Below are 110972 nucleotides of genomic sequence, written 5' to 3'. Positions count from 1 at the left end.
ACTTCCACGGAGTATTCGGTGTCCACGAAGACCGTTCCGCTGTGATGGCGGGCCAGGTGGCGGGGCCCGGAGCCCCTCGGCAGGATCACCTGATGATCTGGCTGCAGGCCTTCACCCGGCGAGTACTGCCACACCCGGACCAGGTCATGCCCCAGGTCCGTAGTCATGACACGGCCGTCCGGCAGCACCAGGCTTGAGTGCGCGCGGCTGGGCCGTTCCTCGTCCGGAGACGTTGCAGTGTGGGGATCGACGGCGGCCGCCGCGCTGGTGCGCGAGGTGATGGCGCCGTCGTCGTCCAGTTCGTACAGGATGACCTGGCCGTCGCCCCAACAGGTAGCCACTATAAAGCGTCCTTGCGGATCGGCCGCTACGTGGCAGGTGGCTTCACCGGCTGGCCAGGGATCGCCGAAAGCCTCCAGCTCAGCGTCACCTGTCCGGCGATAAGCCCGCACGGTCTTGCCTTCCTCGGCTACAGCGTAGACCACCGGGAGCGTTGGGTGCAGTGCAAGGAACGATGGCGAGTTGGCAGCGATCGCCAAACCGAGGGACGTCAGCTGGCCGTCATCATCGGCCGAAAGTGCGACGATGCCCTCGCCGTTGCCGTTCCTGTCGGCAGTGTACGAACCAACCCAGATCAGTGTCTTTTGGATACCCATGGTCAGTGCCCCTGTACGTCTGAGTCCACACCGGCGTCCGGCCCGGCGTCGAGGGTTTGCAGTCGGATGAGGTCGTCGTGGTCCAGTTCAAAGTCGAAAACGTCCAGGTTCTCCTTCATTCGTTGCGGATTCGCGGTTTTGGGTATGGCCACCAAGCCTTGCTGAACGTGCCAGCGCAACACCACCTGGCCCGGAGACTTCCCGTACTTCTTGCCGATGCCTGCCAACACTGGCGCGTTCAAGAGGTCGCTGCTGGCACCCAGGGGGCTGTAAGACTCGGTGATGATGCCGTTCGCTTCGTTGAAAGCCCGGGCAGCAGGCCGCGGGACGGACGGGCTGACCTGAATCTGGTTGACGGCTGGAACAACGTCGGTCTGCCTGAACAGTTGGTCGAGGTGCGAAGGCTTGAAGTTTGAGACGCCGATGGATCGCACTTTGCCAGAGGCCTGCAGTTCCTCGAAGGTCTTCCACGTGGACACGAATTCGCCGCGGCGGGGGAGCGGCCAGTGGATCAGCAGCAGGTCAACGTAGTCCAGCCCCAAGCGCTCCAAGGAGCCTTCCAGCCCTGCAACGGCTTTGCCGGAACCTTGGAACTCGCCATCCAATTTGGTGGTGATGAAGAGCTCCTCGCGATTCACCCCGCACGCACGGATGCCGTTGCCCACGCCTTTCTCATTGCCATACTTCACAGCCGTATCGACGTGCCGGTAGCCATGGGACACAGCCTCCACCACAGCGTCGGCAACCTGGGCGTCATTCAGCGGCCACGTGCCGAGTCCCAGTTGGGGGATCTTGTGGCCGTCATTGAGTTCGATGAGCGGGGCAAGTGTCATGGGCATGATCTCCTTTTGAGTCTGTTGCTGTTCTACGCTGGCCGCTTGCTGCTTGGCAACAGCTATCGCCGCGACCATTGATAGAGGCTGTCGCTCAACTCCATGAAATCCTCGCCCACCTTCTGCAGTTCGGGGTGGGTGTCATGCCACTCGACGATCTCCCGGGCGCCGTCAGCGAACGGAATCGTGGCCCGGTTGTCGAACACCACGGAGTGCGAGCGGTCGCCCAACAGATTGGCGCCGCCCCGGGAGGCCGGCTGCGGCGAGACGGTGTCCGCAGCCGGTCCGAGGTTGTCAGGGAGGAGGCTAGTCACCACGCGTAATCTTCAGGGGCGGTGCGATGACCCGGGAAGATGTCGTCGAGCCGCTTGAGGGCGTCCTCATTCAAAGTGACGTCCAGGGCACGGATAGCGGCATCGAGCTGTTCCTGGGTTCGAGGTCCAACGATCGGAGCCGTCACGGCAGGCTGGTGAAGCAGCCAGGCCAGCGCTACATCTCCGGGTGCGTGGCCCAGTTCATCCGCGAAATCCTCGTACTGGCGGATCTGCTCCTCGTGCTTTTTGAGCGTCTCGAGTGCCCGGCCCTCTGTACGGCGAACGCCCTGCTCTTCCTTCTTCAGCACACCACCCAGCAGCCCACCCTGCAGCGGCGACCATGGGATCAAGCCAAGGCCGTACTGCTGTGCCGCCGGAATGACTTCAAGCTCAACTTCGCGCCGGAACAGGTTGTAGATGGACTGCTCGCTGACGAGACCCGTGTAGTTCCGCCTACGGGCGGCTTCCTGGGCCTGGGCGATGTGCCAGCCGGCAAAGTTGCTGCTGCCCGAATACAGGATCTTGCCCTGCTGGACGCCAACCTCGATTGCCTGCCAGATCTCGTCCCACGGCGTATCGCGATCGATGTGGTGGAACTGGTAGATGTCGATGTAGTCCGTCTGCAGCCGCTTCAGGCTCGCATCCAGTGCACGGCGGATATTAAGCGCTGACAGCTTGGACTCGTTGGGACGGTCCGTCATGGTGCCGTACAGCTTGGTGGCCAGCACGGTGCGCTCGCGGCGCTCGCTGCCCTTCGCGAACCAGCGGCCGATGATTTCCTCGGTCCAGCCGCGGTGCCCGGTTCCTCCGTACACGTTGGCGGTGTCGAAGAAGTTGATGCCGGATTCCAGTGCCGTGTCCATGATCGAGTGGGCTGTTGCTTCATCCGTCTGCGGCCCGAAGTTCATGGTGCCCAGGCAGAGACGTGAAACTTTCAGGCCGGAACGGCCAAGGTGGGTGTACTGCATGTTTTTGGAGTCCTTCTTTCGGGGCTTAGAGCTGGGTGAAAGCAGCGACGGCGGGATCGGAGCCGATGCGGGCGCCCGCCTCAAGTGCCGTGATAGCTGCCAGTTCGGATTCGGTGAGGGTGAGGTCCCCGGCACCGAAGTTCTCGCGCATTCTCGTCGAGTCCGCGGATTTGGGGATCACGATGGTCCCCTGCGCGAGGTGCCAGGCGAGGATCAACTGTGCAGGAGTAGTGCCGTGCGCCGCGGCCACGAGGGCCACCTGCTCTGCGTTCAGGTCCTTGCCCTGGCCCAGCGGGCTATAGGCCTCAACGGCGATGCCCAAGTCGCGGCACTTGTTGGCCAACTCGCCCTGTTGGTACGTGGGGTGGACTTCGATCTGGTTAACGGCCGGAACTACCTCTGCCTCTTTCAGCAGCGTGTCCACGTGGTCGGAAAGGAAGTTGGAGATGCCGATGGCCCGGACCTGCTTGTCCTGGTACAGCTTCTCCATTTCCTTCCAGGCCTGCGTGTAGAGGCCCTGCGACGGAACGGGCCAGTGGATCAGGTACAGGTCGATAACCTCAAGGCCCAAGGCGTCGCGGCTTCGTTGGAAGGCATCATAGGCTTCGCCCTGCTCGCCGTTGCGGAGCTTGGTGGTGATGAACAGTTCTTCCCGGGGAATGCCCGAGGCCGCGACGGCAGCGCCCACTCCCGCCTCGTTGCGGTATGCAGCCGCGGTGTCGATGTGGCGGTAGCCGGCTTCCAAGGCATCTTCCACTACCTTCTGCGTTTCGTCGGCAGGCACTTGGAAGACCCCGAATCCGAGCTGGGGGATGGTGACGCCGTTGTTCAATGTCAGCTCTGGCATGACGGTCTCCTTCGACGGGATGGTTATGGCGGTGACACTCCAGAAAGCGTTTTCGGAGGCTCAGTATTGAGCCTATGCACTTTTAGCGGCAGAGTCAGCAATCCAGCCTGATCCTGTTTTTCCTAGGTCTGGCAGTCCTACCCAAAATGGTGGTCTTTCACGCGCCGCGGACGGCAGAATGGACGGATGGGTCAAAGCGCCGAGTTCGGCAAATTCCTCAAAGTCATGCGTGCCCGTCTCTCACCCGAAGACGCCGGGGCACAGGAGTCCAGTGGTGCCCGGAGAGTGCCAGGACTCCGCCGCGAGGAGGTTGCCCGGCTCTCGGGAGTGAGCACCGATTACTACACGCGGCTGGAACAGGGCCGCAACATCCACCCATCCAGGGCTGTTCTTGATTCCGTGGCACGGGCACTTCGCCTGGACGCGGGGGAACAGGCGCACATGATGGACCTGCTGGAGCACTGCGCCAGTTCCGCCGGCAATCCTGGCCCGGTACAACAAAAGGTGAGGCCCGCGCTGCGGCAGCTGCTCGACGCCTTCGGAGATGTTCCTGCCATGGTGTTGGGCAGACGCGCGGACGTCCTTGCTGGAAACCGGATGGCTCACCTGCTCTTCACCGATTTCGCTTCACTCCCGGCCGCGGAGCGGAACCTGACCCGCTGGATCATCCTGGATCCCATGGCGTTGCATTTGTTCAGGGACTGGAAAACCGTGGCCGCTGAAGCTGTTGGTGCTCTGCGCATGGACGTGGGGCGGCACCCCAACGATCCCCAGACCAATCACCTGGTGGGCGAGCTCGCCGTGCACAGTGAGCATTTCCGCCAGTGGTGGGCCGGTCACAGGGTGGCGTCGCGATCCGCAGGCACTGTGCGGCTGCACCACCCGATTGTCGGTGACCTCGAACTGAACTTTGAAACGCTGAGTCTCCCGGACGACCCCGACCAGATGCTGAGGGTCTATTCCGCGAAGGCGGGCTCGCCGTCGTCGGACGCTCTGACGCTGCTGAGCTTTGGTGACGTGGGCACCCAAGCTGAGGTCCCGGAACCCGCCCGCCGAGACGACAGTTAATGCCCATGTTTTTGGAAAACATGGGCGTCAACTGCCATCTCGCGTAGCGGGTAAGGGGCTGCTCAGCGCTCCAGGCGGAAACCAAGCTTGATGGTGACCTGCCAGTCGGCCACTGCGCCGTCCTCGAGGTGGCCGCGGATTTCCTTGACCTCAAACCAGTCCAGGTTCCGAAGGGTCTGGGAGGCTGTCGCGATGCCATTCTTTATCGCGTCGTCAACGCCCTCGGTGGAAGTTCCTACAATTTCGGAAACGCTATATGTGTGGCCAGCCATGGTGCTCCTCATCAACGTCTTACGAATCTTTGGAAAAATCTGGCCCGCCAGGCAGGCCGTTCATGCAGACTAGCCCACGGATCTCCGTGCGGCCAGAGCTTGCGGGCCTAGCTTTCGCGCCAATCATTACTGGTGATGTGCGAACCTGCTTGCGGTCCCATTTGCAGCATCCCGCCGTCCACCGGCCATGATGCGCCGTTGACATAGCTGGAATCCGGTGATGCCAGGAAGGCGATAACGGCGGCGATTTCCCGGGCATCCCCGGGGCGTCCCAGTGGAACTCCCGGGCGCTCTTTCTGCTTGGGGTCCTCGTCTTCCTGACCTGTCATGGGAGTCGCGATCTCGCCCGGTGCTACGTTGTTGGCAGTAATGCCATGCTCGGCGAGTTCCAGAGCCATGGTTTTGATGAGGCCGCCTAAGCCGTGCTTGGAAGCGTCATAAGCCGCGGCCCCAACCCTGGGCTGGAACTCATGGACACTGGTGACCGCGATAATGCGCCCACCGCGGCCGGCGTTCACCATGCGCTTGGCCGCTGTCTGCATCGCCACGAAAGCGCCGTTGAGGTTGGTGTCCAAGGTGGACATCCACGTGTCGTAGTCCAGCTCAAGGAACTTAGTGCCGTCGCCGGTTCCGGAGTTGTTGACGAAGACGTCCACGCCGCCAAGCTCCTCAGCGAGCTTGTCGATGGCATCAGCCGTTCCTCGCACATCGGTGGTGTCGAGTTGGTGGACCACTGCTTTCCGGCCCAAACCGCGGACTTCCTCTGCGGTTTCCTCAGCACCCTGCTGATCCGAGTGCCAGGTGATGCCTACGTCCATACCTGCTTTGGCCAAAGCCACTGCGGTGGCCCGCCCGATGCCTGAATCCGATCCTGTGACGATGGCGGTCTGCGGGGAAAATGGTGCGTCGCTCATTGCCTTGCCTTTCGGTCGTGTGATCGTTCCGATGATTTATCCCTACCCAGTGATACCGGCCGTAAACACTCCCGGCGCGAAAGGGTCGTCCCTGCGGATGGTGATGGAGTGTAGATTTCTTGCAGCAGCACCTAGTGAATCCCCACAACCAGGAGTACTCATGTCAGAAGTTATTGTCGTCGGCGTTGACAGCAGCGAGACGGCCAAGCGCGCAGCAGTGGCAGCAGCGAAGCTCGCCACCGCACTTGGCGCCGAACTGCACGTGATCAGCGGCTTCTCAGATGACCGCATTGAAGAATTCGGCAGTGGCAGCGACCGGATCACCGTCTCCTCGGCCGACTCCGCGGAATACGTGGCCCGCAAGGTCTCCGAAGAGCTGGACGTGCCCGCCGGCAGCATCAAGTACTTCGCAGCCCGCGGCACGCCGGCCAACGCGCTCATCAACTACGCAGAGACCAACAATGCCTCCCTGATTGTTGTGGGAAACAAGCGCATGAAGGGCCTGGGCCGCGTCCTGGGCAGCATCGCCAACAGCGTTGCGCACGGTGCACCCTGCGACGTGTACATCGTGAACACGGACGTCGAGTAGTCACGCCCAAGTAAGGGACAGCACCTGTCGCAATGAGCACTCATAGCGACAGGTGCTGTCCCCGGACGGGCTACCTGGCGCGGACCTTCCTTGCCAGCGCCCGGACAGTCAGCACCATCCCGGTGCCCGCCACCAGCCATGGTCCTGCAACGATGATCGGGTCCATCCACTGATGGTTAGTGTCCGCCCGCTTCTTGCCCCACCGTGAGCTCAGGCCGCCGTACTTGAATTCGCTCAACACGCCGGTTTCGGTGATCGGGTTGTCCGGCCGAAGCGTTCCAAAGGACATCAAGTGGCTCTCCCAGGCGTTGACTCTGTCCGCCGCGAGCAGGATCAGCCAATGAGCCGCCCGGCCTTCACTGTATTTATAGGCGTATTTCCGCATTACCCCGGACACCCCCGTTGGAGGGGTGGAGGTTCCAAAAACGGGGGTCAGGAACTTGTGCTCAATGGACCGCTCCCGCGGCCACTTCTCCTCCTGACGCTCCGGGAAGTCCCAATGGGCGCCCGTCGGAATCCCGCGCTGCTCACGGGGAAACGCCGGCCGGTCCTTGGGATCCAGGTCCACGCCCCATCCCGGAATTATTGCCCGCAACTCTTCAGCCGTTGGCCGCGGTTGGGGCCTTTCTGCTGTGTAAGGCATATGGTTTCTCCTTTTCGCGTGCGCGGCTCAGTTGGCCGAGGGTGTGATGATCGGCTTGATGCATCCATCCAACTTCGCGGAGAAGATGTGATACCCCTCAGCGATATGCTCCAGCGGGATCCTGTGGGTGACGATATCGCTGGGCTTCAGATAGCCGTTTTGGATGTGCTCAAACAGCCGCGGCCATTGCCTCTTCACAGGGCACTGGTTCATTCGCAGAGTCAATCCCTTGTTCATGGCATCGCCGAACTTCACGGCGCTGAACATCGGGCCATACGCGCCCATGACCGAAACCGTTCCGCCCTTGCGTACGGAGTCGATGGCCCAGTTCAAGGCAATCGGGGATCCACCCTGCAGCTTGAACTTGGCAGACGTCAGGTGCTGGGTGAGGTTACCGTCAGCTTCGGCCCCGACGGCGTCAATCACCACATCCGCTCCCAGATGCCCGGTGGCCTTCTTCATCTCCACCACGATGTCGTCGTATTCAGCGAAGTTGTATGTCTCCGCGTGTGCGAACTCGCGGGCTTTCGCGAGCCGGTACTCAAGATGGTCGATGACGATCACCCTGCCGGCGCCCATCAGCCAGGACGACTTGGCCGCGAACAGGCCGACGGGGCCGGCTCCAAACACCACCACCGTGTCGCCCTCTTCAATGTCACCGAGTTGTGCCCCGAAGTAGCCGGTCGGGAGGGCATCGGTGAGCATTACAGCGTCCTCTTCGTCCATCCACTCCGGGATCTTGACGGGTCCGACGTCGGCGAACGGCACGCGCACGAACTCCGCCTGCCCGCCGTCGTAGCCCCCGCAGGTGTGGGAGTAGCCGTAAATGCCGCCCACCGCGGTCGCATTCGGGTTGACATTGTGGCAGTTCGAATAGAGGCCGCGGGCGCAGAAGTAGCAGGAGCCGCAGAAGATGTTGAACGGCACCATCACGCGGTCGCCCACCTGCAGGTTCTCCACAGATGGCCCTACCTCGTGGACCACTCCCACGAACTCATGCCCAAAGGTCATCCCCACGCGGGTGTCGGGCATCATGCCGTGGTACAGGTGGAGATCGGAACCGCAGATCGCCGCGCTCGTGACCCGCACTATGGCGTCGTTGGGATGTTCGATGGGTGGGATATCTTTCTCTTCGACCCTGATCTTGTATGGGCCCCGATACACCATTGCTCGCATTATGCCGCCTCTTGTAGCTAGCTGCCGATACGGTCAAAATGCTAAGCCTGCTTACTATTGGTGTCCAGTTCTTTTTCAAGTTGGGCACGACCGGCAGTTAGTGGCCTTGAAGGCCTCGCCAGCCACCACGAACCGCCGTCGGAGCGATCTTCGCGTCGATGACCAGTGGCCGTTCCTGTGTCCCGGCCCGGTAAGCGGCGGTCGATGGGTGCACGACTTCCAAGTCCGCCAGGGTCCGCACGGTCACGCGCTGAGCCCCGAATCCGCATTACCTATCAGCTACGCCTCCAGCACGTACGTCTTCAGGTCGTCCAGGGTCTGCTGCATGTGGGCATCCATGGCAAGGCGTGAATCGTTGGGATTGCGGGACTCCAGTGCCGCTGCGATCTTCCGGTGGTGACCGATTGCGTGTTCCTGTATCTCCGGGACAGCTGAGGTTTGCGCGCGGCGGACCTCGAGGACCCGATGCAGCGGCTCGAAAAGCACGGCAACAAAGACGTTGCCTGAGGCGTGAAGAATCACGTCATGAAAGGCGAGGTCTGCTTCCACAAAAGCGGGGAGGTCGTTGACTTCGTGGGCGGCCTGCATCTTTTCCACGTGCTCTTTGAGTGCTGTGAGCTCAGTATCGGAGATGCGTTCGGCGGCCAGTTCGCATGCGCCGGTTTCAAGCATCCGGCGGAGTTCGATCAACTGGATCGCAGCAGCCGCATCCTTGGTTCCTTCCGACGCTGCCCGCAAAACGGCCTCGAGTGACGCCCACTGATTGAGGGGATTAACGAACGTTCCGCGGCCGCGTTCCACGCTGAGGATCCGCTGTGCCTCAAGTGTTTTCATGGCCTCGCGCACGGTCATGCGGCTCACCTCGTGCTTGGCGCTGAGCTCCAGCTCGCCCGGGACCACAGTTCCGGGCGGAAACTCGCCCGCGATGATCCGGTCCAGCAGCTCATCAGCCACGACGCCGACCAGCGACTTGCGTGCCATGTATCCCCATTTCCTGTACTCCAGACCACCCGGCGCCCCGCGGACCTTCCCCCGGGACGGGGTGGTTGTCAGACATCTTACGCTGGCGGTGGCCAGCTTGTTTCCCAGAACTCATTTAGCGCCGAGGCGCACTTTTCGGGCTGTTCCCAGTGGACGTTATGGCCAGCATCGGGGATGGCTCGCAGCTGCCGACGTGGGCTCTCGGCCGCGAACGCGCGCATTTGCTCTATGGGTCGCACTCGGTCCCCGGTTCCGGCGATCACCAGCAGGGGCGCGTGGACACGCCCAGGCACTGAAGGTTCGACGCCGGTCATGGCCGCCAAGGCGCTGGCGGACAGAACCGAAAACGGTGCATTAAACCCCGTGCTGAGCCGCTGCAGGTCTTCCGCGGACAGTTCCCCGTACCAGGCGTTCATGAGCTTCGCTACGGTCCCGGAATCGAAGAATCCTTGATCCAGCTGCGATATCAGCAGCTTCTTGAATCCCTGATTCTGCGGCACTGGCGCCATGCCCACCAAGGTCAGCGAGGCCACCAGCTCCGGATGGGCCGCCGCGAGCGTGAGTGAAATACTCCCGCCCATCGAGTGCCCCACCAGATGCACCCGACCGCTGCGCCGCACCTCAAGAGCTTTCGCCACCGAGGCTGCCACCGAGTCCAAGGTCCAGTCAAAATTTGGCTGCAACGCCTCACCGGGGTGATAGCCCGGGAGGTCGAGAATCCAGACCGTCCGGCCGGCGTCGAGCAGTTCTTTGGCGAGCGGTTCCCAGTACACCGAACCGGACGCCCAGCCGTGGATCAGCACTGTGGGGACCGGCTCACCTGCGGAAACTGCGGGCGTCCGAACGTCCACGAAGGGGAGCGGAACCTCGCTGTCAGCCATGTACCCAGCCTAGTGATGCGCAGCACCTTGCGTGGTAAGGAGCCGTGTGTCACACTAATTCAAATGTTAGATGTCTGACATCTTACATTCGCCAAACCGCCACAGAGATTTCCCACGATGGAGTGCACAGTGACCCTTGAAGCCGACGTTCTGGCCGCTTTCCCGGCGGAAGTCCAGATTCCTGCTCAGTTGGTTGCCGACGCCGTTGCGGCGTCCTCGGTAACGTCTCCCCGCGTATTGGTAGTCCTCGACGACGACCCCACGGGAACGCAGTCCGTTGCGGATCTCGCCGTGCTCACCCGGTGGGACGTCGCAGACTTCACGTGGGCCTTCACCCACATCCGTGAGAACCAGACCAAACCTGCTGTCTATGTCCTCACCAACACCCGCAGCCTGGACCCGGCCGAAGCCGCAGCCCGCAACGAGGAAATCGTCCGCAATGCCTTGGCAGCGGCAGCAGGGAATGTGAGGCTCGGCTTCGTCAGCCGCAGCGACTCCACCCTCCGCGGCCACTACCCGCTGGAACCGGACGTCATCGCCGCCACCGTGGCAGCCGAAACCGGTGAAGCCACCGACGGTGTGGTCATCGTTCCTGCCTTCCCCGACGCCGGTCGCGTCACCATCGGCGGCGTGCACTACATGCGCGGCACCGGAGAAGACGCCGGCACACTCACCCCGGTGGCAGAGACGGAATTCGCGAAGGACGCGAGCTTCGGCTTCGCGAACTCCGAGATGGCCAAGTATGTGGAGGAGAAGTCGCAGGGGCGGTTCCCGGCCGGCGACGTGATCGTCCTGGACCTCCATATCATTCGCGCCGGTGCCTCAGCGCAGGATCCCACCATCTCCGCGAAAGCAATCGCCGACGCCCTCGAGTCCGCCACCAACTCCACGCCGATCGTGGCCGACATCGTCACCGAGAACGATTTCCGTGCCCTGGCCCTGGGCCTTGAAGAAGCCGAGCGCCGTGGCAAGAAGCTCCTGTACCGTGTGGGCCCGCCCTTCGTGAGGGGCCGTATCGGCCAGGAGATCCGCACCGCGTTGACCTCCCAGGAGGCTTATGCGGGCAACACTCCCTCCACGGCCGGCGGCCTGATCGTGGTCGGCTCGCACGTCGGCGTCACCACGCGTCAGCTCAACGCCCTGACGGCACAGCACAGCTCGGCACGGATCGTCGAGATCGACGTCGAGAAGCTCCTGACAGCGGAAGCCGACGCCTACATCGCAACTGTAGTGTCCGACGTCGTCGACGCTCTTCGCGGCGGTGACGTCATCGTCCACACCAGCCGCCTGCTCATCAAGACCGACGACGCCGCAGCAAGCCTGAAGATCGCACGCACCGTCTCGGCCGCCGTCGTCGCAGTTGTGAACCGGACGCTGAAGACCTTTCCGCCGCGGTTTGTCATCGCGAAGGGCGGCATCACATCCTCGGACGTCGCCGCGCACGGCCTGGAAATCCGCCATGCAATTGTCCGCGGCCCCATGCTGCCGGGCATCGTCTCGCTCTGGGAGCCGGTGGACGGTCCCGCCAAGGGCATCCCGTACATCGTGTTCGCCGGCAACGTGGGCGACGACCAATCCCTGACTGAGGTCACCCGCAAGCTCAGCGCCACCTTCTAGAACCCCCGGCCCCAAGAAATTCAATGGAGAACACCATGACCAGCAGCAACTACACCGTTACCGTCCTGGGCCTGGGCGCCATGGGCCTGCCCATGGCTACCCGCCTCGCGTCCGAGCTGACTGTCCACGGCTTCGATATCGCCGAGCCCCGCTTGGAACTCGCAGCAGCCGCAGGCATCAAGACCTTTGCTTCTGCACGCGAGGCATCGGATGGCGCCGACGCGCTGCTCTTGGCCGTCCGCAACGGCGAGCAGCTCAACGACGTCCTTTTCGGCGAGAACGGCGTGGCTTCGGTACTGAAGCCGGGCGCCGTCGTGATCCTCGGCAGCACCGTTGGTACCGAAGCCATCCCCGCCACGGTGGAAAAGCTTGCGGAATACGGTGTGGCCCTGGTGGATGCTCCACTCTCCGGTGGTCCGAAGCGTGCCGGCGAAGGCGACCTGCTGATCGTCGTTGGCTCTGAGCCTGAAGCACTCGAAAAGGCGCGTCCTGCCTTGGAACTGCTGGCCTCCACCCTGAGCATCGTGGGCGACAAGCCCGGCGACGGCCAGGCCCTCAAGACCGTCAACCAGCTCCTCTGCGGCGTACACATCGCCGCAGCTGCCGAGGCCATGGCACTCGCCGATGCCCTCGGCCTCGATCAAGCTAAGACACTTGCCGCCCTCGAAGCCGGAGCCGCTGGTTCCTTCATGCTCTCCAACCGCGGCCCGCGCATCCTTGAGGCCTACTCCGAAGACGGCGCCGAGGTCCTCAGCCGCCTGGACATCTTCGTCAAGGACATGGGCATCGTGGGCAAGGCAACCCGGGCCGCCGGCCTCGCCGCACCCGTTGCCGCAGCAGCAGAACAGCTTTACCTCCTCGGCCAGGCCCAGGGCCTCGCCGCCGCCGACGACTCCGCCGTCATCAAGGTTGTCGCGCCCACAAAGCGCACCGCCTAAGCACCCCAACAAGAACCGCGACGACGGCGGTCCCCCCTTCGCCGTCGTCGCCACCTTCCGCCGGTCTTCTTTAGACTGGTATGTCAAAGGAGACACCCCCCAATGAACCCCCTCGTCAACTCGCTGATGGTTCGGGCGGCTGATGCCCCCGCCATCAAGCCCGCAGTGGAGCTGGGAACACCCCTTCTGCTGACCATCGCTGCAGCCGGTATCGCCCTGTTGCTGGTGCTGATCATCCGTTTCAAGATCCAGGCCTTCGTTGCCCTGCTGGCCGTCAGCATTTTGGTGGGCGTCGCGGCGCAGATTCCGCTCAAGGACATCTTCACCGTGGTGACTACAGGCGTTGGCAGCACCATGGGCAAGGTCGCGTTGCTGATTGCCCTCGGCGCCATCCTTGGCCGCATGATCGAAGTCTCCGGTGGTGTGCAGTCGCTGGCCACCCACTTCACTGAGAAGCTCGGCGCCAAGCGCGTTGCCATCGCACTGACCGCCGTGGGCTTCCTCGTGGCGATCCCCGTGTTCTTCGAGGTTGGCGTGATCGTCCTCGTTCCGATCGTCTACGCCTTCGCCAAGATCGCGAACGTGCACCCGATCAAGTTCGGCCTACCGATGGCCGGCATCATGCTGTCCATCCACGTTGCCGTCCCGCCGCACCCGGGCATCGTCGCAGGGGCTGGCGTTTTCGGCGCCGACATCGGACTCATCACCCTGATCTCCCTCATCATCTGCATCCCGCTCGGCTTCCTGTCCTACTGGGTTGCCAGCATCATGAACCGCAAGGACTACGAACTCCTCCCGGGTGTGAAGCAGCAGGTGGATGAATTCGGTTCCGAATCGCTGGTCCACGTTGGCCATGACGGTCCCGGCGCCCGTGCGATCGCCCCTCCGCGTCCCGGCCTGATCATTTTCCTGATCGCGGCTCCCATCGTCCAGATTCTCCTCGGCACGGTTGGAACACTGACCCTCCCCAAGGACAACTACTGGTACGGCGTGGCCGCGTTCGTCGGCAACCCGTTCTTCGCACTCCTGGTGGCAGTCGCCCTCGCCTTCTTCCTGCTCGCGGTCCGCCGCAACTGGTCGCTCAAGGAAACCGGCGAGATCTTCGAAGGTGCACTGCCTCCCATCGCCTCCATCCTCATGGTGGTGGCGGCCGGCGGTGTGTTCGGTGAAGTACTGCGCGCATCCGGCATCGGTGCAGCGCTGTCCCACACTTTGGATAGCCTCGGCCTGCCGGTAATCGTGCTCGGCTTCATCATCTCCTTGGCACTGCGCGCCGCCCAGGGCTCCGCGACCGTCGCCATCGTGACGACGACGGGCCTGCTTACCTCCGCAGTCATGGAAGGTGGCTACACGCCTGCCCAGATCGCCGTGATCGTCATCGCGATCGGCTTCGGCTCGTTGGGTTTGTCCCACGTGACTGACGCCGGTTTCTGGACCGTGGTCCGCTACTACGGCCTCACCGTTTCAGACGGCCTCAAGACCTGGACCGTCCTCACCACCATCCTGGGCCTGGCTGGCTTCGCGCTGACCTACGTCGCGTGGATCCTGGTGGGAGGCCTGGCTCACTAATGCGCGCCAAACTCGATCACTTGGTCAACTCCGCCCTGGCCTCCGGAGCTGGTGTTCCGGCCTTCACCTGCTACGACTTCACTACCGCCCTGGCTGTTGTTGGTGCAGCGGAAGAAGCCCGGCTCGGCGTCATCCTGCTCGTCGCTCCGAAGACTGCGTCCACGGCCAACGGATTGCGCCTCATCGCAGCCCTGCGCTGCCTGGCCGACGATGCCAGCGTCCCGGTTTCGGTGCAGCTGGACCACGCCTCGGACCTCAAGGTCATCCTCGATTCCGTAGCCGCCGGCGCGGACGCGGTCCTCGCCGATGGTTCGTCCTTGCCCTACGAGGACAACATCGCCCTGGTCCGCGAAGTCCGGGCCGCACTGGACGCCCAAGGTGCTTCCGACGTCGTGATTGAGGCAGAGTTGGGCGTCTTTGCGGGCGACGAGGACAAGGCGTTCGGCACCAAAGCTTCAGCGCACGACGCCGGGACTTCAGTCGCCGCCCTCACAAACCCGTCGCAGGTGGCCGACTTCGTTGAGCGGACAGGTGCGCAGCTACTGGCCGTTGCTGTGGGCAACGTGCATGGCAAGTACAAGGGCGAGCCAAACATCCGATGGGACGTATTGAGTGAAGTCGCTGCTCAGACCGAGGTGCCGCTGGTGCTTCACGGAGCCTCCGGCATCCCCGCAGACCAACTCGCCAAGGCGCCGTCCATGCAAGTGGGCAAGGTGAACTTCAACACCGAACTGCGCACGGGAATCCTGTCCACGCTGGAGGCTGAAACCGCAGCACACCGGGCCGACGGAGAAAACCTCCAAGGCCTGCTGGCCCGATGGAACGGCTCCGCTGCGACGTTCGCGGGCACCACGCTGGAACTGCTCAGCGCCTGACGGCCCAGCTCAAGAACGCAGGGAGGCTAGGATCAAACCATGATCCTGGCCTCCCTGATTTTCGCGACGATTGCCGCCCTGCTCCACGTCTACATCTTCACCATGGAGTCCATCACCTGGACCAAGCCAGCCACCTGGAAACGCTTCAGCCTCACCTCGCAGGCGGACGCCGAAACCACCAAACCGCTCGCTTACAACCAGGGCTTTTACAACCTGTTCCTTGCCGTTGGCGCACTGATTGGCATCATCGCAGTTGCTTTGGGTTCACCACAGGTTGGCTGGACCCTCGTCTTCAGCAGCTGCGGATCCATGCTCCTTGCTGCCTTGGTGCTCGCAGCAAGCGGCAAAAAGTACCTCCGAGCCGCGGTTCTCCAAGGCACCACGCCGCTCCTTGCCGTCGTGCTTGGCGTGCTGGCAGTGACGCTGGGCTAGATTCGGCTCATCCGGCCCCAACCGGGACCACAACAATCTGCACTTCGTCCTGATAGATAACCCTTCCGGGCTCCGTGGACCTGAGCTGCACCCACTCCACTCCGTAACGGTCCAGGAGCTCCAAGTAGCCGGGCACCCTATCCAAGAGATGCACAGCGGTCTCCTTGAACCAACAAGTTGCCACCGGATTCACTGTCTTATCGAACAGCGTGGCATCTTCCTTGGCTGGGTCCGGATAGGCGGCGTCGTACCAGGCGTTCGCTGTGTGCCACCAAGCCCGGTCAGCTTTGGTTAGAGAATGGGTTCGGGCCAGTCCATTGGCCAGCCCAAAGACTCCTGTCCGGGTGCCGTGTTGGTTGTCATGGGCTGACTCGAATCGTATGTACTCCACAGGTCTCGGAACTACGACTCCGGAGGACCAGCCTGGGCTGCGGCGTCGTCCATCCAGAGGACTTCCCAGTGGTGGCCGTCCAGGTCACGGAACGCGCGGCTGTACATGAAGCCAAGATCCTGGGCGTCGTAGGTTTCGGATCCACCAGCTTCGAGCGCCTTGGCAGCCAACGCATCCACGTCTTCACGGCTGTCGGCAGAAAGGGCGACGATTGCCGCCGTCGAGTTTTGGGTGTCCGCGATGGGCTGCTTGGTGAACTGACTGAACTTTTCGTGGGTCAGGAGCATTGCATAGATGGTGTCGCTGAAGACCACGCAGGCGGCAGTCTCGTCGGTGAAGTTCGGGTTAATGGAGTAGCCAAGGGCCGTGTAGAAGGCCTTGGATGCCTCGAGGTCGCTTACGGGCAGGTTCACGAAAATCGACGTAGTCATGCGTCTGATCCTGCCGGTGTTTCGTCCCCTCGTCCAGAGCTAATTTTGCAGATGGGGATATCCCGGAGGAGTCCGGCACCAGCCTGCTGGCCCTGCCCCTCGCCCGGGCGGAGAATGGAGTCAGCACGCAGGTGCGTGCCACTGTAGGGAGAGCCATGGAGATGGACGCGCATCTTCCCGCCAGCCGGGCAACGGCTGTGCACAGGGACCCGGCGATCGACCTTGTCCGCTTCACCTGCCTGCTCCTGGTTGTCGCGGCGCACTGCATGATGGTCAGCCCTGCTCTGCACAGGGACGGGACTGTCACTACCGGGAACGTGCTCATGGAGCAAGGCTGGTTCACCCCCGTGGCTTGGGGGCTCATGATCGTCCCGCTGTTCTTCGTCCTGGGCGGTGTGACCGGGCTGCAATCGTGGCGGCGCCTGAAGGCACACGGCGGCAGCGGGTTCGACTTCGCCCAACTACGGCTCCTCCGCCTGGTCCGCCCGGCCATGGCGGTACTGGCTGTCATGTGGGGAGGGCTTTGGGTCGCGCTGCTGCTTGGTGTCCACCCGCAAGTCGTCCAGTTGATGACCGCCGGCGCCGCGATGCCCTTGTGGTTCCTGGCGGCCTACCTCACGGCCCAACTCAGCATCCCCCTGATGGCCCGGTTTCACGAACGCGCGCCGCTCCTGACGTTCGGTGCGCTGGTGGCGCTGATCATCACGGTCGACTCCCTTCGCGGCGCCATTCCCGTCCTGGCTTTCGCGAACATGATCTTCGTATGGTGCGCCGTCCAGCAGTTGGGATTCCTCATGGCCGACGGCTTCTTCGAGCACCGGAGCCGCGCGTGGCTGGTTGGTGCCATTGTCTCTAGCAACCTTCTGTTGGGACTGCTGACCGGTGTGGCCGTGTACCCGGGGAACATGGTGGTGAACCTGAACCCGCCCAATTTTTGCTTGCTTCTATTGGGCATTTCCCAGGCGGCGACCCTCCAGATGCTTCAAAAGGGCATACGGTGGATGGCTGGGATCCGCTGGATACAGTCAGTGATTGCCATTGCGGGACGCCGATCCATGACCGTCTACTTGTGGCACCTTCCGCTTCTCGTGGGCATGTCCGGATTGCTGTTGCTTACCGATGTGCCCAGGCCGTTGGCCGGCACGGCAGAGTGGTGGTGGGCGCGGATACCTGTGTTCTTCGCGGTGATAACCCTGCTGGTCCCGGTCGTGTGGCTTTTCGGTCGTCTTGAGGACCGTCCGACGGCGGCCAGCCACGCGCGGGGTCCCTCACGGACCGCTGTGGTGACCGCTGCCGTCGTGGTTTTGGTCCCGCTGGCGGATGCTGCGTTCAACGGCTTGACGCTTGCCCTGTTGGGTGGGGGAGCGGCGTGCTATGCGCTTGCAGTCCTGCTGCTCGGCAGGGTTCCGACGCCGGTGCTGCCGCCGCCGGTGCTGGACGGCGCGGAATTGCGCGAGGGGCGGTGGCACACGTTGCCAGAGCCAGATTTACGTGCCAATCTCGAAACATGACCGAGTACAAGGATTCACTGGCAGAGTCGTTCCGAGCTGGCGTCACCACGCTGCGCAACGACAAATTTCACCGCTATGAGCTGCACGTGGACGGAGAGCTGGCCGTGATTTCCCAGTTCCTGGACAAGCCCGGTCATATTGATTTCATTCACACTGAAACGAAGCCCCGGTTCAACGGCCAAGGCCTGGCAAAAGTACTGGCGCACTTTGCGCTGGATGACGTGGTGGCGTCCGGGAAGCGCATCATCCCGCATTGCCCGTACATTGCCGCCTACCTGAAGAAGCACGAGGGCTATGAACAGGACGTGGACTGGCCCGCGGAAAAGCCGGTGGGCGAACCGGACAATGAATAGGCGCCTACGCGTGAACTGACAGGCCAGCGGGCCTGTGGGTTGCGCCGTGATGCGGAAATCCGAGTTATCTACAGGAGTGGATGCCTCGATTCAAGTGACAGCCAATGTGATGTCACACTATTGTTTATGGATCAACTAATCGCGGCAGCGGCCAATGGAGCGTCTTCAGCCTCGGCAATGGCTACAGGCAGCGATCCCCAGATCATTTTGTTGGTGCGCGAAGGCGCCACCGAGGCTTTCGATGTGCTGTATCAAAGGCATTTCAAAGTCGCCCAGTACGTTGCCCGCGCGCAGAGCGATAATCCCAGTGACGCCGACGACGTCGTGGCCGAGTCCTTCGCGGCCATCTTCCAGCTGTTGAAGGAAGGCAAGGGTCCCAAGGAGTTCTTCCGCTCTTATCTCCTGACTGTGGTACGCCGCACGGCCCACGACAGGAATCGCCTGGCCCGCCGCATGCCAACTGCAGCCGACGACGCCGTCCTGGATGCCGTTGTCTTGGACAGCGACCCCGTCCTCAACGACCTTGAGTCGAGCATCATGGCCAAGGCGTTCAAATCGTTGCCCGAACGCTGGCAGGCCGTGCTCTGGCACTTGGACATCGAAGGCCTGAAGCCGGCGGCGGCGGCTCCCCTCGTGGGCCTCACGCCCAACGCAGTCTCATCGTTGGCCCTCCGGGCAAGGGAGGGACTGCGTCAGGCCTACCTTCAGCAGCACATCAGCCAGACGATGGGCACTGCATGCGACGAGTACTCCAGCCAGTTGGGAAAGTTCGCACGAAACGCACTGAAGCGTACGTCTCATGAGAGAGTTAGCGCTCACCTGGATGGTTGCGCCAAGTGCACGGCTCTGCTGATTGAACTCAATGACGTCCAAGGCGGCATGAGGGCCATCCTGTTCCCGTTGCTTACGGGCATCGCTTTTACCCCGGGCGGGGTTGCCGCACTCGGATCGGCCGCCACGGCCGTAGGGGCATCTTCAGGTGCCGGAAGCACAGCAGTATCCGGCCAAGCAGGTACCACCGGGGTGCGCAGCGCAGGCCATGTATGGAAGTTGACGGCGGCCGTCGTGGCGGGAGTCCTGGCACTGGCGGGAGTACTGGTGTGGTTCCTTCAGCCCAACGCAGGTTCCGAATCTGTTGCCTCCGAAACCACAGCACCTGCAGCCCAGGAAACATCGTCACCGAGTGCAACGCCAAGCTCCGCGCCCGCTGCTACGCCGACGTCGAATCCCACCGTGGCGTCCCCGGCTGTTGGGCCCGTGGCAGCGGCGCCGCAACCCACCGCCGCCGTGATTCCGCCGGCGCAGCAGCCGCCGAGGAGCGCGGTAGTGGTCGATTCCGGTTCTGTATTCTCGACGACGGCGCCCACGGCTTCGGCGTCAACGGCGCCGCTGACCCAGATTGTTGACGCAACGTTTACTGCGGTGGCGGGTTCAGGCCCGACGGAGCGGGAGCTCCACGTGAAGTTCTCGCTTCAAGGCGAGGGCGTGCCAACTACGGGGGAGGCCGTCTTTACCCTCCCGGACCAGGCAACCTTTGTGGCGGGACGGACTGTTGCCCCTGCGGGGTGGGCCTGTGGCAACGTTGCTTCAAATGTGCGGCAGATCCGCTGCACTACCGAATCTTTGGACCGCAGCAACCTTTCCTTCACGGTGGGCGTTGCCCTCCCGCCCGCCGCGGAAAGTGGAACGCTCAACTACCGGTTTGGCGGGAATGGCATCGTCACCAAGACGTTTGCCAACGCCTTCCGGTAGTCACTTGCGCTGTCCCTGAATCCGCACTGCAGGGCTTCGAAAAAACTTTTCAATATTTTTCGGTTCTCGCGTCACGATTTGCGAACTTCTCTCACTATGCCTTCGGGTCTCCGTTTGTCGGCGCCCTCGTTGAAGCTAGTTGAGTTTTCGACGACAGGATATGTCGGTTACGCGAGAGAGCCCATGAAACGCGCACGTCCACAGAAATTGCTGGCGGCAGTAGTCGCCACAGTGATGATGTTCCTGGGGGCGGGCGGCGCCGTAGCGCCACCTGCCTCAGCCACTACGCCAGGCACGCCTGGCGTAGCCCAGCCGGGTACCCCTGTCTACACTGAGGACTTTTCCAACGAGAATGCCTCCGATGGTGCCATCAGCCTCCTCGACTACACGGGTGGCCCAGCCGCAGCCAACGAGACGTATGCGGCTGATACGCCCTATACGCCTGCCGGCGGGCAATGCGACGGCTGGATACTGAACTCGTCCTCACCCCTGCCCACCTCTGATACCGGTTGTCTCAGAAACCAACCTGCAGGCTGGAACCAGGTCCGCAGCATGGCCGTGGCTCTAGGCCTGGAGCAGGGTCAGACGGCAGCCCGGGCCGCAGCCAACCAGATCCTGTCCGAATACACCAACAGCTCCAATGGGCAGATCACGCCTGGTGTCCAGTTCCGGACCATCTCCAACACCATCCCGGCAATCGCCGGCCACTACTACGCCGTGTCCGCGTATTTCGCCCAAGTGAACTGCCACGTGGTACATGCCAGTGAGACCTTCAGCCTGCTCATCAACGGGACGCGACAAGTGCTCAGTACAGGGCTCGATCCTTGCGGCGGCAGCACCCAGACAAACGTCCAGGTCACCAAGCTCCAATCTGCTGCCTACCGGATGCCTGCGAGCACAACCCCTACACTCGGCCTGGAGCTGAGGAATGAAGCGACCAGCGGCATCGGAAATGACGTCGCCTTCGACTTGCCGCAGATTGTGGATGTCACCCCGCAGGTGGATAAAGCCTTCACGCCTTCCCTTATTGGCCCCGGGAGCGGCTCCACGGTCACATTGACCGTGACTAACACTGACGACCTGATGGCCAAGAATGACTGGTTTATCAGTGACTCCCTGCCGGCCGGGGTAGTGGTTGCAGGTATGCCCAACGTTCGGGGCACCTGTGTGCAGGCCGCGGGGACCAATCCTCTGGTGAGGACGGCCGTTGCCGGTAGCGACACCATCTCTGTCACGGGCGGCGATCTGGCCCAGGGCATGTCATCGTGCACCATTACTGTGGACGTCACTGCGGCCGCGGAGGGAACGTACGTTAACGGACCCGCCAACATCGTCACCAACCTGAACCCGCCTGCCGACGCAACCCTGATTGTTCGCGCCCCCAGGATTGCCCTGAATGCGGTTCTCGACGCTCCACGTCTGTTGGATTCCCACCAGTTCACCACTCAAATCCGTACGGGTTCGGCCACAGGACCGGTTGTCAGCAATACCGCCAACGCCACCACCACAGGTTCGGGCTCCGCCGTCACCGCAGGTACCGGCGTCACGGGCACGTACGTGGCAGCCGCTGGCAGCACGTTTTACCTGACGGAATCGGGCACAAACCTCGCCGGCTACAACAAGGCCATCACATGTACTGACGCCAATGGTTTACAGGCTGGCTTGCCCCACGCTGCGGCTTTCGATGGCTCATTGGCCCTGGTACCCGTTGCCGGTGCTGACATCACTTGTGTTCTGACCAACACGGCTGTCGAGGTGCCGGACATGGAGTTCTCCACGTCTGCTGACAGTTCCGACGTTCAATCGCCAGGTGTTGTGGGTGACCAGATCGTTTACACGTTCACGTCGAAGAACACCGGAAATGTCACGCTGTCGAACGTGTCTATCGACAGTCCTCTGCCTGGGCTCTCGGCCTTGACGTACACCTGGCCTGGTGCTGCAGGGACCCTGCTGCCCGGCGAAACCGTGACCGCTACGGCAACGTATGCGATCACCCAGGCGGACATCGACGCCGGTCATGTCGGCAACACAGCGACCACCACGGGTAATCCTCCGACAGGTCCACCCGTCACCCCGGCGCCCGCAGGTACGGATACTTCACTGACTCCTGGCCCTGCGATGGAGTTCAGCGTGGCAGCTGACGCTTCGGCTGTGCAGAATCCTTCGGTTGTGGGTAACCAGATCATTTATACGTTCACGTCGAAGAACACTGGAAATGTCACGCTGTCGAACGTGTCTATCGACAGTCCTCTGCCTGGGCTTTCGACGTTGACGTACACCTGGCCCGGTGCTGCAGGAACGCTGATGCCCGGTGGGAAAGTGACGGCTACAGCCACGTATGTGATCAGCCAAGCAGACATCGACGCCGGTCATGTCGCCAACAGCGCCAGGACCATGGGTACGCCTCCGAAGGGCAGGCCCGTCGAGCCTCCACCGGGCCATACGGATACCCCATTGACTTCAGAAGCGGGCTTGCAGTTCTCCAAGACCACTGACGCCTCTGGAGTGGGAGATCCAGCCCAAGTGGGTGACGTGATCACCTACACCTTCAAGGTGAAGAACACCGGGAGTGTCCCGCTTTCGGACGTTGCGATCAATGACCTGATGCCGGGCTTGTCGGCCCTCGTCCATACCTGGCCCGCTGCCGCAGGAACCCTGCTGCCCGGCGAAAGCACCACCGCTGCCGCAACATATACAATCACCCAGCCGGACATCAGAGCCGGCAAGGTTACCAATACGGCGACTGCAACGGGTAGGCCGCCGACGGCTGCGTCGGTCACCACCCCAGTCGCCAAAGTTGTTGTGACCTTCCCGCCCACACTTCCGGGCCAATCGGGCGCGTCGCTGGCCGAGCAAGCCGGGGGGCCGCTGGCCGGTGAATCCGGAGGGCCGCTGGCGGGTGAATCCGGGGGGCCGCTGGCGGAAACGGGGGTTGTCCTCACTGTGGTGCCGGCCAGCATTCTCGTTGTTGGCGCAGGCCTGTTCCTGTTGCTCGGCGGACGCCGCAAGCGCATCCTCGTCGCAACGGAGCTCTAAGCGGCGCGCGGCAACAAGCCGAAGAATCGGTCGTTCAGGTAGCTACTTGGTCGACCGATTTTTTTGCCATTGCACGGCGTGCCAGAAGAGTAGGGCGGCCGTGAGAAGGAGTGCACCCAGAAGGACGTACGGTGTGTACGACATCAGCATGAAGTTCAACTGTGCCGAGGTGTTGAACTCCGTGGGCGCCGCTATCGCAGCTGCTGCTTCGCTCAAGGCCCAGAACCCGAAGCCCATTAGTCCCGCGTCCAGTGTCCAGAGCACCACGATGAACGGGTTGAAAGACAGGCGTTTTCGCGCGGGGTCTTCAGGCTCGGGCACATGGGGACTAACCGCAGGTACGGTGTTGCCGTGCTCGTCGATTTCGCGGAAACCGATGCGCTCGTGAACGTGGTCTTTCATGGTCCCCCAACCGCTGACAGCTGATAGTCCTTGCACTCTACTCCCTGTTACCAAGCAAGCCGTGGGTGGAAGCCGATGGCCTCTAAGGACAGGTCCGTGGCCTAAAAGAGTGCCACATTCTGCACCCAAAGCAGTCCCAAGAAAAGTCAATGACGCTAACCGGTCGATAGAACCGCGAGAAACCGCCTTCTGAGCGAAATAGGTCACAAAAGTTTGACGGAAAGGCTTACCTAAGTAAGGCTTACCTTGCTAACAAGCGCCCCACGCAAACGGAAGGAAGCTGACGTGACGTCACCTAGTGTCGAAGAGCGGATCGCTCAGGAGCAGGATTTTGGCTCCAAAGTGGAACTGGCCCTCGCTGCCACAAACCAGCTGTTCAACGCACGAAATTCGCCCAGTTACGTCGCGCAGGTCCTTCAAGGAGTCAATGCTGTCTCCACCAAAGTCCAGCGGACTGCCCAGCCGTTCACCGGCGTCGGGCATGCTGAACTGAAGGCCAAGGTTGGTGCCGTGGACCTCGAGCGACCGCTTCCGGATACCGCCGCTGCCTTGGAGGAGCTCGACGAGCTCTACCTCAAGGACGCCATCTACTTCCACGACGCCCGTTATGCTGCACACCTGAACTGCCCGGTGGTCATCCCGGCGCTGGTGGGCGAAGCTGTGCTCTCGGCCGTGAACTCATCCATGGACACGTGGGACCAGAGCGCCGGGGCCACCATGATCGAGCGCCGCCTCATCGATTGGACCGCCGAGCGCATCGGTTTCGACGCCAACGCTGACGGTGTGTTCACGTCAGGTGGCAGCCAATCCAACTTCCAGGCGCTGCTGATTGCCCGCAATCATGCCGTCGCCAAGCTGCGGGCCGCGAACGGGGACGCGCGCCTTCCGCACCTGCTTGACCGGCTCCGGATTTTCACGTCGGTGGACAGCCACTTCAGCATCCAGAAATCTGCATCCATGCTGGGCCTTGGGTTCGACGCCGTCATCGCCATTCCCACTGCCGAGGACCACCGGATGGACCCTGCCGCACTCGCGGCTGCTTTGGCAGAAGCGCACGACGCCGGCCTGGTGCCGATGGCGGTCGTGGCCACCGCCGGGACCACGGACTTTGGTTCGGTTGACCCGCTCTCCGAGCTGGCCGCATTGGTCCGCGCCTACGATTCCTGGTTGCACGTGGACGGTGCCTACGGTGGAGGACTCATCGTTTCCGGCAGGCACCGGCACCTCCTGAACGGGATACACCTTGCGGACTCCGTCACCGTCGACTTCCACAAGACCTTCTTCCAGCCCGTCAGTTCCAGCGCAGTCCTGGTTCGAAACGGCTCCATGATGGGCCACGTCACGTACTATGCGGACTACCTCAACCCGGAGAGCGCCGCCAAGGCCGAAATTCCCAACCAAGTGGACAAGAGCATCCAGACCACCCGCCGTTTCGATGCCCTGAAGCTGTGGCTGACCCTTCGCATCATGGGCGCAGACGCCATTGGTGCGCTCTTCGACGAAGCGATCGACCTTGCGGGCCGGGTGGGCACCTTGCTGGCCGATGACGCCGAGTTCGAGCTCGTCGCTGCGCCGCAGCTGAGCACTTTGGTGTTCCGCTACCGCCCGATTGTCGACGGCGTGGCCATCGACGAGGACTCGGCAGACGCCCTCAACCCCGCCATCCGCGCAGCGATTTTCGCCTCCGGTGAAGCCGTTGTTGCGGGCACCAAGGTGGCTGGCCGCCACTACCTCAAATTCACCCTCCTCAATGCTGAAGCCAGCTTGAGGGACATTCAGGAAATCATCGAACTTATCCGCAGGACCGGCGCCAGCCTCCTCGCAAACACAACGGAGGCCGCCGCGTGAGCACCCCAGGGAACAGCAAGATTTACGACGTCGCAGGCATCGGCGTCGGGCCCTTCAACCTTGGCTTGGCCGCGCTGAGCGAACCGGTGGAAAACCTGGACTGCGTTTTCTTGGACCGCCGCGAGTCCTTCGACTGGCACCCTGGCATGATGCTTGAGCCGGCACATCTGCAGGTTCCGTTCATGGCGGATCTCGTGACGCTCGCCGACCCGACGTCGCCGTTCTCCTTTTTGAATTTCCTGAAGCAGACGGGCCGCCTGTACCGCTTCTATATCCGCGAGAACTTCTACCCATTGCGCGCCGAGTACAACCAGTACTGCCAGTGGGTGGCTGGCCAGCTTGAGTCGGTTCGTTTTAGCACGGATGTGCTGGATGTGAGCTACGACGACGGCGTGTACCGCCTTTCAGTGCAGGGTCCGGAAGGCGCTGAGGTGCTTCGCGCCCGCAAGCTGGTCCTGGGCACCGGCACTTCCCCCTATGTTCCGGACTCCTGTGCAGGAATAGTGGACGGTGGCGGACTTGTCCTCCACAACGCCGACTACCTGTCGAGGAAGAGTGAGCTGCAATCCAAACGCAACATCACCATCGTGGGCAGCGGCCAGAGTGCCGCGGAGCTTTACTACGAACTCCTTCAGGAAATCGACGTCTACGGCTACCAGCTCAACTGGGTCACCCGCTCCGGCCGCTTCTTCCCGCTGGAGTACACCAAGCTCACCCTTGAAATGACCTCGCCGGAGTATGTCGACTACTTCCACTCGCTTCCGGGCGAGCAGCGCGATTCACTGATCAAGAGCCAGAAGAACCTGTACAAGGGCATCAACTCGGACCTGATAGACGACATCTACGATCTCCTTTACACCAAGAGCCTCTCCGGCATGGTGGACACGCAGTTGCACACGCACTCGTCATTGACGGCTGCTGAGTGGGATCCCGCATCGGGTACCCACACGCTCCAGCTGCACCACGAGGAACACGGCCGCGATTACAGCCTGGAGTCCGAAGCCGTGGTTCTCGCGACCGGCTACACCTACAAGGAGCCCGATTTCCTGGCAGGTATCAAGGACCGGATCCGCCGCGACGCCAAGGGCCGCTTCGACGTCGAGCGCAACTATGGCACCGGCGTGGAACCCGGCGAAATTTTCGTCCAGAATGCGGAGCTGCACACCCATGGCTTCGTCACTCCGGACCTCGGCATGGCTGCCTACCGCAACTCCTGCATCCTGCGCGAAATCACCGGCCGCGAGGTCTACCCGGTGGAGCGCAGCATTGCATTCCAGCAGTTCGGGGCGCCGGCTCCCGTCGCCGCCACCGTTCCCGAAACCGCTGGAGCCACCGTATGAGCTTCACGTTCCGCCCGGTTGACCCCGTCGCTGACGCACCTGTCCTCCACAGTTGGGTCAGCCAGGAATATGCCCGGTTCTGGGGAATGGTCTCCTCCACTGAGCAGGACGTTGTGGAGGAGTACTCGAGAATCGCCGCAACAGGCCATCACCAAGCGTTCATGGGGCTCGACGACGGCGTCCCCGCCTTCCTGATGGAGCGGTACCGCCCGGAGTCCTCGCCTTTGGCGGACGTCTACGAGGTTCGGCCAGGTGACGTTGGCATGCACCTCCTGGTGTCACCGCCCGCAGGTGAACCGCAGCCAGGCTTCACTACCGCCGTCATGCAGTCCGTCATGACGGAACTGTTCGATGACCCCGCAACGCAACGGGTCGTCGTCGAGCCTGACGCCCGCAACCACAAGATCCATGTCCTGAACGAGAAAGTGGGCTTCCGTCCGCACGGCGTGGTGACCCTTCCCGCCGTCGACCCTGCCGAAGACCACAAGCAGGGGCTGCTGAGCTTCTGCACCCGCGAGGATTTCCTCGCCACCTTGACCCCGATTCTGGCCGCGCCTGCCGCGGCGACCAGAGGAGAATCCCTGTGACCACCACGACCGGCACCGCCGAAGAGACCGTCAACCAGGTCGCCGAGCCAGTGTCCCACCTGACCCCCGAACGCTGGGCCATCGCCAACCGGCACCTGGTCCGCAAGGCGATCGCCGAGTTCTCGCATGAGCGCATCCTGGTTCCTGAGCTGATCCGCGATGAGGGCGCCGGCGTGGGGTTCTACAAGGTGGTGAGCGACGATGACGCCACAGAGTACCGCTTCCGCGCCCGGCTGCTGCAGCTGGAGCACTGGGCCGTGTCCGCGGAATCCATTATTCGGTTGCGCGATGGCCAAGAGCTCCCTGTGGATGCCTTGGACTTCATTGCCGAATTCCACGAGGCACTGGCCATCCGCCAGGAAATGCTGCCCGTGTACCTTGAGGAAATCAGCAGCACGCTGGCCAGCCACGCCTACAAGCAGGGCAAGCCCTTCAGCTCGGCGCAATTGGCTGCGGGCATCACCGGCGGCACTGACCGGGCCGCGGATTTCCAAGCCATTGAACACAGCATGACCGAGGGGCACCCGTGCTTCGTGGCCAACAACGGCAGGCTAGGTTTCGGTATTGCCGACTACCACGCGTTCGCTCCGGAAACCGGCGCAGCCGTGAAGCTGCAGTGGATCGCTGTGCACCGCAGCAAAGCAGTTTTTACCTCCAGCGCAGGACTGGATTACCGGACGCACTTCGAGGCTGAACTCGGGCCTGCGACTCTTGCGTGGTTCAACGCGGAACTGTCCGCATCCGGCCTGGATCCGGAGGACTACCTCCTCATGCCGGTCCATCCGTGGCAGTGGGACAACAAGCTCACGGTGACGTTCGCGGCAGAAATCGCCCAGCGCCACATCGTGAATCTGGGCACCGGGGAAGATTCGTACCAAGCGCAGCAGTCCATCCGTACGTTCTTCAACACCGACTCTCCGGAGAAGGCGTACGTGAAGACGGCCATGTCCGTGCTGAACATGGGCTTCATGCGTGGTCTGTCTCCGCAGTACATGAAGGCAACTCCCGCCATCAATGACTGGCTGCAAGACCTCATCGGCAATGACCAGGAGCTCCAGAACCGGGGCCTGGCCATGATCCGTGAAACCGCGGCCATCGGGTACCACAACCACTACTACGAGGCTGCTTCGGCCAAGGGCTCGCCCTACCGCAAGATGCTCTCGGCCCTGTGGAGGGAAAGTCCGCTGCCGTTGCTCAAGGACGGACAGCAGCTGGCGACCATGGCCTCTCTCCTGCACGTGGATTCGGCCGGAAACTCCGTGGTGTCTGCCCTTATTAAACGCTCTGGCCTGGCGCCCACCGAGTGGCTTGGCCGCTACTTCGAGGCTTACCTCGTGCCGCTGGTTCACTGCCTCTACGAGTATGAGCTCGCCTTCATGCCGCACGGCGAGAACGTCATTCTGATCCTCGAAAACGGCGTGCCGGTCCGGGCGATCATGAAGGACATCGCCGAGGAAATCGTGGTCATGGGGGACCGGCTTGAACTGCCTGAGGAAGTCTCCCGCGTCAAGGCCGAGATCCCCGCGGAGGAAATGGTCCTAGCCATCTTCACCGATGTATTCGACTGCATCTTCCGCTTCCTGGGCGCCATCCTTGTGGAGGACGGGACGCTACGCGAGGACGAGTTCTGGGGGACTGCAGCCGCCGTGCTGCGGGAATACCAGCAACGCCACCCGGAGCTGGCGGACCAGTTCGCCATGCATGACCTGTTCGCGCCGGACTTTGAGTTGTCCTGCCTCAACCGCCTGCAGCTCCGGAACAACCAGCAGATGCTCGACATTTCGGATCCCTCCGGTGGGCTCCAGATGGCAGGACGCCTGGCCAACCCCTTGGCCAAGTTCGCCTAGTCAAGCTCGCCGAGGTGGCAGTTAACACCAATCCTGCTCGCAGGCATGGGTATTAACTGTCACCTCGGCGGAGCGGGTGCGTCCTAACCCTTGACACTGCAATGTGACGCGGGATACATTGGTGCACGTTATACGAATAACTAATACGAATAACCATTACGCTGATACGGCCCAAGGAGGTGCCCATGGCGAAGTCAAAGCCGAATTCCAAGCCGACCATGCACGATGTTGCTGCTGCTGCCGGTGTTTCGCAGGCCACTGTCTCCCTGGTGCTGAATTCAGCGGGCGGGTCGCGGTTCTCCGACGAGACCCGACGCAGGGTCAAGGATGCCGTAGCGCTACTCGGCTACCGCACGAACGCCCACGCTAAGTTCCTCCGTGATGGATTGGCCGGCATGGTGGGGTTCATAGGCGACACTGTCGCGACTTCCCCCTTTGCCGGGGCGATCATTGAAGGGGCGCAGGAGCGCGCCTGGGAGGATGGGCTCCTCCTGCTAACCATGAACACCGGCGGAGACAAGGACCTTGAGGCCGCTTCTCTTGACGCCATGCTTTCCTACAATGTGGCAGGCGTTGTCTACGGCTCCATGTATCACCGGCTGCTGGAGGTGCCCAAGGCCCTCGCGGGTGTTCCCTCGGTGGTGCTGAACTCCCAGGATCGGGCCGGGCAGCTCCCCAGCGTGGCACCCGACGAGGTGAACGGCGGCTATTCAGCAACCCGCCACTTGCTCAGTGCCGGGCACACTCGCGTGGGGATGATCAACATCGAGTTGCTCGAAAGTGGCCTTCCTGCCGCGGTCGGCCGCTACGAAGGCTATACGGCAGCCCTTGCAGAGGCTGGACTGGACGTGGACCCTGCCCTGGTGCGCTTCGGCAGGGGCGGCGAGGACGACGGCTACAAATATGCAATGGAATTGATGACTGCCCCGGAGCAACCTACGGCAATCTTCTGCGCCAATGACCGCACGGCGTGGGGAGCTTATCAAGCGGTAGCCGATCTTCGGCTTTCGATCCCCGCTGACGTTTCGATTGTGGGTTTTGATAACCAAGCCATCGTTGCGCCTCATCTTCGTCCTGGGCTGACAACTTTTGAGCTGCCCTTTGTTGCCATGGGCAGGCGCGCGGTTGATCTTATCCTCCAAGGTGCCGAGCCCGACGGTCGGGTGGAGCTCATGGAATGCCCCCTTGTTGAACGAAAGTCAGTTACACACCCTAAGGAGATGCCATGAGCCGCACTATGCCGGCGAAACGCGGGCGTCCGTCTGCGGCACCGGTGCCGCAAGTTCCGCAACGAAAAATTTCTGCTTCGCTCCGCCTCCGCCGCATTTTTCGGGCCTGGCAGTTATACGTATTACTAGCGCCTGCTCTTGTCTACATCCTGGTTTTCAAATACTGGCCGATGTATGGCGTGCAGATTGCTTTCAAGAATTACAACCCGGTGGACGGCTTCACGGACAGCCCCTGGGTGGGGCTGGACCACTTCGTCCGGTTCGTGAACTCTTACCAGTTCGGCCAGGTGGTGGGAAACACTCTCTGGATTGCGGTTCTGGGCCTTCTGGTGGCTTTCCCGATCCCCATCATCCTGGCTCTGCTGGTCAACCAGCTCCAGAGCGAGAGGTTCAAAAAGTTCACCCAGACGGTGCTCTACTCACCGGCCTTCATTTCCACGGTTGTGGTGGTGGGAATCATGTTCGTGATCCTCTCGCCGAGGTCCGGGCTGGTAAACAACGCCATCCAACTCACCGGAGGCGAGCCGATCTTCTTCATGGGCTCGGCTGAGTGGTTCCGGCCGGTGTACGTCATCTCGGATGTCTGGCAGAACGCGGGGTTCTCCATGATCGTTTACCTCGCAGCTTTGGCCGCTATCGACCCCGCACTTCACGACGCCGCGAAGGTGGATGGTGCGTCAAAGCTCCAGCGCATCCGCCACATAGACCTGCCGGGCATCATGCCGGTAGTGACCATCCTTTTCATCCTGGCTATCGGCAACCTGCTGAACGTGGGCTTCGAAAAGGCGCTGCTGATGCAAACACCATTGAACCTGTCCACCTCGGAGATCATCCAGACGTACGTCTACCACGCTGGTTTGCAGCAGGCGCAGTTCAGTTATTCGGCCGCCATTGGCCTGTTCAACTCCCTCCTCAACCTTGCGCTTTTGCTCGTTTTCAATACGATCGCGCGCCGGGCCAACCAAGCGACCTTGTGGTGATGCCGAAATGTCCCTGACAACCGAACCCTCAACCATCCACCAGGCCAACCGTGCTCCCAACCCGGGGCGCCGCAAGCAGTCGTTGCGCGACAAATACGGCGATCGCGTCTTCAACGTCGCCGCGACGTCGGTGCTGCTGTTGTCCATTCTGGCCGTGGTCTACCCGCTCTACTTCATTGTGATCGCTTCCATCAGTGACCCCAATGCCGTCTATGAGGGGAAGGTCTGGCTGTTCCCTTCCGGTGTTACAACCGAGGGCTACGAACGGATCTTCGCTGACAGCAGGATCTGGAACGGCCTCGGGAACACGCTTATGTACACGGTCCTGGGAACCGCCATCAGCGTCACCACCATCCTGTGCGGGGCCTACGCGCTTTCCAGGAAGGACATGCCGGGTCGAAAGATCCTGATGCTCCTGTTCGTTATCACCATGTTCTTCGACGGCGGACTCATCACCAAGTACCTGGTGGTCAGGGACTTGGGCATGCTGGACAGCATTTGGGCTGTCGTCCTGCCCGGTGCCGTGGGCGTCTGGAACCTGATCATCGCAAGGTCATTCTTCGAGCACACCATCCCGAACGAATTGCGCGAGGCCGCCCAGATGGACGGGGCAACCGATTTCAAGTTCTTCTTCAACATGGTCCTGCCGCTTTCCAAGCCGCTGATCATGCTGATGATCATGGTCCACGTCGTGGCCCACTGGAACTCGTTCTTCGACGCCTTGATCTTCCTCAACGATGACACCAAATACCCGCTGCAGCTCGTGCTGCGCAACATCCTGATCCAGTCTGATGTCTCCTCCACCGGAACAACCGGCGGGGACATCGAATCCTATGCGGCAGCGCAAAGGATCGCAGAGCTCACCAAGTACGCCATGATCGTCGTCTCGAGCCTGCCACTCATGATTGCCCTGCCATTCATGCAGAAGCATTTCACCAAGGGCGCCATGATCGGCGCCGTCAAATAGTCGCAAACCCCAAAGAAGACGGTCTAAGGCATTCGGCTCTGGACCGCATCCAACAACACCCTCAGAACAGGAATGACCATGGCAATCAGCCGCAAACTCGCCGTCCTTGGCGCCGTGCTGGCCGGAACGTTGACGTTCACCGCCTGCTCCGGCTCCAACTCGGGCACCACGGAGATCAAAGATGCCTCCGCAGACTTCGGCTTTCAGGAAAAAGGCTTCCCCATTGTCAGCAAGCAGCTGACCTTGAAGTTCTCCGGGACGAAGGCGGCCCTGGCTCCGGACTACAACACGATGACCGTAGTCAAGGAATGGGAAAAGGCCACCAACGTCCACGTCGAGTGGGAAAACCTTCCCGAGACGGTCTTCCAGGAAAAGAAGAACCTGATCCTGGCCAGCGGCGACCTGCCGGACGCATTCTTCAACACTGGATTGACGGACGCCGAGATCGCCACGTACTCCGCCAGCGGCACATTGATCCCTCTGGAAGGGCTGATCGAGAAGAACGCACCGAACCTGTCCAAGCTCCTCTCCGAGCGTCCCGACATCAAGGCGGCGATCACCTCTTCGGACGGACACATCTACTCCCTGCCCTCCGTGGAAGAGCTCGGCCTGGTGCAGTTCCCCAATGAACTGGCCATCAACACCTCTTGGCTCAAGAAGCTCAACATCCCCATGCCCAAGACCATCGATGAATTCCACGACGCCCTGGTGGCTTTCAAAGCCCAGGACGCCTCAGGCACAGGCAAAACCATTCCCTTGAGCTTCATGCCCGGCTCATGGTGCGGCGACATCGTGGACCTGATCGCTGCCCTCGGCGGAACACCGGACAACATGGACCACCGCATCGTCCAGGACGACAAGGTCATTTTCACGGCCACCCAGGATGGCTACAAGAAGGCGATCCAGACACTGCACGAGTGGTACAAGGAAGGCCTGATTGACCCGGAGTCCTTCTCCCAGGACGACAAAGCCTATTTGGCCAAGGGCAAGGCCGCCACGGAAAACCTCGGCTCATTCGTCTGGTGGGAAATTCCTGAAATGGTTGGAGCGGACCGCGCCGGCGACTACGCCTTGGTGCCCGTCCTTGAGGGCGTCGACGGCAAACGAATCGCCAGCCAGTCCAACAACCAGGAAATCGCCCGCGGCGCATTCGCCATCACCCGGGCCAACAAATACCCGGCAGCCACCATGCGCTGGGCCGACAACCTCTATGACCCCATCCAGTCGGCCCAGGCCAACTGGGGACCCATCGGTGAGACCCTCCAGAAGGACGCCAGCGGCATCCTGACCCAAATCCCGGCACCGGCCGGAACCAGCGAAGGCGAACGACGCCAAAAGGTCGCCCCGGGCGGACCGAAGGCAAACACCGCAGAGAACTTCACCTCCGTCGTCGCCCCCGAACCACGCGCCGCAGCCCGCCAAAAGACGGTCACCGAAAACTACAAGCCCTTCGCAGGCAACGACGGCTACCCGCCCGTGGCACTGTCCAACGAAGAACTCCAGCAGATCAGCACCATCCAGACCGACGTCACCTCGCTGGTCAAGCAAAACACCGCCAAGTGGATCGTCTCCGGCGGCATCGAGCAGGAATGGGACGGCTACGTCACCCAACTCAAGAACGTCGGCATCGACAAAATGATCGAGGTCTACCAGGCGGCCTACGACCGCTTCAAGAAGAACTCATAACTACCAACACCCCAGGTGGAACCGGCGCCCAGCGCGCTGGTTCCACCTTCACCGCCCTTCCCCCTGCGGCACTTCCACGAGAACTGCAGGGACCACCTGCCAAGAAAGAGGCTCACTTTCATGACTGCCGAGACCGCCACGACCACCGATACTTTCCGTCCGGCCCTGCACTTTGCAACAAGGAACACGTGGATCAACGACCCCAACGGCCTCATCTTCCATGACGGCGTTTACCACCTCTACTACCAGAACAACCCGTTCGGCAGCGAGCACGCCAACCTGTCCTGGGGCCACGCAACATCCACCGACCTCGTGAGCTGGACTGACCATCCCGTCGCCATCGCCTGTGACGAGAATGAAGACATCTTCTCCGGCAGCATCGTCTTCGATCGGCAGAACACCAGCGGCTTCGGCAAGGACGGAACAGCACCCCTGGTAGCCATCTACACCAGCGCCTACAAACCCGCCTCCGCGCTCGAAGGCGTCCAAGCACAGTCACTCGCCTACAGCCTCGACGGTGGGTACACCTGGACCAAATACGCGGAGAATCCCGTTCTGGATCGTCGTTCAGCAGATTTCCGCGACCCTAAAGTGTTCCGCTACGAGGGTGACGCCGGCAGCTACTGGGTCATGGTGGCCGTTGAAGCACACGACTTCCAAGTCCTCCTATACAAGTCCAGGGATCTCAAGAACTGGGAGTACCTGAGCACCTTCGGTCCCGCGAATGCCACAGGAGGTATCTGGGAATGCCCGGACCTGTTCCCCATGCCTGTCGACGGCAACCCCAAAGACGTCAAATGGGTGCTCACCGTCAACCTGAACCCAGGCGGTCCAAATGGCGGCTCGGCCGGGCAGTACTTCGTAGGTGACTTCGACGGCGCCACCTTCACCTCAGCCACCACAGTGACCGAAGGCCTTCAAGACCCTGATCGGCTGGGTGAATACCGGTGGCTGGACTGGGGCCGGGACTACTATGCCGCCGTCTCCTTCAGCGATGCACCAGAGGGCCGACGACTGATGATCGCGTGGATGAACAACTGGCAATACGTTCACGAACTCCCCACAGCATCATGGCGAAGCCCCATGTCACTTGCCCGGGAACTGACACTCCAAACCATCGACGGAGAGACCCACCTCGTGCAGCAGCCGATGGGGGACTGGGCTGCCGTGGGTGCCCCGGTCTCAAACTTCAGCCTCCCAGAAACCACCATCCCGGAGGGAACCACGATTCTTGACGGCGCGGCAGGCACCGTCCAACGCATCGACCTCACCCTCACGCCGGGAACCGCCGAAGAATTCGGGCTCGTAGTCCGCGGCGAAGGTGCGCTAGGAACCCGCATCGGCGTCCGGCCTGCCGAGGGAACCCTCGTAGCCGACCGACGCACTTCCGGGCAAACGGATTTCCACGATGCCTTCGCATCCATCGACACGGCACCCATCCGGTCGGCTGCGGGTCAGTACCAACTCACCCTCTTCGTGGACCGGTGCTCCGTGGAAGTATTCGCCCAGGCCGGTCAAGTCACCATGACCGAACTCATCTTCCCCTCACCCAACAGCGACGATGTCTCCCTCTACGCCGTCGGCGGATCAGCCACGATCAAGAGCCTGCACATCACCCAGTACGCGTAGACCACCCACACCACTCGAAAGGCCGCCGACACACTCCATATCTACGGATCCGCTCGTCCTGAAACCAGCATCCTTTTCGTCGAGGTGACATTTGATGACAATCCCAGCCGCAGACATTGGTGTTAAATGCCACCTCGGCGCGGGAAAAGAGGAGGGGCTAGTCTAAGCGCATGACGACTCGAGCCAACGAACTCACTGCCTTGGTTACCGGGGCCACCGCGGGGCTGGGTGCCGAATTCGCGCGCCAGCTCGCCGAAGCCGGACACCACCTAGTTCTGGTGGCCCGCGATGAAGAGCGCCTGAAGGAAAAAGCCGAAGAGCTTGAACGCGACTTCAGTATCTCGGCGGAGGTCCTTTCCGCGGACTTGACCACCGACGTCGGCGTTTCAGCCGTGGCTGACCGCTTGCGGGACGCTGCACGGCCTGTGGATGTCCTGGTTAATAATGCAGGCATCGGGCTGTTGAAGTCGTTCGAGCGGAATGACCTGGACGAGGAACGTCGCCACCTGCGGCTCCACGTCCAGACACCCATGGAGCTGAGCCACGCGGCGCTGGAAGTCATGCTGGCCCGCAGGAAGGGCCGGATCATCAATGTTGCCAGCGTGGCTGCGTTCGCCAACAGGGGGACCTACTCTGCGGCCAAAGCCTGGCAGGTGACATTCAGCCGGTGGGCCAACATCACCTATGCGAAGTCCGGGGTGCAGGTCACCGCGGTTTGCCCGGGTTTCACTCACACCGAATTCCACGATCGCATGGGCATGGATAAATCCGTTGCTCCCCGGTTCTTGTGGCTCACTGCCGAGCGCGTGGTACGCGAGGGGCTGGAGGACAATGCCAAGGGCAAGGGCGTCTCCATCCCGACGCGACGGTACAAGGTGGTCAGCTTCTTCGCACGCATCCTGCCGGCCAAGCTCACGTCCGGCCCACCTCGTCGGCCGCTCGAACCGTAAAACTGAGACTCGGGTTATTATGGCACTTCATTCGAGCCTGAGGGGGCAGTGCTGTGAAGAACAAGTCGTTGGCATTCCTAGGGGCCATGGTTGTCAGCGGAGTGCTGCTGAGCGGCTGCTCCGGTACCAGCTACACGGGCTTTAAGGCGCTGGAACGCGAGGCAACGGAGGCTGACACTCCACCGAAGGACCTAAATCTCGAGCAATTCGAATTGGAAAAGGTGCTGTTGGTCGCTGAAAAGAACGGGAAGAAGTACTACTTGGGAGAAGGCAAACAAGGCCACCCATCCTGTTTGATCGTGGAAGCCGCGGAACCATACTTCTCGCACAGCGGCTGCACGGATTCCATCCAAGGCGAGATGCTGAGGATCGGTGGTCCCGACCAGAAATCTGCCGTCTTGGTTTCCGACGGCTATGACACCAAGCAGCTTGAGTCGAGCGGCTTGACGAAAATCCACCCGAACATCCTCGTAGTCACCAACTGACCTTGCCCCGTGGGGCCCGCACCAATACCGCAACTGCAATGCCAACCACCGCTCCCACGAACGTCTCAATGGCGCGCTCCATGACCAGCACGCCTGGATCCATGGGGGCGGCCAGCTGCGCGATCAGCAGGATCACAGGCGTGAAAAACACCATGGCCCACCCGTAGTGCCGCGCCATGAACAGCTCGGTGGGGAACTGGCACAGGACCACCAGCACAGCGAGCACCACCGTGGTTTGGCCGGGGAAGTACTGAAGCGGCGATAGCGGACTGGGGAAAAGCACGACGGCGACCACCGCCAATCCAAGGAACGTCCCCACAATGCGGTGGATGCCTCGGTGGACGCGGCTTGGGAGGTCGGCGCCGGCGAGGGGGACGGCCGCGGCGGCCATAGCCCAGTGGGGATGGCCGCTGCCGCTCAGGACTCCGATAGCACCGGCTGCACCCACCGCCAGGGAATAGCGTGCCGCATGGACCAGTGCAGCCTGACGCAACGGGCCGCGAAGGACGGGAACGTCGCGGGCAGCCCCGGCTACCCACGTGCGCCGCCGGAACCAGCCGGCAAAACCGACCACCAGTGAAAAGGCGGCGGACGCGGCACCGATGAGCACCGCCGTCGTGAATGGCACATTGGTGGGGACGGAGGCGCAGGCGCCCAGCGCGAGGATGCCGAAGAACGGCCCTATGGGCTTGAGGCGCACAGCGTCCGCGTACAGGGACCCGGCGCCGGCAAACAGTGTTGCCACCAGTACCAACCACCACGAGTGAATGTGGCTGACGGAAAGGAACACACCGATGGTCAGCCCGCCCACCAGGAACAGGGCAGCCTGGGCTTGGTGTTTGAGCCTGAGCTGGTGCGTTTCGTTGCGGCCGTACATGCCGGTCAGCGCACCGAAAACGGCGTACATCATAAGGTCCGGACGGCCGATGAGAATGAGGAACAGCCCAGGTACTGCGACGCTCAGGGCCACTCGTACTGCCGAGAGGCGATCGTTGTTGGCGGGGCCCAGCCGGTGGAGCTCGCGGGCGTGGACCATCAATGCGGGCACGGGGAAACACCACCAATCCTTATGGGTCGCTTTCGAAATTATCAGGGCCGCCAGCCGTCCCGCCATAAGCCCGGTCACAACCCGCAGCATGGTGGGCGCGGAAGATCGCATCTTGGAAATGTTTCTGGCTCCGACGAGGGCTTGACCCGAGGATAGGCCACAAGTCGCTCTGATCATCCACGACGACACCGTGGCAGGCATTGGCCAGTTTCCGTGCGAAGCGGATCCCGTGCGGGATCTCCGTTTATTGGGTTCCTTCGACCAGGACCTGGAACATCGTGGCCGCTTCAGGCAAGGCCGCGGTGATCTCGTCGGGGACGTCCTTGGCTTCGACCCGGAATGGTCCGTCCACGGTGAAGCTGTACCCGCGCTTCATCCCGCGCACCACCACCACACCGGTGTCGTTGGAAGTGGCTGGTCCGCATTCAGCCCACGAGTATTGCCCATAAGCAGCAACACATCGTCAATGCTAGGGGACCTCGGACAATAAACCGTCAGATCATAGGACGCAGCGGGCCGTTTTTTGGACGTCCGCAGCAAATGCCAGCTCTCCGGCCAGGGCGACCGTTTTCAGGGTTTCCTCGGAGGGTTGTAGATACCGGGGGGAAGACAAAGGGGTTCGCGGTTGCGGAGGACTTTAGGGATCACGGACGCAGGGGCGAGCGGCGCTATTTGATCGTCCGAGTAGGTTGCGGAGTATTCGGCCGGGATCCACGGCAGATTCTGAGCGCCGAGTACTTCTGTCAGCTCGCGGCGGTCGAGGGGTTCATCGCTGAAGGCCCGGAACAGGCCACCGGAGTATTCGCTGGCCTCAGGAGCAAGGAATTGCCCGATATCGGGCACGAGCCGAGGCCCGACCCATACCCACCAGAGGGGGTAGGGCGGGAAGCCTACCCATTGATCTGGCGGAAGCCGAAAGAATGGACGGCGCGGCATGTATTGGCCGCGTTCCACCTCGGCGGAGGCATAGACCGCACCGAGCTCGGTAGCTACGGCGAGGAAAAAGCGTCGGAGTGCGCTCCTGAGTGCGTCATCGGCGAGGTTCGGCCCGTCGACGACCAACGTGATTCGGGTGAACGGAATACCCCAAGCGCGCTCCGGACCCTCAATTTTCCCGAAAGTGATAGGTGAGGGGTTCTTATAGTGGACTTCCCATTTGTTGGCTTTGCTGCTGTAGTACTCGGTGATGAACCCTTTGGGACCTGTCGAGTCGAAGTGCTGGTACGGTTCGTAGTTCCCGAACCGCACCGGGACGGCTTCGGGGAGGAGTTCCTGTGCTAGTTGTAGGTAGCGTTCGAGAAAGTCCGTCGGCAGGTCATCTTCCAAAAGCATCCAGCTAAGCCAGACACTGAGGGGCTCCTGTTTTTGCTCTGGCTGCGATGCGGCCTTAGTAGTTCGGGGCTGGGGCCATACCTCGTCTGTTTGTTCGTCCAAGACCATCCCGTGGCAGGCTTTGGCCAGTTTCCGGGCGAAGCGGACACCGTGGGGAATCTCCGCCTCCTGGGTTCCTTCCACTAGGACCTGGAACATCGTTGTCACCTCAGGCAGGACCGCGGTGATCTCGACGGGGATGTCTTCGACCTCTACCGGGAATGGCCCGTCCACGGTGAAGCTGTAGCTGCGTTTCACCCCGCGTAGCACCACCACACCGGTGTCGTTGGTGTTGGCTGGGTCGACACGCAGGCCACGGATGTTTCCCACGAGCAGCAGCACCTGCTCAATAGTGGGGGTTTCCGGACAGTAGACCGTCAGGTCATAGGACATAAAGAACTCCCTTTCCCTTCCGAGACTTTTAGTGAATCGTGTCAGGGAAAGGTAAGAACTTGATCTTTCCTGCGGCGATAAGGTCCCGCACCTCCTTGGAAGTGTCGGCGATATCACCGGTTCCCTTGGTGCTTGCACGTGTGTAGACGATCAGTGTGCCCTTGGCTGGTTTGGTGGCGTCACCGTAATCGGCGTACTTAAGGAAGTCCCGGATTTGGTTTGTCATCCTGAATTGCTTTACATTCTTGACCTCGATGACATTACCAGTTAGTTTCCCACCGATTTGTTCCATGTGGTCGGGGAATCGCATTCTGCTCATCCCGTCGATCTTGACGCCTGTCTTGCCCGAGAGGCTGACGCCAAGTAGCTGTTCGACCGCGTGTTCGCCCCATCGTCCGATGAGTGAAGCTCCCTTGGGCGGTGTTGCGAAGGCGGGGTTGAGGTTATCGAAGCCGCAACTGTGGGCGGATGCCCTTTGCATGAGGGGCTGGCTGGAGCCTGTGGGGGCCTTTTGGTACACACCAGCGGTGACGATGAGGGTAGACGAACTGGAGAGGGCACTGACCCGGCCGGCCCCACCGATCGAGCAGACTGCTGGGTTGTTCGCGTTCTTTTCAATGGCTTTGATGGCGTCTTGGTGCCGTGTGAAGAAAGCCGCAGCTTTGGGGAGGATCCGTCCGACGAGGGCGATGGCTTCGGCGGCTTTGAAGAGTTTGCCGATGGGTAGGACGCCGATGAGTGCCATGCCGCAGGCGCCGATGTCGCCTTTGGTGAAGCAGTTGATGATGTCGGTGACGCCGAAGAAGTCCAGGAGGAGCTGGCCGCCTTCTTTGATGATGAAGTCAGTGATATCACCTTCGGCGAGGGTTTCATGGGCCTTGCGGAGTTCCTCTGCCGCTTCAGGGCCGCCGGCGGCTTCGGCGGCGGCGAGTTCGTCAGCGGTGACGTCGCCGGTGGTGTTCGCGGCAGCTTTTGCCATGTTGGCGGCGGCATCTTCCTCGCGTTGGAGGTTGGTGGCGATCGTGACGGCTTCGGTGGCTGCAGCTGCTGCGGCTTCGGCGTCCTTGCCCGCGTTGATGGCTGATTGCTGCGCGCTGGCGGCGGCTTGGCTTGCTGTGGCGGCTGCGGCGGCTGCGTTGCTCGCTGAGGTGGCCGCGTCTGCGGCGTGGGCTTGTGCGGTTTTGGCGTCGGCACGGGCCTGTTCTGCTGCCTGTCGGGCGGTTGCGAGTGATTGCTCGGCTTGCGCTGCTGAGTCTTTTGCCAGGTTGGCTTGGGTCACTGCTGTGGCAGCTGAGTTCGCGGCGTTGTTTTTGTACGTGGCTGCTTGGGCCGCGTAGTTGTTGGCATCGGCGCTGGCTTGCCGGGCGACGGCTGCGACCCGGGCGGCTTCGTACGCGTCCGCTTGGGCTTTCGCGGCGAAACCAGCTGCCTTTGAGATGCTGGCGTCGATAGCGGCGACGTGAGATTTGGTTTCCAAGTCGCGGGCGGTGGCTTCTTTCAAGCGGGACTTGATGAAATACCGCATGGCCGAGACGGGCCCTTCGAGGGCTACTTCGGCTGCGACGCGAGCTTCGGGGCCACCTGTGTCCAGTATGTAGGTGGCGGCGATGCGGTCATCGAGGTCTTTCTGGGCTTGGTATTGCTCTTCAAGGAAGATCCTGACCGCGTTAGGGTCCGGGCTATCGAGGGCTTTGGCGGCTGCTGCACGGACGTGTTGGCCTCCGGTGTCCAACAGGTAGGTGGCTCGGACGCGCATTTCGCCGGCTTCGAGCTGGTACCGGGTGGTCGTGACGAATTCAGCAACGGCTTCCTCGCCACTGTCCAAGGCCTCCTGGGCGGCGATGGTGATCGCCAAGGGGGCTTTGTAGGCGTAGGTCATGGCTTCGTCGAACTGGTCTTGTTCGAGTGCGACCTGGTGGCCGGTTTTGATGTAGGCGACGATTTCGGCGTTGTCGCCGGTCAGGGCTGCTTCGGCTCCTGCTTTGACCCAGGGGCCGCCGATCTTTGCCAGACCGAGAAGTGCTTTTCGGGCTGCCGGCATGAGGGAAGCGGTATTCGCGCCGGGGGCGGTGAGCTGGGTCAGGAGCTGTTGGGTGGTTGCTGCGTCGGTTTTGGCTTGGTCTTTGGATGTTTTCTCTGCGGTGAGGCGGAGTTCTTCGACCTGTTTCGCTGCGGCGGCTTGGGCGATACCGTATTCGCGCTCAGTGGCCAGCCGTTCGGAATCAACGGCACGGGCCTGCGCTGCTGTGGTTTTGGCAAGTGTTACGGCTGCTGTGGCCGCGTTTGCCGCGCTGATGGCATTATTCGCTGCGGTGGTGGCCCGCTGAGCATTGACGTCGGCTTGCCCGGCTGCTGCTGCTGCCTGATCGGCCGCTGCCGCTGCATTGTTGGCATTGATGATGGCGGCGGCTGCTGCTGCGCTTGCATCGTTGGCTGCAGCGGTGGCTTGCGCGGCGAGGGAAGCGACCTTCCGTACGGCAGCATCGGCGCGGTTAGCCGCATTCTTGGCCCTGTCAGCGGCCGCCCGGGCTTTGGCCGCTTCCTCGGCGGACACGCCGGCTTCGCCAGCTGCTGCTGCGGCAAGGTTAGCGGCGTCGATCGCGTTTTGCTGCGCGCCGCCGGCAGCGTTCGCCGCGTTCAGGGATTCTTGGATCGCGACCCGGGATGCGTCGGCGGCGTCCTTGGCGAACTGCGCGTTCTTTGCCGCGTCGCGTGCTACTTCTGCGGCTGTGCGGGCAGCTGAGGCCATGCCGGCGTTGCTGGCCGCGGAGGACGCAGCGACAAGGGCGTTGGATGCGGCGATGTTCGCACGCGAGGTTGCCGCCGCGGCGTTGGAAGCTGCGTTGGCGGCGGCGAGCATCGCTTGGCGTGCTTCCTGGGCCGCGTTGACGGCGATATCTGCCGCGTTGGCGGCCTGTTCAGCGAGGCTGGCTGCGCGTTTGGCTGCCGACGTTGCTTTCTCTGCGTTGCGTTGTCCTTGGGCAGCTTCGGCTTTGGCCTTCTCCAGCGCTTGTTTTGCTGCCAACGAGGCCGCGACGGCCTGCTTGGAGGACTCCTGGGCCTTGAGCTTTTCGGAGCGGGCGATGTCACTGGCTGCTTTGGCCTGATCTACCAGTTGTTGGATGGAAGCTGTTTCGATATCCCTGGCGGCAGCGACGAATTGGCCGTATCGGAGGAAGTCCTCGATGACCTGGGGGGAACCGGTATCGAGGGCAGCTTGGGCGGCGAGTTTGACGCTTTTCGAGCCTGAATCAATCAGTCGGTACGTCGCGATCCGGTTATCAAGTTCCTGGGCCTTAACCTTGCCGGTGAGCAGAAAGTCCTGGATGTTCTGCTCGGTGCCGTGGTCGAGCATCTTGGAGGCGGAAGACCGGACATGCGGGGTCCCGGAGTCGAGCAGGAACGTGACCTGGGTGCGGTTGTCGCCGACCCAGGCTGCGCGCCAGCCTTGGGTGACGAAAGTGTTCATGGCGGCGTCGCCCTCGTTGAGAGCCTTGGCTGCACCGGCTCGGACGTGCTCCCCGCCGATCATGGAGAGCTTAACCACCGTCAGGCGAAGGTCCTGACGCAGGGCGACGTCTTGGGGTGCGTAGGTTTCGCCGCTGGCCACCTCGCGGAATTTCTTCATGGCCTCCGGACCGCCAAGCAACGCGGCTTCAGCGGCTTCACGTACTGTCGGGCCACCCGTTTTCCACAAGCGCAGCACTCCGGCATCATCGGTGGCCCTGGCAACAGCTGCAGGCACCGCCAGGGGCGGATCATCGGCGCGTGCAATCACCGCGGTGGAGAGTAGACCCGCAACCAGCGCCACGGTCAAGGCGGCGGCAACGAAAGCGAACATGTACGCGCGGCGCAGGCCACGCACGACGACAGAAGTCATGAAATCCCCCAAGAAGCGCGAGCGTTTCAGGCCAGAAGGCCAAAAAAGAACAACCCGGAGCCTCCCCGGAGTAGAGGAAGGTTCAACAATTGGGCTGTCGGCACGAACGCTACCCAGAGGACGCCGCGTTCGTCCATAGCTTTGATTAACTTTATGAATGTGACGCGGGCGCGGCATTGTGACAATTGAAAGTTCTCTCTCATCTGTTACGATCCGTTCGAAATGTGATGTCAAGCACTACGTACCTAACCCGCGAAACCTTTTCTTGAGGCCCTATCCCGTGGTGGGTTCACGCCTGGCGAAGCATTTCATCTCACCGCATCCGGTTGGAGCTGAAGAGCTCCAACGCAAATAAGGGGACAAATGGGTCGGAAACGTGCCGCGACAATGATCGCGGCTTTCGTGGGGGTTGCTGGTCTTACTGCAGCGTTTGCCCCTCCAGTCATGGCGGCGTGGCCGCAGAATGTACCAACAGTCACGACGCCCACGGAGGCATCTTTCACCGTGGAGAACTTCATCCACCCCGGCGCAGACGTTATCGGCCCGGACCGGAAGATCACCCTGAAGGACGGCAACGGAAACCTTCAATGGGTTCCCTGCGTAGCTGGTGACGAAACGCAGATCGAAATTGACCATTGGGTGGACTCTCCCATCGGAGAGGTGACGCAGGTCGACTGCTTCAAAATCAACGGCACACCGGCCTGGCTCAAAATGGAAATTGTGGGATCATTCGGCATTGACGCCGGAACCGGCGACACCATCGTGACCACAGAACTCGACAATAAAAAAGAAGCCCGAAGCATCGAAGCAACCTGCCGATCCACGGTGCGCGGGCAGACAGATAAATCCACCGTCGTGGAACTGAAAGTCAACTACACCGGCACCACGCAGGAAACCAACTGCGAGGCCCCTGTAAAGGTCGTCACCCCATGAAAAACGCTCACATCGTAAAAAGGGCATCATCCGTTGCCACAGCAGCCGCCCTCGCGCTGTCACTCGGACTCATGGTCCAAGCACCGGCCCAGGCCATCAGCAACAGCCCGGCCACCCCCGCGAACACGAACAACTTCGTCGTCAAGATCGACACGGGCGTGAATACCTGCACCGGCTCCCTTGTAGCGGCTCAATGGGTCGCTACCGCAGCCAGTTGCTTCCAAGCCGACCCGGCCACCTATGCCTCTCTGCCTTCGGGTGTGCCCGTGAACAAGATCAAGGTTGTCCTCGGCGCTGACACACCCCTGCGCGATGCCAATGGGCTTGGCGTGATCCATGTCGAACGCCACCCCGACCGGGACTTCGCTATGGTCAAGCTCGCCAAACCCGTCGCCGGCGTCAGCCCGGTCAAGCTTGCCAGCACCGCGCTGACGGCCAACCAGCAGCTGAGCTTCACCGGTTACGGACGTACGCATGACACCTGGATCGCGAGTAAGAAGTTCACTGGGACGTTCACCGCCGGGACGCTGACGAACACGACGACCCAGATCAGCGGCGCCCCGGGGGTTTCCTTGTGCGCAGGAGACAGCGGTGCGCCCGGTCTCCGCACCGTCGGCGGAGTCACCGAACTGGTAGCGATCAACAGCCGCAGTTGGCAGAACGGCTGCCTGTACGCACAAACGTCCAACACCGGCCCCGGTATTGGCAGCCGCGTTGACAACATCACCGGCTGGATCAACTCCCTGATCTCCCTGAACGTGGCCAACGGCTCTATCGCCCAGATCCGGGCAACCGGCGCGAACGGCAACTGTCTGTCCGTCAACAACGGGAAGACACAGACCGTAAAGTGCACTACCAGCACCACCCGGAAGTGGGAGTTCAAAGACGCCGGTGCCGCTAATACATTCACGATCAAGAACGTCTCGGCCGGCACCTGCCTGACCGGCGACACCGACGCAAGTGCCTCGCCGCAAATCGCCGTGAGCACCTGCACCAACCCTGTCAGCGCCCACCAGAAATGGGAGCTTGCGGCGCAAACCGCCGACGGCACCGTCATCATCAAGAACGTCGGCAACCAAGCGGTCGCACAGTTCGAAGGAACAGCGGACACGGCAAACGCCAAGCAAGTACCCGGCGCCACGGAACGGGTCAAGTGGAGCCTCGGAAGCGGTGACTACTTCGACCTCAGCGCCTCCGACGTCGTCGCTGTCAACCCCGACGGCGTCGCCTACAACCTCTACCAGTACGAAGCGACCAGCACCCCCGGTCTGCTTAACGGTGTTCAGATGGGCACTGGCTGGTCCGGTCTGCAGTCAGGTTTCGTCACGGACTGGAACGCTGACGGATTCCAGGACCTCGTCGTCCACTGGAGCGACGGGAAGCTGCGCCTCTACAAGGGCACCACCAGCCCCTTCGGCGCATACGAAGTCATCGGCGAAGGATGGAATGGCTGGCAATTGAGCATCGGGCGCTGGAAGACCGGTGATAGCTACCCGAGTATCATCGCCACCAGCACCGACGGGATCATGCGTCACTACCAGAACCCCAGCGGAGCCAAGATCGGTGTTTACACCCAGATCGGTCAGGGCTGGTCAGGCCTGGAAATCGTCCAAATGGACTTCGACAATGACAAGTCAACCGACATCGTCGCGAAGAACAGTGCCGGCGAGCTCAAGCTCTACCGCGGCAACGGCACGGGGGGCTTCATCAACGCAACACCCCCGGTCATCGGCGTTGGTTGGAACGTCATCACCGCCATATCCCCGACCTCCGGCTTCGCTGGCCCCGAAACCACCGGCATGCTCGCCCGCACCAGCGGCGGCGAACTAAAGTACTACCCCATCGAAGCCGGCTCCTGGGGAAACCCGAAGGTTGTTGGCTCAGGCTGGTCCCCACTGAAAATCTTCCGCTCCACCATGCCCTAGTCTGCTAACCACCCAGAGTGTTTGAAGGGCCGTCCCTGCCCGGGCGGCCCTTCAACCTTTATCAAATGAAACGAGACCAACCATGGGCCTTTTCTCCCGGAAAACCAGCACCGATCCGCACCTGCCGGAACTGACAACCAAACAAGCCAACAAACTCCGCGAACTCTGCGTCTCGGCCCTCCATAAGCAGGGAACCACCGTCACCGACGCCGGAGACCACCTCGACGCCGGAAACGGACAACGCTTCGGGCTGTTCGCCGTCGTCCGCAAAGCCGAAGCACTGCCGGAAAAGGACTGGCCCGCAATGGTCGAACAACATTTCGCAGCTGGCCTGGACACCGCTCACGCGTCCCAGGTCAGTGTCGCAGAACTACATGAACGTGTGTACCCGAAGTTCATCGCCCCGGAAACCATGGACTGGATGGAAAGCCAACACGGACCAACCATCTACTCCTACGTCCGCCCCACCGCCAGACTTCCACTGCTCATCGCGCTCGATTCCCCGGAATCCGTCTCCTACGTCACAGCAGAGCAGGCCGAGTCCGCGGGCGGAGCTGACCTCCTCTGGGAAAAGGCCTTCAGCAACCTCATCGCCGGCGGCCCAGGCCAACCAGAAGAATTTACCGACGAAGGCGGCTCCTTCCTCGTCTTCGAAACCGAATCCGTATACCAAGCGTCCTGGATCGCGTGCATGGACAAATTCGTGGAACTGCTCGGCTACAAACCAGGCCCCCTCGGCGCACTGGTTACTATCCCCGCGACCAACATCCTCTGCCTGCACCTGATCAGCGAAGCCACCAGCATCGACGACTTCAAAGCGATGCTCATGTTCGCAGGCGCCGTTCAATCCCAGCACCCATCCCCGCTGGCCCCGCTCCTCTACTGGTGGAACGGTGAGACCGTAGAACCAATCTCCGGAAGAGACGGCGACGACGTAAACCTCTACCTACCCGACGAACTCCTCAACGTACTGCAAGACTAAGAACAACCACGGGTGGAGAACTAAGCCGCCCGCCCTGACGTGCAGGCTCGGAATTTGCGCAAGGTCTGGGAAGATCGAGATATGCCCGTCGCTTTTGTATGCCGCACACGCTCCAGCATGTCACCGCAGGAGCTGTTCGATCTGTCCCGGAACATCGACGCCCACGTGGGGTCGATGTCGCACAGCCGCGAGAAGGCAATCGCCGGCGTGACCCGCGGGCTGATTTCGGAAGGAGAGACTGTCACCTGGCAGGCGTGGCACCTCGGACTCCGGTTCCGCATGACCAGCCGCATCACGCGGATGGAGGCGCCGACGTCGTTCTCTGATGAACAGGTGAAGGGCCCCTTCAAGTACCTCCGCCACACGCACGAGTTCCGGCCGGACGGCAGCGGCACCCTCATGGTGGACACCGTGGAATTCGCCGCGCCGTTCGGTCCCGTGGGCCAGCTGGTGGAGAAGCTGATCCTGGCCAGGTACCTGCAGAACCTGATCGAGAAGCGCAACGAGTTCCTGGTCGGCCAAACCCCGCCAGCGTTGGACACCCGGCAATGATCAGGCTCGCGCATGCGGACGACCTGTTGATCATGCAGGACATCGAGCGTGCCGCGGGTGAAGCTTTCAGGTCGTTGGGGATGGAATCAGTCGCAGACGACGAGCCACTCTCCATCGACGAGCTGAACGGCTATGCCGCGGCGGGCCGGGCCTGGGTTTCCGTCGACGGGCTCGACTACCCGGTGGCGTACCTGTTGGCGGACATCGTTGACGGCAACGGCCACGTAGAGCAGGTCAGCGTGCACCCCGACCAAGCGCATCAAGGCCTGGGCCGCGAACTGTTGCATGCCGCGCGCGTTTGGACACGAGGCCACGGGATGCAGCGCCAGACGTTGAGCACGTTCCGGGACGTGCCGTGGAACGCTCCGTACTATCGCCGCCTTGGCTTCGAGGTGCTCGACGCCGGCAGCTGGGGTCCGGAGCTGACCCGTCTCATGGAACACGAGGCCGAGTTGGGCCTGACCCGCTGGCCGCGCGTAGCCATGTGGCGCCCCGCGGTCCCGCCCAAGTAGTTAGCCCGCCACCAACTCAACCTCATAGCTGTCCGTGTTAATCAGGTACGCGGCGTAGTGGTCCGGGCCGCCGGCGTGCGGGTACTTCGACTCGAACATCTCGTACCAGCCTGCGTCCGCGCCGAGCGCCCGGATCCGGTCCACGTTTTCGCGGGTCCCGGCGTGGAACGCTACGTGGTTGAGCCCCGGATCAGTACGACGATGCGCAGTTCCGGTGATGGCATCGGTACCCTCCACCACGATGTACGTGCCATTAAGCCTCCAACTACACCCGGTGGGCCACTCCTGGAATGGCTCATAACCGAGCTCACCCAGCAGCCAGCCCCACTCCTCCCGGGCACGGTCAAGATGCGGCACCCAAATCTCAAGATGGTGGATCGACCCCACCGGAACCTCACGCATGCGCCGAGTCTACGAGGTCCTGGCCCGTTCCACATCGCCTGCGCTCGCCGAGTCGCCAACGGCACGGAGCCCGGCGATCACACCGTCAACATCCGCTGGAGTGCGATTCTGGCTGAGTTTGGTTTTCGCTTCCACACGGTGGATAAGAAGTTCGACGCCGACAATCGCCCTCAGCTGCCCGGCAACGAACCGCTCGGGTGCGTCGTCCACGGTCCAAGGTTTGGGCATGCTGGCCTCATGTTGGTTGGATAGGCGGCGAACGTGCCGGCCCAGCCATTCGGCGTCGTCGTGGATGACGAGCTCACCGTACACGTGGGCGGTGGAGTAGTTCCAGGTGGGGACCACCCGGCCGTGTTCCGCTTTGGAAGCGTACCAGGAGGGTGAAATGTAGGCATCCGCCCCTTGGACGATCATCAGGGCCTCCCCTGTAACCGGGGTGGACCACTGGGTATTGTTGCGGGCCATATGTGCATGCAAGGCGCCGTGCTCACCGACTGAGGGCTCGTAGACGAACGGCAACAGCGTGGCGAGCAAGCCGCTCTCCGTCATGGTGACCAGGTTGGCGGCCCCGGCGTGACGAAGCAGCGAGTCAAGTGCTTCATCGGAGGCGGCAAAGTGTGCTGGCGTGTACATGGGTTCCTACTTCCTGAGCCTGACGCGGACAGCGGCACCGGCGCAGAGGATCACCGCGAGGCCTCCCACTATGGTGGCCCACGTCATCGATTCGCCCAACAAGAGTCCGGCCCAAGCGATACTCATGACCGGTTGGACGAGTTGGATCTGGCTGACCTGTGCCATGGGACCGATGGCCAGACCTCGATACCAAGCGAAGAAGCCGAGGAACATGCTCACCACTCCCAGGTAGGCGAAGGATAACCACTGGATTGGCGTAGCAGAAGGAGTGCCCGGGCCAAGCGAGACCACGGTCAGCAGGATCATTACCGGAGAGGCGACCACCAGGGCCCAGGAGATGGTCTGCCATGCACCGAGTTCCCGGGCCAATAACCCGCCTTCTGCATAGCCAATAGCAGCAGCCACCACAGCACCGAGCAACAGCAGGTCGGCCCAATGCAGCGAGCCGAATCCGCCGGATTGAACAAGCGCAAATACCAGAGCTGCCACTACCCCCACAGCCGTGAGGATCCAAAAGAGCAGGCGCGGACGTTCGCGTCCCCTGATCACCGCTACGGTCGCCGTGGCCGCGGGCAGTAGCGCGATCACCACGGCTCCATGGCTGGCGGAGGTGCTGGTGAGGGCGAAAGTGGTAAGCAGCGGGAAGCCAGCCACGATCCCTCCCGCCACCACGGCAAGACGGATCCATTGACGGCCGCGGGGAAAACATTGCCGGGTCAGCGCCAAGGCAAGCGCCGCAAGGATGGCGGCAACTACCGCCCGGCCCGCGCCGATGAAGAGCGGTGAAAGCCCCTCAACGGCCACTCGGGTCAAGGGAACCGTGAAGGAGAAAGCGACGACGCCAAGGAGGCCCCACCAAACACCTGTTGATGTCCGTGTGGATACCACTGGCCGCGAAAGTGTAGTAGCGCTACTATTGGTACTCATGAACAACGATAGCAGTTCCCGAATCGTCTCGCGAGTAAAGGAATGGATTGCTGGAGCCGCTCCGGGAGCCAAGCTGCCATCAACGCGCCAGCTCGTGGCCGAGTACCAGGCCAGCCCAGTCACCGTCCAGAAGGCCCTGCGGACACTCACGGCACAGGGACTCATCGAGAGCCGTCCCGGCGTCGGCACCTTCGTGCGGGCCTACCGCACGGCCAGGCCATCGGATTACGGCTGGCAAACAGCGGCGTTGCGGGCAGCCCAAACTGCACGGCCCCTGAACACCGCTGCCATGCGGAGCGCTTCAAATGACGTCATCGCGTTCCACTCCGGCTACCCGGACCGCGAACTCCTCCCGGAAAGACTCGTCCGCGCCGCACTCACCCGTGCAGCAAGGGGAGACGCCGCCCTGTCGCGACCCCCGGCGCAAGGCCTTCCGGAACTGCAAAGCTGGTTCGCGCAGGAACTCAGTACCTCAACGCCGGTTGGCGTCACGCCGCCCCAGCCGAGCGACGTCGTCGTTCTTCCCGGCAGCCAGAGCGGACTCAGCTCAATTTTCCGCGGTCTGGTGGGGCACGGGCAGCCGCTGTTGGTGGAGTCACCCAGTTACTGGGGTGCGTTGCTGGCGGCAGGCCAGGCGGGCGTCAATGTCATCCCTGTCCCCAGCGGCCCGGAGGGGCCTGACCCGGAAGAACTGGACAGGGCCTTCGAGGAATCCGGCGCGCGACTGTTCTACGCGCAGCCCAACTTTGCCAATCCCACGGGAGCGCAATGGTCGGCTGTACGCGGGGAGGAGGTGCTGCGGATCGTCCAGCGGCACGGAGCTTTCCTTGTGGAGGACGACTGGGCGCACGATTTCGGCATCACGGCCCCGTCAGTCCCGCTCGCCGCCAAGGATGATTCCGGGCACGTGGTTTACATTCGCTCGCTGACCAAAAGTGTCTCGCCGTCCATCCGTATCGCGGCCATCATCGCGCGGGGTCCGGCGCGCGAACGGATCATGGGCGCACAGGCCGCAGAATCGATGTACGTCAGCGGCCTGCTTCAGGCAGCAGCGCTCGACGTCGTCACTCAACCCGGGTGGCAAACGCACCTTCGCGGCCTCAGCCACCAGTTGCAGTCGCGGCGCGACCTCTTGGTCACCAGCCTGCGCGAACACGTTCCGCAGGCGCACCTCAGCCACCTGCCCAAAGGCGGCTTGAACTTGTGGTTGCGGATGCCCGACGGGTTCGACGTCGAACAGCTCACCAAAGATTGCGAGGCGGCCGGGGTGCTCATTGCTGCAGGCACCGAGTGGTTCCCCGCTGAACCGGAGGGGCCTTACATCCGGCTCAACTACGCCGGCCCCAACCCGGGCCGCTTCCCGGAAGGTGCGCGGATCATCGGGGAGGCAGTAAAAGCGCAATTGGGCCATTAACAGCCGTAGCCACCAACATCAAGGAGAGCGCCTTGAGGTTGGTGGCTACGGTGGGCGGCAAGCTGCCGCGAACTATCCGTGTCGCATGCAGTGAATGTCACTGCGCAGAAGTTGCAGGCAAAGAGTTCCTAAGCGGGGGTCAAGTCCTTGTTGCCTTTGCCGAACACGGAGTCATCAATCGGCTGGCCGTCGAACGGCATCTCGTCCAGGTTGATGAGCGGGTTGGTGTCCTGCGTTGCTACGAGCTCGCGTGCCTCGGCCTGGGTGTCCACGCTGGGCATGGAGCCGGGCAGGGGGCGCTGGGCAGATTCACGCAGGAAGTAGATGGCGATCGCACCAATGATGGACGTGGCCATCAGATAGTACGCCGGCATCATGTCATCGCCTGTGCCCTCGATCAGGCCCTGCACGATGAACGGCGTGGTTCCACCGAAGATCGCAACCGAGAAGTTGTAAGCGATGCCCATTCCGCCGTAGCGGCTGGACGTCGGGAACAGGGCGGGCAGGGCCGAAGCCAGGTTGGCGATGTAGAACGTCACCGGGAATGCGATCAGTGCGAGGCCGGCCAGTGTGGACCAGATGTCGCCAATGCCGATCAGCAGGAAGGCCGGAATAGCGAAGACGATGGTGCTGCCAGCGCCGATCCACAGCACGGGACGGCGGCCGATACGGTCGGAAAGCTTACCGGTCAGTGGAATACAAACAGCCATGATCACCAGGACCGGGATAGTCAGCAAGGTGCCGTGGACGGGGTCGTAACCCTTGGAATCCGTGAGGTACGTGGGCATGTACGACGTCAGGGCGTAACCAACAGTGTTGGCGGCGGCTGCGAGGATCATGGCCAGCACGATCTGGCGCCAGTAGGCCTTGATGATGCCAATGGGTCCCTTGGCTACGGCAGCATCCTGCGACGCCGCATCCTTGGCTGAGGCTTCCTGGGCGTCCAGGGTTGCCTGGAACTGGGGGGATTCCTCGATCTTGCTACGGAAGTACACTGCGATCAGGCCCAGCGGACCAGCGATCAGGAACGGGATCCTCCAACCCCATTCCTCCATGGCTGCCTGTCCGAGCGTGAGCTGCAGGACCGAAACCAGGGCGGCACCGAGGGCGAAGCCAATGTAGCTTCCCATGTCCAGGAAGCTGGCGAAGTAGCCGCGGCGCTTGTCCGGGGCGTACTCACTGACGAAAGTCGTGGCACCGGCATATTCACCGCCGGTGGAGAAGCCCTGGATGAGCTTCAGGATCACCAGCAACGCGGCGGCCCAGATGCCGATCTGCGCGTAGCCGGGAAGGAGGCCGACGGCGAACGTACTTGCCGCCATGAGCATCAGTGTTGCTGCGAGGACCTTCTGACGGCCCACCTTGTCGCCCAGCCAACCAAACACGACGCCGCCGAGGGGACGCGCGATGAAGGTTGCGGCGAAGGTGCCCAGAAGGAAGAGTGTTTGGACCGACGGGTCTGCTTCGGGCAGGAAGACAGGACCCATGGTGGTGATGAGGTAGCCGAACACGCCGACGTCGTACCATTCCATGGTGTTGCCGACGATCGTGCCGCCGAGTGCTTTACGCAGCATCGGCTTGTTCACCACGTTGACGTCGGACTCTTTCAGCCGGCGCTTCGGGCGAAGCTTCTTCGTTGCGTTCTTTACTGCATTTGCTGCGTTCGTGGCGGCCGGGGTGGGGCCTGCCAATACCTGGGTCCCGGAGGCGTTCCTTGCGCCATCCGGAGAGACGGTGTTGCTTTGGTCTGTGGGCATTTGGGGTTCTCCTAGGGAGGTCATTTGCTTGCGACTTCTGCTGCCCCGCTCTGGGCAGGCCTTCAATTTTACGGGTTTTTGCACGAAAACCCGAGTTGAGATCCGATTTATCGGCCGTTTAGGGGTTCAATTTGCCCAGGTGTGTTCCATCTCATTGCCCGATCTTGCCCCGCTATCATGCGGAAGTTGACCCGTTTTTGCCCAAGAAGCACGTTGTTACCAAATTGTTTAGCGGAGCCCACTTAACAGGCCGGATTCGGGCCTTAAAGCTGATGGTTTGACGGGTTACCTTTGCGCAGCGAGCACCACTGTTGCATCCAATTCTTCGTCCGAGGCCACCTCCGGGATCAACCCAGCCTCGTTCAGGAGCCGGACAGTCCGCGGTGCCTGCTGCCTCGAGGTTTCCATCACCATGGACCCACCCGGCGCCAGCCACTGAGCCGCTCCCAGCGCAACCCGACGCTGCACGTCCAAACCGTCAGCGCCGCCGTCGAGTGCTTCCCGCGGCTCATGCAGCCGTGCCTCCAGCGGCATCGTTCCGATGGAGCCCGTGGGAACATACGGCGCGTTCGCCAGCAAGACGTCCACTCGGCCCATCAGTTCTCGGGGGAGGGCAGCGTAGAGATCGCCTTGATGGACGCACCCGCCACGGGGCTCAACGTTGCGACGCGCACACTGGACCGCAGCGGGATCGATATCCGCCGCGTGCAGTTCGCAGGTCCCAAGGAGATCGTTGAGCGCTGCACCTATCGCCCCGGAACCGCAGCAAAGGTCCACGACGACGGCTCCTGGTTTGGCGATCATCGCCGCCTGGCGCACCAGGAACTCCGTGCGACGCCTCGGAACGAACACGCCAGGTCCCACGGACATGCGCTTCCCGCAGAAATCTGCCCAACCGACGATGTGTTCCAGAGGCTGTCCGCTGAGGCGTCGGTCCACCATACGGTTGAGCTCGTCCGGATGGTGGGCGGCGTCGAGGAGGAGTTCGGCTTCGTCCTCCGCAAAAACGCAGCCCGCAGCGCGCAGTTTGGTGGCGATGGATGTTCTCCGGGTCACGTTTGCCATGCTAGCTGAGAGGGAATTCTGATGGGGTTGGAAGAAGCTGCAGGTGAGGGGTTCACAAATCTGCCGGGACTTGGTTAGGGTATGAGGCATGGGAACACTGATTTTTGAGTAGACCGGCCTCTGTCCTTAGCGGGCACAGCCGAGTTACACCTGACAAAAATCCACGCCTGTTGAGGCCCTGCCTCCATGCCGTTCCCGTTCTCGACGCCTTTTTCCCGAACCGCAACGACATGGGATACGCGTCTCTTCAGGACTCACACTTTTAGGAGTCCACGTATGACTGCCAATCCTTCCGAAAACAAAAAGACCCCGGCTTCCGGTGGTATCAAGGCCAAACTGACCGACGCCCAGAAGGCCATGCTGGCCAGCAAGTCCGGAGGCGGTGCTCCGGCCGGCTGGCAAAGCACCGGTAAGGGGCACAAGCCCACCTCCGCCAGCGGCAAGCAGGCCAAGACCGAGAAGAAGGTCCGCTGGTAAAACCTGCGGACAGGCACACTGGAAAGGAAGAACCATGACTGCGAATCACGATTCTGACCGCATCAATCCTGAGGTTGCAAGCCACTTGGTGGAGTCCATGGACATGGCCCCAATGCCCGAACCGACAACCATCGCCGTGGCACTGGGCGCTGACCAGAGCAAGCGGTGGCCTGATGGCAACGGAAAACGTCGGCACCCGAAGGACCGCGACCAAGCCCACGGCCGTATGGGCCAGGGTGCAGCCGTGACGGCGATCCACCGGACCAGCCGACCGCAGATGCCGCACTCCTCCTAACCGCGTTACCAACCGTAGCCAGCCCAACTGAGTCGCAGCACAGCGCGTTTTGAGCCCTCAAAACGCGCTCAACTGCGACTCAGTTGGGCTGACTCACGTCGTCAGGGGATTTGTCCGGACGCCAGCCACGCCACACGGGGTGCCGTAGCCGGCCGGGGCCCGTCCATTCACCGAAAGTCACCTCGGCCACCAGATCAGGGCTCACCCACTTGGCACCCGCCGCGTCCTCCCGGGGAATGTCCGCGAAGGGGGAGCCATCTACCACGAGCGGCTCCAGTTGATCCATGACGTCCCGGAGCTGCCAGTCCTTGAACCCGGTGCCCACGCGTCCCACGTAGTGCAGCTTCTCGCCGTCGGGGATGCCCAACAGCAACGCACCGAAGGTGCCACTCCTTGCCCCAGCGCCAGGACGCCACCCACCGATCACCACCTCTTGGCTTTGCTCAAGCTTGAGCTTGATCCACGCCCTGCTGCGGCGGCCAATCACGTATCGGCTGTCGGCTCTCTTGGCCATGACACCTTCCAAGCCCAGCTCGGCGGCGCTGGTCATGAGGTCCTCTACATCGTGGTCCAGGACCGCTGAAAGATGGAGAGGGCAGCCTTTGCGCAAGCGCTCCGCAAACCCTGAAAGCCTCTCGCGGCGCTCCCCGAACGGCAGCCCGCTCAGGTCCGTGCCGCCGTCGTAAAGAAGGTCGAACAGCATGAGCTGCACCGGAACCGTTGACCGGGCGCGTTCGATGTCCGCAGCTTTGACCAGATTCATTCGGAGCTGCAGCCGCCCAAAATCAGGCCTGGACCCTTTGCCGAGCGCCACAATCTCGCCGTCAGCCACGAAATCGCCTTCCGGCCAGCATGCTCGGTCTGTCAATTCCGGATAGGCGGCGGTGAGATCGTTCCCGTTACGGCTCATGAGTTGGATCTTGTCATCGGTGCCGGTGATGATCGCCCGGATTCCGTCCCACTTCAGTTCATACAGCCAATCGTCGCCGCGGAGATCGGCGGTGGTCCCGGACGTGGCGAGCATGGGGGTGTAACGCGGCATTGGTTGTGGAGACGCCGGGGTGGACTTGGGTGCCGCAGCTTTGGCATCCCGGCGCCCTCCCGGTTGCTCCTTCATGAGGTGGATCAGCCAGTTCTGCCCCGTATTGATGAGTGCGAACCGTTTGGTGCCATGCAATCCACCACCCGGCTCACCGGTGAGGGTCGCGATGACTTCCTTGCCATCGCGCCACTTCTCGCAGGTGTACTCGCCGCGGTCCCAAATGGTCATGGTCCCTGCCCCGTACTCACCCTTCGGAATGACGCCCGCGAAGTTCGCGTATTCCATGGGGTGGTCCTCCGTATGTACGGCGAGGTTGTTCCGGTCGGGTGTTTCCGGGACGCCACGCGGCAAAGCCCAAGACGCCAGGACGCCGTTGTGCTCCAAGCGCAGGTCCAAGTGGTAGCGGCGGGCGTGGTGCTCCTGGATGACGAAAATGCCGCCGGGCGGCGGGGCGTCGCCCGGCTTCGGCTGGTCTGAGGACGACCTTCCGGCCGCCGCGCTCGAAACAGCCGACGACGACGGGAATGGCTCCGGGGTTTTGTCCGGATCGCGCATCCCGACGTACTTGGCGAGACGGTTCTCGACCGTCACCACACGCTCACGGGCACCGGGGTCACCCGGAGTTGCACCGCCGTCGTCCTTCTCATCCTCGCCGTGAGGCGGCAGGTGCCGTTCGGAAATCGGTGCGAAGTGGTCTTTGCCTGTCTTGACCCGCTTCATCACGGCCACGTAGTCGAGGTGGTCCAGCGACGGAGAGGAAAGCTCCCGCCAAGTGCGGGGCGCGGCGACCGTGGGGTGGGCCTTTCCGCGCAGCGAATAGGGGACGATGGTGGTCTTGTTCCCGCTGTTCTGGCTCCAGTCAACCAGCACTTTGCCATGACGGAGGGACTTCTTCATGTCGCTGACCACCAGCTCGGGGTGGTCCGATTCCAAGGCACGGGCGAGCTCTTTGGCGAAGGCGGACACTTGCTCGGATTTAAGAGTCCCGTCGAGGCCTGTGTAGAGGTGGATGCCCTTGCTGCCGCTGGTAACGGGGACCGGGTCCATTCCCATGTCCTGCAGGATGGAACGGGCCAGCTTGGCCACTTCAACGCACTCGGGCAGTCCTGCCCCCGGCCCGGGGTCAAGGTCCAGGACGAAGCGGTCGGGCCGGAGCGGTTTCCCGGAAGCATCCACCTGCCACTGCGGAACGTGGATTTCCAGGGAGGCGATCTGGGCCATCCACGTGAGCGTGGCCAGGTTGTTGACCATGGGGTAATCGTTGGTGTGATCCGAGTGGTGGATGGTGGCGCGCGGTATCCACTTGGGTGCGGAGTCTTCTAGGTTCTTCTGGAAGAACACCTGCCCCGGTTGCTCGGCGGTACCCACTCCGTTGACCCAGCGCTTCCGGGTGACGGGCCGGTTGGCAGCGGCGGGGATCAGGAAAGGCGCGACGGCGGCGTAGTACTCCAGCACTTCGGCCTTGGTGGTGCCGGTTTCGGGGTAGATGATTTTGCCCAGGTTGGTGAGGGTGAGCTCGTGGCCTTCCACGTTCACCCGCTCCTGTTGCTTGCCTGCCACCTCTTCTCCTCTGCTGTGTTGTGCTGTTGACTGGGTGCATGAGGGCCATTTGGAAGGGATCTATCGCATTCGGTCTGGTCAACGTACCAGTGAAGCTCTACAGTGCCACGGAGGATCACGATATTGGCCTGCACCAAGTCCACAATAAGGACGGCGGGCGCATTCGATACCAGCGGAAATGCGAAATTTGCAGCGAAGTTGTGGCCTACGAGGATATCGACAAGGCCTACGAGGAAGAAGGCCGCACGGTGGTCCTGACGTCGGCCGAACTGAAGTCGTTGCCGGAGGAGAACAGTCGCGAGATTGAGGTAGTGGAGTTTATCCCAGCCGAGCAGTTGGACCCCATCATGTATGAGCGCAGCTATTTCCTGGAGCCGGACTCCAAATCGCCGAAGGCGTACATGTTGCTTCGGCAGACGCTCGAGGACACGGACAGGATAGCGATCGTCCAGTACGCGCTGAGGCAGAAGACCCGGCTGGGGGCGCTGCGGGTGCGTGGGGACGTGCTGCTGCTGCAGGCGCTGCTGTGGGGCGATGAAGTCCGCGAGGCCAAGTTCCCGTCTTTGGAGACCGACATCAAGATCTCGGACAAGGAGCTCGAGATGTCCTCCGCTTTGGTGGAATCCATGGCGCACGACTTTGACCCGGATGAGTACACCGACGACTACCAAGCGCAGTTGAAGACCCTGATCGAGGCCAAGCTGGAGAAGGGCGAAGCCCTGGACACCGAGGCTACCTTCGGCGTAGTGGAAGGCGAAGGCGAGGGCGGCGACGTCATCGACCTGATGGAGGCCCTCAAGCGCAGCTTGGACAAGAAACGCGGCAAGGAAAAAGCGGACGACGACGCTGCTGCCGCCGGCAAAACTGCCAGCAAACCGAAGGCGCGGGCGAAGAAAAAGGCGTGAACCGGCGTCGGGCGCCTTGAAGGCGCCCGACGCTCAGTGCAGTCCAGAGATTCAGTGCAATCCGGATGTTCTTTGCACGCGGGCTCTAGCCCTTGACGGATCCGGCCGTCAGGCCTTGGACGATGAACTTACTGGCAAAGGCGAAGATTGCCAGCGTCGGCACCACTGTCAGTACCGCGGCTGCCGACATGGAACCCCAGTCGATGTTGAAGCTCGAGATGAACCCGGCCAACGCCGTCGGAATGGTCTTGTTGCTGTCGCTGTTCATCAAGGTCACAGACAAGAAGAGCTCGTTCCAGCAATTAACGAAATTGAAGACGAAACTCGCCGCAACGCCTGGAAGCATGACGGGAACCAGGACCCTGAACAATGCTCCCAACCGCGAGCAACCGTCGATCATCGCAGCTTCTTCCAAAGCGTCAGGAACGTTCTCGAAGAAACCCCGGAGCATAATGGTGCAAAACGGAATGCAGATCGCAATATATATGAGGATCAGCCCGGTCTTGGAATCTACCAGCCCCATATTGGTCATCATCAGATAAAGCGGTCCCAAGGCAATGAAGCCCGGAATCATCTGCGTTATCAGGAATGCTCCCAGCACTGCGCCGCGACCTGCGAAGTGGAATCGGGCCAGGACATATGCCGAGAGCAAAGAGATAAGCGTAGCCACCGAGGAAGCCACCAACGCAACCACCAAGCTGTTGAGCATGTACTGGCCGAAATCCGACTTGGTAAAAAGACCGATGTAGTTTTCGAAGGATAGCTGCCTGGGCCAGTAGTCCAAGGGCAGCGAGTAAATCGCGCCTGGTTCCTTCAACGATGTCAGGATGATCCAGTACAGCGGGAAAATCGTGGCAACGAGGCATGCTCCCAGGAAGACGAACTTTCCCACGCGCCCTATGAAGCTCTGCTGATTGATCATCGTGCTTCCTTTCGAGGACGGACAGCCATGAGGTAGAAGACGGCAAACAGGGCAAGCGTGAGGACGACTATCAGGCCCAAGGCCGAAGCCTTCCCGTAGTCACCCTCCTGGGTAATTTTGATCATGTAGGTGGTGATGATGTGAGTTTGATCAGCCGGTCCGCCGCCCGTCATGGCGAAGATGATGTCCGGGAAATTGAAGATCCAAATCACCCGCAGAAGGATGGTCAAAGCCAAAGTGGTGGCGATGCTTGGCAATGTGATGTTGAAGAACGTGCGTACCTTTCCGGCTCCGTCCAGTGCCGCGGCCTCGTACATTTCCTCGGAGACGGACTGGAGAGCAGCGAGGATCATGATGGCGAAGAACGTGACGCCGTACCAGATGTTGGCAATGATTATTGCTGTCATCGCAAATCCGGGATCGGAGAGCCACGGGATGGGCGAACTGATAATTCCCGCCTTCATCAGCAAATCGTTGACGACGCCAAATTCCGCGTTGAACATCCACCGGAAGAGCATGCCGATCAGGAATCCGGACACCGCCCAAGGGAAGAAGATCATCGCTTGGTAAGCGCCGCGCATCCTGAACTTCCGCTTCAAGAACAGCGCCACCGCAAAGCCGATGACCACCTGCGGCACCAAGGATCCAGCCACCCACACCGCTGTGTTCCGTACGATGCCCCAGAATTCGGGCGTCTCCAGCAGGCTCGCGAAGTTGCCGAACCCTACCCAGGAAGTGTCGGAGAGATCATTGAGGTTCCAATTGCGGAACGCCATCTGGCTGCCGGCGATCATTGGGTAGTACGTGAAGATGCCGACGAACACCGCCGCTGGTGCCAGGAAGATCAGCAGGGTTAAGGCCGTCCTTGAATTGAATCGCTTCTTGGACCGCATAACGGCGACGGGCGCCGCCTTGGCCTTCTCCGAAGGGAGCTTTGTATCGAGGCTCACGGGAACCTAGCCTGCCCACTTTTGGGACCAGTAAGTATCCCAGCTGGACAGCAACTCACTCGTGGACATCTTCCCTGTGAGGACCCGCTGGAGTTCGCCGTCCGCTTTCTTGATCCACTCGCTCCACCACGACACACTGCGCGGTTGCACAGCTGAGACATAGGTCTCGGGATTCTCGGTCATCTTCACGTAGGCGGCCCAAGGACCTGTGCTGTAGAAACTGTCCTGGGCTGCGGACTTCAACGTAGGCACCAGGCTGTTGTCCTTGCTGAAGGTGGTTGCCGCATCGCCTTGGGCGAGGTACTTGATGAGTTTCACGGCCTCAGGCTTGGCATTGGATGCGGCAGCAATTCCCCAGCCGGCGGATGCCACGGGCTGAATGGCCTTCCCGCTCGGTCCTACCAACAGTGGCGCCACATTCCATTGATCCTCCTTAATGGACTTGGACTCGCGCACGGTAGCGATGACTTCGGGGTCCTGGAGCAGGAACGAGGTAGACCCGTTGCTGAAGCCCTGGACCATTTCCGGATACCCCCAGGCCACCGAGGACGGCGGTGACCCCTTCTTGAAGAGATCAATATAGAGCTCCATGGCCTCCTGCGCTTTGGGGGAAGAGAAGATCGTTTTGCCGCTGGTCAGCTTGAAGGCGTTTTCCTTATCGATCTCGTCGGCCACGTAGGCCTCGATAATCGCCACGGCGTTGGAGTTGGCGTTGCTGCCTCCGCGGAATGCGTAGCCAAACTTGTTCTCTGCCGGCTTGTTGATGGCTGACGCTTGTTCCAGCATCTCGGACCAGCTGGAAGGCGGACCGGAGAATCCTGCCTCTTTGATGACATCGGAGCGGTAGAACAGCGAAAGGCCGTAGAAGCCGTAAGGAATGTAGTAGGTCTTGCCATTCTGCTTCGAATACGTGACGGCGTTGTCCGTTAGGTTCTCCCAGCCATCCCATCCGTCAAGGTCAGCCGACATGTCATACAGCCACTCGTTGGCACCGAAGGATCCCACGGTGATGTCACGGGCCTCCACAACGTCAATTCCCTTGCCGGACTGGAGCATCTGCTGGATCTTCTGGTCCGCCTGATCCGTTGGCGGAGAGATGAGGTCAACCTTGATGTTCGGGTTCGCCTGTTCGAAGCCGGAAATGAGTTTCTTCAAGGTGTCCGTACGTGTCGGATTGGTGAGGCTCTCCACCATCTTCAGCGTGACTTTTCCGTCTTTGGCGGGCTCGGCGCCGCCACATCCGGCAAGTGCAAGAATTGCCGCGAGACCGGCTGCGGCAGACATGATGAATCTGGATTTCACGTGGATCCTCCAATGACTTGTTGAGCGTGGGTAATCGCCGCTCCGGTGGGGCGGCACGGTCGGTGGTTGCCAGGGTGGTGGCTTGCGTCGTAGCTAACGGGAGCGGGCGAGTCGGATGAGCTCCGGAACCGCCCTTTCCGCAAACGTTTCGTAATCCTTGGGCGAGTTGTACAGGTGTGCCGAGAGCCGCAGGAAGCCCTCGCCGTTGAAGGTGGTGATGGCCGTTTCGATATCCAACCGATCCGAAATGTTGGCACGGACGGCATGCGAATCCTCGTGCGTCGTGGCGAGTCCCTTCGGTAGCCGGACCAGGCGCAGTGGGCCTACCGGCATGCCAACCTCAATCGTTGGGTCCTCGCCCGTGGCCTCGGCAAAAGCGCCGGAAATCAGGGCCTGGCCGTAGTCGCACAACTCCCTGGCGTAGTTGCGGAACGTTGCCCAACCGTATCGTTCCTCGATGGTGTCGAACGCGGTGCGGGCTGCCATCCATGCGGTCACGTCCTGTGTTCCCACGTGGTCAAAATTCTCGGGGAAGTCGTAGGGGAATCCCCACGAATCGATGAGCGGCTTCAGCGTCTCCGCGACCGGTCCGCGGGCGACGAGCGCTGCTGTTCCTCTGGGTGCGCACGCAAACTTGTGAAGGTTTCCCACCCAGAATCCCTCGAAGTCGGGCACCGGGAACTCCAGCACACCCGGAGCGTGCGCTGCATCCACCAGGACCGGCACTCCAAGGACGGAGGCCGCTTGGGCGATCTCCGCGACCGGAAACGCGCGAGCCGTGGCGGACGTGATGTGGTCAACCACAATAAGGGCAGTCTTGTGGGTCACCTCGGCCATGACCAGGGCGCAGGCGGTCTCTGCGTCTGCATCGAGGGGGACTTCGGCGATCCTCACCAGGCCGCCACACTTTCGGGCAACACGTTCTGCGCCCTCTAACACCGCGCCGTAGGCATGGTTGGTGGTGACGATTTCCGCACCGGCAGCAAAACTCATGGAGTTGTACACGGTGCTGACACCCGCGCTCGCGTTATGCACCAGAGCCAGGTTTTGGGGCTCAACACTGAGGAACTTTGCGATCTCTGTCCGCGCCGTGGCTACCATTTCGAATTGACCCATAAACCACGTGCACGGGTTATTGTCCATGCGCGCCTTGAGGCTTAGCTGCTTGGCCTGTGCTGCCCGGGGTACCGAGCCGTAGGAGCCGTGGTTGAGATGAACCTTGGACGGGGTGAGGCTCCAGTCGGCAATTGAAGGTTCGCCGTCTGGATTCATCATCGGATGGGGGGCCGTGAGCGGTGCTGGGAACACGGTGTCCTTCTTGTCGGAGAGGAGTGAACGCTTTGTAAGTTACATCACAAAAAGCTCTCAGACAACGGACAGCTAGGAATAGTCATAAGATGACTTGCGTCGTTTACTGGCAGAAAGTGGAGTAAACCTGCGCGTGATGCCATATAGGTACGATGTCTTCTAGAAGACGTATGACAATAGGCTCTGCCTGCTCCAGGTTTCTGCTGGTGGGGTAGCGTGTTACGGGTAGCTGAAGGAGGCCACACATTGGGTGCTGTCGAGACGGCCATGCAGGGCCTACGAAACAAGATTGCCTCGGGCGAACTCGCGGCAGGGCAAAAGTGCCCACCCGAGGCCGAGCTCTCTGCCCAGCTTGGCGTATCGCGAAGCTCGCTGAGGGAGGCCGTGCGGGCCATGTCCGCCCTCGGCGTCATGGAATCGCGGCACGGCTCAGGAACCTATGTCTCCTCGCTTGAGCCCACGGTCATCCTCCAGAATTTTGCCCTTCTGGTGGATCTGCTTCCGCTCGACGGATTGCTGGAACTCTTTGAGATCCGCAGGTTGATGGAATCCCACGCCGCCGCAGCCGCGGCCGCGAATGCCACACCGGAGGTTCTGGCAACGCTGACGGGTCTCGTGAAAAGCATGGAGGCCACGGACAGCCCCTCCGAGTATTCCGAACTCGATTCACTGTTCCATGAGGAAATATGCCGTGCGAGCGGCAATTCAACCCTCGCTGCGCTCGTTAGTCTCTTCCGCTCCCGGGGTGGGCACTTCCATATCTTCGACGGTGAAGAAGGAGTGGACGTCCGTGAGGGAAGCACCGCAGGTCACAGCGCGATCGTGGATGCGATAGCCCGCAAGGATCCAACATTGGCGGCCACCGCAACGGCTGCGCATATCGCCCAGAGTGAGGCTTGGTTGAAGAAGCTGCGGCCGACCCCCCGGCTCCAGGACTAACGGTTGGCGGTGTTTACTTTCTCAAGATCAGTTGGCGCCTGTTTCGTAGTGCGGTTCAGCCACCGGTTTGGACTCGGGTGAACCACGTTCGCGAAGGTAGACGGAGGCGCCTACCAGGACGGCTACGGCAAGGAACTCGCTTTGCCAGTTCTGGAAGGATTCGAACCAGAACTGGCTTGAACCGAGGTATTCCCATGTGGAGACCTCAGGCAGTCCATGGCTGAGCTGTTCCTCGTTGTAGGCGGCCGCTCCACCTACCGCATGCAGGGTAAAGGAGAGCAGGAAAAGCAGGCCCAGCAGGCCGGAGAGCGAGTGCTCGTAGACCTTTAGGACCCACCCGCCGCGCCTGACCGGCCATGGGGTCTTAGCTGACTTTTTTGCATCACGGGGGTCCTCGTCCTGGGGCGCGTCCTTATCCACCGGTTTGGACTCGGAGGAACCCCGCTGGAACAGGAAGACGGTCAAGACCACGTACATGCCCATCTGAAGGAATTCCGACTCCCAGTTTTCAAAGACCGCTTCCCAGAAGTTGCCTGAGGTCAGAAAATCGGAGATCCCGGTGGCTGGCTGGCCGTGGGCCTGTTGTTCCTCGCTGTAGTGGGCGGCCCCGGAGATGATCATTCCTCCCAGGAAGACGACGAACAGGCCCGAGTTGACCAACAATAAGCCGTGGTCCTTGACCCAATGTCGCTCCGGCTTGTTGTCGTCCTTGCCGGATGTTTCATGGTGCCTTGTGGGTTTCAGCATGTGCTCGCATCTCCTACTTGTTGCCGTTGCCGTTGCCGTTACGGATGGCGCGGCGGTGCAGCCACAGGGGCGTGCCCACCACAAGGAGGAGCAACACCAGGATGATGAATCCGGCTGCAACAAAACCAGCCGTCCGTCCTGCTGTGAAGTCGAATACCAAAGTAGCGGAGCCCACGATCAAGAGGGCAACGCCACCCAATGCCCACTTGGTGACAACGTCGGCGCTGGAGACCAAGGTGGCCTTGAGCCCCCGGCGGAACAAGCGGCGATGGACGCTGACGGGGAGCACGATGAGGACGGTGGTCAGCGCAGCCACCATTACGTTGAACAGATAGAGATTCCGTTGCCAGTCGTCCAGGAGTTCAAAGCGCTCCTGAAAGGGCAGTGTAAGCAGGAAACCGCCGAGGATCTGTACCCCTGTTTGGAGGACCCGTAACTCCTGGATCAATTCCATCCAGTTGCGGTCCATCCGTTCCTCGGTGGACTCGTTCCTGCCGATCCTGGGAGCCTGCTCCGGCTCTACCATCTGTGCACCTCCGTAGCGGTTTTTGTGGACGCCGACCATACACCGGACTACGGTCGGAATTGTCAGCATTCCTCGATCTTAGGTATCGGGGCCTCATCGGAATCCCAAGGAGGAAAGCAATGAGTCAGGACGAGCATCGCGTGGACCCGGAAAGCGAGCCCGGCGGCTACGGTACGCCCACGCCTGAACAGGAAATGCCTGGTCAGGGGGACGAGCGCGAGACGCCGGAACGGCCGGCCCAGGCAGTCCCCGAGGCCCCGGGGGACGAGTTCCCTACACCCCAGGACCCTGACGCTGCGCCCCCACCTTCGACTACCGGAGACGGTCCACACGGGGCCTAAGTACGGCTGAGGGCCGTCCCCGGCTTGCAGCTGAGCTGCGGCGGGGACAGCCCTTTCGTCGTCTGGAGCGAGCCCCCTTGCTCTATACCGTGTGTCCCCTGCGACCCGACATGAAGCTCAGCAGCCAGCCAATGGCTGCGATGACGAGGAGGATGACGCCTACCCACAGCAACCAGTTCAGGGCCTGCGAGAAGCCGCCCACAAGAAGAAGAACAATTGCTACTACACCAGCAATGATCAGAAGCGTATTCATGGTCAGCACATTCCTTTCTGGGGGAATCTTTGATGAATCGCCGATTCCCAACTATGCATTCCGATTTACTTCGATTTAGTTATGCCGGTACTTGGAGGCGTTCCCTCGCCTCAAAGTGCCTTTTCAGTTATCACGTAGCGGCCTTCGCTGATGCGGAGTTCGCCAGTCGTGAACAGTAACACTCATCATTGTACTACTAAGCACCCTTATGAAAGGCTTATTGAAGTCGTCACCTGATGATTGGGCAGTTGCCGCGGATATTCAACGGCACGTTTTTCGCTCACATGAACGTCCACGAGAGGAACACATGAAAGCGTCACAGCAGCTTGCAGACAACCTTCAGATCGTCCTGACAGACCTTATTGAGCTACAGCTCCAAGGAAAGCAGGCGCACTGGAACATTGTGGGGCCGAACTTCCGCGACCTGCACCTCCAGCTGGACGAGCTGGTAGTGGCCACACGCGAATTCGCTGACGACACCGCCGAACGCATGAGGGCCCTCCATGCCCTGCCCGATGGCCGCAGTGCGACCATCGCCAAGGGCACGCGCCTGGAGGAGTTCCCGGCCGGCCTGGTCAACACCAAGAATGCGGTCAAGCTGGTCACCGACCGCGTGGAGCGTGCTGTTCAGACAATGCGCGATGTTCATGACGAAGTGGATGAGGAAGACCCCACGACGGCGGACCTGCTGCATGCGTTCATTGCCCGCCTTGAGCAGCTGGTGTGGATGATCAACGCCGAAATCATGAACGCCGGCGCTGCCGTGACGGACCCGGACGAGGCGTAGCCGATACTCCGGACCTGGCCGATCGCGAACAGGGCGGACAGACCATGCCCAGGCTGAAGCGCAGTGACCTTTCAAAGCCCGGCATAGTCCGCCGCAAGGTAGGGAAGGGGTTTAGCTACCGCCACCCCGACGGGAGCTTGGTCAGCAAGGAGGATCGCCAGCGCATCAATGCGCTGGCGATCCCGCCTGCATGGACGGATGTGTGGATCAGCCCTTACGAGCACGGGCACATTCTTGCCACTGGGGTAGATGCCGCAGGGCGCAGCCAGTACATCTACCACCCCGGTTGGCGGGAGCGGAAGGACACTGAAAAATTCATCCGGGCGGCCAAGCTGGGCCTGGTCCTGCCAACAGTTCGCCGCAACGTGACCGTCCACCTTCAAGACCCCACGGACCCTCGGCAGCAGACCCTTGCAGCCGCAGTGCGATTCATGGATTTGGGTGCGCTCCGGGTCGGTTCCGAGATCTACATGAAGCAGAACGGTTCCTACGGGCTTACCACGCTCCGCTGCCGACACGCGCGGGTGGAAGGGCCGGAAGTCTTCTTGACGTTTCCCGGCAAGAGCGGCCAGCTGTGGGACACCTCCATCCACGATCCCGCACTGGCGGCTTTCCTGGAACCACTGGCAGAGCGGCCCGGCAAAGAGCGGCTACTGGCCTACCAAGCCAACGGAACGTGGGTTTCCGTGGACGCATCCATGATCAATGAATATCTGCGCGGAATTGCGGGCGAGGCCTACACTTCCAAGGATTTCAGAACGTGGAAAGGTACAGCCGCGGCGGCCATGAGCCTCATCAAGTCAGGCCATAAAGGGACTCCCAGGCAGGCAATAGTGCGGGCCATCAAAGAGACCTCGGAGCTGTTGGGCAACACCCCCTCCGTGGCCCGCTCGTCCTATGTGGACCCGCGGATCATCGAGGCTTTCCTCTCGGAAGAACTGAAGGAAGTAAAGCCGACGGAGGCATCGGTTGCTGCCTTCTTGAACGGAGAAACGCCGAGGTAAACCAGATACCTCAAGGCGGTCCCAGGAATTTTGTGAGTACACTCGTACTAATAAAGACTAATGGGATATGACGTTTGGGGGCCGTAAGTGATTCTCTTCGCGATCGTGGTGTGCGAAGTTGCATTCTGGGTGTCGATTCTCGCCGGGCTCGCAGCACGGTATCTGCTGCGTCGTCCCCGTCTTGGTGGAGTTCTCCTGATCCTTGCTCCGGTAATCGATGCTGTCCTGCTTGCCTTGGTGGCCGTCGATCTGCTCGGTGGGGGAACGGCCTCATGGCACCACGGGCTTGCGGCGATCTACATTGGCGTTTCCATCGCGTACGGCAAACGCATGGTGGCATGGGCCGATGCGCATTTCCAGCACCGGTTCGCCGGCGGACCTGCGCCGGAACGCCTCACAGGAACCCGCTACACGGTCAAATGCTGGCGGGATGTGCTTCTTACTGCGTTTGCGGTTGTCATCGCTGCCACGACCTTGGGAGCGATCATCCTCCTGGTCAATGACGCGGAACGAACCTCAGCCCTCTCGGGGTTCTTTCGCATTCTGGGCATCATCTTGGCAATCGACTTCCTTTGGGCTGTGAGCTACACAATATGGCCGAGGAAGGCCGCCCGCGCATTGCCGGCTGCTACTACTTCGCGCTGAAATTCATGCCCCGGAGAATCGACGCAGAGGCACGGACCGCAGCAATTGCGGAAGCTTCATTACGCGTCCTCGAACGTGATGGGCTCTCTGGCCTGTCAGTGCGCGGGGTTGCCGCGGAAGCGGGCATCGCCGCTGCTTCACTGCGGCGGGCGTTTGCCACACAGCATGCCCTTCGGGAGTACTGCCTGCAACTCATCGAGGATCGAGTCACCGCCAGGGTCGCCGCACTTGAGCTAACCGGTCGGGCACTCGTTGATGAGCTGCTGTTGCAGTTGCTCCCTCTCGACAAGGAACGGCGCCTGGAACTGGTTGCGCAAGTCCAGCTCGGCGTGCTTTCACTTACCGACAGCGCGCTTCGTCCTGCTGCGTTCAGGCTTAGCGACGCTGTCGATCGCGCATGCCGCGCTGCACTGCAGATCCTGACCGAAGCGGGTCAGTTCTACAGGGGGCGCGATCCCGAGTATGAAGCGCAGCGGCTACGTGCCCTCTTGGATGGAATCGCGATGCAAGGGTTGTGGAGCGGGGAACTGCCGGAGTCGAGTCAGATGCCCAGCATGCTCGCTCGCCATCTCGACGAGCTCGCCGGGCCTTAGGAAGACACAGAAAGAGCCTGGCGTCACCCATATCCGGGTGGCGCCAGGCTCTCTCTGTGTCGCACAGCGGCCAGGTATGACAGCTTAAGCGTCGTGGTCCGTTTCGAGGATCTTCACCAGGCTGTCCAGGGCGGCATCTGCACCTTCACCTTCGGCGCGCAGCACGACGACATCCCCGTGGGAAGCGCCCAGGCTCATGAGGGACAGGATGCTGGCGGCGTCCATGGCGTCGTCGGCGGGCTCGCCCTGGCGTGCGATGGTGACGTCGAGATCCAGGTCTCCGGCTGCTTCGGCGAAAATGGCTGCCGGGCGGGCGTGGAGGCCGACGCGGCTTGCGATGGTGGCTGTACGTTCTGGCATTGGTGCTCCTTTGTGGTTGTGGGTGGCTTTGTGGGAAGTCTAGACGCTGGCGGTGGCGGGAACGGGTTCTGCTTCCACCGGCTTCTTGACTGCCCAGCGCTTGAGGGCGATGACGGACAGGGCGCTGACCACCATTCCGGCAACTATGGCGACGACGAACATCGCCAGGTTGCCGATGGCGAAGAAGACGAAGAAGCCGCCATGGGGAGCCTGCGAGGTGACCCCGGCAGCCATGCAGAGTGCGCCGGTGAGGGCACCGCCCAGCATGCTGGCCGGGATGACGCGCAGCGGGTCAGTTGCAGCGAAGGGAATGGCGCCTTCTGAGATGAAGGAAGCGCCGAGAAGCCAGGCTGCCTTGCCGTTCTCGCGTTCGTTGAGGGTGAAGAGTTTCTTGTTCAGGACTGTGGCGAAAGCCATTGCCAGCGGCGGAACCATGCCCGCAGCCATCACGGTGCCCATGATCAGCCACGGTGCCTGGTTGTCGGCGCTGCCGGCGCTCAGGCCGGCCACTGCAAAGGCGTAGGCCACCTTGTTGACGGGACCGCCGAGGTCGAAGCACATCATGAGGCCAAGGATGATGCCAAGAACCACTGCGGAAGCGCCGCTCATGCCGGTGAGCCAATTGTTGAGGGCTACCGTCAGGCCTGCGATGGGACCGCCGAGGACCAGGAACATCAGGCCGGAGGCGAAGATGGAGGCAAGCAGCGGGATGATGACCACGGGCATCAAGCCACGGAGCCAGCGCGGTACCTGCCAGGTCCCGATCCAATGGGCAGCGACGCCAGCCAGAAGGCCGCCCGCAAGTCCGCCAAGGAATCCTGCGCCCATGAAGCCAGCTACGGCGCCGGCGGTGAAGCCCGGTGCTATGCCCGGACGGTCAGCGATGGCGTAAGCGATGTAGCCAGCCAGGGCCGGGACCAGGAAGCCTATGGACAGATTGCCGATCTTGAAGGCTACAGCCCCGAGGTAAATCGCCAGGCCGCCATCCGGGAGATCAAAAAGTGTGTTTTGGGCCAGAATGTCGTTGGCCCTGGTTCCAAGGGCGATGTCGTATCCCGCGAGCAGGAAGCCCAGCGCAATGAGCAGGCCACCACCGGCAACGAACGGGATCATGTAGCTGACGCCGGTAAGGAGCGCACGCTTCAGCTTCTGGCCGATGTGCTCGCCCTTCTCCTCCTCGGCGCGTTCAGCCTGCTCTTCGGCGCCGGCATGGGGAACGCGGCGTGCGTGCGGGTCGTCGGCAGCTGCAAGTGCTTCCTGGACCATCTTGGTAGGTTCGTCGATGCCCCGCTTGACCGGAGCGTTAATGACCGGCTTGCCGGCAAAGCGCTCCTTGCCTCGAACATCCACGTCGACGGCAAAGATCACTGCGTCAGCCGCTGCGATCACTGCCGGGTCCAAAGGCTTCGCACCAGAGGAACCCTGGGTCTCGACCTGAAGGTCCACGCCCATTTCCTTGGCGGCGGCAACCAACGAGTCGGCAGCCATGTACGTGTGCGCAATACCTGTGGGGCAAGCGGTCACGGCAACAATGCGCTTGGGTCCGCCCGGTGCGCCGGATCCGATGGGGGCGGGTGCTTCGGCAGGGGCAGCGAAACTGTCCGCAGGTGCCGCCGCAGGCTTATCCGCCAGGGCGCCATCCACAAGGTCAACGATGTCCTGCTCCGTGGCAGCCGCACGCAGGGCTGCCGTGAAGTCCTTTTTGATGAGGGAACGGGCGAGCTTGGAGAGCAGTTTCAGGTGCTCCTGATCCGCGCCGTCCGGGGCTGCGATGAAGAAGATGAGGTCAGCGGGGCCGTCCTTGGCGCCGAAGTCCACCTTGTGGGACAGGCGGGCCATGGCGAGGGCAGGTTCCGTGACGGCGGCGGAGCGGCAGTGCGGGATCGCGATGCCACCGGGGACGCCGGTTGCGGTTTTCTGCTCGCGGGCAAAGGCATCGGCGAAGAGGCCTTCAACCTCGGTAGCGCGGCCGGCGGCGGCAACCTTGCCGGCCAGGACGCGGATGACGTCGGCAGGGGTGTCGCCCAGGTTTTGGTCGAGGGTGACCAATGGGGTTGTGATCAGCTGGGTCACTGTTAGTCCTTCTGAAGGGCCGTGATGGTTACGGCGTCGGGGGTTGTCTGGTGGACTGCAGGGACAGTGGAGCCCGGCAGCGAAGCAGCAGCGGCACCATGTGCCACGGCTTGACGAAGGCAGTCCTGTGCGGAGCCGCCCTGGGTTGCGGCCAGCAAGTAACCGGCCAGGGAAGAGTCCCCGGCGCCTACCGTGCTGACGGCCTTGATCGGCGGATGCGTGGCGAGCCACGCTCCGTCTGCGGTCACCAGGACTGCGCCCTTGGACCCGAGTGTTGCGAGAACGGCGCCTACACCGCTGGCGACGACGGCGGCAGCAGCTTCAGCGGCTTTGGCCGGATCAGCTTCCAGTTCGTCAGCTGTGGAGACGTTGGTGAAACCGGCAGCGGCGGCAAGCTCTGCGAGCTCTTCCGCGTTCGGCTTGAGGAGGTCGGGCTTTCCTGCGGCGTCGCCCACCAGGGCTGCCGCAAGCGGCGCCCCGGAGGAGTCAATGGCGATGCCGGGGACTGCCGTTCCATCCGCGTTCGACCGGAGTCGACGAGCGATGGTGGCGTAGAAATCCGCGGGCACTCCTGGTGGGAGCGATCCTGCGAGAACCACCCAGCTGGCGCCACGGGAGCGCTCCAGCAGCAACCCGATCAGGGCTTCCTGCTGTTCACCGCTCAGCTCCGGGCCGGGTTCGTTGATCTTGGTGGTGACGCCATCGGGTTCGGTGAGCGTGACATTGCTGCGTAACGCCTGACCGATGGGCAGCGCCGCAAACGGCACACCGCCGTCGTGCAGTCCGGTAAGGACAGGGTCCGAATCGGCGCCCGGAAGCACTGCCAGCGTGTCGAGGCCGGAGGCCACGAGCGCCCGTGAAACGTTGACGCCCTTCCCCCCGGATTCCTGGTGGACGGCCACGGCGCGCTGCACCTCGCCGCGGGCCAAAGCGCCGGGAAGTTCAACGGTGCGGTCCAAGCTGGGGTTCGCGGTCAAGGTGACGATCATGCGATCACCACGTCGACGCCGGCATCGGCCAGGGCTGCTGCGAGTTCCGCAGACGGTTCGCTGTCTGTGATCAAGGTGTCAACGTCCTTCAAGGTGGCGAACTGGACCAGTGTTTCGGCGTCCAGTTTGGAAGAATCGGCCAAGGCCACCACGCGGCGGGCTGACGTGACGAAGGCGGCTTTGACCGCGGCTTCCTCGGGATCGGGTGTGCTGAGCCCGAACGTTGCGTGGATGCCGTTGGCGCCGACGAATGCGATGTCGGGGCGCAGTTTATAGGCCGCCTCCACCGTGGACTGCCCGACGGCGGCCTGCGTCAGTCCTCGGACACGGCCGCCAAGGATTTGAAGGGCTATGCCCTGCGTGGAGGAGAGCTTGCCGGCGATGGGGATGGCATGGGTGATGACCACGAGCTCATCGCTTCCGTTGGCGGATGGGGCACGCTGGGCCAGCAAGTCCGCGAGGGTTTCCGTGGTGGAACCCGCATCCAGCAGGATGCTGCCCGTGGTGAGTTGGGGGATCAGGGCGAGTGCCGCGTTCGCGATGCGGAGCTTCTCCACCTGACGCTGGACAGCGCGCTCGAGGATGCTCTCTTCGCGGGTGCTCAGGCGGTCGGAGGGGACGGCGCCGCCATGTACACGCCTCAGGTTCCCGGAGACCTCAAGGGCCGCTAGATCGCGGCGAATTGTCTCAGTGGTGATGCTGAAACGGTCGGCGAGGTCAGTGACGCTCACCCGTCCGCGCTCTGCGACGAGTGCGGAGATCAGTTGCTGGCGTTCTTCAGCGAACACTTACCCTCCATTGCGGTCAAGCTGCTTATCAGTGCAGCCACATCAGTGACTGCTGTCACAACGATGTGGAATTGCTTGACTCTATCTTTGTTTATGTTGGGAAGTCAATAGAAACCAACATAAACACAGATGCAGATGCGAGTAGCCAAGATGGCGCAAGACCCCGGACGCACGAAAAGAGCATGCCGCGCTCCCTGTAGCGCGGCATGCCCTCGTTCGGATCCCGACTGGGGGATATCTACGGGATCCGGTCTGTGGAGTGAACCTGCCTGGTCCTCTCGGCGGGTGTGGGCTAGGTCAAAGGCCCCGGCGGCCCAGGCGTTGGTGGCGAAGGCACTGTGGGTCCCGGTGTGGGCTCCGGAACGGGTGGCGGGCCCGGTTCCGGCAGTGGAACGGGCTCAGGCGTGGGGCCTGGCTCGCGGGTTGGGTCCGGATGCGAGGGGTCCGGCGGGAATTCGCTCATGATCACACGCTCCGTCGTCGTGCGGAGTGTTGCGGACGGAGGCTTCCCGGGGCGGTGGAGGGATACCTGCTGGAATCCCACCCCGAGCTCGGGTAGTCGATGGGCAGATTGTCCGGGTCCGGTGGATCCGGAAGGCTGCGCTTACCGGTTTGCCCCCGCCTTGCACCCTCGGTGGAAGACTCTATCCGTTTCGATTCTGCGTGCATGCTATCCCTTCCGGTAGCTCCAGAATTATTGGTGTAGCTCTCCAAGGCTCTGTTTCCCATGCTGTCCCCAATCTCAGTCCGGGATTTCCATTCGGAAACCGCAATGACACCCGAGAATGCGTGTATTTATGAGTACCTCGTACATTCGCAGCTGGGCTCCCGGGGTCAGCACCAGGGGTGCCTGGATTCTTCGGAGCTCGCAGCTTTTGGTCTTCATGGGCTCGCCGCAGTGGAGGTACTGGCCGCCGAACTGCAGCACGCCTTGGGGGACGCCCGGACGGTTCAGTACCGCGGCCACACGCCGAACGGAGGCAACATGTTCATACGAGTACCTGCAGGCATGGCACTCGTACGCAACTTCCACCATGTTGGGAGCGGGAGGGTAGTGCGATTGGATCGAGTTCACCAGAAGGTGCTGGTCTGTGTTGCATCGCGAACACCAAAGCGGTTCGTCGGGGGGTTGGTGAGCTTCGTCCGGGACTCTGGAGGCTGGCTGGGCCGGCATGGGTCTGCACCTCGGCATCGAAAAATGCGGGACGCCCGTCTGCATGAGCTGAAAAGCCTGGGTCCTGTGATGGGGACTGTAGCTAGATTGTGCACATAGGTGCACGACAGATGCAAGCATTTCTGTCCCATTGCTGAGGTAGTGACGAGGTAGGGGCCGGACGATCGTAAACTAAGGCATGGACGAAATTCATGTTGAATTAGCGCTGCCTGAAGCTGCATCAGCGCCAGACGATGCTTCGGTGCCTGAGCAACTGCAGGATCTTGTCATTGACAGCGAAGACGTAGGTGGATTCCTGGAAGAACTTGCAGTGTTTTCCGCTGCGGCTGTCTCTGAAGCTGTGGGCTTGGACGTGCTCTGTGGCATCACCCTGAGCCGGCGTCGCCGCACTGCCACAGTGGCGGGAAGCACCCACGAGGCCAGGCTGATCGACGAAGTTCAACAGGCCTACGGGGATGGCCCATGCCTGGAGGCCATGCGAAGCCACGGGACTGTCCACGTACCTGACACTTCCACGGAACAGAGATGGTCCGACTACTGCTCCGTTATTGCCGAACGGGGGCACCTTTCTGCGCTCTGCGTTCCCGTGGAGTTGGATGAAGGAGCTACGGCGGCGCTCAACTTCTTCGCTCCGCAGGCCAACGTTTATGACGAAGCAACCATCCGAAACTGCGAGCTCTACGCCAGCCAGGCGGAGAAGTCGCTGCGGCTTGCCGTGCGTATAGGGGTGAAGCAGCAGCATGCCGATGACCTCCAGGAAGCCATGCAGTCCCGGACGGTCATTGACCTTGCCAGTGGGATCATCATGGGGCAAAACCGCTGCACCCAGGAAGAGGCTTTCCAGATTCTCAAGAAGGCGTCAAGCACACGGAACCAGAAGCTACGGGATGTCGCGGAGTCGCTCGTCAAGGGTGTGGCGAAGCAGGCACCGGTGGCTCATTTCGAGCCCTGAACCCGCAGCGGCATGGGGCCGGCGGCGGACTCCTCACTTGTGAGGGCCGCCACTAGTGAACTACATTCATACATGGGTTAAGCAGATAGCCCTTGGAGCCTCATGAGTTGGAGCCATCCGAGATGGTCCAAGAACTGCACTTTTTAGCCGTGGCCCCTTTCGGCCGGCTCGCAGCGTGCCTCCATGCAGGCTCCTTGAAGGAGCAAAAGGAGAATGGCAATGACGCTTGGATCCCCGATTCCCGCCCCGAAACCTGCCAGTGGACGGGCGCCTGCAACTGTTGATACCGGAGCACGCCCTTGGTGCACCGTTTGCAATACTGATTCCTACATATTCGTAGAGACGGTTGTGGAAGCAACGCCGAATAAGTCGGAGATCGTCGAAGTCAGCTACACGTGTAGCGAATGCGATACGTTTTACGCCCACGCGGTTCGCTTGGATGCCTTGGTGCCCGCGATTCAGAGCGAATTTCTCGCCACATCTGCCGCCGGGCTCTGGTTCAGCTGCACCCATTGCGGCGATCCCATGACCTTGGGACGCCCTACAGAACGCGTCATTGAGGCGCCCCGGACCACTGGCGATCCGGATAGTCCCAGCCTCCTTGAGGTGTACCTGCAAACGCAGGTGCTCCACTGCCGCTGCGGTTTCCAAATGGAGGTTCCACGCCACGTTGGATAACCGCCGTCTCTAAATAACTCATCGTGGGGAGGGGGGCTATGCGTACATTCGGCGTGGAGGAGGAGCTGCTGATCGCCGATCCGGTGGACGGCATGCCCTTGGCGCTCGCTTCAGGGATTCTGGGTGTGGCTGCCCCCTCCGGAATGGAATTCAGCACCGACGGCGGGCCGTCGTTGAAGTCCGAGTTCAAGCAGGAGCAGATCGAAGTCAACTCGCTGCCGTGCCGGACGGCCAAGGAACTGCGGGCCGAGATCCGCGCGGGCCGGGCATTGGCAGACTCCGCAGCCCGGGCGGTAGGTGCGCGCGTTGCCGCTTTGGCAACACCTCCTGTGTTTCACGCAACGCCCACCACGGGGAACCAACGCTATGCCACCATGGGCAAGGAATTCGGCCTGATTTCGCGTGAGCAGCTCACCTGCGGTTTCCACGTCCATGTGTCCATCGAGTCGCAGGAAGAGGGCGTCGCTGTACTGGACCGGATGCGCCACTGGTTACCTGTGCTCCTGGCCTTGAGCGCCAACTCCCCGTTCTGGATGGGCGCTGATACAGGGTTCGCCAGTTACCGGACCCAGATCTGGAACAGATGGCCCACGGCGGGTCCCATGGATGTCTTCGGCTCGGCCGATGGCTACAGGGCAGTGTTGGCGGAGCTTCTGTCCACGGGCGTGCCACTGGATGAAGGCATGATCTACTTCGATGCACGCCTGTCCAGGGGCCATCCCACCGTAGAACTCCGGATCGCTGACGTGTGCCTCTACGCCGAAGACGCCCTTACCATCGCGGTCATCGCCCGGGCGCTGGTGGAAACGTCGGCGAGAGAATGGCGCACGGGAGGGCCGCCGTCGAGCACTTTGACCTCCGTGCTGCGCATGGCCAACTGGAAAGCCAGCCGCTTTGGCGTCAACAACCAACTGCTGCACCCGCTGGAGCAGGCGCCTTATGCTGCAGCTGACGTGGCCGGTGCCCTGCTCCGGCACATCCGCCGGGCCCTGACGGAATCCGGGGACCTGGCGATCGCACGGACCGGAGTGGCGAACATCCTCCGGCGAGGAACCGGCGAGCGGCTGCAGCGGCAAGCTTACGGCCGGCGGTTGCGGCTGTCAGACGTTGTTTCCACCGCCATTTCGTCCACTCACAACTACGGCGAGCGGTCCGACGCCGGCCTGCTGAGTCGCTGACAACAGAAGGCCGACGGCGGAAGTCCGCTCGCCGGGCCTGTTAGCCCTGGTTGATGCGGATCATGTTGCCGGAGGGGTCGCGGAAGGCGCAGTCGCGCGGGCCCCAGGGCTGGTCGATTGGTTCCTGGAGGACCTCGGCGCCGGATGCACGGAGCTTTTCGAAGGTGCCGTCCAGATCATCCGTAGTGAACACCAGCATGGGCATGACGCCCTTGGTAAGGAGTTCCTGGATGGCGTCGCCGTCGGCCTGTGAGCGGCCTGCGTGCGGAGGGGACAGCACCAGTTCAAGATCAGGCTGGGCGTCGCTGCCGAGGGTGACCCAGCGCTGGCCGTCTGAGCCGACGTCGTTCCGGACGTCAAAACCCAAGGCGTCCCGGTAGAAGGCGAGCGACTCATCCAGATCGTTGACAGTTACATGTGCGTACTTCAATGAAATGTTCATGCATCACACGCTATGGCAGCTGTGGCGCGGGCGCTTCTTCAATCCTGCTCAGTGTTGGCTGGGATCCGGTTTGCAGCGTCTTGCCGTTTCTTTCAGGCCGCGTGTGCTGCTTCGCGATGCAGTTGGGCATGGCCTTCACAGCGTGGTGCTCCCGGGTGCGGTACTCGCTGGGGTTGATGCCCACGATTTCGGTGAAGCGCGTGCTGAACGAGCCCAGCGAGGTACAGCCGACTTCCATGCAGGCATCAGTCACGCTTGTTCCTGCGCGGAGCAGGGCCATGGCACGCTCAATGCGCCTGGTCATGAGGTAGTTGTAAGGCGATTCGCCGTAGGCGGCCTTGAACTGGCGGGAGAAATGCGCGGGGGACATCAGTGCGCCGGCGGCCATGGTGGGCACGTCCAAGGGACGCGCGTACTCGCGATCGATGAAGTCGCGGGCGCGCCGCAGATGGGCCAGGTTGGCCAGTTCCTGCGGAGTCATGGGCACAGTCTACTAGGCTCGTGCCCATGGAATCAGTGGTGTGGTCGAAGCCGGAAAACCAGCGCGAGGGCACGCCGTTGCTGGTGATGATGCACGGTTATGGCACCAGCGAGCAGCGCATGGTTGACCTCTTCCCGCACCTTCCCGCCGAGTTCACCTGCGCAGCGCTCCGTGGTCCCAAAGTGATCGGCGACCACTACGGTTGGTTTCTGCTGGACTACTTTCTGACCAACGACTTCGCAGATGTCATCGCGTCCACCAACTCGGTGTTCAACTGGATCAACTCCGTCAAGGACAACCACAGCAGCGTCAGCCTGCTGGGCTATTCGCAGGGCATGGCAATGGCCAGCACGCTCCTACGTCTGCGGCCCAACGCGTTCAAAGCAACGGTGGGCCTGTCCGGGTTCGTCCTGGACAACGATCTCCTGGCCCTTAGTGAGTCCTTTGACGCCCCGCCACCGTTCTTCTGGGGTCGGGACAAGGCTGATCCGGTGATCAACGAGGACGCTATTGCCCACGCGGAGGAGTGGCTCAACGCCAACGTCGCCCTAACGGCGCGCACTTATCCAGGGATGGGGCACAGGATCGAGCCGCCGGAACTGGTGGATGTCAGCGCGTTCCTGAAGTACTACGTCCTGGGTTAAGCCCCGGATTAGACGGCATCCGGGCTCCAGAATCAAGCTTTTGGTGAGAGTCGCGTCACAATTTCGCATTCGCCTGCACACTGTTGAATGACAAAATTGTAAGCGCTTACACTTTTGGCTGGTGACCCGGTCCGGGTCCTACGCCTAGGCGTCAGGCGAGTATGGAAAGGGTTGAGGCCGTGTTGCATGGTTAGGACTCACAGGGTGACAATCCAGGACGTAGCCGTCCTCTCCGGATTGTCCATTTGCACGGTGTCACGGGCCCTCAGGAACCTCCCCAACGTTTCTGAAAAGGCCCAGCGACAGGTGGCGGAAGCCGCCAGCAAACTTGGCTATAAAGCCTCCGCCGCAGCGTCCAGGCTGGCCGGCGGAAGCACGGGTTCGGTGGCCATCGTCGCCCCGACAGCCACCGCCTGGTTCTTCGCCCAGGCTGTGGAAGCAGCAGAAGAAGTGTTCGGAGACAGCGGCTACGACACAGTACTGATCAGCCTGCGCAATAAGGCCAGCGTGAGGCAGCAGTTCTTTGCTGGCCTTGAGAACCTGGCGCAAAGAGTGGACGGGCTGCTGCTGCTCAATATTGACCTCGCACCCAAAGAAACGGAAGCGTTGGAAGCCTGCGGGCTGGCAGTGGCCAGCGTGGGCATGCGAAATGTTCCATGGGACAATGTAGGTATCGATGACGAACACGCAGCCTGGCAGGCTACCCAACACCTGCTGGGGCTGGGCCATTGGGACTTGGCCGTTCTCTCGAGCAATGAACACTCCGTTGTGACTGAGACTCCACGGTTCCGTGGCTTCAGGCGTGCGCTGGAAGAACACCACCTCACCGTCCACCCGGACCTTGTGGTGGGAGCCGGGCCAAGCATCGACGACGGCAGGCGGGCAATGACTGAACTCATTACCCGCGGCGGGAGGCCCACTGCGGTGTTCGCCCACTGTGACGAGGCTGCGTTCGGTGCCTTGATGGCGCTGCGTGAACACGGCTTTTCGGTGCCCAAGAACGTGTCCGTGATCGGAATAGACGATCACCCCATGAGCTGGTTCATTGGCCTGAGCACCGTGGCGCAACCCGTTGCCGATCAGGGTGCCTTCGCAGCAAACCTGCTGTGTGAACGCCTGCTGAATACCGAAACCCCCCATCAGCCCTCCAACCACCTGCTCGATACCAAGCTCATCGAACGCAAAACCACGCGCCACAAGCGCTGAACGGAATAATGCACATGACTGATCTTCGTAATGCCTGGACAGGCGCCTCGGCGCTGTTGTTCGATCTCGACGGCGTGCTGACGCCCACTGCCGTGGTGCATGAGCAGGCGTGGCAGGAACTTTTCGACGGCTACTTGGCCGGCACGGGCCACCCTCAGGGCTACCAAGGGAGTGACTACTTCGATCACATCGACGGCAAGCCGCGCTTCGATGGCGTCCGTGATTTCCTGACGTCACGCGGCATCACGCTCCCGGAAGGCCCGGTCCATGACCACCCGGACAACGAAACCGTGCAGGGCCTGGGCAACCGCAAGAACGCCATTTTCAACGAGATCGTGAACTCCCGTGGCGTTGAGCCATATGAAGGCTCGGTCAAGTTCATCAACGCCGCAGTGGAGTTGGGTCTCAAGGTGGCTGTCGTTTCCTCCTCACGGAACGCGCCTGCGGTACTGAAGGCCGCTGGGCTTGACCACCACTTTGAGGTGGTCGTCGACGGCCAAGTGGCTGCCGGCGTCGGACTCCCGGGTAAGCCGAACCCGGCTACGTATGTCTATGGAGCAGGCCTGCTTGGCGTGCCCGTGGAGGAATGCATCGTGGTTGAGGATGCAGTATCCGGCGTGCAGGCCGGCGCCGGTGCCAACTTCTACGCCGTGATCGGCGTAGACCGCGGAGCAGGCCGGCAGACCCTGCTCGACGCCGGCGCCACGCTGGTGGTCGACGACCTCAACGATCTTCTCTGACCCTACTTTTTCGAAGGACTTCAACAGCCCATGGCACTCATCAGCTCCGATCGGCTGCGCTTCCCCTGCGAGCCCTGGAAGCTCGTGGAGAATATCCACGTCCCCGGTGACGAGGGAACGCTGGAAACGCTGTTCGCGCTTGGCAACGGCCACCTTGGTATTCGTGGCTCGCATTCAACGGCTGGGGACGGCGAACTTCCCGGCACGTTCATTAACGGCTTCCACGAGATCTGGGACATCAAGCACGCCGAAAATGCCTATGGTTTCGCCCGGACCGGGCAGCGGATTGTCTATGTTCCGGATGCCAACAACTTCACGGTTTCCATTGATGGCGAGGCCCTAAGCCTGGCCGAATCCACGGTGCTGGACTATCAGCGCAGCGTTGACTTTTCCACAGGCGTCTATGAAGAAAGCACCACGTGGGCGTGCCGTTCGGGCGCTACAGTCACCACGGTGGAGCGCCGCGCGGTAGGCTTCGATTCCCGCGGATGTCTCGGCCTGGAACTGTCGTTGACAGCTGACCGCGACGTGTCCGCGGACATCACCTCCGGCGTCGTGAACCGCCAGGACCAGCCTGTGGAGGACCACTCGGTCCACGATCCCCGGCGCTCCGGCCGGCACGCCGGCCGGGTCCTGCTGCCGCTTCATCTCCAGGGTGCCGACGGCTCACTTCGCCTCGCGTGGGAGACGTCCGAATCCCGCCAGCGCATCGCCATGGCCGTGGATCACTGGATTTCCGCTGAAGGCCAGCCGTTCGAGACGTTGGTGGCGGAGGACGAGTCGTCCGTCCGTTACGTTCTGGCCATTCACGACGGCGACACTTTCCGTTTGGAGAAGTCCGTCAGCTACGTGGTGGCTGGCTCAGGCGGCGATGCCGAGGATCGCGGAGAAACCCTCGCGGCCGAAGCCGAAGCCAACCTAGTGCCGTTTCCCGAAATTCTTGCCCAGAGCAAGGCGCACTACGGGGAGTATTGGACCACGGCGGACATCTCCATCGGCGGCCAGCCGGAAATGCAGCAGGCCGTACGTTGGGGCTTGTTCCAGTTGGCGCAGGCCACTGCCCGCGCCGGGGTGGCGGGCATCCCGGCCAAGGGCGTGAGCGGTTCCGGTTACGAGGGCCACTACTTCTGGGACCAAGAGGTCTACCTCCTGCCGTACCTGACCTACACCAACCCTTGCGGTGCGCGGAAGGTGCTGGAATCCCGGCACGCCATGCTGCCGGATGCGCGTGTCCGGGCCAAGGAACTCAGCGTGGACGGTGCACTTTTCCCATGGCGGACCATCAACGGCCTCGAAGCCAGTGCGTACTACGCCGCCGGTACTGCCCAGTTCCACATTGCCGCTGCCATCGCCTTTGCAGCCAACCGTTACCAGTGGGCCAGCGGCGATGACACCTTCCGTGCGGAGTTGGGCGCCGACCTGCTGATCGAGACGGCGCGCATGTGGGCTTCGCTGGGTTTCTTCGGCAAGGATGGCATGTTCCACATCCACGGCGTCACCGGCCCGGATGAGTACACGGCCGTGGTCAACGACAACCTCTACACCAACGTCATGGCACGGTTTAACCTCCGGGCCGCCGCGGCGCTGGAGCATGAGGGGATTGCCGAAACTGAGCGCATGGTGTGGCGGCAGGCGGCCGAGCGGATGTCGCTTCCGTACGACCCCCACCTGGAGGTCTTCAGCCAGGACAACGACTTCATGACACTGGAGCCTTGGGACTGGAACACCCCCAAGTCCAAGTACCCGCTGTTGCTGAATTTCCACCCCTTGGTGATCTACCGGCACCAAGTCCTTAAGCAGGCCGACACCGTGCTGGCGATGTTCCTCCAGTGGCAGGACTTCACCGCCGAGGAAAAGCAGCGCGCTTTCGACTTCTACGATCCCATCACCACCGGCGACTCCACCCTTTCCGCCTGTGTTCAGGGCATCATGGCGGCCGAGGTTGGCTACGGGGACGTCGCGCTGAAGCACTTCACCGAGGCACTGTTCATCGACCTCGACAATTCGCATGGCAACACGATCGACGGCGTCCACATCGCCTCCACCGGTGGAATTTGGAGCTCCTTGGTATGCGGTTTCGCAGGCATGCGGGACCAAGGGGAGGTGCTGCGCTTCGATCCCCGCCTGCCCTCGGAGTGGGAAGGCCTGTCCTTCCGGCTGAAGGTGCAGGGACGCTTACTGGCCGTTGACCTCACACAGGCTTCCATCGCTCTGACGCTCGTGTCCGGACAGGATTACAGTGATGAGCCGCTGCGAATCGATGTGCGGGGATACGACGTCACTGTCGGTGCGGACACCGTCACCGTTCCGCTGGATACCGTACCGGTCCCACCGCCGTCGATCTTCCCCAGCGTCTTCCCGACGGCGGGCCTTCCGATCATCCGTTAAGTCACCGCATTTGCTACTTGGCCACGAGGTCCATGGTAGTCAGGCGCAGCCATAACCACAGCCGTTTCTGCGGGTCCGCCAGGTCAAGGTTGAAATCCTCGGCCAGGCGGGTCACGCAGTACCGGACGGTGTCAGTTGCTGCTCGCGGTTTCTTGCGGGGTTTTGGCTAAGTCACGACGACGGTCCAACTCACCGTTGATGAGGTCCAGTAACGCTTGGGCCGGCTCCGACAAGTGATGAGTGTCCGGTGAACCCAGCTGGTCGCAGTGGATGAGGACGTGACGGATGCGTTCCAGTTCGCGGGATGGCACCAAAGGCCAGCGATGGAAGAGTTGCCTGACGGCTATGGCGCCCAGGAGGGCATCGGGTTTGTTGGCAACCCGATGGTGGCCATGGTTTTCAGCTGCTCGTCGTCGAGCAACACTGGCAGCCGAGGGGCCGACACCATGGGCCAGGAGAATCTCGGCCTTGAGCGAATTGGGGGCCAACGGGACCTCCCGGGAGTAGAACGATGAAAGCCGGCTGCGTGACTTAGAAATTAGCTTACAGAATGTGAGTTACCTCACGCCAATGTTTACGTGAGGCGCCCGCCGTCGTAATCCTGAATCCCGGCTCCAGGCGCAAGGCGCCGTCACCCTGATTGCGGGTGGCGGCGCCCTTGCGCTCGCTAACCCAAGTGGACGTGCGGAGTGTCGTCTGTTCCGCTGAACGTCCTGCGGTCAATTTTGATCAGGAGCAATGCGATCGGGGCGATCAGTACCGCGACGCCTGCGGCCCAGAGGAACACCATCGAGTAGCCCGACGTTAGTGCGGCCACTGTCCCGCCGCCGGCAGCGGCTGTCGCTGCCGCCGCGATGGCGCTGAAGAGAGCAATGCCCAGCGAGCCGCCAATCTGCTGCGAAGCGTTGACCAACGCGCTTGCGACGCCGGCGTCATCCTCATCCACTCCGAACAGGGCCAGGTTTTGCATGGGGACGAAGACCATTCCGAGTCCGACGCCCATCAGCGCCAGCGCAGGCAGCACGTTGACTGCGTACGTACCGTCAGGTGTGACTTGGGTGAGCCACAGCATGGCCGCGGCCATAAAGGCGGGACCCAGCGCGCTTGGGATCTTCGCGCCCAGCCGGGGCAGGTTCTTTGCCGCTAAGCCGGCGGTAACGATCAACACCACCGTCATGGGCAGTGATGCGATTCCGGCGGCGAAGGGAGCGAAGCCCAAAACGATCTGGAGGTAGAAGTTGATGAACAGGATGCCGCCGATCAGCACCGCCCCGGCAAGGAATGAGGCCAGGAAAGCTGCGCCGCGGTTGCGTTCTGTAGCAACGCGCAGGGGCAGTAGCGGGTTTTTGACCTTACGCTCGACGGCGACGAAAAGTACCAGCAGCACCGCGCCTGCCGCGATGAAGCCCCAGGATTCGATTGCACCCCAGCCGTGTTCGGCGTTGGCGAAACCGTACACCAGCGAACCGAGACCCAAGGCGGCAAGAACCACGCCGGGCCAGTCGTATTTGGTCGAGCCGCCTGCCTTGCTTTCACTCACTAATGTCCACACGCCGATGAGCGCGATGATGGCGATGGGGACGTTGACGAAGAAGCACCAGCGCCACGATACGAACTCGGTGAGGAAGCCGCCCAGCAAGACTCCCGCAGCCGCACCCACGCCACTGATGGAGCCGAAGATCGCGAACGCCGTCCCACGATCCTTGCCGCCCGGGAAGGCGACCGTCAGGAGTGCGAGGGCTGCCGGGGCGAGCAAGGCGGCGAAGATGCCTTGCAGCGCGCGGGCTCCGATGAGTTCCCATGGCTGTTGCGCGAGGCCGCCAATAAGTGAGGCGATGGCGAAGCCGGCCGAGGCCGCGATGAAGGTCCGCTTCCGTCCCCAGAAGTCGGCGACCCGACCGCCCAGCAGCAGGAATGCGCCGAAAACCAAGGCGTATGCCGTGACCACCCAGGCTCGGGTGGAGTCGTTGATGCCCATCTCCATCTGGAGGCGGGGGAGTGCCAGGTTCACGATGGTGCCGTCCAGCACCACCATGAACTGGGCGAGGGCAAGGAAGGGCAGGGCCCGCCAGCCGATGGCCTTCTTGTTGTGTTGGCCCTGTTGGTCTTTATTGCCCACCGATTCGAGCAGTTGTGATGCCACGCGTCACCCATTCTTGAAAGTAGTAATACTTATAAAAGTATAAGTACTTGGTGGGGTGCGTGTAAGCCGTGGGGAAGTGACTTACGTCGTATTCCGGGCGCTAGTTTTCAGGTGCCCGTTCTGGCTCCGCGAGGAACGAAGCCAGCCGCTGCAGGGCGGGCAGGCCGGCCGCGATCTGTTCACGCTCTTCCGGGAGCAGCCGGTCACTGGCTTGGATGAGTGCGTCGGCCCAAGCTCTCTCGAGGAGCGACTTGATGCGCTTGGATTCGTCCGTGGGGTGGAGGGAGACGTAACGCTTGTCCGCCGCGTCCTTGACCCGCGTGACAAGGCCAGCCGCCACGAGTTCGCGCAACTGGACGCTCACATTGCTTAGCTGCCGACCCAAACGGGCAGCCACCTCGGCCACGGTGACTCCGGGGTGGCTTTCGATGACACGGAGGATCTCCAGCACGCCGTTCGAAATGGGTGGAAGGCCGGTCTCGCGGAGCGACTTCCTCCGAATGTCGGACGAGATATCGATCATGCAGACGGCCAACGCCACATGGTCCACTGGCTTTTCTCCCATCCGTCAAGCATAGGTGGGGCCGCCTCGCCGAGCCGCCGCTGGCTACCTGCAATAGTGGAACGATGATCAACCAGCAACAGCTCTGGGACGACGATGCCGCCAAGCAGTACGACACTCCAGGTGAGGGAATGTTCTCTCCCCAGGTTCTGGGCCCCACAGTTGAGGTCCTGGCCGAACTCGCCAAGGGGGGTCCCGCCGTCGAATTCGCGATCGGGACTGGTCGGGTGGCCATCCCTCTTTCGGAAGCGGGGGTTCAAGTCAGTGGCATTGAGCTGTCCCACGCGATGATCGCGCGTCTCCGTGAGAAGGTCGGGGAGGACCGGATTCCGGTGGTGCAAGGTGACATGTCGGAGGCGCGGGCGGGCGGGCATTTCTCATTGGCCTTCCTGGTTTTCAACACCATCGCCAATCTGTTGACTCAGGACGAGCAGGTCCGGTGCTTCGAGAACGCTGCCCGCCATCTTGCTCCTGGCGGGCGATTCGTCGTTGAGCTCTGGGTGCCACAACGTTCGCTCCCGCCCGGACATGCGGGAACGGTGGAGGCAGCCCGGCCCGGGTATCTCTTGGTGGACACCTACGATGTGCTGCGCCAGCACGTCATCTCACATCACATGCACTTCGGCCCGGAGCTTTCGGACGGGCGGGAGGCGCAGATTGGGCGGACACCACACCGATACATCTGGCCCAGCGAGCTCGATCTCATGGCGCGGATAGCCGGATTCGAGCTGGAATCCAGGTGGTCGGACTGGGACCGCAGCGAATTCACCGCTGAGTCCCGGAGCCACGTTTCGGTCTACGGGCTCACTGAACGTTAGCTGTGCTGGCGGCCCGGACAGGGGTATAGTCGGCCCATGCTCTCAGTGCGTCGATTTACCTGCCCCCGACCGGTCTCCGGTCGCGAGGGCTGTTTGGCGCGCGCCTAGGTCCTGGCACCGGAGTGAGTCGGGGGAGGAAGCCTCCACCCATTCCCAATCCAAGGACCAGCAATGCCTACTTATCTCAGTCCCTCAGAGCTTCACGACGCCTTGAACATCAGGGATCTCTCGAAGCCCGACGACCATCCCCCTCACGCGATGCAGTCCCTACTGCATGACGTCGTTTACGCCCTGCGGAAGCAGTGGGACGTGCCCCATCGAATCGTCCGTGATAGCCCGTTGGTCAGCGTTGCCGACAATTACGACCGGCTGGGGTTCAGTGCCGCCGACGTCACGCGAGACGAGAGGTACTCGCGCTATGTCAGCCCTACCGTCATGCTGCGCAGCCACACATCCGCGTCCATCCCGTCGCTGTTGCGCTCGCTTGATCCGGATGGTTCCATCGATGAGCTCTGGGCAATCCCCGGCCTAGTCTATCGGCGTGACTCCATTGACCGTACCCACGTGGGCACGCCCCATCAAGTGGACTTGTGGCGCGTGTGCTCCATTAAGACCTTGGATTCCGGTCACCTGCAGGAGATGATCGACTCTCTGGTGGATGCTGTGCTTCCGGGCGCGGAATGGCGGACGGTTCCTGCCGTCCATCCGTACACGCGATTGGGCTTGCAGATCGATATCCTCATGAACGGTGAGTGGATTGAGCTCGCGGAATGTGGGCTCATGGCGCCGCAACTTTTCCTCGACGCAGGTTTGGACCCCGGAAGATGGTCCGGGTTGGCTCTTGGGATGGGTTTGGACCGTGCCCTGATGCTTCGCAAGGGCATCCCCGACATCAGGTTGATCAGGTCTGCAGACCCACGGATTGAACAGCAAATGCTGAACCTCTCCCCGTGGAAACCCGTCTCCCAAATGCCTTCCATCAACAGGGATCTCTCAATTGTCGTTGCGGCAGATACGGACGGTGAATTGCTCGGAGACAGGGTCCGGACAGCCTTGGCCGACCGAGCCGAGGACCTGGAAAGTGTTGAGCTGCTGGCACTGACTCCGTACCACGAGCTTCCCGCAACAGCGCGGGACCGCCTCCAGATCGTTGCCGGGCAGGCCAACGCCCTTATACGGGTCAGGTTGCGCCCGCTCGGGCGGACAATGACCGATCCAGAAGCCAACCAGATCCGGGACGATGTCTACCTGGCCTTGCACGAAGGTCCGGTTAAGGAGCTCATTACAAAGTGACGAACAACCCGCAGTGCGCAGCCGAGTTCGCGTGCCTCGGCGAGCCAGCATTAGGGCGACGATGAGGGCATAAAGACGAGCGCATGTACTAGATGGATCCAGCCCAACCGAGGCTTTGCTGCTGGATTGCTAGTCTGGACTCATGACCCGTCGACTTGCTGCCCTGTCCGCCGTCCCCCTGTTGCTGCTGCTCGTCGGCTGCGGAGCCGTGGAGGAAGCAGCTACAAGCGCTGCGAGCGACGCAGCCTCAAAGGTGGCCACTGCCGCCGCCGATGAAGTGACCAAGCAGGTCTGCGCTGTGGTCCAGGACGGCTTGGTCAGCGTTCAGGACAAGCAGTTGCTGGCTGGTTTGGTCTCGGCCGCGGGCGCTGCCGGTGTGCCCGCAGAAATCACGACGCCGCTGAATCAGATTGCTGAGTCCGGAGACGAAGTGCCGGCCGAGTCAGTTCAGGCACTCAAGGATGCCTGCGCGTAGTAATGGTCGACGCACTTTCGTAGGTGCCTGCCTGGCCTTCTTGGGCACCTATACCGGGGCGAGATCCCGGCGATCTGCCTGAGGTGGGGCCGGCATGTGTGGTTGGAGGCTTCGCAGAGTCCGGCGCCGTTGTTCAGGCTGGTAGTCGCTGGCTTGTCCTGTCGGTTCCATGCAGCAGCCACAGGCTAATGCCCAGCCAACACCGTCCTGGCCCGTACAGCAATCGCTGCGGCGAGGACCACGGCAGCAGCGACCGCTGCCGCGACCGCCGTCGGGAACGATTCCGGGGCGTCGGCGCTGCGGCCCACCGTGATCCACACGAGGCCCCACGCGATGGCGGCGGCCAAGGCGAGCCGTCCGTTGCCCTTGATCGCCAACGCGACTCCAATGACGGCCACCACCACCAGAACGGCGACGGACCAAAACTCAGGACGCAACCCGAAGCCCCCAAAGCCAGAGGCCTTCAACGCAGCTGCGATGTTGGCGCACACTGCCACGCTGGTCCAGCCCAGATACAGCCCCAGGGTCCCATCAACGACAACAGCCTCAACCCACGAGGCAGCACGGGTCTGGCTGTAGCGTAGGAACGCCAGGACGAGGGTCACCAGCAGCGCCAGAATCAACACAACACTGACGAACAGCCAGCCCGCCTGGACGGACAAAATCCACGCCGCATTCAGGATCATGGACCCGGCAACTATCCAGCCGAGGGAACGCTGCCGGGAATTAGCCCGCTGCGAAGGCAGCCACTGCCACACGGTGTAGGCAACAAGGCCGGAGTAGATCACGGACCAGATGGAGAAAGCAGGGGTGGCCGGCGCAAGAAGGGTTGAGTCCGCGGCCAAGGCGCCGCCGGCGGCCTGCGCAATCGGGGTTCCGCCAAACATTCCGACGCCGATCATCGAGCCGACGATGCAGATCACCAGGCTGACGGTGACCGTGAGCTGCCGGGCGAGATCCGAGCTACCTGTCGCCATGTGCAGAGCCTCTCTCCTTGCGGGATGTGCGGTGTCAATGCATTCGCGCGGTACGTGACCTAGTATCAAAATGCTAGTGAATCAAGCTTTACGCTTATCAAAGGGACGTCGGATGGATTCGGAAGGCCACTCAAAGGGCTATTGGTACGGGAAAGACCCAGGGCAGAAGGCCATAGCCATTGACGTCTTGAACGCCATGCGGGACTACCGTGTCTCCGAGCAAGCGATGCGGCGCCGGACGCGTTCCTCAATGGGGATGGGCGAGAAGGATCTGCTGGCCCTGCGGTATTTGTTCGAAGCTGAAGCCGCGGGCAAGGTGATGAAGCCGAAGGACCTGGGTGACAAGCTCGGCATAACGTCGGCGTCCATGACCACCCTGATTGACCGTTTGGTCGAATCCGGCCATATTCGCCGCGAACCCCATCCCACGGACCGCCGCGCGTTGATCCTGAAGGCAACGCCGGGGTCGGACCAGGAAGTCCGGCACACCTTGGGCGGAATGCACCGCCGAATGCTGGACGTGGCGTGTGCCTTGAGCCCTGATGAGTCGCAGATCGTGGTGAACTTCCTGCAGCACATGCGCGAAGCACTGGACACCATCGATGAAGAGCCACAGGAACCCAGCGCATCATGACGTGAGGGCCCACTGCAGGATGAAAATGAGTGTCACCAGGAATCCTGAACCGTAGTTGAGCCAGATGAACCGCCGCCATGCCACATTGCTGCGCGCCGCCGTCGTATCCGTCACGTTCACCCACGGGGCGCAGTTGACGATGTACGGAAGCGCGATGATCGCCGCCAGTGGCCCGGGCCATGGCGTGGCCAGCATCGCGAGACCCGCGAGAAGCCAAAGTCCGACGGCGAGCCTCACCGTCCGGCGGGCACCGATGACCGTAGCTATGGAACCGATGCCGGCCTCCCGGTCGGGCTCGATGTCCTGAACGGCGCCGAACGCGTGGGCGGCCATTCCCCAGAGGAAGAACGCGGTCAGCAGGATGATCAGTCCGGGCGTTACGTCGGCGCCGGCCAGCGCCAAGCCGACGACGGCGGGACTCACGAAGTGCGTACTGGAGGTCAGTGAGTCCAAGACAGGGCGTTCTTTGAAGCGAAGCCCGGCGACCGAGTAGGCCACCACAGCGAATGCACTCACGGTCAGGCTGATCCATACGGCAGGGCCGCCCGCGGACGCCAAAACCAGCAGGAAAGGGACGTTGGTGAGGGCCGCGAGCCACAGCATGGGCCGGTGAAGGTGTGGCTGGAGGAGCGCACCTTCCATCCCGCCCTTACGCGGGTTCTTGAGGTCTGACTCGTAGTCAAAGACGTCGTTGATGCCGTACATCGCCAGGTTGTAGGGGATCAGGAAGTAGAAGGTGCCCACCACTAGAACCCAGTCGATGTCGCGGGTGGTCAGGAGCATGGCCGCGGCAAACGGGTAGGCGGTATTGATCCAACTGACCGGGCGGGACGCGAGCAAGGCCTGTGGGACGAGGCCTTTGAGGGTAGGATCCCGGTGCGCGTCTCCAGCATGTTTGTGCTTGCGTGTCAGCCAGATCCACAGGCCGGGAAGCGCCACGACACCCGCGAGTGGGTAAGCAAAATCCTCGACGGGCGCCAAGCCAATCTTGAGGCCGAGGATGTGTGCGGAATCGTAGTGGAAGAGTTCCATTCCGATCATGACGGAGTCAAACACAGCCGTCAGCACAGCGAGAGCAGAGAACGCGAGGCCTACCGCTTTCCAATGCTTGCCAGTCTCGCCGGGCCGGGCGCCCTGACGAGCGAAGATCACGCCGACGACGGCTGCCGCGGCGATGAAGGCGAGCGCGAGCCACAGGTAGGTCATGCGTTTTCCCGCTCCCGCTCGCCCTGCCTCGCGGGGATCCGGTCAAGCAGCCGCCGGGCGCCCGTGTAGAGGACCATGGTGCATAGCACCAGGAACAGCAGGAACGCGGGCTCCTCAATGGGCAACTCCGGGGCAATCAGCAGACCTGTTGCAATGGTGCCTTCCCCGCGCAGGAAAATCCCCAATCCAATTCCGGCCAGGTCCCAGCCGAGGAGGAACAAAACCCCGACGGCGGTCACTATCGCTGCTGCTTTCGCGTCACGCCAGAAGAACAACCGGAAACGGTGGTCAAGCAGGAGCATGCACGTGATGCCCAACAGCAGCGAGACCAAGTAGAGAACACCCATTAGCCAATCCTGCTAGCTACAGGCCTCACGGTGGTGGGGCCGGTGCTGTGATCGCCGCGGATCCGCTTCAAAACGAGCTCGGCGCTGATGAGGCACATGGGCACCCCTACTCCAGGGGCAGTGGTGGCACCTGCGTAGTAGAGGCCGCGAACACGTTTGGACGCGTTTTGGGCCCGGAACATCGCGCTTTGCCGGAGGGTGTGTGCCGGGCCAAGCATGCCGCCCCGCCAGGAGTTGAAATCTCGTGCGAAGTCGGCCGGGCCAATGGTGTGCCGGACCACGATGCGCTCGCGAAGGTCGGGGATGTTGGCCCACTGGGCGATCTGGTCGATGGCGGCGTCGGCAGTCCGCTCGATCAGCACATCGCCCTCCCCATCAGGTCCACCCGCTCCCAGCGAAGGATCGGCGGGGATGGGAACCAGGACAAAGAGATTCTCATGACCCTGCGGAGCCACTCCGGCATCAGTGGCACTGGGTTTGCAGACATAGATTGAGGCGGGATCCGGAATGCTCGGTTCTTCACCGAAGATTGAGGCGAAGTTTGCCTCCCAATCCCGGGTGAAGAACAAGGAATGGTGGGGAAGGTCCGGCAGCGCACCCTTCACACCCAGCATCACCAGCACTGCTCCGGGCCCGCTGGTGCGGCTCTGCCAGTACTTTTTGTTGTAGCTGCGGTCCCTAACGCCCAGGAGTTGGGTTTCGGTGTGGTGCAGATCGGCGCCGGAGACCACTTGGTCGGCAACGCTGTAGTGCTCTGCTCCGGAGTTGTCGCGCCACTTAACCCCGGTGACTTCCCTACTGTCCTTGCCGGTGAGGCCGGCGGGCAGGTTCAGGCCGTCAAAGCGCCCCGGTTTCTTGGTGTGCGTCGCTTCGCGGGTGGTGATTTTGAGGGCTTCCGCGCCCGTGTGGATCCTCACCCCGGCGTCGACTGCCAGTGCTTCGAGGCGCTCAACCAGGGCCCAAAAGCCGCCCATCGGATATTGCACGCCGTCGCCCAAGTCCAAGGCACTCATGAGGTGGTACATCGCCGGGGCAGCGGAGGGGCTGGTACCCAGAAATACGGCAGGATACCCAAGGACCTGGCGTAGCACCGGATGCTGGAACCGCTGGGACACGTATTTATCGAGCGGCGTCAGGAGCAGCTGCGTGAGCCTGGGAAGGCTGCGCACAACCTCGGGATGAAGCAGCGCCTGAAGCTTGGTGAACGGGTTGTAAAGGAAGAACCTTTCGGCCATTTCCGTAGTGCGCCGCGCGGAAGCGAGGTAGGACTTGAGCTGTTTGGAGCTGCCGGGCTCAACTTTTTCAAAGGTCTCCAAGACCTGGTCGCTGCCCAAGGGGACGGTCAGCGGATCTGGCCGCACACCGTCCTGGTTTGGCTCGCTGAAGATGCGGTAAGCCGGACTGAGCGTGTGGAGATCCAACTGCTCCGCAGTGCTGGTGCCCAGGAGACTGAAGAAGTGATCGAAGACTCCGGGCATGAGGTACCACGAGGGGCCGGTATCCCAGCGGAAGCCGTCCCGCTCAAGGCTGCCGGCACGGCCGCCCACCTGGTCGCGCTGTTCGAGGAGCTGGACCTCGTGTCCTTCGCGGGCGAGGAGTGCGGCGGTGGCAAGCCCAGCGATGCCGCCGCCGATCACTACTGTCCGGGTCAACGGTGCAGCTCCATCCAGGTTGAAGCAACGGCCCGGGCGGCGAGACCGGCCTTCACCGTATCCGGGACGCGGACACGGGACCGGTACAACTCGTCCGCCGTGGTCTGTTCGATCCTGTCTGTCAGGGCCGCGAAAAGGGCCAAAGCACTGCGGACCGCGGCGCGGGCGTCGCGTGGCAACAAGGGAATGACCGCGTTGGCATCGGCCAGCTGTGCCCGAATGGTGCTGACCCACTCCATGAGATCGCGGTCCTCAAGGTGGTCCGAAGTGCCGAGGTAACTCCGGCCCAAACGGGTGGTGTCGTCCGCGAGGTCCCGGAGGAAGTTGATGTTCTGGAAAGCAGCGCCCAGCCTGCTGGCACCATACTCCAAAGCCGAAGCGTCGCCGTCGTCGATAGTCTCATTCCGCATGAAGACGCGCAGGCACATCAGCCCCACCACCTCAGCGGAACCGTGCACGTAACCGTCGTGGGCGTCGGCGTCGAAGCGGAGCGGCGCCGACTTCTGCGCGGCAGTGCGATCGCCGAGATCCGTTCGCATGGAGGCGAAGAAGGGGTCGATGAGTGTTTTATCGATGCCCGCCGCGCGGGCTGTCTGGGCGAACGAGTGGATGATGAGGTCGCTGCTGTAGCCGATTTTGACGGCACGGTGTGTCTCGTCAATAAAGTGGCTTAGGGCTTCGCACTGCTCCTGGAAGCTGAGGCCGGCTTCCGCGGTGACGCCGTCCACGAGTTCGTCGGCCACCCGCACCAGGGCGTAGATGTTGCGGACATGCTGGCGGTACCTGGCCCCCAGCAGCTTGCATGCCAGACCGAAGGAGGTGGAGTAGGCGGAGATGACCTGGTTGGCGGCACGCTCAGCCGTCCGGGTGAAATGCGTAAAAGATGTATCGGTGGCGACGCTCATGATTGCCGTCCTTCCAGCTGCCCCGCCAGGTCAAGCAGGACGTTTCGTGCGCCCGGCGGAATAGTGCTTGTCAGCTGATGGTTGAAAGCCAGCATTTGTTCCTCGATGAGGCCTTGGACGAATGCCTCTGCCCCGCAATCCCTGAGATAACGGCGGACATGCTCACCCTCAGCGCTGTTGAGCGCTGGCCTGCCGAAGAAGGGCTCGATGTCCGGCCACGCGTGAGTGGTGCGGGCATGGGCGATGATGGCCGTTTCCTTGCCCTCGCGGAGGTCCGAAAAAGGATCCTTGCCGTGGCGGCGAGGATCCCCGAATGTGGACAGGAGGTCGTCCTGGAGTTGGAAGGCGAGCCCAAGATGCCTGCCGGCTGTTGCGAGCGCATTCTCGACGGCGAAGTCTGCACCTGCCAGCGCGGCGGCGGCACGCAGCGGGAGCACGAAGGTGTACGTGGCGGTCTTGTAGCCGCACATCACCAGGATGGTCTGGAGGTCCGGCGCGATGATGCCGTCGCCAAGGCCTACATCCAGTTGTTCGCCGGCCACGGTCTCGTTGATGGTGTGTTCCAGGAGATCGAGAAGTCCCAGGCGAAGCTCGTGGGGGAGGTCCGCGCGGGCGAAGGCCTGGTGTGTCGCTGCGAGGAGCATGTCGCCCATCAGGATGCCGCCGGTTTGTGCCCAGTGGAGGCCGCTCCCTTTGCGTGCACCGTCAGCGCTGTCCGGGCGGGCGGGTTCGCTGGCTTCGGCGAGGAGGGAACCAATCAGATTAGGGTGTCCGCGTCGGACGAGGTCGCCGTCGATCACGTCATCGTGCAGGAGGAACGCGTAGTGCAGGAGTTCGATGGCAGCGGCGATGCTAATGGCGGTCTCGCGTTGGCGTGATTCCGTTGAGCTTCGATGCTGGAGTGCGTCGTACGTTTCCATGAGCAGCAAGGGCCGGACGAACTTGCCGCCGAGGACGTTTTGGCCCGCGAGCGCCCACAGCCTGGCGAAGTTTGGGCCATAGGCCGTTGCCGCGCTGGCGCTCTTGCCGATGAGTCCGCTCAGTTCGCTTTCGATCGCGGTGCAGAGATCTGTGCGGCCCCGGACGGCGCTTGAGGTGATGGTCATGCTTCGGCTCCAACGTGAAGGGGCAATGCCCGGGCCTCAAGGAGCTGTGGAAATTGCAGCCCGAGCCAAGGGCTGAATGCGGAGGGGGTGTGGTCCAGGGCGTCCGCGAGTAGCGCCGGAGTAATCCATGCCCAGTCCGCCACCTCGGCGGGGTTCGGCTTCAATGCCCCGGTGATGCGGGCCACGTACACCGGGCAGACTTCGTTCTCGACGATGCCGGCGGGGTCTACCGCCCTGTACCGGAACTGCGGGAGTACCATTTCGATCCGGTTGGCGTCCACGCCGAGTTCGAACCGGGCGCGCCGGAGGATGGCATCCTCGAACTCCTCACCGGGCCCCGGGTGACCGCAGAAGCTGTTGGTCCACACCCCGGGCCATGTTTTCTTCTCGGGTGATCGGCGGGTCAGGAGAACTTCCCCATCATCGTTGAGCAGGTAGCAGGAAAAGGCCAGGTGAAGCGGCGTATCCACTGTGTGCACTCCTGCTTTGGGAGCCTCGCCGATGGGCGTTCCGGCGTCGTCAAGGAGGACCACCATCTCTGTCGCGTTCATGTTGCGCCTTCCTCCCACACCCTGTTCTGACCGGAACCCGAATATTGCTAGACAAGCTAGAAGAAAGGCTACCATGTAGGAAGTTAGGTGTAACATACGGAACATGTCCAGCCCTGAAGAGATACCTGAAGAAGCCGGGACCCCGGTTTCCGCCGGCATCTATGATCTGGACGCCAATGATCCTCATCAGGAGTTGGTAGATCGCTCGGGTCTCTCCGAACAGGACGTGCAGCAAATAGGCGAACTCATGGCAGCGCTGGGAAGATTGCGCGAAGCCGAACAGCGCCTCTCCGACGCCTCCCTCAGATACATGAAGCTCAACCAGTCAGACATGCGCGCATTGCACTATCTGATTGTTTGCGCCAACCATGGTGTGATTGCCACCCCCGGCGCCATTGCCTCCCGGCTCAATATCTCGACGGCGTCAACCACCAAGCTGCTCGATCGGCTGGAACGCGCGGGACACGTCACGCGACGCGCCCATCCCTCCGACCGGCGTGCGCTCGCCATCGCCATCACGCCTGAAACGCACGACGCCGCGATGCGTACGGTTGGGCGCCAACAGGCCAAGCGATTCCTGGCTGCAGCAAGGCTCAGTCCGGGCGAGCGTGCCACGGTGATGCGCTTTTTGGACGACATGGCGCAGGAGATCGAAGTGGCCGATGAGGCGTGGGCGGCTTCGGGGACGTAGCCCTGGTACTAGTACAGGAAGATCGGCAGCCAGTCGCGGTTGTGCGCGTGGACGAGTGCCAGGAACAAGACGAAGTCGAAGAGCAGGTGTACCGACACCACATACGTGAACGACTTGGTGAGTTTGAACGTGTAGCCCTGCAGCAGTGCGAACGGGAACGTCAACAGCGGACCCCACGACTGGTAGCCGATTTCCCACAGGAATGACGAGAAGACCACCGCTTGCAGGAGGTTGGCCAGCCAGTCCGGGAAATATTGGCGGAGCAGGGTGAACGTGGTGCAGATGAAGAACAGTTCATCCCAGATTCCCACGGCGTTGACGCCAAGGAAGAGCCGCCAGAAGATATCCGGATCGGAGGCATCCGGCCAGTTCTGGTACACGCCCGTCCTGATCAGGTACACCGGCAGGATGAAGTACCCGAGCGCTACGACACCTATCAGGTAGAGCTTCGCGACCAAGGGCCATTTGCGGCCGGTGTTCATGGGGAACTTGATGATGTCTTCGCGGTAGGCGAACCTCGACACCAGCCATGGCACCAGGACAGCCAATGCCAGGGCGCCGCCCATAAGGGCCATGTGCTGGGTGCTGAGGTCCGCGTTGAGGGGGACCAGGCTGAAGATCGTCATGCCCGTCGCTACCAACGCGAGGTGCCGCATCAACCGGCGATCGATGAAAGCCGCGGTCACCACGCTCATGACCAGCAGGCCATAGCCGAGCAGCTCGTTGCCCAACGCAAAGAGCGGCACTCCGGCCACGGAAAGCAGCGCCGCCGGCAACAGCTTCCAACTGAGTGCGGTCTTGGGTGATTCCGTTGATATGGATGCCACCCCTCCAGCATGTCAGGGCTTGTCGTCCGGCGACACGTTTTCCCTCGTCAAGACTCATCGCAGTGTCTCAGGCGCCCGGATTCCTCTGTAAGATTCGTGACAAGGCCCACACTTTCCAGTGGTGGCCAGGTCATGGCTGGCTTAGCCAGCGGGGGACACACAAAGGAATAGTAAATGGCTCAAGACGCGGGCTCTTTTGTACCGGAAAGCGGCAGCTCACCGAACGACGATTCTGGGGCGTCGCCGACCGGCGAAGATATGACCATGCGCGAACAGGTGCTGGACATCATCGGTTCCATCCTGGCTGATACTGATGCCCGGAGTGAAAAGGCCAGGAACAAGCTTCGCGCGTTGGTTGAGGCACGTCCAAACGATCCCGAGCGTGCCTTGTTGGAGCACTTGCTCGAGACCCGCAAGACGCCGGTCACAGCGGCCAAGGTCCCGGTTCAGCGTGAAGTTGCCAGCCTGCACTTGGAGTCCTCGGACACAGCCCGGACAGTATCGGTCCCCGTTAGCCACGAGGTGCGCGAAGGCATCCAGTCGATCCTGGCGGACAAGCTCTTGCTGACAGCTTTCCAGCCCGTCCATGCGCTGCCGAGCGGCGATGTGGTGGGCGTAGAGGCGCTCACCAGGTTCGTCGGAGAGGATGGAGCCGGAGCCGATGTGTGGTTCAACGAGGCTGCGGCAGCCGGATTGGGCACGGAACTCGAAATTGCCGCGCTGCACTGCGCCCTGACGGCAGCGCACGATGTCCCGGAAAACATGTCCGTGGCCCTGAACCTCACCCCTGCAACGTCCAACGACCCCCGAGTGCGGAACCTTCTGGCTGCAGCAGCACTCGCCCCGAACAGGATCATTGTTGAACTGACGGGCAGCCTGGAATCCGTAGAAGGGCAAACCGGCGACGACGGCCTGGGGCCGCTGCGCACCTTGGGCCTGCGGCTGGCCATCAGTGCGTCCGGAGCCGCCCTGGTTTCCATGGAGCGGATTGAACAGCTGCGCCCCGACATCATCAAGCTGGACCGCCATTTGATTGAAGGAATTGAAAGCAGCGACGGTCAAAAAATCCGGGCCAGGGCCATCGTGGAACTTGCGCGGGAAATCGGCGCAGACATCATTGCAGAAGGCATCGAAACTGATGCCGAACTTAATGAAGTCACGGCGCTGAAGGTCACGGCAGCGCAAGGTTACCTCCTGGGTCGCCCCTCCGTTCACCCGTTGGATTGGTCCGCATGGAGCATACGTGCGCAGACGGAAACCCAGCCCGCAGGCTAGGCAACTGCCGGGCATTTGGGTGACTCGCGTAAAGTAGCATGCGGGGGTTTTTCGGTCCCATGAAAATTGGGGATTGCTGAGGCAAGGACCCACCTAGCCAGGAAGTACTTCGTTGATGGACAGTTTTTTCAGTATGCTCGCGGAAATTCGCGGTAAAACAATCCCAGCGAGGTTGGCGGCACGCATGAACTCCGCGCGCGGCTTGTTGTGGGGCTTCGTGGTGATTCACCTGGTGTTCCTGGTCTTTGCCGCCGTGCTCTCGTCGCGAGGCGAAGCCTTCAGCGACACCTTTATCTACCGCGAGTGGGCGCTTGCCGGATTCGACGACGCAAACCTGACCGGGGGACCCAGCCCTTGGGTCTACCCCATCCTGGCGCTGATTCCCATGGGCGTGGCAGCAGTTGCCGGTCCTGGCCCTTTCTTCTTCCTGTGGGTCTTGCTCACCACACTGCTGAACGGCTGGGCGGTGCTCAAACTCACTGACCGCGGCCGTCGGCAGGAAGCAATCCCGGCGGCCTGGTGGTGGCTGGTATTCGTCTTCCTCATGGGATGGTTGGGCTTCGCCCGCGTTGACGGACTGACTGCCCCCATAGTCCTTGTGGCCCTGGTTTACGGTGTTTCGCGGCCCTTCGTGGCATCGGTCCTGCTTAGCGTCGCCACTTGGGTGAAGGTGTGGCCCGCGGCCGTCATGCTGGCCCTGTTCGCCGTGGTCAAGAAGCGCTTGCACGTTGTGGCGGCAGGCATTGCGACGACGGCGGTTGTGGTTGCGCTGGCCGCGACAGTTGGTGCTGTCCCCAAGTTGCTGAACTTCCTGACACAGCAGGGAGATCGCGGCATGCAGCTCGAAGCGACCTTCACCACGCCATGGTTGTGGTTGTCTGTCCTCGGCGTCGGCGATTCCCGCATGTACATGAACACGGACATCAACTCCATGCAGGTGGACGGGCCCGGCACTGCGTTTATGTCCGTGCTGATGCAGCCCCTCCTCCTGCTGGCAGCGGCCGCCGTCGCCGCTTTGACCTTCTGGGCCCTGCACCAAGGCAAGCTCAACGGCGGAGTGGACCGGACGGAACTCCTGCTTTCGGGAGCCCTCACGTTGGTGACCGCCTTCATCGTTTTCAACAAGGTGGGTTCACCGCAGTTCATGGTGTGGCTCGCTCCGGCGGTTGCTGTGGGTCTGGCGCATAACTGGAAAGAGTGGCGCGTTCCGGCCACCATGCTGATAGTGATCGCCATTGCTACCTACTTCATCTACCCGCTCTTCTACGATGCACTGAGCCACAACAACCCTTGGATGGCCCTGGTCCTGACCATCCGCAACGTCCTGCTGGTAGTTCTCTTCTTCTGGTCGGCGCGTCGCCTGTATTCACTGGGCCGTAAACGCTCCGTGGTCAGCGCACCAGCGGGCAAGGAGCTCTAAAATTTCCGCGACGTTCTTCGACCGGCTGGTCCATATCCGCAGCCGTGTCCTGCCTCCTGCAGCTATAGCGTGGTTCGCCCGTCCCTCCAGCGTGTGGTGGGGATTCGCCGTGGTGCATTTCTATTTCCTGTGCTGGATGGCCTCCTTCTTCCTCAGCGGCAATACCTTCAGTGACACTGAGCAATACCGCCAGTGGGCGATGGATGGCTACAACCCGGAGAACCTCAACGGGAAGATCAGCCCGTGGGTTTATCCCGTGCTGGCCCAGATCCCCATTTTCCTGGCGGGGATTGCCGGTCCGGACCTCTACCTGCTGATGTGGACCATGCTGATCACGGCCCTTAACGCGCTGGGTCTCTGGTATCTGACACGTGGCCCACGGAGGGTCACCGGGATAGCGCCCGCATGGTGGTGGCTGTTCTTCACCGTGTTCATGGGGTACCTCAGCTTCGCCCGCGTTGAAGGCATCACCACCTCCATAGTTTTGATTGCCTTGATCTGCGCTGCCCAAAGGCCAGTTGTCGCGTCCGTCCTGTTGAGCATCGCAACGTGGATCAAGGTGTGGCCCGCAGCGGTGCTGGTACCCATCATCATCGCTTCCCGCAGCCGGCTGCAGATGATCGCCGCCGGGGTGGGCGTCACCGCCGTCGTAGGTTTTGGAACCTATCTCGCTGGTGGCTTCAGCCACATCCTGGACTTCCTGATCAACCAGGGCGAGCGCGGTATGCAGCTGGAGGCCACATTCTCCACGCCCTGGGTGTGGCTCAGTGTCTTCAACATCGCCGGCTCCAAAATGGCCGACAACACCGCCATCAACTCCACGGAGGTCTACGGACCCGGTGCCGAGGTTGCGGCGTTCCTGATGCAGCCGCTGCTGATAGTTGCCGCGATCGCGGCCGCAATCCTCCTGATCCGTGCACTCAAGCGCGGAGCGGAGCGCGAGGAGCTGTTCCTCGAAGGCGCCTTGATGATGACAACGGCGTTCATCGTGTTCAACAAGGTGGGCTCGCCGCAGTTCATCATCTGGCTGGCACCTGTGATCATTGCCGGACTGACGCACGACTGGAACCGTTGGAAGGTGCCGGCCGCCCTGCTGATGGGGATTGCCATGACCACGTTCGTAATTTATCCGCTGTTCTACACCCCACTCATCCACGCGCACCCGATCATGGCTGCTGTGCTCACCACCCGGAATGTCTTGCTGGTGGTCCTGCTGTGGTGGTCGGTGCAGCGGACGGTTGAACTGGGGCGGCGCGTGAACCGGGATAGCGCTCCGGTGGTCCCGAAAGCGCTTTAGGGTCAAAACCAGCTTTAGGTCCGAACCAGCGCGTTAGCGGATAGTCGGAGGGCGGTGGAGCAGGCGACGATCAGTCTGTCCCACCCAGCGCGACAGCTTGCCTTGGACCAGCAGCCTGCGCGTATGGATGTCCAGGAACACCAGGTAGAACGCGAACAGAAGCGCGATGGCGAAGGCCAGCGAGGACAGGTCCACAGAGACCTCCACGAAGGACCACACTGACAACTGGTCCTGAGCACCGAAGACCACAAAGAATGTCACGCCGACGTAAAGGCACCGCATCTGCCAGTCGTCCCTGATACCCGTCACGGCCAGGAAGGGGACGAACCAGAGGATGTACCAGGGCTGAATGATGGGTGAGAGCAGCACGATCGCCGCGAAGGCGAGGGCCATACGCCGCACCACGCGGGAGTGGTCTCCGCGGAACATCAGGACGAGGACCAGGGCCACCGCGCCCCACTTCATGGCCGCTCGGAGGATGTCCGCCATCGCATTGCCGGGCAGGCCCAAGGCGTTGCCAAGGAACTCGATTTGCTGGCCCAGGAATCCCGACGGCGAGTAGCCGGTGAACCCGGGAGTGGGGTCCGTGATGGCCCACGCCCAGCCCAGACCCAAGCCGTAAGGTATGCCGCTGACCACCAGAACAGCGAAACTGATGCCCGCGGTCGCGGCCCAGATTCCAAACTTGCGCGGCCAGGAAGCCCCGGCACCGGCCCACATCAGTCCGATGAAGGGCAGCAACAAAACGGTGGCCGGCTTGATCCCGATGGAAAGAGTGACCAGCAGGATGCCCAGTAGCGGCCGTTTGGTAGCCGCGAAGTAGGTTCCCGCTACGGCGAAGCCCACCATGATGGCGTCATTGTGGGCGCTGGCGACGAAACTGATGAGGAAGAGTGGGTTGGCAACCGCAATCCAGAGCGCCCGGGCACCATTGATCCCGTGAAGCTCCGCGAGTTTGGGGACATACACAACGCACAACAGCACCCCGCCGGCGGCCAGGAGCCGGAACAGCAGGACTGACACGTCCGGCTGGGCGCCCGTGATGGCAACCACGGCGTGGGCCATCCACAAGAAGTAAGGCCCGTACGGAGTACGGGCTTCCGCCCAGGCCGGGTCCGCGCCTAAGGCGAACCAGTTGTTCAAAGCCGAGATGCCGACGTCGTAAGGGTCTTGTCCTTCCATCATCAGGCGGCCCTGGCCTATGTACGCGTAGACGTCACGCGAATAGACGGGCACAGCGAACAGCAAAGGAAGGGACCATGCTCCGATCGCCGCAACGATCGGTTTGAGCGAATTCCCTTCCCAGCTGCCCATTCGTTGGCCCAACCTCAGCCAGGACCGAACCAGCAACATGGCGCCAACGGTCAGGAGGACGGCGGAGACGGTCACGCCCCAGCCTTCAGTGCGGAGCGCGATGACTATAGGGTGGCGAATCATCGGGGATCCGTTGGCAATCCATCCGATGCCAATGGACCCTGCGAACATAAACAGGGATCCGAGGAAGCCCTGCAGGATGGCGGGATAAGCTACGGGCTTCGTCCCGGGAGCTGCTACCTTCGGGGCCTTCGTAGTGATGGGGTTTGTGATCGCTGAAGTCCCGGGATGCGGACTAGGGGTACTGCCTGCCGTCATGACTGGTCGGTTCCCCCACTCACGGTATGGCGCTCCTAAGAAATGAAACGCGGATTGATGCCGAAGAGCTTGTACTTGCGGCAAGTGAAATTTTAGCGTCGATCCAGCCAACACCACCACAGGCGCGGCAAAGGGTGACGGACTGCATACACCATCGGTTCACCGCCCCGTCGCCCGTCCAGTTCTACGTGGAGTCATCCCTTGCGGTGAAATGCCGAGGATCGCTGCCAACGTACGTCCCCGGCGGCATTCCCGCGCCGAATACCGGGCCCGGCTCGGGCCGCTTGGCGTGCCGCCCGTCGTCGGGATTTCGTTGCGTGAGGCGACGCACCACCCAGGGGAAGAGATGTTCCCGAGCCCAGATGATGTCGCCCGCCCGCGCCTCACGCCAGCTTCGCTCGGGTAGGGGCTTCGGCGCCAAGGGTTCCAGGGTATGCGGGACATTGAGGATATCGAGCACCATGATGGCGATGGTGTGCTGGCCCAGCGGCGAGAAATGCAGCCGGTCCGCGTTCCACATCCGAGGCTCCGTGAGCTGGCGTAGCGCCCAGAGATCTGCGATCAGGGCATCATGGCGGGCGGCAACTACCCGCATGTTCTCGTTGTAGATGGCCACTTTGCCGCGAGTATGGCCCAGCACCGGGGTCGCGCCCCAGTCCGGGCCGGTAAAGAGCACGATTGTGGCGCCGGTCGAGACGAGTCTTTCCACGCCCGCATCCAACTCGAGGGCAAGTTTGTCCGGATCGCTCCTGTGGAAGAGCAGGTCATTGCCGCCGGCGTTGAGGGTGATGAGGTCAGGTTGAAGCTCGATGGCCGGACCGACCTGTTCCTCGAGGATCTGGTGGAGCATCTTCCCGCTGATGGCCAGGTTCGCGTAAGCGAAATCCTCATGTCCGGTGCTCAATTCTTCCGCGACCCGGTCCGCCCAGCCGCGGAGGCCGCCGGGGCTCCTCGGTTCAGGATCGCCCAACCCCTCGGTGAACGAGTCGCCCAAAGCCACATAACGGCTCCACGGGTGCAGGCCAGCCCCGAAGCTACCGGAACCACCCTGCGCAATGCCGTTGGCGCCGGGAGCGTTCATGCCTCCATAGTGCGCCGAATTGTGGATTTTTTGTACAGCAACTGCGAAAGCACACAAATGCGAAATAAGTCACTTCCCAGAATCTCAATACTAAGATACCTTGTATCAAGGAAATGAGTACATGCACCTTGACGGTCCCCCACGAAATGTGCTTCGCCTTCGGGGCCTCACAACTTTAAGGATTTCCGATGGAGAGAATGAGCAAACCCAAGATTCAGGATGAGATCAAACCGAACTGGTGGGTACTTTGCCTGGCATTCGCCGCCGTAGTGCTTGATGGGTACGACACGGTCGCACTCGGAGTGTCCATTCCGTCGATATCCAAGGAATGGGGAGTTGAGCCCGCCCATTTCACCCCGGCCCTCGCATTTACGAGCGCTGGGGTGGCTATCGGTTACATGGCGGTAGGACGCTTAGTAGCAAAACTGGGCACAAGGAATGTCATCTTTTCCGCCGTTGCGCTCTTCACGATTGGTTCACTGCTGACGGCGTGGTCAGGTTCAATAGTGGAGCTGACGGTCCTTCGTTTCGTGACTGGGCTGGGGTTAGGGGCCGTGCTGCCTGCGGCTGTCTCACATGCGACCGCCATCAATCCGTCGCGTTTGCGCCAATCGATTGCGGTGGTCGTGATGACAGGTATTTCGTTTGGGGCCCTCGTCGCTGGACTCGGCGGGGGTATCATCACTAATGCGCTCGGGTGGGAATGGGTTTTCATTCTCGGAGCCATCGCCTCAGGCGTGCTCTTGCCCATCCTATGGGTCGGCCTATCAGGCAAGCACGCGTCGATCACTCCCATGGATCCTTCAGAGGCCAAGCACCACGCCGCGGTTTCCCGCCTTTTCGATGCACCTGTACGGAGCAGAACGCTTCTGCTGTGGTCTTTCTCATTCCTTATTTTCGCCGTTTATTACGTGTTCTCATCGTGGCTGCCCACCCTGCTTACGAGCTACGGATTCGGCCTTGGTCTGGCGCCCTTGGGATCGGCGGCGTTGGGCGTAGGAAGCATTGTTGGCGCCTGTGTGCTGATTCTCGGATCACGTCGACGCCGGATGACCTCAGTCTTGGCTGGCACATCAGCAGCAGCGGTCGCGTTCCTCGTCATTTCCGCATTCCTCGGTCCGGACAAGGCGCTGCTGCTGATTGTCTTCGGTGGCGTCGGCCTTGGGCTCCAAGCTGGCATGATCGGCCAGGCGGCTGTGGCAGTGACTCTGTACCCCCAAGCAACTGTGACCGCGGGGGTGGGGTGGGCAGCTTCATTGGGGCGACTCGGATCGGTGGTGGGCCCGATATTCGGTGGCATTCTCATCGGCCTTGGCGTGGATACCGGCACCATAGTTCTCTCTGTGTGCATCCCTGTGATTGTGGCCTTGGTGTTGATGCTGATCCTAGGGCGGATTACAGCCGAAAGGACTGTAGTTCCCGAATCTTCTCAGCTCGACAAGCAGCCCTTCGCTGCCCCGCCTGGGGGCTAGTGCAACGTGGTTTGCCAGCCCGCGTTCGTTGTCACTCCCATCGCCTACCATGACAGCATCGGCGAAGGAGGAAACGTATGGGCGTCATGGATGAGCTGATCAATGCCAGTGTGATCACCGAACTGCAATCCATACTCAAGAGCGCCGAACCCAACCTTGAGCTGCCAGCATTGGATCACTCAGGTAGCTCCCTTGTTGGACATAGCCTCCGGCAGCGGGTTGATATCGTCCGGGACGCACTCCTTGACGATTTGCCGACAGGCTACTCCGCTGTTCAGGGGATCATGCTCGATGCTCTCGATGACCCTCGGTTTACGGGCTGGATGGTGTGGCCGGCCACTGAGGTCGTGACCGGCAGGGCACTGCAATCGGGGTCGCTCACCGATTTTGACGCCGCTCTTACGGTCCTGTCCCGCCTAACCAGCAGGCTGACGGGAGAGTTTGCTATCCGTGACCTTATAGCTGCGCGGCCGGAACGAGCTATCGCCACCATGCAAACCTGGACAAATCACGACGACGAAAACGTCCGCCGGCTCGCCACCGAAGGCTCTCGCGCCTACTTGCCGTGGGCCAAAAGAGTTCCTTGGCTGGTGGCCAACCCAACAGCAACGCAGGGGATCCTGGATGCCACCTATCGGGATCCTGCCGAATATGTTCGACGTTCTGCGGCGAACCATCTCAACGATCTGAGCCGGATCGATCCGCAGCTGGTGATAGCTACTGCGCGCCGCTGGTCAGGAAAACCCGATGACGCCACGTCCAAGGTGATCCGCCATGGACTCAGGACCTTGGTCAAGCAAGGCAATCCGGAAGCACTCGGCCTCCTGGGTTACTCGGGTGGCCAGCTCGTGGTTATGGAGCCTCGAATCCTCCACACTTCCGTGGCGTGGGACGGAACCGTAGAATTCTCAGCCGAGGTGGTGAATGAAGGCCTCCAGCCCGCTAAAGCAGCCATTGACTATTCCATCGGTTTTCAGCGGGCCAACGGCACGGTAAGCGCTAAAACTTTCAAGCTCACGTCCCGCCGGATTAGGCCCGGTGAGACCCTCACTGTCACAAAAACGCATTCCTTCCGCCCAATCACAACCCGTTCCTATTACCCGGGGCAGCACTACGTAGTAGTCCAGGCAAACGGCGTCGCGTCGGTGCCGGCGAACTTCGTCCTGAACCAGAGGGAGCCCGGCTAAAGGCAAGCCCCGCCGGGTTACCTGATGTACATCAGATTCCCATCAGCCGTCGCATCTGCTGGCCAGCATCGCTCCCCGGCGCCGGTGTGTAGACGACGATGTGCAGGTCGGGCCGGTCAGAGGGTGAGACCTGGTGGTGCTCCATGTGCAGGACGCCAACTGCGGGGTGGTGGAACTGCCGCTCGCGGGATTCGAATCCCAGGATGTCGTACCGGTCCCAGCTTTCCTGGAACTCCGGGCTGGCGTCCTTGAGCCGGCCTACTTGGTACTCCACATCGGGGTCGCCCAGGCGCTGCCCGGTTTCTGCCCTGAACTCAGCCAAAAAGCGCTTGCTCGTGACGTCCCAGTCCGGGAGCAGGTCGCGGATATACGGGTCAGTGAAGACCAGCCACAGCAGGTTCCGGTCCGAGGCATCGAACGTTCCGATGTTTGGGTACAGCGCCTCGTAGGCCCGATTCCACCCGGCAATGCCCCAGTCCGGGGACAAGGCGTAGGAGGGGTTGGGGTCCAAGGCGTCCAAGAGCCGCTGCACATGGGCGGGAGCATCGGCCGCTACAGGTCCTTTGGGGAGTGCCGACGAATAGCCGCCCAAGGAAAGCACATAGCTCAGCCCGGTGTCTGAAAGATGCAGCGTGCGGGCCACGGCTTCCAGGACTTGGCGTGAGGGGCTGATGTCCCGGCCCTGCTCAAGCCAGGTGTACCAAGTGACGCTGACGCCTGAGAGAAACGCGATCTCTTCCCGACGGAGACCGCGCTCGCGGGAACGCCCCACGGGCGGCAGTCCGTAGTCCGAACGAAGGGCCTGGTTTCGGCGGGTCCTGAGGAAGAGCCCCAGTTCCTTGCGTCTCTCGTCTTTCACGGACTCAACACTATTACTCTGGTACTTTCACTACTAGTAGCAGCACCGTCTTCCACCGGCCGTAGAACAGCAGCAGGATGGTACACATGCCTGCACTTCGCTCCAGAACAGTCACCCACGGCCGCAACATGGCCGGAGCCCGCGCACTGCTGCGCGCTTCCGGCGTCGCGAACACCGATATCGGCAAGCCGATCATCGCCGTGGCCAACTCCTTCACCGAATTCGTCCCCGGCCACACCCACCTCGCCCCCGTGGGCCGGATCGTCTCCGACGCTATCCTCGCCGCCGGCGCTGTACCGCGCGAATTCAACACCATCGCCGTGGACGACGGCATCGCCATGGGCCACTCCGGCATGCTCTACTCGTTGCCTTCCCGCGACCTGATCGCCGACTCCGTCGAGTACATGGTCAACGCACACTGCGCCGACGCCCTGGTCTGCATCTCCAACTGCGACAAGATCACTCCGGGGATGCTCATGGCCGCACTGCGGTTGAACATCCCGGTGGTGTTCGTCTCCGGCGGTCCCATGGAGGCCGGCAGAGTGACACTTACCGATGGCTCCGTGCGCTCCTTGGACCTGGTGAACGCAATTGCCGACGCCGTGGACGAATCCATCTCCGACGAAGACATTAACCTCATCGAAGAGAACGCCTGCCCCACCTGCGGTTCCTGCTCCGGCATGTTCACCGCCAACTCCATGAACTGCCTCGCCGAGGCAATCGGCCTGGCCCTGCCCGGCAACGGCTCCGTGCTCGCGACGCACACCGCTCGCAAGGCGCTGTACGAGAAGGCAGGCGCCACCGTCGTCGAGCTGGTGAAGCGCTATTACGACGGCGACGACGACTCCGTGCTACCGCGCTCCATCGCAACTGCCGAAGCTTTTGACAACGCCATGGCACTGGACATCTCCATGGGCGGCTCCACCAACACGATCCTGCACCTGCTGGCCGCGGCCCAGGAGGCGGGCGTGGACTATGGCTTGGAAGAGATGGACGCCAAGTCCCGCCAGGTGCCCTGCTTGGCCAAGGTGGCTCCGAACGTCGCCGGGGACAAGACCTATTACATGGAGGACGTGCACCGCGCCGGGGGCATCCCCGCGCTACTGGGTGAGCTGAACCGCGGCGGCCTCCTGCACAAGGACGTCCACTCCGTGCACTCGGCCGACCTGGATGGCTGGCTGGACGACTGGGACGTCCGCGGCGGCAAGGCCACCGAAGAGGCACAGGCGTTGTGGCACGCGGCCCCCGGTGGCGTCCGCTCCTCCACCGCGTTCTCGCAGTCGAACCAGTGGACCTCCCTGGACACTGACGCGGAGGGTGGCTGCATCCGTTCCGTGGAGCACGCCTACTCCAAGGACGGCGGCCTGGCTGTGCTGCGCGGCAACGTCGCAGAGGACGGCGCGGTGGTGAAGACCGCAGGCGTGGACGAGTCCATCTGGACCTTCGAAGGCCCCGCAGTCGTGTGCGAGTCACAGGACGAAGCCGTGGAAAAGATCCTTAACAAAACCATCAAGGAAGGCGACGTGGTGGTCATCCGCTACGAAGGCCCCAGGGGTGGGCCGGGTATGCAGGAAATGCTCTATCCCACCTCATTCCTGAAGGGCCGCGGCCTGGGCAAGAAGTGCGCCCTCATCACGGACGGCCGCTTCTCCGGCGGCACCTCCGGCCTGTCGATCGGGCACATCTCCCCGGAGGCTGCCTCCGGCGGCACCATCGCCCTGGTTGAAAACGGCGACATCATCAGCATCGACATCACACAGCGCTCCCTCCAGTTGCAGGTCTCCGACGAGATCCTCGCCGAACGCCGTGAAAAACTCGAAGTCAACGGTGGTTACAAGCCGAAGAACCGGGACCGCCAGGTTTCCCCGGCCCTCCGCGCCTACGCCGCCATGGCATTGTCTGCGGACAAGGGCGCCGTGCGCGACGTCTCGCTGGTGGAAAACCTCTAGGCTTCGTTCGGCGCAGAGTCCGCGCGGTTCCGGAATGCGGTCATGGGTCCACCCAGCGCGTAGCTGTCCCTAAAATCAAAGGATGGTTTCCCTAACCCAAGCTGGCGCAACGGCTTTGGCATGCGTGGTGCTGATTGCGGTACCCGGGCCGAGCGTAATGTTCGTTGTTGGTCGGGCGCTAAGTTATGGCCGTGCGAATGCCCTGGCAAGCGTCATCGGCAATGCAATTGGTTGCTACATGGCGGGGGTTGCTATCGCTTTCGGACTCGGGCCGCTGCTGGAACGCTCGGAGCTGCTCTTCCAAACGATCAAGTGGGCTGGCATCGCGTATCTGCTCTGGCTCGGAATTCAGGCTTTTCGCCACGCGGGCCCCATGTCCGAAAGCCCTCAGTCAACTGGCCGTGTGGAGTCTCCGTGGGAGGCCATCCGCACCGGAACGATTGTGGGCGTGACGAACCCCAAGAGCTTCGTGCTCTTTACGGCCGTGGTCCCACAGTTCGTCAACCCGGCTTTGGGGAATACGACGACGCAGATACTGCTTCTTGGAGTTATTCCATTGCTGATCGGACTCCTGACAGATACCGCTTGGGCGCTGTTGGCCGGCCGGGCCCGCAGCTGGGTTGCCAAGTCTCCGCAGAGGATGACCACCGTGGGGCGGGTCGGTGGCTTGTCGATTATCGGCGTAGGTGTCTCGGTTGCGGTTTCAGGTAATCGCCACTAAGCACAATGCGGATACCCCGGGGTGTCGGTGCCCGCTCAGAAGGGCGCGTCAACGTCCAGGTCTTCGAGTGCCCATGACAGGATCCGCAGCTCGAAGGGGTGCCGCTCCTGGATTTCAAAGACGTAGGCGTCGAGTTCGAAGACGGCGGCATTGCCGCCATGGGCCCAATACCTGATCCATAGGTCTTCAAGATCAATGGTCCGGTTCTGTATGAGTCTTCGCGCTGTTCGACGTGGATCTTCCATAGCAGGTATCCCGTTGCAAGCGGGGTCACTCTCTGAGTAGATTAGTCAGGTTGCTTACTGTTGCACTCTACCTTCTGCCCGGTTTAGCGGGCAATGGGTGACGGGAAGCGGAACAGTTCCTACGATTAGGCACATGGAACCCACTGGAAGTGCCGAACACATCCGAA

At 62.0% G+C, this 110972-nt stretch carries 110 protein-coding genes and 1 pseudogene (2 of these 111 cut by a window edge); 57 read left to right on the top strand and 54 right to left on the bottom strand.

The window, feature by feature from the left end:
• The 5 genes from AC0J5Z_RS00850 to AC0J5Z_RS00830 form a co-directional block, all read right to left on the bottom strand.
• Positions 1-656, bottom strand: the 5' portion of a protein-coding gene (locus AC0J5Z_RS00850) for a lactonase family protein (protein ID WP_475036794.1). It extends 388 nt beyond the left edge of the window; 656 of the gene's 1044 nt are visible here — the first part of the coding sequence; its start codon is at positions 654-656; the stop codon falls past the left edge of the window.
• Between the two features lie 2 nt (positions 657-658).
• Positions 659-1489, bottom strand: coding sequence for an aldo/keto reductase (locus AC0J5Z_RS00845; protein ID WP_475036792.1), 831 nt, complete (start codon positions 1487-1489; stop codon positions 659-661).
• A gap of 62 nt (positions 1490-1551) precedes the next feature.
• Positions 1552-1803, bottom strand: a complete 252-nt coding sequence (locus AC0J5Z_RS00840) for a hypothetical protein (protein ID WP_475036790.1) — start codon at positions 1801-1803, stop codon at positions 1552-1554.
• The gene (locus AC0J5Z_RS00835) at positions 1800-2771 is read right to left on the bottom strand and encodes an aldo/keto reductase (protein WP_475036788.1); all 972 of its coding nucleotides are present in this window, start codon (positions 2769-2771) and stop codon (positions 1800-1802) included. Before AC0J5Z_RS00835 ends, AC0J5Z_RS00840 begins: the two co-directional genes overlap by 4 nt.
• 25 nt (positions 2772-2796) lie before the next feature.
• Positions 2797-3618 (bottom strand): aldo/keto reductase, encoded by an 822-nt coding sequence (locus AC0J5Z_RS00830; RefSeq protein WP_475036787.1) that lies wholly within the window; start codon positions 3616-3618, stop codon positions 2797-2799.
• Between the two features lie 186 nt (positions 3619-3804).
• Between AC0J5Z_RS00830 and AC0J5Z_RS00825 the strand changes: the two genes are divergently transcribed.
• A complete protein-coding gene (locus tag AC0J5Z_RS00825; RefSeq protein ID WP_475036785.1) occupies positions 3805-4686 on the top strand; it encodes a helix-turn-helix transcriptional regulator in 882 nt (293 codons plus the stop codon).
• Between the two features lie 62 nt (positions 4687-4748).
• Here the strand turns inward: AC0J5Z_RS00825 and AC0J5Z_RS00820 are convergent, their stop codons facing one another.
• Positions 4749-4958 carry a dodecin gene (locus AC0J5Z_RS00820; protein WP_011773002.1) on the bottom strand — a complete coding sequence of 70 codons (210 nt, stop codon included), beginning with the start codon at positions 4956-4958 and terminating at the stop codon, positions 4749-4751.
• 107 nt (positions 4959-5065) lie between these two features.
• Complete coding sequence (locus AC0J5Z_RS00815; RefSeq protein ID WP_475036784.1) at positions 5066-5872, bottom strand: SDR family oxidoreductase; 807 nt, start codon at positions 5870-5872, stop codon at positions 5066-5068.
• Between the two features lie 160 nt (positions 5873-6032).
• On the opposite strand from AC0J5Z_RS00815, the gene AC0J5Z_RS00810 reads away from it, so the two are divergent.
• Complete coding sequence (locus AC0J5Z_RS00810) at positions 6033-6461, top strand: universal stress protein (protein WP_475036783.1); 429 nt, start codon at positions 6033-6035, stop codon at positions 6459-6461.
• A gap of 70 nt (positions 6462-6531) precedes the next feature.
• Here the strand turns inward: AC0J5Z_RS00810 and AC0J5Z_RS00805 are convergent, their stop codons facing one another.
• From AC0J5Z_RS00805 to AC0J5Z_RS00785, 5 genes are all read right to left on the bottom strand, one after another.
• On the bottom strand, positions 6532-7104 hold the full coding sequence (locus tag AC0J5Z_RS00805) for a hypothetical protein (RefSeq protein ID WP_475036782.1): 573 nt from the start codon (positions 7102-7104) through the stop codon (positions 6532-6534).
• Positions 7105-7131: 27 nt separating this feature from the next.
• Positions 7132-8280 (bottom strand): zinc-dependent alcohol dehydrogenase, encoded by a 1149-nt coding sequence (locus AC0J5Z_RS00800; protein WP_475036781.1) that lies wholly within the window; start codon positions 8278-8280, stop codon positions 7132-7134.
• A 97-nt stretch (positions 8281-8377) separates the two neighbouring features.
• Complete coding sequence (locus AC0J5Z_RS00795) at positions 8378-8527, bottom strand: hypothetical protein (protein WP_475036779.1); 150 nt, start codon at positions 8525-8527, stop codon at positions 8378-8380.
• A gap of 32 nt (positions 8528-8559) precedes the next feature.
• Positions 8560-9261, bottom strand: a complete 702-nt coding sequence (locus AC0J5Z_RS00790; protein ID WP_475036778.1) for a FadR/GntR family transcriptional regulator — start codon at positions 9259-9261, stop codon at positions 8560-8562.
• Positions 9262-9338: 77 nt separating this feature from the next.
• On the bottom strand, positions 9339-10142 hold the full coding sequence (locus AC0J5Z_RS00785) for an alpha/beta fold hydrolase (protein ID WP_475036777.1): 804 nt from the start codon (positions 10140-10142) through the stop codon (positions 9339-9341).
• 129 nt (positions 10143-10271) lie between these two features.
• Between AC0J5Z_RS00785 and AC0J5Z_RS00780 the strand changes: the two genes are divergently transcribed.
• The 5 genes from AC0J5Z_RS00780 (at position 10272) to AC0J5Z_RS00760 (ending at position 15573) form a co-directional block, all read left to right on the top strand.
• Positions 10272-11759: a four-carbon acid sugar kinase family protein gene (locus AC0J5Z_RS00780; RefSeq protein ID WP_475036775.1), complete on the top strand. Its 1488-nt coding sequence runs from the start codon at positions 10272-10274 to the stop codon at positions 11757-11759.
• A 35-nt stretch (positions 11760-11794) separates the two neighbouring features.
• Positions 11795-12697 (top strand): NAD(P)-dependent oxidoreductase, encoded by a 903-nt coding sequence (locus AC0J5Z_RS00775; protein ID WP_475036773.1) that lies wholly within the window; start codon positions 11795-11797, stop codon positions 12695-12697.
• Between the two features lie 102 nt (positions 12698-12799).
• The gene (locus AC0J5Z_RS00770) at positions 12800-14266 is read left to right on the top strand and encodes a GntP family transporter (protein WP_475036771.1); all 1467 of its coding nucleotides are present in this window, start codon (positions 12800-12802) and stop codon (positions 14264-14266) included.
• The gene (locus tag AC0J5Z_RS00765; protein ID WP_475036770.1) at positions 14266-15141 is read left to right on the top strand and encodes a class II fructose-bisphosphate aldolase; all 876 of its coding nucleotides are present in this window, start codon (positions 14266-14268) and stop codon (positions 15139-15141) included. The genes AC0J5Z_RS00770 and AC0J5Z_RS00765 overlap by 1 nt, the downstream gene beginning before the upstream one ends.
• Positions 15142-15180: 39 nt before the next feature.
• Positions 15181-15573 (top strand): DUF1304 domain-containing protein, encoded by a 393-nt coding sequence (locus AC0J5Z_RS00760; protein WP_475036769.1) that lies wholly within the window; start codon positions 15181-15183, stop codon positions 15571-15573.
• A gap of 7 nt (positions 15574-15580) precedes the next feature.
• Here AC0J5Z_RS00760 and AC0J5Z_RS00755 read toward each other — a convergent pair whose 3' ends face one another.
• Positions 15581-15964 carry a hypothetical protein gene (locus AC0J5Z_RS00755; protein WP_475036767.1) on the bottom strand — a complete coding sequence of 128 codons (384 nt, stop codon included), beginning with the start codon at positions 15962-15964 and terminating at the stop codon, positions 15581-15583.
• Between the two features lie 11 nt (positions 15965-15975).
• A complete protein-coding gene (locus AC0J5Z_RS00750) occupies positions 15976-16395 on the bottom strand; it encodes a VOC family protein (RefSeq protein WP_475036765.1) in 420 nt (139 codons plus the stop codon).
• 155 nt (positions 16396-16550) lie between these two features.
• On the opposite strand from AC0J5Z_RS00750, the gene AC0J5Z_RS00745 reads away from it, so the two are divergent.
• The 4 genes from AC0J5Z_RS00745 to AC0J5Z_RS00730 all read left to right on the top strand — a co-directional run bounded on the left by AC0J5Z_RS00745 (position 16551) and on the right by AC0J5Z_RS00730 (position 23047).
• Entirely contained in the window at positions 16551-17906 is a 1356-nt protein-coding gene (locus AC0J5Z_RS00745) for an acyltransferase family protein (RefSeq protein WP_475036763.1), read from the top strand.
• The gene (locus tag AC0J5Z_RS00740) at positions 17903-18259 is read left to right on the top strand and encodes a GNAT family N-acetyltransferase (RefSeq protein WP_475036762.1); all 357 of its coding nucleotides are present in this window, start codon (positions 17903-17905) and stop codon (positions 18257-18259) included. Before AC0J5Z_RS00745 ends, AC0J5Z_RS00740 begins: the two co-directional genes overlap by 4 nt.
• Positions 18260-18385: 126 nt before the next feature.
• Entirely contained in the window at positions 18386-20011 is a 1626-nt protein-coding gene (locus AC0J5Z_RS00735) for a sigma-70 family RNA polymerase sigma factor (protein WP_475036761.1), read from the top strand.
• Between the two features lie 183 nt (positions 20012-20194).
• Positions 20195-23047: a DUF7507 domain-containing protein gene (locus tag AC0J5Z_RS00730; RefSeq protein ID WP_475036759.1), complete on the top strand. Its 2853-nt coding sequence runs from the start codon at positions 20195-20197 to the stop codon at positions 23045-23047.
• A 42-nt stretch (positions 23048-23089) separates the two neighbouring features.
• Here the strand turns inward: AC0J5Z_RS00730 and AC0J5Z_RS00725 are convergent, their stop codons facing one another.
• The gene (locus AC0J5Z_RS00725; RefSeq protein ID WP_475036758.1) at positions 23090-23449 is read right to left on the bottom strand and encodes a hypothetical protein; all 360 of its coding nucleotides are present in this window, start codon (positions 23447-23449) and stop codon (positions 23090-23092) included.
• Between the two features lie 285 nt (positions 23450-23734).
• Here AC0J5Z_RS00725 and AC0J5Z_RS00720 point away from each other — a divergent pair, with 285 nt between their 5' ends.
• The 11 genes from AC0J5Z_RS00720 to AC0J5Z_RS00670 all read left to right on the top strand — a co-directional run bounded on the left by AC0J5Z_RS00720 (position 23735) and on the right by AC0J5Z_RS00670 (position 36997).
• The gene (locus AC0J5Z_RS00720; protein WP_475036757.1) at positions 23735-25297 is read left to right on the top strand and encodes a pyridoxal phosphate-dependent decarboxylase family protein; all 1563 of its coding nucleotides are present in this window, start codon (positions 23735-23737) and stop codon (positions 25295-25297) included.
• A complete protein-coding gene (locus tag AC0J5Z_RS00715) occupies positions 25294-26637 on the top strand; it encodes a lysine N(6)-hydroxylase/L-ornithine N(5)-oxygenase family protein (protein ID WP_475036756.1) in 1344 nt (447 codons plus the stop codon). The genes AC0J5Z_RS00720 and AC0J5Z_RS00715 overlap by 4 nt, the downstream gene beginning before the upstream one ends.
• On the top strand, positions 26634-27224 hold the full coding sequence (locus AC0J5Z_RS00710) for a GNAT family N-acetyltransferase (RefSeq protein WP_475036755.1): 591 nt from the start codon (positions 26634-26636) through the stop codon (positions 27222-27224). Before AC0J5Z_RS00715 ends, AC0J5Z_RS00710 begins: the two co-directional genes overlap by 4 nt.
• Complete coding sequence (locus AC0J5Z_RS00705; RefSeq protein WP_475036754.1) at positions 27221-29071, top strand: IucA/IucC family protein; 1851 nt, start codon at positions 27221-27223, stop codon at positions 29069-29071. Before AC0J5Z_RS00710 ends, AC0J5Z_RS00705 begins: the two co-directional genes overlap by 4 nt.
• Positions 29072-29256: 185 nt before the next feature.
• Positions 29257-30300, top strand: coding sequence for a LacI family DNA-binding transcriptional regulator (locus tag AC0J5Z_RS00700; RefSeq protein ID WP_475036753.1), 1044 nt, complete (start codon positions 29257-29259; stop codon positions 30298-30300).
• The gene (locus AC0J5Z_RS00695) at positions 30297-31280 is read left to right on the top strand and encodes an ABC transporter permease (protein WP_256870471.1); all 984 of its coding nucleotides are present in this window, start codon (positions 30297-30299) and stop codon (positions 31278-31280) included. The genes AC0J5Z_RS00700 and AC0J5Z_RS00695 overlap by 4 nt, the downstream gene beginning before the upstream one ends.
• A gap of 7 nt (positions 31281-31287) precedes the next feature.
• Positions 31288-32247 carry a carbohydrate ABC transporter permease gene (locus AC0J5Z_RS00690; RefSeq protein WP_475036751.1) on the top strand — a complete coding sequence of 320 codons (960 nt, stop codon included), beginning with the start codon at positions 31288-31290 and terminating at the stop codon, positions 32245-32247.
• Between the two features lie 78 nt (positions 32248-32325).
• Positions 32326-33933: an ABC transporter substrate-binding protein gene (locus AC0J5Z_RS00685; RefSeq protein WP_475036750.1), complete on the top strand. Its 1608-nt coding sequence runs from the start codon at positions 32326-32328 to the stop codon at positions 33931-33933.
• 120 nt (positions 33934-34053) lie between these two features.
• On the top strand, positions 34054-35562 hold the full coding sequence (locus tag AC0J5Z_RS00680) for a glycoside hydrolase family 32 protein (RefSeq protein WP_475036749.1): 1509 nt from the start codon (positions 34054-34056) through the stop codon (positions 35560-35562).
• 170 nt (positions 35563-35732) lie between these two features.
• Complete coding sequence (locus tag AC0J5Z_RS00675; protein ID WP_475036747.1) at positions 35733-36512, top strand: SDR family NAD(P)-dependent oxidoreductase; 780 nt, start codon at positions 35733-35735, stop codon at positions 36510-36512.
• A gap of 53 nt (positions 36513-36565) precedes the next feature.
• Positions 36566-36997 (top strand): hypothetical protein, encoded by a 432-nt coding sequence (locus AC0J5Z_RS00670; protein WP_475036746.1) that lies wholly within the window; start codon positions 36566-36568, stop codon positions 36995-36997.
• Here AC0J5Z_RS00670 and AC0J5Z_RS00665 read toward each other — a convergent pair.
• The 4 genes from AC0J5Z_RS00665 to AC0J5Z_RS00650 form a co-directional block, all read right to left on the bottom strand.
• Positions 36987-38033: an FUSC family protein gene (locus tag AC0J5Z_RS00665; protein WP_475039478.1), complete on the bottom strand. Its 1047-nt coding sequence runs from the start codon at positions 38031-38033 to the stop codon at positions 36987-36989. The two genes, AC0J5Z_RS00670 and AC0J5Z_RS00665, sit on opposite strands and share 11 nt — an antisense overlap.
• A gap of 256 nt (positions 38034-38289) precedes the next feature.
• Positions 38290-38421 carry a hypothetical protein gene (locus AC0J5Z_RS00660; protein WP_475036745.1) on the bottom strand — a complete coding sequence of 44 codons (132 nt, stop codon included), beginning with the start codon at positions 38419-38421 and terminating at the stop codon, positions 38290-38292.
• Between the two features lie 194 nt (positions 38422-38615).
• Positions 38616-39809 carry a hypothetical protein gene (locus tag AC0J5Z_RS00655; RefSeq protein ID WP_475036744.1) on the bottom strand — a complete coding sequence of 398 codons (1194 nt, stop codon included), beginning with the start codon at positions 39807-39809 and terminating at the stop codon, positions 38616-38618.
• Between the two features lie 28 nt (positions 39810-39837).
• A complete protein-coding gene (locus tag AC0J5Z_RS00650) occupies positions 39838-43689 on the bottom strand; it encodes a putative toxin (protein ID WP_475036743.1) in 3852 nt (1283 codons plus the stop codon).
• 363 nt (positions 43690-44052) lie between these two features.
• On the opposite strand from AC0J5Z_RS00650, the gene AC0J5Z_RS00645 reads away from it, so the two are divergent.
• The 5 genes from AC0J5Z_RS00645 (at position 44053) to AC0J5Z_RS00625 (ending at position 48593) form a co-directional block, all read left to right on the top strand.
• Entirely contained in the window at positions 44053-44622 is a 570-nt protein-coding gene (locus AC0J5Z_RS00645; protein WP_475036742.1) for a hypothetical protein, read from the top strand.
• Entirely contained in the window at positions 44619-46547 is a 1929-nt protein-coding gene (locus AC0J5Z_RS00640) for a trypsin-like serine protease (protein ID WP_475036741.1), read from the top strand. The genes AC0J5Z_RS00645 and AC0J5Z_RS00640 overlap by 4 nt, the downstream gene beginning before the upstream one ends.
• Before the next feature lie 82 nt (positions 46548-46629).
• Positions 46630-47529 carry a hypothetical protein gene (locus AC0J5Z_RS00635; RefSeq protein ID WP_475036740.1) on the top strand — a complete coding sequence of 300 codons (900 nt, stop codon included), beginning with the start codon at positions 46630-46632 and terminating at the stop codon, positions 47527-47529.
• Positions 47530-47610: 81 nt separating this feature from the next.
• A complete protein-coding gene (locus AC0J5Z_RS00630; RefSeq protein WP_475036739.1) occupies positions 47611-48081 on the top strand; it encodes an SRPBCC family protein in 471 nt (156 codons plus the stop codon).
• Positions 48078-48593 (top strand): GNAT family N-acetyltransferase, encoded by a 516-nt coding sequence (locus AC0J5Z_RS00625; protein ID WP_475036738.1) that lies wholly within the window; start codon positions 48078-48080, stop codon positions 48591-48593. Before AC0J5Z_RS00630 ends, AC0J5Z_RS00625 begins: the two co-directional genes overlap by 4 nt.
• On the opposite strand, the gene AC0J5Z_RS00620 is transcribed toward AC0J5Z_RS00625, so the two are convergent.
• Genes AC0J5Z_RS00620 through AC0J5Z_RS00610 form a run of 3 tightly spaced genes read right to left on the bottom strand, consistent with a single transcriptional unit; the run spans position 48594 to position 50555 of the window.
• The gene (locus tag AC0J5Z_RS00620; protein WP_475036737.1) at positions 48594-48995 is read right to left on the bottom strand and encodes a VOC family protein; all 402 of its coding nucleotides are present in this window, start codon (positions 48993-48995) and stop codon (positions 48594-48596) included.
• A gap of 9 nt (positions 48996-49004) precedes the next feature.
• The gene (locus AC0J5Z_RS00615; RefSeq protein ID WP_475036736.1) at positions 49005-49628 is read right to left on the bottom strand and encodes an FMN-binding negative transcriptional regulator; all 624 of its coding nucleotides are present in this window, start codon (positions 49626-49628) and stop codon (positions 49005-49007) included.
• Positions 49629-49634: 6 nt separating this feature from the next.
• Positions 49635-50555 carry a DMT family transporter gene (locus tag AC0J5Z_RS00610; protein WP_475036733.1) on the bottom strand — a complete coding sequence of 307 codons (921 nt, stop codon included), beginning with the start codon at positions 50553-50555 and terminating at the stop codon, positions 49635-49637.
• Between AC0J5Z_RS00610 and AC0J5Z_RS00605 the strand changes: the two genes are divergently transcribed.
• Complete coding sequence (locus AC0J5Z_RS00605) at positions 50554-51969, top strand: aminotransferase-like domain-containing protein (protein ID WP_475036732.1); 1416 nt, start codon at positions 50554-50556, stop codon at positions 51967-51969. The two genes, AC0J5Z_RS00610 and AC0J5Z_RS00605, sit on opposite strands and share 2 nt — an antisense overlap.
• 128 nt (positions 51970-52097) lie before the next feature.
• On the opposite strand, the gene AC0J5Z_RS00600 is transcribed toward AC0J5Z_RS00605, so the two are convergent.
• Entirely contained in the window at positions 52098-53726 is a 1629-nt protein-coding gene (locus AC0J5Z_RS00600) for an MFS transporter (protein WP_475036729.1), read from the bottom strand.
• 285 nt (positions 53727-54011) lie between these two features.
• A complete protein-coding gene (locus tag AC0J5Z_RS00595) occupies positions 54012-54881 on the bottom strand; it encodes a putative protein N(5)-glutamine methyltransferase (protein WP_475036728.1) in 870 nt (289 codons plus the stop codon).
• 186 nt (positions 54882-55067) lie between these two features.
• Here AC0J5Z_RS00595 and AC0J5Z_RS00590 point away from each other — a divergent pair, with 186 nt between their 5' ends.
• Both AC0J5Z_RS00590 and AC0J5Z_RS00585 read left to right on the top strand, forming a co-directional pair.
• Positions 55068-55268 carry a hypothetical protein gene (locus AC0J5Z_RS00590; RefSeq protein WP_475036727.1) on the top strand — a complete coding sequence of 67 codons (201 nt, stop codon included), beginning with the start codon at positions 55068-55070 and terminating at the stop codon, positions 55266-55268.
• A 34-nt stretch (positions 55269-55302) separates the two neighbouring features.
• Positions 55303-55563, top strand: coding sequence for a hypothetical protein (locus AC0J5Z_RS00585; RefSeq protein ID WP_475036725.1), 261 nt, complete (start codon positions 55303-55305; stop codon positions 55561-55563).
• A gap of 79 nt (positions 55564-55642) precedes the next feature.
• On the opposite strand, the gene AC0J5Z_RS00580 is transcribed toward AC0J5Z_RS00585, so the two are convergent.
• A complete protein-coding gene (locus tag AC0J5Z_RS00580) occupies positions 55643-58165 on the bottom strand; it encodes an ATP-dependent DNA ligase (RefSeq protein ID WP_475036722.1) in 2523 nt (840 codons plus the stop codon).
• 38 nt (positions 58166-58203) lie between these two features.
• Here AC0J5Z_RS00580 and ku point away from each other — a divergent pair.
• Positions 58204-59067, top strand: a pseudogene (gene ku, locus AC0J5Z_RS00575) (non-homologous end joining protein Ku); the annotation flags it as partial.
• 88 nt (positions 59068-59155) lie between these two features.
• Here ku and AC0J5Z_RS00570 read toward each other — a convergent pair.
• The 4 genes from AC0J5Z_RS00570 to AC0J5Z_RS00555 form a co-directional block, all read right to left on the bottom strand.
• Positions 59156-59992, bottom strand: a complete 837-nt coding sequence (locus tag AC0J5Z_RS00570) for a carbohydrate ABC transporter permease (protein ID WP_475036720.1) — start codon at positions 59990-59992, stop codon at positions 59156-59158.
• Positions 59989-60942: a carbohydrate ABC transporter permease gene (locus AC0J5Z_RS00565; RefSeq protein WP_475036718.1), complete on the bottom strand. Its 954-nt coding sequence runs from the start codon at positions 60940-60942 to the stop codon at positions 59989-59991. The genes AC0J5Z_RS00570 and AC0J5Z_RS00565 overlap by 4 nt, the downstream gene beginning before the upstream one ends.
• Positions 60943-60948: 6 nt before the next feature.
• Positions 60949-62244, bottom strand: a complete 1296-nt coding sequence (locus AC0J5Z_RS00560) for an ABC transporter substrate-binding protein (RefSeq protein ID WP_475036715.1) — start codon at positions 62242-62244, stop codon at positions 60949-60951.
• A 93-nt stretch (positions 62245-62337) separates the two neighbouring features.
• Positions 62338-63519, bottom strand: coding sequence for an aminotransferase class V-fold PLP-dependent enzyme (locus tag AC0J5Z_RS00555; protein ID WP_475036714.1), 1182 nt, complete (start codon positions 63517-63519; stop codon positions 62338-62340).
• Between the two features lie 279 nt (positions 63520-63798).
• Here AC0J5Z_RS00555 and AC0J5Z_RS00550 point away from each other — a divergent pair, with 279 nt between their 5' ends.
• On the top strand, positions 63799-64491 hold the full coding sequence (locus tag AC0J5Z_RS00550; protein ID WP_475036712.1) for a FadR/GntR family transcriptional regulator: 693 nt from the start codon (positions 63799-63801) through the stop codon (positions 64489-64491).
• Positions 64492-64518: 27 nt separating this feature from the next.
• On the opposite strand, the gene AC0J5Z_RS00545 is transcribed toward AC0J5Z_RS00550, so the two are convergent.
• Both AC0J5Z_RS00545 and AC0J5Z_RS00540 read right to left on the bottom strand, forming a co-directional pair.
• A complete protein-coding gene (locus tag AC0J5Z_RS00545) occupies positions 64519-65238 on the bottom strand; it encodes a DUF6766 family protein (protein ID WP_475036710.1) in 720 nt (239 codons plus the stop codon).
• Between the two features lie 13 nt (positions 65239-65251).
• Positions 65252-65764, bottom strand: a complete 513-nt coding sequence (locus tag AC0J5Z_RS00540) for a DUF6328 family protein (RefSeq protein WP_475039475.1) — start codon at positions 65762-65764, stop codon at positions 65252-65254.
• Between the two features lie 119 nt (positions 65765-65883).
• Between AC0J5Z_RS00540 and AC0J5Z_RS00535 the strand changes: the two genes are divergently transcribed.
• Positions 65884-66105, top strand: a complete 222-nt coding sequence (locus tag AC0J5Z_RS00535) for a hypothetical protein (RefSeq protein WP_475036708.1) — start codon at positions 65884-65886, stop codon at positions 66103-66105.
• Positions 66106-66187: 82 nt separating this feature from the next.
• Here AC0J5Z_RS00535 and AC0J5Z_RS00530 read toward each other — a convergent pair whose 3' ends face one another.
• Positions 66188-66358, bottom strand: coding sequence for a DUF4175 domain-containing protein (locus tag AC0J5Z_RS00530; RefSeq protein ID WP_143711595.1), 171 nt, complete (start codon positions 66356-66358; stop codon positions 66188-66190).
• 307 nt (positions 66359-66665) lie between these two features.
• Here AC0J5Z_RS00530 and AC0J5Z_RS00525 point away from each other — a divergent pair, with 307 nt between their 5' ends.
• The 4 genes from AC0J5Z_RS00525 to AC0J5Z_RS00510 all read left to right on the top strand — a co-directional run bounded on the left by AC0J5Z_RS00525 (position 66666) and on the right by AC0J5Z_RS00510 (position 69387).
• Positions 66666-67145: a Dps family protein gene (locus tag AC0J5Z_RS00525; RefSeq protein ID WP_475036705.1), complete on the top strand. Its 480-nt coding sequence runs from the start codon at positions 66666-66668 to the stop codon at positions 67143-67145.
• 44 nt (positions 67146-67189) lie between these two features.
• Positions 67190-68149, top strand: a complete 960-nt coding sequence (locus AC0J5Z_RS00520) for a DNA topoisomerase IB (RefSeq protein ID WP_475036703.1) — start codon at positions 67190-67192, stop codon at positions 68147-68149.
• Positions 68150-68236: 87 nt separating this feature from the next.
• Entirely contained in the window at positions 68237-68794 is a 558-nt protein-coding gene (locus AC0J5Z_RS00515) for a hypothetical protein (RefSeq protein ID WP_475036702.1), read from the top strand.
• A gap of 5 nt (positions 68795-68799) precedes the next feature.
• Positions 68800-69387 carry a TetR/AcrR family transcriptional regulator gene (locus AC0J5Z_RS00510; RefSeq protein ID WP_475039473.1) on the top strand — a complete coding sequence of 196 codons (588 nt, stop codon included), beginning with the start codon at positions 68800-68802 and terminating at the stop codon, positions 69385-69387.
• A gap of 84 nt (positions 69388-69471) precedes the next feature.
• Here the strand turns inward: AC0J5Z_RS00510 and AC0J5Z_RS00505 are convergent, their stop codons facing one another.
• The 5 genes from AC0J5Z_RS00505 to AC0J5Z_RS00485 form a co-directional block, all read right to left on the bottom strand.
• On the bottom strand, positions 69472-69747 hold the full coding sequence (locus AC0J5Z_RS00505; RefSeq protein WP_054809227.1) for an HPr family phosphocarrier protein: 276 nt from the start codon (positions 69745-69747) through the stop codon (positions 69472-69474).
• Positions 69748-69786: 39 nt separating this feature from the next.
• Entirely contained in the window at positions 69787-71820 is a 2034-nt protein-coding gene (locus AC0J5Z_RS00500; RefSeq protein WP_475036700.1) for a PTS fructose transporter subunit IIABC, read from the bottom strand.
• A gap of 2 nt (positions 71821-71822) precedes the next feature.
• Positions 71823-72809: a 1-phosphofructokinase family hexose kinase gene (locus AC0J5Z_RS00495; protein ID WP_475036699.1), complete on the bottom strand. Its 987-nt coding sequence runs from the start codon at positions 72807-72809 to the stop codon at positions 71823-71825.
• On the bottom strand, positions 72806-73597 hold the full coding sequence (locus AC0J5Z_RS00490) for a DeoR/GlpR family DNA-binding transcription regulator (protein WP_475036698.1): 792 nt from the start codon (positions 73595-73597) through the stop codon (positions 72806-72808). The genes AC0J5Z_RS00495 and AC0J5Z_RS00490 overlap by 4 nt, the downstream gene beginning before the upstream one ends.
• Before the next feature lie 742 nt (positions 73598-74339).
• A complete protein-coding gene (locus AC0J5Z_RS00485) occupies positions 74340-74672 on the bottom strand; it encodes a hypothetical protein (RefSeq protein WP_236558782.1) in 333 nt (110 codons plus the stop codon).
• 277 nt (positions 74673-74949) lie between these two features.
• On the opposite strand from AC0J5Z_RS00485, the gene AC0J5Z_RS00480 reads away from it, so the two are divergent.
• The 3 genes from AC0J5Z_RS00480 (at position 74950) to AC0J5Z_RS00470 (ending at position 77579) form a co-directional block, all read left to right on the top strand.
• Positions 74950-75723 carry a GAF and ANTAR domain-containing protein gene (locus tag AC0J5Z_RS00480; RefSeq protein WP_475036697.1) on the top strand — a complete coding sequence of 258 codons (774 nt, stop codon included), beginning with the start codon at positions 74950-74952 and terminating at the stop codon, positions 75721-75723.
• Positions 75724-75942: 219 nt separating this feature from the next.
• Positions 75943-76401 carry a hypothetical protein gene (locus AC0J5Z_RS00475; protein ID WP_475036696.1) on the top strand — a complete coding sequence of 153 codons (459 nt, stop codon included), beginning with the start codon at positions 75943-75945 and terminating at the stop codon, positions 76399-76401.
• Between the two features lie 38 nt (positions 76402-76439).
• Entirely contained in the window at positions 76440-77579 is a 1140-nt protein-coding gene (locus AC0J5Z_RS00470) for a glutamate--cysteine ligase 2 (protein WP_475036695.1), read from the top strand.
• Positions 77580-77619: 40 nt separating this feature from the next.
• On the opposite strand, the gene AC0J5Z_RS00465 is transcribed toward AC0J5Z_RS00470, so the two are convergent.
• Together AC0J5Z_RS00465 and AC0J5Z_RS00460 are read right to left on the bottom strand one after the other, a co-directional pair.
• A complete protein-coding gene (locus AC0J5Z_RS00465) occupies positions 77620-78021 on the bottom strand; it encodes a VOC family protein (RefSeq protein ID WP_105693480.1) in 402 nt (133 codons plus the stop codon).
• Between the two features lie 10 nt (positions 78022-78031).
• Positions 78032-78502, bottom strand: a complete 471-nt coding sequence (locus AC0J5Z_RS00460; RefSeq protein ID WP_475036694.1) for a helix-turn-helix transcriptional regulator — start codon at positions 78500-78502, stop codon at positions 78032-78034.
• A 26-nt stretch (positions 78503-78528) separates the two neighbouring features.
• On the opposite strand from AC0J5Z_RS00460, the gene AC0J5Z_RS00455 reads away from it, so the two are divergent.
• The 4 genes from AC0J5Z_RS00455 (at position 78529) to AC0J5Z_RS00440 (ending at position 83480) form a co-directional block, all read left to right on the top strand.
• On the top strand, positions 78529-79146 hold the full coding sequence (locus AC0J5Z_RS00455; RefSeq protein WP_475036693.1) for an alpha/beta hydrolase: 618 nt from the start codon (positions 78529-78531) through the stop codon (positions 79144-79146).
• Between the two features lie 204 nt (positions 79147-79350).
• Positions 79351-80352 carry a LacI family DNA-binding transcriptional regulator gene (locus AC0J5Z_RS00450; RefSeq protein ID WP_475036692.1) on the top strand — a complete coding sequence of 334 codons (1002 nt, stop codon included), beginning with the start codon at positions 79351-79353 and terminating at the stop codon, positions 80350-80352.
• 8 nt (positions 80353-80360) lie between these two features.
• On the top strand, positions 80361-81092 hold the full coding sequence (locus AC0J5Z_RS00445) for an HAD family hydrolase (RefSeq protein ID WP_475036691.1): 732 nt from the start codon (positions 80361-80363) through the stop codon (positions 81090-81092).
• Between the two features lie 30 nt (positions 81093-81122).
• The gene (locus tag AC0J5Z_RS00440) at positions 81123-83480 is read left to right on the top strand and encodes a glycoside hydrolase family 65 protein (protein WP_475036689.1); all 2358 of its coding nucleotides are present in this window, start codon (positions 81123-81125) and stop codon (positions 83478-83480) included.
• A gap of 131 nt (positions 83481-83611) precedes the next feature.
• Here AC0J5Z_RS00440 and AC0J5Z_RS00435 read toward each other — a convergent pair whose 3' ends face one another.
• The 3 genes from AC0J5Z_RS00435 to AC0J5Z_RS00425 all read right to left on the bottom strand — a co-directional run bounded on the left by AC0J5Z_RS00435 (position 83612) and on the right by AC0J5Z_RS00425 (position 86188).
• On the bottom strand, positions 83612-83968 hold the full coding sequence (locus AC0J5Z_RS00435; protein WP_475036687.1) for a hypothetical protein: 357 nt from the start codon (positions 83966-83968) through the stop codon (positions 83612-83614).
• A gap of 179 nt (positions 83969-84147) precedes the next feature.
• Positions 84148-85623 carry an MFS transporter gene (locus tag AC0J5Z_RS00430; RefSeq protein WP_475036685.1) on the bottom strand — a complete coding sequence of 492 codons (1476 nt, stop codon included), beginning with the start codon at positions 85621-85623 and terminating at the stop codon, positions 84148-84150.
• Positions 85624-85723: 100 nt separating this feature from the next.
• A complete protein-coding gene (locus AC0J5Z_RS00425) occupies positions 85724-86188 on the bottom strand; it encodes a MarR family winged helix-turn-helix transcriptional regulator (RefSeq protein ID WP_475036683.1) in 465 nt (154 codons plus the stop codon).
• Positions 86189-86250: 62 nt separating this feature from the next.
• Between AC0J5Z_RS00425 and AC0J5Z_RS00420 the strand changes: the two genes are divergently transcribed.
• The 3 genes from AC0J5Z_RS00420 (at position 86251) to AC0J5Z_RS00410 (ending at position 88771) form a co-directional block, all read left to right on the top strand.
• Complete coding sequence (locus AC0J5Z_RS00420) at positions 86251-87003, top strand: class I SAM-dependent methyltransferase (protein WP_475036682.1); 753 nt, start codon at positions 86251-86253, stop codon at positions 87001-87003.
• Positions 87004-87174: 171 nt separating this feature from the next.
• Entirely contained in the window at positions 87175-88296 is a 1122-nt protein-coding gene (gene srmL / locus AC0J5Z_RS00415) for a PheS-related mystery ligase SrmL (protein ID WP_475036680.1), read from the top strand.
• 142 nt (positions 88297-88438) lie between these two features.
• A complete protein-coding gene (locus AC0J5Z_RS00410; protein ID WP_475036677.1) occupies positions 88439-88771 on the top strand; it encodes a hypothetical protein in 333 nt (110 codons plus the stop codon).
• Between the two features lie 185 nt (positions 88772-88956).
• Here the strand turns inward: AC0J5Z_RS00410 and AC0J5Z_RS00405 are convergent, their stop codons facing one another.
• Positions 88957-89748 (bottom strand): tryptophan-rich sensory protein, encoded by a 792-nt coding sequence (locus AC0J5Z_RS00405; RefSeq protein ID WP_475036676.1) that lies wholly within the window; start codon positions 89746-89748, stop codon positions 88957-88959.
• A 112-nt stretch (positions 89749-89860) separates the two neighbouring features.
• Between AC0J5Z_RS00405 and AC0J5Z_RS00400 the strand changes: the two genes are divergently transcribed.
• Positions 89861-90382, top strand: a complete 522-nt coding sequence (locus AC0J5Z_RS00400) for a MarR family winged helix-turn-helix transcriptional regulator (protein ID WP_475036673.1) — start codon at positions 89861-89863, stop codon at positions 90380-90382.
• Here the strand turns inward: AC0J5Z_RS00400 and AC0J5Z_RS00395 are convergent.
• From AC0J5Z_RS00395 to idi, 6 genes are read right to left on the bottom strand one after another with little or no spacing between them, the layout of a single operon-like run.
• The gene (locus tag AC0J5Z_RS00395) at positions 90377-91588 is read right to left on the bottom strand and encodes a prenyltransferase (protein ID WP_475036670.1); all 1212 of its coding nucleotides are present in this window, start codon (positions 91586-91588) and stop codon (positions 90377-90379) included. The two genes, AC0J5Z_RS00400 and AC0J5Z_RS00395, sit on opposite strands and share 6 nt — an antisense overlap.
• Positions 91585-91935 (bottom strand): lycopene cyclase domain-containing protein, encoded by a 351-nt coding sequence (locus AC0J5Z_RS00390; protein ID WP_475036665.1) that lies wholly within the window; start codon positions 91933-91935, stop codon positions 91585-91587. The genes AC0J5Z_RS00395 and AC0J5Z_RS00390 overlap by 4 nt, the downstream gene beginning before the upstream one ends.
• Positions 91935-93587, bottom strand: coding sequence for a phytoene desaturase family protein (gene crtI / locus AC0J5Z_RS00385; protein WP_475036659.1), 1653 nt, complete (start codon positions 93585-93587; stop codon positions 91935-91937). The genes AC0J5Z_RS00390 and crtI overlap by 1 nt, the downstream gene beginning before the upstream one ends.
• A complete protein-coding gene (locus tag AC0J5Z_RS00380; RefSeq protein WP_475036657.1) occupies positions 93584-94492 on the bottom strand; it encodes a phytoene/squalene synthase family protein in 909 nt (302 codons plus the stop codon). The genes crtI and AC0J5Z_RS00380 overlap by 4 nt, the downstream gene beginning before the upstream one ends.
• A complete protein-coding gene (locus AC0J5Z_RS00375) occupies positions 94489-95598 on the bottom strand; it encodes a polyprenyl synthetase family protein (RefSeq protein WP_475036653.1) in 1110 nt (369 codons plus the stop codon). The genes AC0J5Z_RS00380 and AC0J5Z_RS00375 overlap by 4 nt, the downstream gene beginning before the upstream one ends.
• Positions 95595-96149 (bottom strand): isopentenyl-diphosphate Delta-isomerase, encoded by a 555-nt coding sequence (idi, locus tag AC0J5Z_RS00370; protein ID WP_475036650.1) that lies wholly within the window; start codon positions 96147-96149, stop codon positions 95595-95597. The genes AC0J5Z_RS00375 and idi overlap by 4 nt, the downstream gene beginning before the upstream one ends.
• 103 nt (positions 96150-96252) lie before the next feature.
• On the opposite strand from idi, the gene AC0J5Z_RS00365 reads away from it, so the two are divergent.
• Positions 96253-96840, top strand: a complete 588-nt coding sequence (locus tag AC0J5Z_RS00365) for a MarR family winged helix-turn-helix transcriptional regulator (protein ID WP_475036646.1) — start codon at positions 96253-96255, stop codon at positions 96838-96840.
• An 8-nt stretch (positions 96841-96848) separates the two neighbouring features.
• On the opposite strand, the gene AC0J5Z_RS00360 is transcribed toward AC0J5Z_RS00365, so the two are convergent.
• Positions 96849-97667: a CPBP family intramembrane glutamic endopeptidase gene (locus AC0J5Z_RS00360; protein ID WP_475036641.1), complete on the bottom strand. Its 819-nt coding sequence runs from the start codon at positions 97665-97667 to the stop codon at positions 96849-96851.
• Between the two features lie 174 nt (positions 97668-97841).
• Between AC0J5Z_RS00360 and AC0J5Z_RS00355 the strand changes: the two genes are divergently transcribed.
• The 3 genes from AC0J5Z_RS00355 (at position 97842) to AC0J5Z_RS00345 (ending at position 101659) form a co-directional block, all read left to right on the top strand.
• Positions 97842-98942, top strand: a complete 1101-nt coding sequence (locus tag AC0J5Z_RS00355) for an EAL domain-containing protein (protein WP_475036639.1) — start codon at positions 97842-97844, stop codon at positions 98940-98942.
• Positions 98943-99057: 115 nt separating this feature from the next.
• Positions 99058-100362 carry a glycosyltransferase 87 family protein gene (locus tag AC0J5Z_RS00350; RefSeq protein ID WP_475036637.1) on the top strand — a complete coding sequence of 435 codons (1305 nt, stop codon included), beginning with the start codon at positions 99058-99060 and terminating at the stop codon, positions 100360-100362.
• A 109-nt stretch (positions 100363-100471) separates the two neighbouring features.
• A complete protein-coding gene (locus AC0J5Z_RS00345; protein WP_475036634.1) occupies positions 100472-101659 on the top strand; it encodes a glycosyltransferase 87 family protein in 1188 nt (395 codons plus the stop codon).
• Between the two features lie 33 nt (positions 101660-101692).
• On the opposite strand, the gene mptB is transcribed toward AC0J5Z_RS00345, so the two are convergent.
• Both mptB and AC0J5Z_RS00335 read right to left on the bottom strand, forming a co-directional pair.
• Positions 101693-103291 (bottom strand): polyprenol phosphomannose-dependent alpha 1,6 mannosyltransferase MptB, encoded by a 1599-nt coding sequence (gene mptB / locus AC0J5Z_RS00340; protein ID WP_475036632.1) that lies wholly within the window; start codon positions 103289-103291, stop codon positions 101693-101695.
• Between the two features lie 184 nt (positions 103292-103475).
• Positions 103476-104372: an SGNH/GDSL hydrolase family protein gene (locus tag AC0J5Z_RS00335; protein ID WP_475036630.1), complete on the bottom strand. Its 897-nt coding sequence runs from the start codon at positions 104370-104372 to the stop codon at positions 103476-103478.
• Between the two features lie 197 nt (positions 104373-104569).
• Here AC0J5Z_RS00335 and AC0J5Z_RS00330 point away from each other — a divergent pair, with 197 nt between their 5' ends.
• Together AC0J5Z_RS00330 and AC0J5Z_RS00325 are read left to right on the top strand one after the other, a co-directional pair.
• Positions 104570-105844 carry an MFS transporter gene (locus tag AC0J5Z_RS00330; protein ID WP_475036629.1) on the top strand — a complete coding sequence of 425 codons (1275 nt, stop codon included), beginning with the start codon at positions 104570-104572 and terminating at the stop codon, positions 105842-105844.
• A 77-nt stretch (positions 105845-105921) separates the two neighbouring features.
• Positions 105922-107031 (top strand): DNA alkylation repair protein, encoded by a 1110-nt coding sequence (locus AC0J5Z_RS00325; RefSeq protein WP_475036627.1) that lies wholly within the window; start codon positions 105922-105924, stop codon positions 107029-107031.
• Between the two features lie 31 nt (positions 107032-107062).
• Here AC0J5Z_RS00325 and AC0J5Z_RS00320 read toward each other — a convergent pair whose 3' ends face one another.
• The gene (locus AC0J5Z_RS00320) at positions 107063-107890 is read right to left on the bottom strand and encodes a helix-turn-helix transcriptional regulator (RefSeq protein WP_475036623.1); all 828 of its coding nucleotides are present in this window, start codon (positions 107888-107890) and stop codon (positions 107063-107065) included.
• 86 nt (positions 107891-107976) lie between these two features.
• Between AC0J5Z_RS00320 and ilvD the strand changes: the two genes are divergently transcribed.
• Both ilvD and AC0J5Z_RS00310 read left to right on the top strand, forming a co-directional pair.
• Positions 107977-109839, top strand: coding sequence for a dihydroxy-acid dehydratase (gene ilvD / locus AC0J5Z_RS00315; RefSeq protein WP_475036620.1), 1863 nt, complete (start codon positions 107977-107979; stop codon positions 109837-109839).
• Between the two features lie 82 nt (positions 109840-109921).
• Positions 109922-110560 carry a LysE family translocator gene (locus AC0J5Z_RS00310; RefSeq protein WP_475036618.1) on the top strand — a complete coding sequence of 213 codons (639 nt, stop codon included), beginning with the start codon at positions 109922-109924 and terminating at the stop codon, positions 110558-110560.
• A gap of 35 nt (positions 110561-110595) precedes the next feature.
• On the opposite strand, the gene AC0J5Z_RS00305 is transcribed toward AC0J5Z_RS00310, so the two are convergent.
• Entirely contained in the window at positions 110596-110805 is a 210-nt protein-coding gene (locus AC0J5Z_RS00305; protein ID WP_475036616.1) for a hypothetical protein, read from the bottom strand.
• A 133-nt stretch (positions 110806-110938) separates the two neighbouring features.
• Between AC0J5Z_RS00305 and AC0J5Z_RS00300 the strand changes: the two genes are divergently transcribed.
• Positions 110939-110972 carry the 5' portion of a GAF and ANTAR domain-containing protein gene (locus tag AC0J5Z_RS00300; RefSeq protein ID WP_475036613.1) on the top strand. Its footprint extends 704 nt past the window's final position, so the window shows 34 of its 738 coding nt (coding positions 1-34); its start codon is at positions 110939-110941; its stop codon lies off the right edge, out of view.

This window comes from Paenarthrobacter sp. TRD_SC_7, assembly GCF_056156245.1.
The sequence above is the reverse complement of the archived record's forward strand: the minus strand, read 5'-3'. Positions and strand labels throughout refer to the sequence as shown.

Coding starts and splice junctions, on each gene's coding strand:
- AC0J5Z_RS00845 (WP_475036792.1), bottom strand. CDS start 1,489: ATGACACTTGCCCCGCTCATCGAACTCAATGACGGCCACAAGATCCCC.
- AC0J5Z_RS00835 (WP_475036788.1), bottom strand. CDS start 2,771: ATGCAGTACACCCACCTTGGCCGTTCCGGCCTGAAAGTTTCACGTCTC.
- AC0J5Z_RS00830 (WP_475036787.1), bottom strand. CDS start 3,618: ATGCCAGAGCTGACATTGAACAACGGCGTCACCATCCCCCAGCTCGGA.
- AC0J5Z_RS00825 (WP_475036785.1), top strand. CDS start 3,805: ATGGGTCAAAGCGCCGAGTTCGGCAAATTCCTCAAAGTCATGCGTGCC.
- AC0J5Z_RS00820 (WP_011773002.1), bottom strand. CDS start 4,958: ATGGCTGGCCACACATATAGCGTTTCCGAAATTGTAGGAACTTCCACC.
- AC0J5Z_RS00815 (WP_475036784.1), bottom strand. CDS start 5,872: ATGAGCGACGCACCATTTTCCCCGCAGACCGCCATCGTCACAGGATCG.
- AC0J5Z_RS00810 (WP_475036783.1), top strand. CDS start 6,033: ATGTCAGAAGTTATTGTCGTCGGCGTTGACAGCAGCGAGACGGCCAAG.
- AC0J5Z_RS00805 (WP_475036782.1), bottom strand. CDS start 7,104: ATGCCTTACACAGCAGAAAGGCCCCAACCGCGGCCAACGGCTGAAGAG.
- AC0J5Z_RS00800 (WP_475036781.1), bottom strand. CDS start 8,280: ATGCGAGCAATGGTGTATCGGGGCCCATACAAGATCAGGGTCGAAGAG.
- AC0J5Z_RS00790 (WP_475036778.1), bottom strand. CDS start 9,261: ATGGCACGCAAGTCGCTGGTCGGCGTCGTGGCTGATGAGCTGCTGGAC.
- AC0J5Z_RS00785 (WP_475036777.1), bottom strand. CDS start 10,142: ATGGCTGACAGCGAGGTTCCGCTCCCCTTCGTGGACGTTCGGACGCCC.
- AC0J5Z_RS00775 (WP_475036773.1), top strand. CDS start 11,795: ATGACCAGCAGCAACTACACCGTTACCGTCCTGGGCCTGGGCGCCATG.
- AC0J5Z_RS00770 (WP_475036771.1), top strand. CDS start 12,800: ATGAACCCCCTCGTCAACTCGCTGATGGTTCGGGCGGCTGATGCCCCC.
- AC0J5Z_RS00765 (WP_475036770.1), top strand. CDS start 14,266: ATGCGCGCCAAACTCGATCACTTGGTCAACTCCGCCCTGGCCTCCGGA.
- AC0J5Z_RS00760 (WP_475036769.1), top strand. CDS start 15,181: ATGATCCTGGCCTCCCTGATTTTCGCGACGATTGCCGCCCTGCTCCAC.
- AC0J5Z_RS00750 (WP_475036765.1), bottom strand. CDS start 16,395: ATGACTACGTCGATTTTCGTGAACCTGCCCGTAAGCGACCTCGAGGCA.
- AC0J5Z_RS00745 (WP_475036763.1), top strand. CDS start 16,551: ATGGAGATGGACGCGCATCTTCCCGCCAGCCGGGCAACGGCTGTGCAC.
- AC0J5Z_RS00740 (WP_475036762.1), top strand. CDS start 17,903: ATGACCGAGTACAAGGATTCACTGGCAGAGTCGTTCCGAGCTGGCGTC.
- AC0J5Z_RS00735 (WP_475036761.1), top strand. CDS start 18,386: ATGGATCAACTAATCGCGGCAGCGGCCAATGGAGCGTCTTCAGCCTCG.
- AC0J5Z_RS00730 (WP_475036759.1), top strand. CDS start 20,195: ATGAAACGCGCACGTCCACAGAAATTGCTGGCGGCAGTAGTCGCCACA.
- AC0J5Z_RS00725 (WP_475036758.1), bottom strand. CDS start 23,449: ATGAAAGACCACGTTCACGAGCGCATCGGTTTCCGCGAAATCGACGAG.
- AC0J5Z_RS00710 (WP_475036755.1), top strand. CDS start 26,634: ATGAGCTTCACGTTCCGCCCGGTTGACCCCGTCGCTGACGCACCTGTC.
- AC0J5Z_RS00700 (WP_475036753.1), top strand. CDS start 29,257: ATGGCGAAGTCAAAGCCGAATTCCAAGCCGACCATGCACGATGTTGCT.
- AC0J5Z_RS00695 (WP_256870471.1), top strand. CDS start 30,297: ATGAGCCGCACTATGCCGGCGAAACGCGGGCGTCCGTCTGCGGCACCG.
- AC0J5Z_RS00690 (WP_475036751.1), top strand. CDS start 31,288: ATGTCCCTGACAACCGAACCCTCAACCATCCACCAGGCCAACCGTGCT.
- AC0J5Z_RS00685 (WP_475036750.1), top strand. CDS start 32,326: ATGGCAATCAGCCGCAAACTCGCCGTCCTTGGCGCCGTGCTGGCCGGA.
- AC0J5Z_RS00680 (WP_475036749.1), top strand. CDS start 34,054: ATGACTGCCGAGACCGCCACGACCACCGATACTTTCCGTCCGGCCCTG.
- AC0J5Z_RS00675 (WP_475036747.1), top strand. CDS start 35,733: ATGACGACTCGAGCCAACGAACTCACTGCCTTGGTTACCGGGGCCACC.
- AC0J5Z_RS00665 (WP_475039478.1), bottom strand. CDS start 38,033: ATGGTCCACGCCCGCGAGCTCCACCGGCTGGGCCCCGCCAACAACGAT.
- AC0J5Z_RS00660 (WP_475036745.1), bottom strand. CDS start 38,421: ATGAAGCGCGGGTACAGCTTCACCGTGGACGGACCATTCCGGGTCGAA.
- AC0J5Z_RS00655 (WP_475036744.1), bottom strand. CDS start 39,809: ATGTCCTATGACCTGACGGTCTACTGTCCGGAAACCCCCACTATTGAG.
- AC0J5Z_RS00650 (WP_475036743.1), bottom strand. CDS start 43,689: ATGACTTCTGTCGTCGTGCGTGGCCTGCGCCGCGCGTACATGTTCGCT.
- AC0J5Z_RS00645 (WP_475036742.1), top strand. CDS start 44,053: ATGGGTCGGAAACGTGCCGCGACAATGATCGCGGCTTTCGTGGGGGTT.
- AC0J5Z_RS00640 (WP_475036741.1), top strand. CDS start 44,619: ATGAAAAACGCTCACATCGTAAAAAGGGCATCATCCGTTGCCACAGCA.
- AC0J5Z_RS00635 (WP_475036740.1), top strand. CDS start 46,630: ATGGGCCTTTTCTCCCGGAAAACCAGCACCGATCCGCACCTGCCGGAA.
- AC0J5Z_RS00630 (WP_475036739.1), top strand. CDS start 47,611: ATGCCCGTCGCTTTTGTATGCCGCACACGCTCCAGCATGTCACCGCAG.
- AC0J5Z_RS00625 (WP_475036738.1), top strand. CDS start 48,078: ATGATCAGGCTCGCGCATGCGGACGACCTGTTGATCATGCAGGACATC.
- AC0J5Z_RS00620 (WP_475036737.1), bottom strand. CDS start 48,995: ATGCGTGAGGTTCCGGTGGGGTCGATCCACCATCTTGAGATTTGGGTG.
- AC0J5Z_RS00615 (WP_475036736.1), bottom strand. CDS start 49,628: ATGTACACGCCAGCACACTTTGCCGCCTCCGATGAAGCACTTGACTCG.
- AC0J5Z_RS00605 (WP_475036732.1), top strand. CDS start 50,554: ATGAACAACGATAGCAGTTCCCGAATCGTCTCGCGAGTAAAGGAATGG.
- AC0J5Z_RS00610 (WP_475036733.1), bottom strand. CDS start 50,555: ATGAGTACCAATAGTAGCGCTACTACACTTTCGCGGCCAGTGGTATCC.
- AC0J5Z_RS00600 (WP_475036729.1), bottom strand. CDS start 53,726: ATGCCCACAGACCAAAGCAACACCGTCTCTCCGGATGGCGCAAGGAAC.
- AC0J5Z_RS00595 (WP_475036728.1), bottom strand. CDS start 54,881: ATGCCTCATACCCTAACCAAGTCCCGGCAGATTTGTGAACCCCTCACC.
- AC0J5Z_RS00590 (WP_475036727.1), top strand. CDS start 55,068: ATGACTGCCAATCCTTCCGAAAACAAAAAGACCCCGGCTTCCGGTGGT.
- AC0J5Z_RS00585 (WP_475036725.1), top strand. CDS start 55,303: ATGACTGCGAATCACGATTCTGACCGCATCAATCCTGAGGTTGCAAGC.
- AC0J5Z_RS00570 (WP_475036720.1), bottom strand. CDS start 59,992: ATGATCAATCAGCAGAGCTTCATAGGGCGCGTGGGAAAGTTCGTCTTC.
- AC0J5Z_RS00555 (WP_475036714.1), bottom strand. CDS start 63,519: ATGATGAATCCAGACGGCGAACCTTCAATTGCCGACTGGAGCCTCACC.
- AC0J5Z_RS00545 (WP_475036710.1), bottom strand. CDS start 65,238: ATGCTGAAACCCACAAGGCACCATGAAACATCCGGCAAGGACGACAAC.
- AC0J5Z_RS00540 (WP_475039475.1), bottom strand. CDS start 65,764: ATGGTAGAGCCGGAGCAGGCTCCCAGGATCGGCAGGAACGAGTCCACC.
- AC0J5Z_RS00535 (WP_475036708.1), top strand. CDS start 65,884: ATGAGTCAGGACGAGCATCGCGTGGACCCGGAAAGCGAGCCCGGCGGC.
- AC0J5Z_RS00530 (WP_143711595.1), bottom strand. CDS start 66,358: ATGAATACGCTTCTGATCATTGCTGGTGTAGTAGCAATTGTTCTTCTT.
- AC0J5Z_RS00525 (WP_475036705.1), top strand. CDS start 66,666: ATGAAAGCGTCACAGCAGCTTGCAGACAACCTTCAGATCGTCCTGACA.
- AC0J5Z_RS00520 (WP_475036703.1), top strand. CDS start 67,190: ATGCCCAGGCTGAAGCGCAGTGACCTTTCAAAGCCCGGCATAGTCCGC.
- AC0J5Z_RS00510 (WP_475039473.1), top strand. CDS start 68,800: ATGCCCCGGAGAATCGACGCAGAGGCACGGACCGCAGCAATTGCGGAA.
- AC0J5Z_RS00505 (WP_054809227.1), bottom strand. CDS start 69,747: ATGCCAGAACGTACAGCCACCATCGCAAGCCGCGTCGGCCTCCACGCC.
- AC0J5Z_RS00495 (WP_475036699.1), bottom strand. CDS start 72,809: ATGATCGTCACCTTGACCGCGAACCCCAGCTTGGACCGCACCGTTGAA.
- AC0J5Z_RS00480 (WP_475036697.1), top strand. CDS start 74,950: ATGGACGAAATTCATGTTGAATTAGCGCTGCCTGAAGCTGCATCAGCG.
- AC0J5Z_RS00475 (WP_475036696.1), top strand. CDS start 75,943: ATGACGCTTGGATCCCCGATTCCCGCCCCGAAACCTGCCAGTGGACGG.
- AC0J5Z_RS00470 (WP_475036695.1), top strand. CDS start 76,440: ATGCGTACATTCGGCGTGGAGGAGGAGCTGCTGATCGCCGATCCGGTG.
- AC0J5Z_RS00465 (WP_105693480.1), bottom strand. CDS start 78,021: ATGAACATTTCATTGAAGTACGCACATGTAACTGTCAACGATCTGGAT.
- AC0J5Z_RS00460 (WP_475036694.1), bottom strand. CDS start 78,502: ATGACTCCGCAGGAACTGGCCAACCTGGCCCATCTGCGGCGCGCCCGC.
- AC0J5Z_RS00455 (WP_475036693.1), top strand. CDS start 78,529: ATGGAATCAGTGGTGTGGTCGAAGCCGGAAAACCAGCGCGAGGGCACG.
- AC0J5Z_RS00445 (WP_475036691.1), top strand. CDS start 80,361: ATGCACATGACTGATCTTCGTAATGCCTGGACAGGCGCCTCGGCGCTG.
- AC0J5Z_RS00440 (WP_475036689.1), top strand. CDS start 81,123: ATGGCACTCATCAGCTCCGATCGGCTGCGCTTCCCCTGCGAGCCCTGG.
- AC0J5Z_RS00425 (WP_475036683.1), bottom strand. CDS start 86,188: ATGGGAGAAAAGCCAGTGGACCATGTGGCGTTGGCCGTCTGCATGATC.
- AC0J5Z_RS00420 (WP_475036682.1), top strand. CDS start 86,251: ATGATCAACCAGCAACAGCTCTGGGACGACGATGCCGCCAAGCAGTAC.
- srmL (WP_475036680.1), top strand. CDS start 87,175: ATGCCTACTTATCTCAGTCCCTCAGAGCTTCACGACGCCTTGAACATC.
- AC0J5Z_RS00410 (WP_475036677.1), top strand. CDS start 88,439: ATGACCCGTCGACTTGCTGCCCTGTCCGCCGTCCCCCTGTTGCTGCTG.
- AC0J5Z_RS00405 (WP_475036676.1), bottom strand. CDS start 89,748: ATGGCGACAGGTAGCTCGGATCTCGCCCGGCAGCTCACGGTCACCGTC.
- AC0J5Z_RS00400 (WP_475036673.1), top strand. CDS start 89,861: ATGGATTCGGAAGGCCACTCAAAGGGCTATTGGTACGGGAAAGACCCA.
- AC0J5Z_RS00395 (WP_475036670.1), bottom strand. CDS start 91,588: ATGACCTACCTGTGGCTCGCGCTCGCCTTCATCGCCGCGGCAGCCGTC.
- AC0J5Z_RS00390 (WP_475036665.1), bottom strand. CDS start 91,935: ATGGGTGTTCTCTACTTGGTCTCGCTGCTGTTGGGCATCACGTGCATG.
- AC0J5Z_RS00380 (WP_475036657.1), bottom strand. CDS start 94,492: ATGAGCGTCGCCACCGATACATCTTTTACGCATTTCACCCGGACGGCT.
- AC0J5Z_RS00375 (WP_475036653.1), bottom strand. CDS start 95,598: ATGACCATCACCTCAAGCGCCGTCCGGGGCCGCACAGATCTCTGCACC.
- idi (WP_475036650.1), bottom strand. CDS start 96,149: ATGAACGCGACAGAGATGGTGGTCCTCCTTGACGACGCCGGAACGCCC.
- AC0J5Z_RS00365 (WP_475036646.1), top strand. CDS start 96,253: ATGTCCAGCCCTGAAGAGATACCTGAAGAAGCCGGGACCCCGGTTTCC.
- AC0J5Z_RS00355 (WP_475036639.1), top strand. CDS start 97,842: ATGGCTCAAGACGCGGGCTCTTTTGTACCGGAAAGCGGCAGCTCACCG.
- AC0J5Z_RS00350 (WP_475036637.1), top strand. CDS start 99,058: ATGGACAGTTTTTTCAGTATGCTCGCGGAAATTCGCGGTAAAACAATC.
- mptB (WP_475036632.1), bottom strand. CDS start 103,291: ATGACGGCAGGCAGTACCCCTAGTCCGCATCCCGGGACTTCAGCGATC.
- AC0J5Z_RS00335 (WP_475036630.1), bottom strand. CDS start 104,372: ATGAACGCTCCCGGCGCCAACGGCATTGCGCAGGGTGGTTCCGGTAGC.
- AC0J5Z_RS00330 (WP_475036629.1), top strand. CDS start 104,570: ATGAGCAAACCCAAGATTCAGGATGAGATCAAACCGAACTGGTGGGTA.
- AC0J5Z_RS00325 (WP_475036627.1), top strand. CDS start 105,922: ATGGGCGTCATGGATGAGCTGATCAATGCCAGTGTGATCACCGAACTG.
- ilvD (WP_475036620.1), top strand. CDS start 107,977: ATGCCTGCACTTCGCTCCAGAACAGTCACCCACGGCCGCAACATGGCC.
- AC0J5Z_RS00310 (WP_475036618.1), top strand. CDS start 109,922: ATGGTTTCCCTAACCCAAGCTGGCGCAACGGCTTTGGCATGCGTGGTG.
- AC0J5Z_RS00305 (WP_475036616.1), bottom strand. CDS start 110,805: ATGGAAGATCCACGTCGAACAGCGCGAAGACTCATACAGAACCGGACC.